Raw genomic sequence first — 110,798 nt, forward strand, 5'->3', positions numbered from 1 at the left:
CCGCGCTACTCGGCCCAACGCCTAGTGGATGGAGCTGAGATGCGTCGCGGATCCCAGGCTCCGCAGAGCGTCACGCAGGTCCCGAGACCGATCTGTCACGCAGGTCCCGAGACAGGACAGCCGGCTGCCGGCGAAGTGGTTCAAAGTTTCTGTGCGTCTTCAAGGCGGCCCTGAACGGGCCGCACGCGCCGTCGCCAGGGCGCGCGGCCTGCACTCCGCTGCCGCTCCGCTCCGGCCACGCAACACGCCCAGCGGCTGGCGCGGAAGCGGGAAAGCCCGGAGGGCCGCCGCAGAACGACAGGGCGTTGGGGGCGAGAGTTGGTGGGCCGGCAGCCGGCCGGGGCGCGGCGGCCGTCGTGCCGGCGCGCCGTTGGACGGGTCACCGCCGGCCGTGGTGGGGATGCGGCGCGGAGGATGCGGGGCCGCCCCTCCGGCCTCAAGGGCGCTTCGCATCGCTGCGCGACGGCCCTGCGGGCCGCCCTTGACCCCGCAGCCTCTGCGACCCCTCGGGCCGGCGTTGCCAAGGTGGGGCCTGCCCGTGATGCTCGCGCCGCATCCCCACCACGGCCTCGTCGCGCGTCGACCCATCGCGGCGTTCCAACGAGCCGTCAAGGTGACCTTCACGCAGGTCCAGAGGCAATCAGCAAGCGCCGTTGCCCAACGACGGCGCACGTGATTTGTGCCTGATGATCGATCGCGCTCACGATGACAGGCATGCGCAAGCTTGTACTCGCGATCCTTCTGCTCGCGATGCTCACCGGCTGCTTCGGGGAGTCATGCCGCACCTACGCGCCCGCGGCGTCGATGACGCCGGCCGACGTCGTTGGATCTTGGCAGCATGAAGCGAGTGGTGCACTCCTGCACTTCGCGGCCGACGGCAGTTTCGAGGCGTCAGACATCGCTGAGAGGCTCTATTCGGGTGACCTGGAGAAGTATCGACCGTCACCCTTCGACCAGTCGCGAGACCGCCTGGATGGCTCCGGTACCTGGCAGCTTGAGCGCGACAAGAGCGGGGCGATGTCCGTCATCAATCTACGGATCACCGCACTCTCCGTCGGTCCTCGGACTGTCCCGGAGAGCCGCATTACATCCCTCTATGCCCAACTGAGCGAGTCCACCGTTGTCCTGGGAGGCATTGGCCGGACACACGCGAAGTGCTCGAATGACTGCAAGCCAGCACCCGAGTCGACCGCTCCCGGCGAAGGCCGTCGTAGCCCCACCCGGTAGGGGACAGTGACACCGGTTGGGTGACCAAGTGGGTGACGACGGGTACGACCGAGGCCGGACGCCCATGGACGTTGACGGACCGTTGGGGCAGCTCAGCCTTGCGGCTTGCGCAGCTCCTCGCCGCCCGGTCGTTCTTTCGCACCGAAGAGGTCGTGGTCAGGGACAATGCCTCGGTGCGCCACCGTGGCAGCAGCCTTGCCTTCTGGTCTCTGGTGCTAGCGGAGACCTTCGGTGAGGATGCCACCGAGGACCGCCTTGTCAGCGATACCGACCACAAGCGGGCCATCTCGAACCTCTGCCGGCTCCTCCGCGAGTTTCTCGGGCAGCAAGCGTCGACCGTCGACCAGCGCTAAGCGGCGGTGGCCCTGATGCTGTCGACAGCAACGATGACAGCAACAGGGCCAGACGGGTGGGGGCGAGGCCGGAAAGCTGCGGACCAACGCCCGACGTCAAAGACGTGCACGGATCGCGCCGGACGAAGCGCAGAGTTCTTGTAAGCGAGATGTCGCCGGTTCGATCCCGGCCGGGGGCTCCAATATTCCATCGGCTTCTCACGGCGAGCGTCGCCGTGAGCCGGCCGCGACCTTTACGTCGCCTGGTCGAAGTGAGCCCGACACCCAGTGAAGGTCGGGATGGACGTCAGCTGTCGGCCGGGGGCTTGCTAGTAGGGGTCAGAGGGATCGGCGCAGCCGCGCCGGCCGTGGGGTGGAGTGCGCGCAACTCGCCGAGATGTCGGGCAAGCGGGCAGGTTGAACCGCCATCACGCGAACAAAGCTATCGAGCAACCGATGGCGACGAGGGCTCCGTAAAATGGAGCAACTGACCATGAGAGCCACACAGTGGCGTTGGGAAACCAGCGTCTGAGGCGCAATCGGATTCGTTGTCCGCGGGTAGCCGCGGCAGGAACCGGATCGTCGGCGTCAGAAGGGTCGAGTGAGAATAGGGGGACGTTTCGCGTCCCACGCGCTACCGCGTCATAGAGTCGCCGGTATGCCTTCTCCTGCCGCAGGTAATTCGCGTCGAGGAAACCGAACAGGAGTGCGGCTGCGATTCCTAGCGCGGCAACGAGGTCTGCGTTCCGGGTCAATGCGTACCCGTACGTTGCGGTCACCACCGGGAGCAGCCAACCCTTGGCCGTCGAAGATGCTGAGGACATACGCGTCACGACCGCCTGGATGTAGTCCAGGTGCTTCCGCCGATCGTCGGGATCGACGGCTATCACGTCAACCGGTTGCATCACTCCCCACCAACCTTCCGGCACTCGTCTCGGAGTCGCTCCCAGACGTCATCCTTCTGCGTCTCCGAGTAACTGGTTTCTGAGGGCCAAATGCGTCCCATTTGGTCGCCGGACCAGCGGGGGACCACATGGATGTGCAAGTGGGGCACGGTCTGGGTGGCAACCGCGCCGTTCGACTGGATTATGTTCAATCCTTCCGGCTCGGTCGCGCACTTCACCGCATGCGAGAGCTTCAACGTGATGCGCGCCAGGTGGGCGGCGGCTTCTTCGTCCAGTGACCAGATGTCGGGGATGTGATCACGCGGCACCACGAGGGTGTGGCCCAAAGTCGCCGGCTCCAGTGGAAAGAAGGCAACCACGCGCTCGTCGCGATAGACCTCTCGGGTGTCCGGGGTCTCGCGCAGAACGATTTCGCAGAATGGACAGTCGGCCTTGACGTTCATCGTGAACGGATCCCGCCTTGCCCTGACCGCCACTCAAAGTGGGCTGACCTGGCCAAACTACTCCCTCTCCGGATGGGCGTGACTCGCTCGCGTCCCTGGGTGTCGCCCCCTCATGCCCTGCTTTCTTGAGAGTTCGCAAATGCTCGTCCCCGCATCAGGGTAGGGCAGCCGGCGGCTGATACGTATCGCCCAGAACCGACACTCTGCAAGTGCGGCCGAGGAGTGCGGCGTAAAGCATGTCAAAGTATCGCATTATGTCGCTTTGCCCGACCGCGCGCGAGCGGTAACCGTCGGCACCCGCCGTATGCTGGGCGGCAGCACGAGCGTGGGCGGCCGACCCGCGACGATGTCGTCCAGCCAAGGGGTGCACGCGAGCCGATGAGTCGCGCGGTGGAGGAGTCGAACCGGGCGATGCTGCGTGCCCGGGACGCGATGGACCGGGCGTACGCCCAGCCGCTGGACATCCCCGCGCTGGCCCGGATCGCGCACGTCTCCGAGGCGCACTTCATCCGGACCTTCCGGGCCACCTTCGGTGAGACCCCGCACCGCTACCTGCAACGTCGGCGGGTCGAGCGGGCGATGGCGCTGCTGGTGGAGACCGATCGCGACGTGACCGACATCTGTTACGCCGTCGGCTTCGGCAGCCTGGGCACGTTCAGCCGGACGTTCCGGCAGATCGTCGGGGCGTCGCCCTCGGAGTTCCGCCGCCGCTCGGCGCCGGTGAACGTGCCGTCCTGCTTCGCCAAGGCTTGGACCCGACCCAGCAGTTTTGGATAAGCACCAGGTCAGGCACTGCGTCTAGCGTGGTTCCCATGACGATGAACGCGATCAGCCGCTCCCAGATCTACGTCCTCGACCAGGACGAGGCGCTCGACTTCTACGTGAACAAGCTTGGCATGGAGCTCAACACCGACCAGGACCTCGGCTTCATGCGCTGGCTGACGGTCAACCTGCCCGGCGACCCGGAGCGCGAGGTTCTGCTGGAGAAGCCGGGCCCGCCGGCGATGGACCCGGCCACCGCCGCGCAGGTCCGGGAGCTGCTCACCAAGGGTGCGCTGGGTGGCTCGCTCTTCATGACCACGGACGACGCCCACAAGACGTACGAGGAACTGGTGGCCAAGGGGGTCGAGATCACCGACGAGCCGACCGAGCGCCCGTACGGGATCGACTTCGGCGTCCGGGATCCGTTCGGCAACCGGATCCGCATCGGCCAGATGTTCCCCCGGGCCTGAGGGGCAGACCGATGAGCCAGGCGGTTCCGCTCTCCGGGGTCCGACCGGCCACCGCCGGCCGGGACCGTGCGTTGCTGGTCGGTGGTGTCGTCGCCGGCCCGATCTTCGCCGGCTCGGCGCTGCTCCAGGCGCTCGCCCGGGACGGCTTCGATTTCCGGCGGCACCCGGTCAGCGTATTGAGCACCGGTGAGCTGGGCTGGGTCCAGATCGCCACGTTCCTGGCCACCGGGGTGCTGTGCGTGGCGGCCGCCGGGGCGCTCCGGCGCTCCACCGGCGCCGGTTCGGTGTGGCCGTCCCGGCTGCTCGCCCTGTACGGGCTGGGTCTGGTGGGCGCGGGGATCTTCAGTGCCGACCCGGCCGACGGGTTTCCCGCCGGCACGCCCCGGGGCGCCGGCCAGATCAGCTGGCACGGCGGCCTGCACTTCCTGGTGGCGGCGGTCTCCTTCGTGTCGCTGATCGCGGCGACGGTGGTGGTCGGCCGGCGGGCGGCGCGGCACGGGGCGCGGGGCAGGGCGGGTTACAGCCTGGCGACCGGCGCGTTCTTCGCGGTGTCCTGGGTGACGCTGATCGTCCGGCCGGCTCCGGCCGTGATGGTGGCCTTCGGCCTGGCGGTGACGGCCGGCTGGCTCTGGGTGTCGGTCACGTTCGCGCGGGCGGCCTCCGGCCGGGTGGACTGAAACGTTTGGCGGCATACCGGGAGGCGCGGGGTAGATCCCGCGCCTCCCGGTGTGCTGAGGTGTGGGACATGATCACCCGGCTGCTGTACATCGCCCGGCACGCGGAGCAGGAGGACGCGGCGACCGAGTCGCCGGAGGCCGGCCTGTCGGAGCGCGGCCGGCGGCAGGCCAGGCTGCTCGGCGAGCGGCTGCGGGGCCGGTCGTTCGCTGCCGTGCACCACGGGCCGCTGCGTCGGGCCGCGGAGACCGCCGAGCTGGTCGCCGCGTCGCTGCCCGGGGTTCCGGTGTACGCGAGCGAGCTGGCCGGCGACCACCTCCCGCACGACACGGACGCCGCCGACCTGCCGCCCGCGTACGACAGGTTCCTGGGCCAGTTCTCGGCGGCCGAGCGGGTCGACGGGCCGCGGGTGACGGCGGCGGCGGTACGGCGGTGGACCGGCCCGGTCGCCGGTGACGCCGAGGGCGCGGGCGGCGCCGAGCCGGTCCGTGAGCTGGTCGTGACGCACAGCTTTCTGATCGCCTGGCTGGTCCGGCACGCCCTGGACGCACCGGGGCGGCGGTGGGTGGGCTTGAACCACCACAACGCGGGGCTGACCGTCATCCGGTACGGGACGGCCGCACCGCCGAACCTGGTCGCCTTCAACGATGTGGCGCACCTGCCGGCGGAGCTGCGCGGCACGGGTCTGCCGCCGGACTACCTGGTCTGAGTCGCCGGAGCCCGGTCGGGCGATCAGCTGGTGGCCCGCAGGAGCAGCTCGACCAGCGCCCGGGTGGCCGGGGGCGGGGTGGGATCGGCGGGGCAGTCGACGTAGCCGGTCTCGACGGCGCCGACGGTCAGCCGGTAGGTGAACGCGTCCGCACAGCCGGTGGGTGTGGTCGGGCGGCGGGCCTCGGCGGCCAGCCGGGGGTCGGCGGCGAGCCCGCGCAGCCGGCCGAGGTCGGCGGGGTCGAGCCGGCCGGTACGCCGTCCGCCGGCCCGGTCCACCAGTGTCCATCTGCCGTCGGATTCCACTGTCACGGCGTCGCCGCGCCCGGCGAAGCCGCCGGAGCGGAACAGCATCACGCGGGTGGCCGCGCTGCCGGTGGCCTCGGGGCCGGTCGGTACGGGGACGCCCGGAGTGGTGGGGACGGCGGTCGGCGGCGGGGTGCCGGTGGCCGGGCCGGTCGGTCCCGGGCCGACGGTGGCGGTGGCCTGGTCCGGTGCGGTGCCGGCTCGGTCAGCGCTGGTGCATCCGGCCAGGAGGGCGACCAGTAGCGCGGCGGTGACGCCGGTCGTCGAGGCGGGTCTCATGCCGCTCGGACGTACGGCTGCGGCCGACGGTTCCCTCGTCGCCACCCTCATCCGAACGGTCACTGTCGATGTCTGGGAGCGGTCCAGGCCTTCTCTTTTCCTCAACACATCGTTATATCTACATGTGTGACTACCCCCGTCACAATCTTTCTCCTTTCAGGAGGGCACGTGAAACGACCCCTCGCCGCCGTCGGCGCAGCGCTGCTCACCAGCGGCCTGCTGACCTGCGTCGCCACCGCGGCGCATGCGGCTCCGCCCACCGCCCCCGCTCCGGACGCCTCCACCCCGGCCCCGGCAGCGACCGTCCTTCGGACGAACCCCGGTGCAGTCCAGGGTTCGAGCGCCGAGTCCTACCAGGTGCACAGCACCAAGGTCGACGCCACCGGTGCCACGCACACCCGCTACACCCGGAGCTATCAGGGGCTGCGCGTCTACGGTGGTGACTTCGTCATCCACGCCGCGCCGAACGGCAGCTACGCCGGCAGCTCGGTCGGCCTGGCCGCGCCGCTGACCATCGGCACCACGGCCAAGGTCACCGCTGCGGCGGCGAAGAAGGCGGCCCGTGCCGGGTTCACCGGCAAGGCCGAAGCCGTCGGCATTCCGGAGCTGTTCGTCGACGCCAGCTCCGGTCGGGGCAGGCTGGCCTGGGAGACGGTGGTGAGCGGCTGGCAGCCCGACGGGCAGACCCCGTCGCGGCTGCACGTGATCACCGACGCCACCACCGGCGGGGCCATCGGGTCGTACGACGAGATCGAGGCGGTGGCCGGCACCGGCAACAGCCTCTACTCGGGCACGGTCACCATCGACACGACGCTCTCCGGCAGCACGTACCAGATGATCGACCCGTCGCACGGCAACGGCTCGACCTGCGACATGAACAACGGCACGTCGAGCTGCACCACCTTCACCGACGCGGACAACACCTGGGGCACCGGGGCCAACTCCAACCGGCAGTCCGCCGGTGTGGACGCCCACTTCGGCGCCGCCAAGACGTTCGACTACTACAAGAACGTGCACGCCCGTAACGGCATCTTCGGCAACGGCACCGGCGTGCCGAGCCGGGTGCACTACGGCAACAACTACGTCAACGCCTTCTGGGACGGCTCCCGGATGACCTACGGCGACGGCTCGGGCAACTCCCGCCCGCTGGTCTCGCTCGACGTGGCCGCCCACGAGATGAGCCACGGCGTGACCGAGAACGTGGTCCCCGGCGACCTGACCTACTCCGGTGAGTCCGGAGGCCTCAACGAGGCCACCAGCGACATCTTCGGCAACATGGTCGAGTTCTACGCCAACACGTCCGCCGACCCCGGCGACTACCAGGTCGGCGAAAAGATCAACATCAACGGCAACGGCACGCCGCTGCGCTACATGTACAACCCGTCGCTGGACGGCTCGTCCGACAGCTGCTGGTCCACCAGCACCAAGAACAAGGACGTGCACTACTCCTCCGGGGTCGCCAACCACTTCTACTTCAACCTCGCCGAGGGCACCGGCGCCACCGCGTACGGCACCTCGCCGGTGTGCGGCTCCGCCCCCGCGATGACCGGCATCGGCCGGGCCAAGGCGGAGAAGATCTGGTTCCGGGCGTTGGACGTCTACTTCACCTCCAACACGGCGTACGTCAGCACCAGCAACCCGGCGAACACCGCCCGGGCATACAGCCTGCGGGCGGCCACCGACCTGTACGGCAGCTGCTCCGCCGAGTACAAGGCCGTGCAGGCCGCCTGGACCGCGGTGAACGTGGCCGGCAACGACGCGCCCTGCTCGACCGGCAACGACTTCTCCGTGTCGCTCTCGCCGACCGCCGGCTCGGTGAACCCGGGCGGCTCGGCCTCCACCACGGTCGCCACCGCGACCACCAGCGGCTCGGCGCAGACCGTGACGTTCTCCGCGTCCGGCCTGCCGAGCGGGGCGAGCGCCGCGTTCAGCCCCTCCTCGGTGACCTCGGGCGGCTCGTCCACCCTCACCATCAGCACCTCGGCGGGCGCCCCGCCCGGCACCTACTCGGTCACCGTGAACGGCGCGGGCTCGGTCACCCGGAGCGCGACGTACACGCTGACCGTGAACGGCACCGGCGGCGGCTGCACCGCGCCGGGCCAGAAGCTGGCCAACCCCGGCTTCGAGTCCGGCGGGACCGGCTGGACGGCCACCTCCGGCGTGATCACCACCTCCAGCGGCCAGCCCGCCCGCACCGGCTCGTACAAGGCGTGGCTGGACGGGTACGGCAGCAGCCACACCGACACGCTCGCCCAGTCGGTGAGCCTGCCGTCCGGCTGCTCGTCTTACACGCTCAGCTTCTGGCTGCACATCGACTCGGCCGAGACCACCAGCAGCGTCGCGTACGACACGCTGCGCGTGCAGGTGCTGAACTCCGGTGGAACCGTGCTGGCCACGCTGGCGACCTACTCCAACCTGAACAAGGCCGCCGGCTACACCCAGCGCTCCTTCTCGCTGGCCTCGTACGCCGGTCAGACCGTCAGCCTGAAGTTCACCGGCACCGAGGACTCCTCGCTGCAGACGTCCTTCGTGGTCGACGACACCGCGGTCACCGTCTCCTGACCTGACCGACGCGAGGGCCCGGCGGCCACCCCTCAACGGTGGTCGCCGGGTCCGCGCCGTTATGGTCGCCGCACGGCGCACGTCGCCGGAGCGCTGTATCGGCGGCGTCGGACGGTGGCGCGGGAAGGGGTGGACGTGTCGGACGCGGAGTTGACCGTCGAGGTGACCGGACCGGTCGCGACCGTGGTGATCCACAACCCGGCCCGCCGCAACGCGATGACCGCGGCCATGTGGCGACAGCTCCCCGAACTGCTGGACCGGCTGGAACCGGACCCCGGCGTACGGGCGCTGGTGCTCACCGGCGCGGGCGACGCCTTCTGCGCCGGCGCCGACCTCGGTGACCTCGCCGAGCTGCTGGACGCCGGTGACGCCAGCATCGCGGTAGCCGCCGAGGAGCGGCTGGCCCGCTTCGCGAAGCCCACCGTGGCGGCGATCCGGGGCGCCTGCGTCGGAGGTGGCTGCCAACTCGCGGTCGCCTGCGACCTGCGGATCGCCGCCGACGACGCCCGGTTCGGCGTACCGCCGGCCCGGCTGGGACTGGTCTACCCGGCGCCGACCACCCGCCGGCTGACCCGGCTGGTCGGCCCGTCCGCCGCGAAGCACCTGCTGTTCACCGCCGAGCTGATCGACGCCGAGCGCGCTCTGCGGGTCGGCCTGGCCGACGAGGTGCTGCCGGCTGACCGGCTCGCCGCGCGGGTGGACGACCTCACCGCGGCGATCGCCCAGCGGTCGGCGTTGAGCGTCGCCGCCGCGAAGGAGATCGTGGACGACCGGGCCGGGCCGGCGCGGATCGCCTGGTGGCACCGGAAGGTGGCGACCAGCGGTGAGGCCCGGGAGGGGGTGGCAGCGGTAGCCGAGCGCCGGACGCCCCGCTTCGCCTGGCGTCCGCCGGACGGGGACTGACCCGTCGCAGCCGTGCCGGTCGCCGTAAGGTCCGGCTCCGCCACGAAGCGGTGCAGGCTGGCCGGCTCCCGCCATTCGACGATCTCGATCCCGGCTGGCGCCCCGCCGGGGCGGTACGGCAGGCTGTCCGTCGTGCAGCGTGATCAGTTGCTTGCGGGCCGCTACCGGCTCCTGGAGCGCCTCGGCAGTGGCGGCATGTCCGCGGTGCACCGGGCGTACGACGAGGTGCTCGAACGGGACGTGGCGGTGAAGGTGCTCGTCGCCTCGGACGCCAACGCCCGGCAGCGGATCCGGGCCGAGGCCAAGGCGGCCGCCAGGCTGTCGCACCCGCACGTCACCAGCGTCTACGACTACGGCGAGTCGAGGCTCGACGGCGCCCACGTCCCGTTCGTGGTGATGGAGCTGCTCGGCGGCCACACCCTCGAACAGCGGTTGGACGCCGGGCCGCTGCCACCCCGCGCCGGCCTGCGGGTCTGCGCGGAGGTGGCGACCGCGCTCGCTGCCGCGCACGCCCAGGAACTGGTGCACCGCGACATCAAGCCGGGCAACGTGATGCTCACCCCCACCGGCGCGAAGGTGCTCGACTTCGGTATCGCGGCGGCCGTCGGCGATCCGGAATTCGACTTCGAGGGGCGGCTGCTGGGCACGCCGGCCTACCTCGCCCCGGAACGGTTGGAGGGCGGCGAGGTTCTGCCGGCCTGCGACGTGTACGCCCTCGGCCTGCTCGTGCACCGCGTGCTGACCGGCCGGCCGCCCGGTACGTGGGCCGGGACGCTCCGCGTGCCGGCGCATGTCGAGCCCGACCCGCTGCCCGAGATCGTCGGAGTGCCGGCCGAGATCCGCCGGCTGTACCGCTGGTGTCTGGCCCGTGATCCCGCCGACCGGCCGCCGGCCACCGAGGCGGCCCGCATCCTGCTCGCCGCCGGCGAGCGGACCGCCGTCCGGCGCGGACCGGCCGCCGCCCCGGAGGCGAGCGGCGAACCGACCGCCATCGGGGGGACGGCCGTTGCCGTCGCGGGCCGGCCGAAATCGGACGCGCGACCTCCCGAGGTGGCGGACACCTCGTTCAGCAGGCCGGCCGAGCCGGCTGGCAGTGCGGCAGCCGGGACGACCGGTGCCGCGCGGCACCGGTCCTGGCGGTGGGGGCGGGCAGTGCTGGCGGTCGGCGTTGCGGTGGTCGCCGCGGTGGCGATGGGCGGGTCACTCGGCGACCCTGGCACGCGGCGACAGGGGGCGGACGCGCCGCGGACCGGCATCGGGCCGGGCGGCGCCACCACCGTGGCGATGCCGAGGACCGCCGAGTCATCCGACCCGGCCGATCCCCGCCCACCCGCAGCCCCACCCGCCGCCCCGCCGGCCAGCGCCGCCGCGCCCAGCGCCCGGACCAGCCCTCCGACCGATCCGGGCGGCACGCGTATCCCGAGCCCAACCGCCCCGCCCGCCGGCCCGACTCCGACCACCGCCGCACCCACGCCCGCTCCCCGACCTGGGGTGCCGGTGGACTCCCGGGGCGGGACGGTCACCGTCCGCTGCCTCGGGGCGTCGGCCGAGGTGCTCGCGGTGGCGCCCGCGCCCGGCTACCGGGCGGAGGCGTACGACCCGGGTCCGGCGAAGCGGGTCGAGGTCGAGCTGACCTCCGACGAGCACCGCAGTGAGGTCCGTGTGCACTGCGCCAACGGCCGCCCGAAGCCGAAGGTCAAGGAGCGTGCGGCTGACCGGGGGCGTGCGGGTGCCACGTCAAAGGCGTACCCCCGACGCGGCCCCCCGGCCCCGACGGCCGCTGATCACCGCCCGGCCAACAGGCCCCGGGGTCGTACCGACCACACCGGCTCGGTCGCGCCGCCCTCCGCCCGCAGGATGTGGTTCGCGGCGATGATCCCGGTCGCCGCGGAGCGTTCCATCAGCGCGCTCGGGAAGTCCGTGGCGATCCCGTCTCCGGCCAGGTAGAGGCCGGTCGCGTCGGTGCGTACCCCCGGTCGCCAGGCGTGGCTGCCGGGGGTGAACGCCGGTGCCTGCGCCTCCACCCGGGCGCGCAGCTCGCGGACCCGCAGGCCGGCGGCCTCCGGCCAGAGCGCCACCAGCTCACGGCGCATCCGCTCGGCCAGCTCCTCGGCCGGCACGTCCGGCTCGCAGGCGTACGCGTGCAGCTCGATGACCGAACCGCCGGTCCGCCGCGCCCAGCGCCGCGACTCGTTCTCCAACCGGTGGTAGAGCGTCACCGAGTCCAACGTGGGCTGCCGGGACACCCCGCTGAACACCGCCCGACCGGCGGCCACGTCCCCGTCGCACCAGTACCGGGCCACCGCGTACGGCGGGCCGGGCGTGCCGAACGCGGGCATCCGCGCCACCAGCTCCGGTGCCTGCCCGGCCAGGTCGGGGGAGGCCGTGACCAGCGTGGCCAGCGCCGGCGGGTCGAGGGCGAGCACGACGTGGCGCGCCCGGTGGCTGCCGCCGTCGGCGGTCGTCACCCGCCAACCGTCGGCGTCGCGGTGCACCCCGGTCGCCGCGGACCGGGTGAGCACCCGGCCGCCGTGCTTCTCCACGTGCCGGGTCAGCGGCTGCCAGATCGCGGTGGCGTAGTCCTCGTCCGGGCAGTCGAAGGCCAGCCCCTCCGGGTTGCCGAGCAGGTAGAAGTGGAACTGGGCGACCATCTCGGCGGCGGACATCTCCGCCTCGTGGTTGAAGAACGAGTGTGAGAAGACCTCGAACAGCATCGCCCGGGCGCGGTCCGGCAGCCGCAGCGAGGCCAGCAGTTGATCGGCGGTGGTGGCGTCCAGCTCGGCGTAGGTGCGTACCGGGTCGTAGCTGAGCAGCGGCAGCGCGGCGCCCCGGTCCATCAGCCGCAGGTCGGCCAGGCGCAGGCTGGGGCTGCGCAGCAGCAGCGCGAGCAGGTTCGCCGGCGGTGCGGGCGGCAGCTTGCCGAACTCCTCGGTCGGCCACCGGGCACTCAGGATCGGATAGCCCGGGATCGGCTTCAGAAAGCCCAGGTCGGGGTCGACCCGGCGAAGGATGGACCGCCAGTTGTAGTACTGCCGAAAGAACGCGTGGAAGCCGTGCTCGTTCTGCTGGCTGCCGTCGGCGAGCGCCTCCGGCCAGGCGCCCAGCCGTCCGCCGAGGGTGGGCGCCGCCTCCAGCACCGTCACCTCCACACCGCGCTCGGCCAGCACCGCGGCCGCCGACATGCCGGCGATGCCGCCACCGACCACCACCGCCGCGACCGGTCCCGGCACGCGGTCGGCGCCACCGCCTCCGGGGTCGACCTGATGCTGGCGTACGCCGATGAGCCGACCCACCACTTGCGACAGCGCCATGACCGCCTCCCCGTCCCAGTCTGCCCTTTTCTACGGCAGGCAGCGACGGGTGCGGTCGGAGGCGGGCCAGACGTACTCCAGGTCCTCCGGGACGTCGTCGCCGAAGATCGGGCGATAGTGCGTGGGGTCCTTGCGCAGCAGCGACGAACGGTGGCTCAGGTGCAGGTCGTCGCGACCCAGCCAGGGTGGCAGCTCACCGGCCCGGGCCAGTTCGTCCTGGGTACGCACGACGCCGGCGCCGCAGGCGGCGGTGAGGTCGACGGTCAGCGTGGTGGCGCAGGTGTCGGCCCTGCCCGGCTCGGACCAGACCGCGCACATGTCCAGCCCGTAGCGGGTGAGCGCCTCCTCGTACCCGGCCCACATCTTCACCGCCGGGTGGTTCCGCCAGCCGTACCCGGGTCGGGTCAGCCCGCGCAGCACCTGGATGGCCTCCACCCGCTGCTTGCCCAGCCGCTTCTGGTCCAGCGTGCGGGCGCTGGCCAGGAAGTCCGGGTACGGGAGGAAGGTCTGCATGCCGCTGCTCTACCCGCCGCCTGGGCCGGCATGCCTGGTCGGGATGATCCGGACGGGGTCCCCCACCGTGGCCGTGCTGGCTACGATCCGGGCATGGCGGAGCCGTGGCGGGACCGGGCGCGACGGGCGGTCGAGTGGAACTGGCGGCTGCGAGCCGCCGGCGACCCGCGACCGCACTACGTGATCTGTGGGCGCGACGCGCTGGCCTACTACGTGGCCCGGGCGATGCTCGAATCCGAGTTGCCGGCCGGCGGGGCCCGGGTGACCGTGGTGGTGCCGGAGCGCTACCGCAGCAACGGGCCGGACGTGGCCGGGCTGCGCGGCGTGCGGGTGGTCCGGTCGGAGCGGTTGGACGTGGCCACCTTCGAGGCCGCCGGTCTGGCCGGGGCGACCGGTCTGGCCCTGCTGCACCAGGACGACGTGGGCAACCTGCACGCCGCGCTCTGCGCACAGGCCGTCGACCAGCGGGTCCGTCAGGTGCTGCGGATGTTCAACGGCACCCTCGCTGACGGCGTGCGCAAGCTGCTCAAGGCGCCGGTCGAGGTGCTCTCCGACGCCGAGATGGCCGCGCCGGCGTTCGTGGCCGCCGCGCTGGGCGAGGTCGACCCGAACTCCTTCCAGCACCGGGACAAGACGCTGCGGGTGGCGCGGCGGGCCGACGTCCGACCGCAGGACGTGGTCTGCGCGTTGGCGGACTTCAGCGAGGCGCAGGGGGTGGAGCTGCTGCCGGCCGAGCAGGCCGGCGCCGACCTGGTGCTCGCCGAGGCGACCGGCCAGCCACCGGCCACCGAGGTGGCCGCGCGCCGGCTGGTCCGGGCCCGCCGTCGACGACGGCCGATGGCGGTGCTGCTGCGGGCCGTACGGGGCTTCGCCACCCGCAAGATCGGCATCGCGGTGATGCTGGTGCTCGCGGTGATCGCGGTGCTCGGCGCGTTGATCTCCCGGGCGGAGGACGTCTCCCCGGTGGAGGCGCTGTACCTGACGCTGGTCACCACGCTCAGCGGTGCGGATCCGGACACCGACAAGGCGGCCGACGCGCAGATCATGCAGGTGGTGCTCAACCTCGCGGGGTTGGCGCTGATCCCGTTGATCACCGCGGTGGTGGTGGACGGCATCGTCAACGCGCGGCTGGCCCTGCACACCGGCAAGCTGCAACCGGCCCGGGCCGGGCACGTGGTGGTGATCGGCCTCGGCAACGTCGGCACCCGGGTGATGGCGCAGCTCCGCGAGTACGACGTCGAGGTCGTGGCGATCGACAAGGACCCCGAGCCGCGCGGGGGCACCCTGGCGCGGCAGTTGGAGGTGCCGTTGATCGTGGGGGACGCCGCGCTGCCGGAGACCCTTGCCGCCGCGTCGGTCGCCGACTGCCAGGCGCTGGTGGTGGCGTCCACCGACGACGTGGCCAACCTGGAGGCGGCGTTGGCCGCCCGGGACCTCCGCACCGATCTGCGGGTGGTGCTGCGGCTCTTCGACGGTGACTTCGCCGAGCGGGTGGAGGAGACGTTCGCCCTGGGGGTGTCCCGTTCGGTCTCGTACCTGGCGGCCCCGGCCTTCATCGGGGCTCTCACCGAACGGGCGGTCATCACCACCATCCCGGTCGACCGGCACGCGCTGCCGGTCGCCGAGGTGCCGGTCGCGCCCGGCTCCGAGCTGGACGGTCGGCCGCTCGACGTGGTCAACCGCGACGGGCAGGTCCGACTGATCGCACGGACGCCGGCCGGCGGGGCGAAGACGATCTGGTGGAAGGACCTCGATCCCCGCCAGGTGATCTTCGCGGGTGATCGGCTCACCGTGGTCGCCCGCCGACGTGGGTTGGACTGGCTGACCAGGCAGTGTGCCCCGCCCGCCCGCACCGGTGCGGTTCCCCGGCCGGCCGGGCCGGTTCTCGGCGGAGAGTCGACCCCGCCGGCGGCATCCCGCTCGACGCCCGGGCCGGCGGACTGGGAGGTCGCCGCCGCGGCCCCCGGCGCGGCCCATCCGGTGCCTGACCGGTCAGCGACTCCGCTGCCGCACGAGGTGCCACGCGGCGCCGACGGCGAGCACGCCGAAGCCGGCCAGCACGCTGCCCAGCGGCAGGTTGACCGCGAGCAGCAGGCAGCCGACCAGCCCTAGGCCGGCGAGCACCTGAACCGGTATCCGCCGGCCCGGGTCCCGGCCCAGGGTCAGCGCGGCGGCGTTGGTGATCGCGTAGTAGACCAGCACGGTGCAGCTGGAGAAACCGATCGCGTCCCGCACGTCGCCGAGCAGTACGACCACGATCACCACGGCGGCCACCGCCAGCTCGGCGCGGTGCGGCACCTGGCGCACGGGGTGCACGGCGGCCAGCGCGCCGGGCAGGTCGCGGCGGCGGGCCATCGCCAGCGTGGTCCGGCCGACCCCGGCGACCAGCGACAGCAGCACTCCGGTGACCGCGATCGTGGCCCCGGCGCGGACCACCCAGGTCAGCCCGGGCAGTCCGGCGGCGGTCACCACGTCGACCAGGGGCGCGGCGGAACCGGCCAGCCGGTCGGCGCCGAGTACGCCGAGCGTGACGACGGCCAGCACCAGGTAGATCGCGAGCACCGCGCCGAGCGCCAGCGGCACCGCGCGGGGGATGGTCCGTCGCGGGTCGCGTACCTCCTCGCCGAGGGTGGCGATCCGGGCGTACCCGGCGAAGGCGAAGAACAGCAGCCCGGCGGCGGTGAGCACGCCCCGGCCGGAGCCGCCGGGGTCGCCGAGCCGGCCCAGGGCGACATCACCGCCGGCGACGCCGACGACCGCGACCAGGGTCAGCACCGCGAGCACCACCGCGACCAGCAGCTTCGTGACGGTGGCCGTCTTACCGATGCCGCGCAGGTTCACCGCGGTCACCGCGAGCACCGCGGCGGCCGCGACCAGCCGGGCCTGAGCGGGCCACAGGTACGCGCCGATGGTCAGCGCCATCGCCGCGCAGCTCGCCGTCTTGCCGACCACGAAACCCCAGCCGGCCAGGAACCCGGCGAACGGCCCGAGGCGTTCCCGGCCGTAGACGTAGGTGCCGCCGGACTCCGGGTAGCGGGCCGCCAACCGCGCCGAGCTGGTCGCGTTGCAAAAGGCGATGAAACCGGCGAGCGCCAGCGCGGGCAGCAGCCCGGCGCCGCCGGCCGCCGCCGTGGCCGGGGCGAACACCACGAAGACGCCGGCGCCGAGCATCGACCCGAGCCCGATGACCACCGCATCGGGTACGCCCAGCCTGCGCGCCAGTTGATCCACCGCCGAACCCTAGGGGTACGAGGTGAACGGCCGGTCCCATTCGCGTAGCCGGCCGGGTAGCGGCACGTCGTCCCAGGGCACCCGGTGCAGCAGCCGGTCCAGGAACAGCCCCAGCAGCAGCGCCGCCACTCCGTCGGTGAGCCAGTGGAAGTTCAGGTAGGTGGTGGTGACCAGCAGGATCGCCGGCGGGGCGAATCGGACCAGCCGGTGCACGGTCGGGTGCAGTCGCCCGGCCGTCAGCGCGGTCAGCAGTACGGCGATCACCCCGTACCAGACGATCGCGTTGGCGACGTGCCCAGACGGGTAGGAGAGGCCGTACTCGGTGGGCGGCAGGTCGTTGAAGATCCGGACGGACTGGGCCGGCGGCAGATCCGAGCTGGGCGCGGCCCGGTCGGTCAGGACCTTGAGCGGTCCGACCGTCAGGTACAGGAGCACGAACGCCCCCGCCACCAGCAGCAGCGGCCGGACTGTGCGGGCCCGCCACGCCACTGCCAGGGCGAGCGCCCCGGAGAGCGGCATCAGCAACCAGCCACCCTGCCCGAGGAAGTTGAACACCCGAGCCGTCCAGTAGATCGGCGCGGGGTGGTGGGCGTAGGCCCATTCGCGGACCGCGAGGTCCCACCCGAGCAACGCCCCTGCGGCGAGGGCCAGGGTCAACGCGCCGAACCCGACCAGCAGCAGCGCGTCGAACCACCAGCCGGCCGGGCGAACCGGCCGCAGCCGCAGGTCACGTCGTACCGCCATGGGTTTGAGCACGGGACCACGCTACCGGCCTCGGGCGAGGCCGGGGTGTGCGGCGCTGTGGGCCCAGCCACGATGGGAGGCGGATGCGGGGGGCGAGGCGGCATGCTTGTGCCCGTGCGGATCACCTCTGCCCTCGTGGACCCGGCGCTGCTCGACCTTCCGTGGTCGACACCGCTGGAGGAGTGGCCTGCCCAGCACCTGGTCGCCCTGCCGAAGGGCATTTCCCGGCACATCGTCCGGTTCGTCCGTCTCGGTGACTACGTGTACGCGTTCAAGGAGACTCGCGAGCGGATCGCCGAGCGGGAGTACGACCTGCTCCGGGCGCTGGAGCGGATCGACTTCCCATCGGTCGAGGCGGTGGCGGTCGTCGCCGATCGGCAGACCGAGGACGGGGAGCCCCTCGAATCGGTGCTGATCACCCGGCACCTGCAGTTCTCCCTGCCCTACCGGGCGCTCTTCTCGCACACGCTGCGACCGGAGACGATGAGCCGTCTGCTCGACGCGCTCGCCGCCTTGATCGTGCGGATGCACCTCACCGGCTTCTTCTGGGGCGACTGCTCGCTGTCCAACACGCTGTTCCGGCGGGACGCGGGCGCGTTCGCCGCGTACCTGGTGGACGCGGAGACGGGTGCGCTGCACACCTCGCTCTCCAACGGCCAGCGCGGTGAGGACCTGGAAATCGCCCGGGTGAACATCTTCGGCGAGGCGCTCGACCTCCAGGCTGCTGGCCTGCTGCACGAGTCCATCGACCCGGAGGTGGTCTGCGAGGAGGTCGTGCAGCGGTACGAGCGGCTCTGGCACGAGATCACCTACGAGCAGGCGGTCGAGCGGGAGGCCCGACACGACATCGAGGGTCGGATCCGCCGCCTCAACGAGCTGGGCTTCGACGTGGCCGAGGTGGCCATGTCGACCATCGACGACGGACGCTACCTGGTCCGGCCGAAGGTGGTCGACGCCGGCTACCACACCCGGCGGCTGCTGCGGCTGACCGGCCTGGACGCCGAGGAGAACCAGGCCCGCAAGCTGCTCAACGACCTGGACGCCTACCGGGCGGAGAGCGACCTCGCCGACGAGCAGCAGGCGGCGCACCGGTGGGTGACCGAGGTCTTCGAGCCGGTGGTCCGGGCCGTGCCCGCGCACCTGCGTCGCAAGCTGGAGCCGCAGGAGTTGTTCGCGCAGATCATCGAGCACAAGTGGCTGCTCTCCGAGCGGGCCGGCCGGGACGTCGGGATGCGCCACGCCGTCCAGTCGTACCTTGTCGACGTGCTGGTGCACCGCCCCGACGAGCAGGCCGTGCTCGGCGTCGAGGTCCCCACCATCGTCTGACCGCGGTGATCGTCGCACCGGCGACGACGCCGCGATGGCCGCCCTTAAGTGGCGGTCGCTGACGACCTCGCCCCGGATCGCCCCCGACCGGCCGCACCTACGCCCGCGGAGCAGCGGGCGTCACTCCACCCAGGAGCCGCCGCGCAGCACCCGGACCACGTTCAGGTCCTCGTCCAGCACCACCAGGTCGGCGCGGAGGCCGACCTGAAGGGCGCCGACCCGGTCACCCAGGCCGATGGCGCGGGCCGGGGTGGTGGCCACCATCCGGGCCGCGTCCGCGATCGGGATGCCGGCGTCCACGGCGTGCCGCAGTGCGGCGTCCATGGTCAGGGTGCTGCCGGCGATCGTGCCGTCGCGGGCCAGCCGGGCCACCCCGTCGGCCACCGTGACGGCCTGGCCGCCCAGCTCGTACTCACCGTCGGCCATCCCGGCGGCGGCCATCGCGTCGGTGATCAGGGCAGCCCGGTCCGGGCCCGCGGTCGAGGTGGCGAAGGTCAGCGTGCCGTCGTGCAGGTGCACCCCGTCGGCGACCAGCTCACAGACCACGGTGGGCGCGTCGAGCAGGGCCACCACCGGACCCGGCTCGCGGTGGTGCACCGGCCGCATGCCGTTGAACAGGTGGGTGCCGACGCTCGCTCCCGCGGCGACCGCGGCGCGGGTCTGGTCGTACGTGGCGTCGGTGTGGCCGACCGCGGCCACCACCCGCTGGGCGGTGAGCAGCTTGATCGCCTCCAGCGCGCCGTCGCGCTCCGGGGCGAGGGTGACCATCCGGATCGCGCCCGCACCCAGCTCGATCAGCTCGGCCAGCTCGTCGGTGGACGGGTCGCGCAGGTACTCCGGGTTCTGCGCACCGCAGCGGGCGGCGGAGAGGTAGGGCCCCTCGAAGTGGATGCCCGCCAGCACGCCCTCGTCGACCAGCGGGGCGAACGCCTCGGTGGCGGCACGCATCAGCGGGAAGGGAGCGCTGACCAGGCTGGCCAGCAGGGTGGTGGTGCCGTGCGCCAGGTGGAAGCCGGCAGCAGCCCGGGCCTGGTCGGCGTCCCCGGTGGTGAAGGTGTGCCCACCACCGCCGTGCGTGTGCATGTCGACGAAGCCGGGCAGGATCCAGTGCCCGTCGCGGACCGACGGATACTCCGCCACCGCGGTGATCCGGTCACCGGCCCACTCGACGCAGCCCTGCCGGATGACACCGTTCGGGGTCACCACTCGGCCGTTCACCCGTACGGTCATCGCTTCTCCTGATGGTCACGGACGCGCGCGGCGTCCAGGGCGAGCAGGGCGGCGCCGAGGCAGCCGGCCTCGTCGCCGAGGGCCGCCGCGACCAGCCGCGGCTCCCGGTGGAAGGTCATCCGCTCGTGCAGCGCCGCCCGCAGGGGGACGAGCAGCCGGTCCCCGGCCTGGGCCAGGCCGCCGCCGAGCACGATGGTCGCCACGTCGAACAGCGCCTGTCCGGAGGCCAGGCCGTCGGCGAGCGCCTCGACCGCCTCCTGCCAGACCCGGCCGGCCAGTGGCTCGCCGGCCGCGGCCCTCTCGGCCACCTCGGCCGCCGTCACCGGCCCGTCGGGCGACTCGCCGGCCAGCTCGGCATAGCGGCGGCCGATCGCGGCGGCCGAGGCGACCGCCTCCAGGCAGCCGGGCCGGCCGCAGCCGCAGCGCGGCCCGTCGGGACGGACCAGGATGTGGCCGATCTCCCCGGCGGCGCCGTGTGCGCCGACGGCGGCCGTGCCGTCGACCACGTGCGCGGCGGCGATGCCGGTGCCGATCGCCACGAAGAGAACGTGCCCGGTGCCGCGCCCGGCACCGAGTCGGGCCTCGGCGAGACCGCCGACCCGCACGTCGTGGCCGAGCGCCGTGGGCAGGCCGAGCCGCGCCACCGCCAGGTCCCGCAGCGGTACGTCCCGGAAGCCCACGTTCGCCGACCAGACCGCGACACCGCGCGCCTCGTCCACCACTCCGGGCACGGCGATGCCGAGCGCGACCGGGGTGAGCCCGTCGGCGCGGGCCTTGTCGGCCAGCCCTTCGGCGACGTCCAGGATGGTGCCGACCACGGCGGCCGGGCCGCGTGCGGCGTTGGTGGGGTGCCGTTCGGTGCGTACCGCGACGCCGTCCGGCCGGACCAGGGCGCACTTCATGCCGGTGCCGCCGACGTCCAGCGCGACGACCACCGGGTCGGCGGGCACGGCGTCGCTCACGGCGCCATCTCGGTTCGCGACTGCGGGGCTCGCAACCCCGGCTCACTCCTCGCGCTCACGCCAGCACCACCGACCGGGTCAGGTGTCGGGGTGCGTCCGGGTCGAGGCCCCGGCTGGTGGCGAGCGCGACCGCGAAGCGCTGGGCCAGGATCAGGTCGGCCATCGGATCGACCGGGGTACGACCGGCGGCCCAACTGCCCAGCACCGTGCGGCAGCCGTGGGTACGGCTGTGCACGAAGGCCGCGCCGGTGGCGGCGACATCCTCGGGCAGCCCGTCGGGCAGCTCGCCGAACGCCCAGACCAGCCGGCCGGGCGCGGCGATCGAGATGGGCCCGTGCCGGTAGTCCATCGCCGGGTACGCCTCGGCCCAGAAGGTGGCCGCCTCGCGGCACTTCAGCGCGGCTTCCTTGGCCAGCCCGACCGTCCACCCCCGACCGAGGAAGGTGACCTGCCCGATGGTTGTCGGGTCGATCGGCAGCGGGGCGCGCACCGCCACCTCGGCGTCGGCGGCGAGCGCGGTCACCGGGTCGCCGAGGTGGGCCCGGAGCAGGGCGAGCGCGGTGGTCGCGAAGCGGGTCTGCACCACCGACCGCTCGTCGGCGAAGGGCATGGTCACCGCGGCGGTGGCCAGGTCGACCGCCGGGGACGCCGGATCGCCGACGATGACGGTGCTGGGCACCCGCCCGCGTAGTGCGATGAGCAGGTCCAGCACCTCGGTGGTGGTGCCGGAGCGGGTGATGGCGATCAGCCGGTCGTAGTGGCGGCCGGTGGGGAACTCGGACGCCTGGAACGCGTCGGTCTCGCCCTGGCCGGCCTGCTCGCGGCGGGCCGCGTACGCCATCGCCATGAACCACGACGTTCCGCAACCGACGACGGCGACCCGCTCACCGGGGCGCGGCAGGTCACCGCGTACGACGCCGGCCAGATCGGCCGCCTCCCGCCAGCAGTCGGGTTGACTCGCGATCTCCGCGTCCACGTAAGCCATGGGAACTCCTCGCAGGGCCGGCCGATGCGCAATACGGCTCGTTACACCCGTATTTCGCGCGTCATTCTGCGCGAACCCGGGTGGTCGTGGCAACCGACCGGCCGATCGCGCAGGCCGGTCTTTTGCGCCACCTAGTTTCGCGCACTAGTGTGCACGCAATCAATCACCGTTCGTGCAGTCACTGGGAGGGCCCCCGCGGTGGACCGGTACGCCAGATGGAACGCCCTGCTCGAGATGCTGACCGACAACGGCCGGGTCAGCGTCGAGGCGGCCGCCGAGCGGCTGGACGTCTCCCAGGCCACCATTCGGCGCGACTTCGACCAGCTCGCCCAGCAGCAGATGATCACCAGGACCCGGGGTGGCGCCGTCGCCAACGGGGTCTCCTACGACCTGCCGCTGCGCTACAAGACGGCCAAGCACTCGGCGGAGAAGCAGCGGATCGGCGCCGCCGCCGCGGCGCTCGTCACGCCCGGCACGGTGGTCGGCCTGAACGGCGGCACCACCAGCACCGAGGTGGCCCGGGCGCTGGCCGTCCGGCCAGACCTGAACACCAGCGCCGAGGGTGCCCAGCTCACCGTGGTCACCAACGCGCTGAACATCGCCAACGAGCTGCTGGTCCGATCCCGGATGAAGGTCGTGGTGGCCGGCGGGGTGGTGCGCCCGAAGTCGTTCGAGCTGGTCGGCCCGCTGGGCGGGGCGCTGCTGCGTGAGGTCACCCTGGATGTCGCGCTGCTCGGCGTGGACGCGATCGACCCGCAGCTCGGCGCCGCCGCCCACCACGAGGGGGAGGCGGCGATGAACAACCTCATGGTGGCCCGCGCCAAGCGAGTGGTGATCATCGCGGACTCGTCCAAGTTGGGGGGTCACGCCTTCGCCCGGATCTGCCCGGTCGACCGGGTGGAGACGCTGGTGACCGACGCGGGCGCCGCCCCGGAGGTCGTGGAGGCCTTCCGTGCTGCCGGCGTGCAGGTCGTCTGCGCCTGACCTGTCACTTTCCGTCGATGAAACGCGTCTACCGGCGCGTCGATGCATACCGCGTATTGCGCGCGTCTGCATACCGCGTATGGTGTCGGCTGTCACGCCCACCATCGGGGGAGGTGCAGCTTGCCAGCTGTCCTGGAGATCGAAGGTCTACGTAAGACGTACAAGAGTCGTCGACGCGGCACCCGCAACGCGCTCGACGGCTTCGACATGCGGGTCGACGCCGGGCAGGTGCACGGCTTCCTGGGCCCCAACGGCTCCGGGAAGACCACCACACTGCGTACGCTGCTCGGCCTGATCCGGCCCGATGGCGGCCGGATGGCACTGCTCGGGCACGAGGTGCCCGGTGCGCTGGCCAGCGTCGCCGGCCAGGTCGGCGCGATCGTGGAGAGCCCGCAGTTCTTCCCGCACTTCTCGGCCCGGGACACGCTGTCCCTGCTGGCCGGGGCGGGTGAGGTGCCGGCCACCCGGGTCGACGAGGTGCTGGAGCTCGTCGGGCTGCGCGACCGGGCCGGCGAGCGGGTCAAGACGTACTCGCTGGGCATGAAGCAGCGGCTGGCCGTCGCCTCCGCGCTGCTGAAGAACCCGAAGCTGCTCATCCTCGACGAGCCGGCCAACGGCCTTGACCCGGGCGGCATCCGAGAGATGCGCACGCTGATGCGGACGCTCGCCGAATCCGGGATGACCGTGGTGCTGTCCAGCCACATCCTCGGCGAGATCCAGCTGATCTGTGACTCGGTCACCATCATCTCGCTGGGCCGGCGGGTCGCCTTCGGCCCGGTCGACGAGGTGCTGGCCCAGCACTCGTCCGGCGCGGTCCGGGTCCGGCTGGAGGCGGTCAGCGACCTGCCCGCGGCCACCGACGCGCTCACCCGGGCCGGGATGCGGGTCACCGGCCACCCGGACCACCTGATGCTGGCTGGCGTCGACAAGCCGGCCACGGTGACCCGGCTGCTCGCCGAGCACGACCTCTACGTCAGCGAGCTGGCCCCGGTCGCCGTCGACCTGGAGAGCGTCTTCCTCGAACTGACCGCCACCGCACCGGTACCCGGCCAGCACCGGCAGGTCGACGAGTCCATGAAGGTCGGTGGGACGGGGCAGCCCGACGCCACCGGAGGAGGGTGGGGCGCGTGAGCCTCTATCGTACGGAGCTGCGCCGGCTGGCCAAGCGGCGCTTCACCCGCTACATGTCGCTGCTCGGCCTGCTCGTGCTAGCCGCGGTGGTGGTCGGGGTCTTCCTCACCAACCAGAAGATCGACGCCGGCCAGCTGGCCCGGGCCGAGCGCCAGGCCGACCAGCAGTACCAGGAGCAGCTGCGCTGGAGCGAGCAGGAGCGCGTCAGCTGCGAGCAGGCCAAGGCGGCGAACAAGCCGAATGACGGCCGCTACCCCGACGACTGCTCCGTGATCACGGCTCCGTCGCGGGACCAGATCCAGGCGGAGTGGTTCCTGCCCTCGACGTTCAACTTCCGGCAGACGTTCGACGAGACGCTGATCCCGTTCGCGGCGATCCTCGCCCTGGTCGGGTTCGTGGTTGGCGCGTCCTTCATCGGCGCCGAGTGGAACACCGGCGGGATGATGAACCTGCTGCTCTGGCGGCCGAAGCGGCTCACCGTCCTGCTCACCAAGCTGGCCGCGCTGCTCACCGGCATTCTGGCGGTGACGCTGCCCGCGGCGGTGCTCTGGTTCGCCGGGTTCTGGGCGGTCGCCACCTTCCGGGGCAACACCGAGAAGATGACGTCCGGGGCCTGGCAGTCGTTCGCCCTCACCGGTTTGCGCGGCGTGGTGCTGGTGCTGGTGGTCACCACCATCGGCTTCGCGCTGGCCTCGCTGGGTCGGCACACCGCGATGGCCCTCGGCGGTGTGGTGGCGGTGATGGTGGTCGGCCAGTTCGGTCTCGGCATCCTGCTGTCGATGGCGAGCGTGCGGTTCGCCGAGGCATGGCTGCTGCCCACGTACGCGCTGGCGTGGATGACCAAGAAGGTCACCCTCCAGAACTGGAACTCCTGCAACGCCACCTACTACGGTGAGTGCAAACCGGACACGCTGGACATCACCTGGCAGCAGTCCTCCGTGCTGCTCTCCGTCGGGCTGGTGGTGATCCTCGGCGCGGCGCTCTGGGCGATGCGCCGGCGGGACATCTCCTGACCAACGCGGCGCGGCGCGGCCGGCCCGGCCGTCGGGTTTCCCGGCGTGCGGGGCCGGCCGCGCCGGCTGCTGCGACCCGGGCCGACCCTGGCTAGGCTGAACGCCATGCCCGCCGACGCCACCCCGGTCTCCCCCGAGCCGTCCACCGACGCTCGCCCGGGTGAGGCACCGGTCGGTGGTGGGCCGACCGTTCCGACACCCCGACCGGCGCCGCCCGTCGAGAGCACCGCCGACCCCGCGCAGGCCGCCGGGGACGATGCCGAACCGACCGGGCCGGTGGCGGGGCTGACCCAGCGGGAACAGGCCATCCTCGCCTTCGAGCAGCAGTGGTGGCGGCACGCCGGTGCCAAGGAGCAGGCCGTCCGGGACACCTTCGGGGTCTCCTCGACCCGGTACTACCAACTGCTCAACGGGCTGCTCGACAACCCGGCGGCGCTGGCCGCCGACCCCGTGCTGATCGGCCGGCTCCGCCGGCTCCGCTCATCGCGCGCCCGCGATCGCCGCCGCTGACGCCACCGCCCGCACACCGGCCTCAACTCCTGATTGTCCGGGTCCCGGCCGTCTGCTGACCGGGCACCGGGAACGGCGTCCCCGGTGCCCGGTCCGTCCAGACCGGTGGAAGCATGGCACCAGATTCGGCGGGTAGGCGGGGAGCGTCCCGGGCGCTGCCATGCGGCTCCGGGCCGATGGAGGGAGCGGGCTATGACGGGTACCAACCCGAGCCGGCCACCACAGGGTGCGACCGGCACCGCGCAGCAGGCTCGGCAGGAGGCGTCCCGGGTCGGACAGCAGGCCGCGCAGGCCGGTGGACAGGTGGCCCATACCGCCGCCGAGCAGGGCGGGCAGGTGGCCGCGGAAGCGCGCCAGCAGGCCCGGAACCTGACCGGAGAGGCCACCAGCGAGCTGCGTGAGCAGGCCAGATCGCAACAGCAGCGGGCCGTCGACGGTCTGCGCGACCTGGGCCAGGGGCTCAACTCGATGGCCGAGCAGGACGGTGACTCCCGGCTGGCCGGCCAGGCGGTTCGCCGGGCGGGGGACGCCGCGCAACGGGCGGCCGGCTGGCTCGACGGACGGGAGCCGGGGGACGTACTGGACGAGGTCCGCACGTACGCCCGACGCAACCCGGGGATGTTCCTGGCCGGCGCGGCGGTGGCCGGACTGCTGGTCGGGCGACTCGCCCGTGGCCTGACCAGCGCTGGCGGCGCAGGGATGTCAGGCGGCCCGGCAGCAGGGTACGGGCACCCGGACGGGGGTGGCCCGGAGCCCTACGATCGCGGGTTCAACGCGCCCTACCAGCCCGAACAGCCGTACACCGGTACGGCTCGGGCCCAGAACGTGTCGCCGGCCGGTCGGCCGGAGCGGGACCTGCCGGGCGGGGTGGCACCGTGAGCGCCCCGGAGAAGGAACGGACCCAGGCCTCCGTCGGCGACCTGCTGGGTGACGTCACCCGGGACCTCTCCACGCTGATGCGCAAGGAGGTCGAGCTGGCCAAGGCCGAGCTCCGCGAGGAGGCGAGCCAGGCCGGCAAGGCCGGCGGCATGTTCGGCGGGGCGGGGCTGGCCGGGTTCCTGGCCGTCCTGTTCGTGTCGTACGCGGTGTGGTGGGGGCTGTCCAACACGATGGACCAGGGCTGGGCGGCACTGATCGTCGCGGTGATCTGGGCGGTCGTGGCCGGTGGCCTTTTCATCAACGCCCGGAGCCAGCTGCAGCGGGCTCGTGCGGTGCTGCCGCGAACGAAGCAGACCGCCCGGGAGATGCCGGACGCACTGCGCGGTCGGTGAACGAGTCGGGAGGGGACAGATCATGTCCAGTGATCCGGATCGGATCCGGCGGGAGATCGAGACCACCCGCAACGAGTTGAGCAGTGACGTCGACGCGTTGGCCGACAGGGTCAACCCGCGTCGGATCGCCGGTGACCGCGTCGGGCAGGCCCGCGGCGCGTTCGCCCGAGCGAAGGAGAGGGTGATGGGCAGCTCGAGCCACATGGGGCAGGAGGCCAGCCAGCGGATGTCACACGTCGCCGGCTCGGTACGCGACGAGACCCGGTCGCTCGGACAGCAGTCCCGGGAGCAGACGCAGGGCAACCCGCTGGCCGCCGGCGTGGTCGCCTTCGGCGTCGGGTTGCTGGCCGCCTCGCTGCTCCCGTCGAGTGGGCGGGAAAGGCAACTGGCCGGTCGCGCCCGGGGCATGGTGAGCGAGCACTCCGACCAGTTGCGCGGGCAGGCGAGCCAGATCGGCCACCATATGCAGGACAACCTGCGGGAGCCCGCGCAGCAGGCGGCGCAGTCGGTGCGGTCCACCGCCGAGCAGGGGGTGTCCGCGGTACGCGACCAGGGCCGTTCAGCCGCCGGGCAAATGCAGGGGCAGGCGTATGCGGCCGCCGATGATCTCCGGCACCGCTGACCCGGCCGGGCGTCGGGGCTGGCACCGATGATGCGGGTACGCTCCGCATCCGTGCCAGCCCCGGGCCGGCCGGTCAACGAGGACCTGGTCTTCCGGTTCGGCCCGCTGGTCGGCGTGCTGGACGGCGCCACCGTGCCGGAGGGCTTCGACACCGGCTGTGTGCACGGGCCGGAGTGGTACGTCCGGCACCTGGCCGCCCGGATCGGCATGGCCGAGGCGGCGCGCCCGTCGGCGAGGCTGACCAGCAACCTGGCGGCGGCCATTCTCGCCGTTCGCGCCGACCACGGCGGGCAGTGCGACCTTGATCATCCCGGTACCCCGTCCAGCACGGTCTGCCTACTGCGGGACTGCGGTGACAAGGTGGACCATCTGGTGCTCTGCGACAGCCCGCTGGTGCTGGACACCGGCCAGGTCAGCGTGGTGACCGACGACCGGCTGGAGGCGGCGGTGGCCGAGCTGCGCCGGACGGTCGCCACCGTGCCGGCCGACGCGGACCCGGTGACCCGCTTCCGGCACGCCGTGGGCGTCCAGCGGGAACGGATGAACCGCACACACGGCTACTGGGTGGCGGCGGCCGACCCGGACGCGGCCTTCCACGCGGTGACCGGGACGGTGCCCCAGCGGGGGCCGTCGGCGGTGCGTCGGGCGGCGCTGCTCAGTGACGGCGCGTCCAGCGCTGTCGACCAGTTCGGGCTGACCGACTGGGCGGGGCTGCTGGACATGCTGAGCGCCGACGGCCCGGGCGCGTTGCTCGACCGGGTCCGGGAGGCCGAGCGCGACCACCCCGACCGGCTGCGCCGGCACAAGCCCACCGACGATGCCTCGGTGGTGTTCTGCGAGTTCGGGGCGGCGACCTGAGGGCCCCGCGACTCGACTGGTTGGCAACAGAGCGTGAGGTGGACACTCGGGCGGTCCGACCGGTCGGTACCGGTAGCCGGACCGCCAGTGGATGCCCAATGGGGTGGACTTCGGCCGATCAGGGCGGCAGACTGCGGCACGTGGCGGGTGCGGTCCGGTTGGAGCCGGTGGATGAGCAGAACCTGGAGCCATTGCTCTCCGTAGCGGCTGCCGAGGCCGAGCCAGGTGATGTGATGCCTCCGGTCGACGCTCCCGCCGGCTGGTCGCTCGCCCGCCGCGAGGCTTTCCGGGACTTTCACCGCGCGAGCTTCGGCGGCCTGGACGGCCCGACACGCTCCCAGATGTACGCGATCCTCGTCGGCGGTGAGGTGGCGGGCATGGTTCGGATGACGCGTTGTGACGAGCCCGGCACGGTCGAGACCGGGATGTGGCTCGGTCGTTCGGCTCGCGGGCAGGGGATCGGCGCGACCGCCCTGCGCGAGTTGCTGAACGCCGCCGCCCGGGCGGGCATGCGGGCCGTGGTGGCGGAGACGACCGCGGACAACATCGGCGCGGTCGGCGTACTGAAAAAGTGCGGCGCCACATTGCGCGAGGATGGTGGCAAGGTGCGCGCCGAAATCTGCCTGGATTCGACGCCGCCAGCACTCTGAAGCGATTCTTAAGGTTCGTCTTCTCTGTCGTTTTCCCTGGTGGTTACCACCTGGACGTCCGTTCTGGGGCGTCCAATCCCGCGTTTCCGGATGGTGTTCGTCGACGCGGATGGAAATCGCCAGAACGGTTTCGGTGGAATGCCGTCGGGTACTGCCCGCCGGGTCCGCAGATACGGACGCCTGATTGAAGGCATGGTTCGCGCTATTCCCCGGTAGCCCTTCTCCGGCCCCCACCGGGCAGGCGTCCGCACCCTCCGGGGAGCGAAGGAGAACTGATGAAGACCGGAACACGAATCGGGCTGGCGGTGGGCTTCGGCTACCTGCTGGGCCGTCGCCGCAAGCTGCGTACCGCACTCACCCTGGCCGCCGCGGTCGCCGCCGGCCGAGCCAGCCGGGACCCCGCCGGGCTGCTGAAGCGGGGCACCAACGTGCTGCACTCGTCCCCCCAACTGAGCAACCTGAGCCGACTCGGCGGGCCACTGGTCAACGCGGGCCGGGCCGCCGCCACCGCGGCGGCCGGCAGCGGCGTCGACGCGCTCACCGGTCGGCTGCGCGACTCGGCCGACGCGCTGCGCCGCCGCTCCGGAGACCAGAGCGGCGCCGGCGACAACGACACGGGCCGCGACACCGACCGCGACACGGCGAACCAGACCGACCGGGACGACGCGGCGGCCGGGCAGCGGCGGGGGCGGTGACCATGGCGGGGAACACCTACCCGGGTGGGATCGGTGAGAAGCTCCGCGGCCAGTTGGCCGACGAGGTGCGGAACCTGGCCGAGGCGATCGGCGAGCGGGCGATGACGGTGGTGACCGAGCGGATCACCGGCGCGACCGGCCGGCTCAGCGAGTACGCGCGCCAGGGCGGCGGACCGGGCCTGATCGCCGCCGCCACCGGTGCACAGAAGCTCGCCGAGGGCGGCTCACCAATGAAGGCGATGGTGCACGCCGGGATGGCCGGCGGTAAGGAGAAGGTGATGTCGGCTCTCGGCCGCGCGGGCGGAAAGGGCGGCGGCAAGGGCGGCAAGAAGAAGGTCACCAACATCGTCGAGACGATCGAGGTGGGCGTGCCGGTGCGGGCCGCGTACAACCAGTGGACGCAGTTCGGCGACTTCCCGAGCTTCATGAAGAAGGTCGAGAGCGTCGACACGGACTCGGACGAGAAGCTGACCTGGAAGGCGCAGGTCTTCTGGTCGCACCGGACCTGGGAGTCGACCATCGTCCGGCAGGTGCCGGACAAGCTCATCCACTGGCGGTCCAAGGGTGAGAAGGGCTCGGTCGACGGCACCGTCAGCTTCCACGAGATCACCCCGGACCTGACCCGAATCCTGGTGGTGCTGGAGTACCACCCGCAGGGCCTCTTCGAGCACACCGGCAACCTGTGGCGCGCCCAGGGCCGGCGGGTGCGGCTGGAGCTGAAGCACTTCGTCCGGCACGTGATGACCGAGGTGGCGCTCGACCCGGACCAGGTCGAGGGGTGGCGGGGCGAGATTCGCGACTCCCAGGTGGTCAAGGACAACGAGACGGCCCTTCGCGAGGAGCGCGAACGGGACCAGCGCGGCCCGGGCGGGGGCGGTGGGGCGCCGACCGGTCCCGAGGCCGACGAGTTCGCCGAGGAGGAGCCGAGCGCGGAGGAGGAGCGGCCGCGCCGACGGCCCGCCGGGCGGCTGCGCCAGCGGCCACCCCGCCGGCCCGCCGAGCCGGAGTACGACGAGGAGTACGAGGCGTACGAGGACGGCTACGACGAGGGGTACGCGGACGAACCCGACGAGGAACCGCCGCCGGCGCCCCGTCGTCGCGCTCCCGAGCGGGCCCGCCGCGCTCAGCCGCGCGAGGAGCCGCAGCGGCCCCGGCCGCCGGTCCGACGCGGACCGGAACCGCCGCGCCGACCCGTGGTGCGCCGCCGCCGGGAGGAGGACGAGTGACGCTCGTATCCGACGAGGGCGGTGCCGGCGGGGCCCTGGAGCGTGTGGGCTCCGGCGGCGGGCTCGCCGACGTGGTGGAGACCGTGCTCGACAAGGGCGTGGTGATCGACGCGCAGGTGACCGTCGGCGTCGTCGGCATCCCACTGGTGGAGATCAACGCCCGGGTGGTGGTGGCGAGCATCGAGACGTACCTGCGGTTCGCCGAGGCGGTCGACCGGCTGGACCTCGCTCCGGACGAGGGCGAAGGCCTTGCCGGTCTGGTCGGCGGCGTTACCGGCGCCGTCCGGGACGTCACCGGCTCGGTCGGGGACGTGGCCGGCAACGTGCGGGACCTCGGGAGGGGCTGAGATGGCGGACGAGACGGGACTGTTCATCTACGGCGTGGTGCCCGCCGACGTGGAGGCGACGCCCGACGCGGCCGGGGTAGGCGATCCACCGGGCGAGGTGGCGGTGATCCGGCACGGTGACCTCGGCGCGCTGGTCAGTGAGGTGCCGTTGGAGGCGCCGCTGGGCCGGTCGGCGGATCTGCGTGCGTACCAGGAACTGCTGGACGGGACGGCGGCGGTGGCGCCGGTGCTGCCGGTGCGGTTCGGCACCGTGGTCACCGGGCCGGACGCGGTGATCGATCTGCTCCGGCCGCACCACGACCGGTTCGCCGCAGCGCTGGCCGAGTACGAGGGCCGGGTGCAGTACGTCGTGCACGGTCGCTTCGATGAGCGGACGCTGCTGCGCGGGGTGCTCGACGAGAATCCGACCGCCGCCGGGCTCGCCGAACAGGTACGCGGCCGGCCCGAGGCGGCCAGCCGTGAGCCACGGATCCGGCTCGGGGAGCTGATCAGCCAGGCGGTGGAGCTGCGCCGCGAGGCGGAGAACCGGCGGCTGCTCGACGCCACGGCCGAGTACGTCGTGTCCGCGCAGCCACGCCCTCCCAGCCACGAGCTGGACGCGGCGCACCTGGCCCTGCTGGTCGACGCCGACCAGGAGGCCGCTCTGGTCGACGCCCTGGAGGAGTACGCGCAGCACCGCGGGGGCCTGCTACGACTGCGGTTGCTGGGCCCGCTCGCCCCGTACGACTTCGTCAGCGCGCACCAGCTGGCGGGCTGACCGGTGGACCTGCTCTGGGCGCTGCTGACCCTGCCGTACGCGCCGGTGCGCGGCCTGACCGCGGTGGTCGCGGTGGTCGCCCGGGAGGCCGAGTCGCGGCAGCGGAACCCGGTGAACGTCCGGCGCGAGCTGGAGGAACTGGACGCGGCGGCTGCCGCCGGTGAACTCAGCGCGGAGGAACGCGACCGGGCCGAGCAGCGGGTGCTGGACCGGCTGACCGGGGGCGCGGGTCGGGCCGGAGCGCGGGCGCGCCCGGCCCGGCGTGGCCCGGCACGCGAGGGAGGTGCGCGCGATGACCGACGACGACGTCCGGGCTCGACGGCGTGATCCGGCCGCCGAGGACTATCCCGATGAGGAGTACGTGGAGCCGGTGTCGGCTGCCGAGGCGGCTCGGGCGGGGCTGCGACAGCTCGTCGAGCTGACCGGCCGGGAGCCGTCCGGGACCACGTCGCTGGAGGCCACGGAGGACGGCTGGCTGGTCGGAGTGGAGCTGGTGGAGGCGCATCGGATTCCCGCCTCCGTCGATCTGCTCGGCCTCTACGAGGTGGAGCTGGACATCGAGGGTGGGCTGCTCGGCTACCGACGGGTGCGGCGCTACCAGCGCGGGAAGGGTGAGGTGGGCTGAAATGACCGCTGCGCAGCCGCCGTCGGTGGTGCAGAACTCCGGCCAGGTCCTGCCCGCCGGCCACGAGCCGGCCAACCTGGGCGACATCCTGGAGCGGGTCCTCGACCGGGGCATCGTGATCGCCGGTGACATCCGGGTCAGCCTGCTCGACATCGAGCTGCTGACGCTGAAACTGCGGCTGGTCATCGCGTCGGTCGACACCGCGCGGCAGATCGGCATCGACTGGTGGGAGCACGATCCGTGGCTCAGCTCGCGGGCTCGGCCCCCGGTGGAGCCGGGACCGCGTGACCCGGAGCAGGTCGAGGCGGAGCGCCGGCCCCGGGTGGCGGCCCGGGCGCGCCGCCGGGACGCCGAACTAGAGGAGTGGAATGAGTTCGACGGTTGAGGTGCCCGCCGCCGGGTCCGCCCCGGTCGCCGGGGCCTGGCTGCACGGCGTGGTCCGGGACGCCGATCCGGCGGCGCTGACGGCGATCGCCGGGATGGACGGCGCTCCGGTCCGGGCGGTGTCCACCTCCGGCCTGGTCGGCGTGGTCAGCACCGCGCCGCTGGACGAGTACGGCGAGCAGCCGCTGCGCCGCAACCTGGAGGATCTGGCGTGGCTGGAGCGGGCGGCCCGGGCACACCACGGCGTGGTCGAGGCACTGGCCCGACGGGGGCCGGTGGTGCCGGCCCGGCTCGCCACCGTGCACACCGACGACGGCCGGGTGGCCAGGTCACTCGCCGCGTGCCGAACCGAGCTGGAGGCCACCCTGGACCGCCTCACCGGACGCGGCGAGTGGGGTGTGAAGGGTTACCTGGTGCCGGGAGTGGCTCCGGCGAGCGCCGAACCCGTCGGGGCCGGCGGTGTGGGGACGGCGTACCTGCGGCGGCGTCGGGCACAGTTGACCGCCCGGGAGGAAGGCCAGCAGGCGGCGGGCGCGGCGGCGGACACGGTGCACGCCGCGCTGTGCGAGCTGGCCGTGGCGGGCCGGCGGCACGCGCCGCAGGACCGGCGGCTCTCCGGTGCGTCCACCCCGATGGTGCTCAACGGGGCGTACCTGGTGGACCTCGCGGCGCTGCCCGGCTTCACCGAGCTCGTCGGCGCGCTGGGCAGCCGGCATCCGGAGATCCGGCTGGAGCTGACCGGGCCGTGGCCGGCGTACTCCTTCGTCGCGGAACGGCCGGAGCCGGCGCTCACCGTGCGGGAGCCGTGGTGACCAGCGCGCTCGCGTCGAGCAGCGCGGACGATCCGTTGGCCTACCGGCCGGTCGCCCTGGTGGACCTGCTCGACAGGGTGCTCGCCACCGGGGTCGTGATCAGCGGCGACCTCACCCTGGCCATTGCCGACGTGGACCTGGTCCGGATCTCGTTGCGCGCGCTGGTCGCTTCGGTCGGCGCGCTGGCCCCGCCGGAGGACGCCGGATGACCGGGCGGGACGAGGCGGCGGAGCTGGCCGCCGCGCTGGGCGCGGAGTCGTGGCAGCCGCCCCGGGTCACCCCGCTGGACCGCCGGATCGCGGTGGACCGCGACTCGGTCGAGCGAGGGCTGGCCAGCCTGGTGCTCACGATCGTGGAGTTGCTGCGGCAGCTGATGGAGCGGCAGGCGCTGCGCCGGGTCGACCTCGGTGACCTGACCGAGGAGCAGATCGAGCGGATCGGGGTGACGCTGATGGCGCTGGAGGAGCAGATGGCCGGGCTGCGCGAACACTTCGGCCTGGCCCCGGAGGACCTCAACCTGGATCTCGGCCCCCTCGGCCCGCTGCTCCCCACCGAGTGACCCGAGCCGGCCGGCGGCAACCCCCGGAGAGGTCGCCGCCGACCGGTGGATCAGGCCGGTACCCGGACGATGTCGTAGTCGGTGTCCGGCGTGGACTCCACGTCGAACCGGCCGTTCACCACGTACAGCGCCGAGCCGAGCAGGTCACCGGTCGCCGGCGACCGCAGCTGGGGACCGGTGATCTCCCGCTGCACCGCCCCGGCGGTGTAACCGTGGTTGAGCCGGACCACCGCGATGACGTTGGTCAGGTTGCGGATCACGTAGAGGGTGTGGCCGCGCAGCACCAGGCCGTCGGCCCGCTCCACCGAGTAGCCACCGAGGTCGACGAGGCGGCTGCGGCCGGTGCGCGGGTCGATGCGTACCAGCCGACCGGGCAGCATCTGTGCGACCAGCAGATCGCCGTCCGGCAGTGCCACGATCCCGTTGTGGTAGGCGTCCGGCGTCGCAGCCGGTCCGCTGAGCGGCAGCACCCGGGAGGCCGTGGCGGCCGGCAGCCGGCCACCGTGGCCCAGCGGCACCACGTACAGAACCTGCCGGCCCGAGTCGGTGAAGTAGACCGCCCGCTTGGTGATCACGAGGTCGTTGACGTAGCTGCCCGGCTCGTCGGTGAACTGGTAGTGGGCCAGCAGCTTGCCGGTCCCCGCGTCGTAGACGCTGGCACCGCCACCGGAGAAGTCGGCGGTCCACAGCCGGCCCTGCTGATCGAGCTTGAGACCGGCCTTGTCCTTGCCCGGCACGGCCGGGATCAGCACCGAGCCACGGCCGGTGCGTAAGTCACCGCGCCACACCGCTCCGTCCAAGATGGAGCTGACGTAAACGGTGGTGCCCCGACCGATCGTCAGCCCCTCGGGAGTGAACCCGTTGGGCAGGGCGATCCGGGCCGGGAACGGCTTTGCCGGGTGGGCGGCTGCCGGCGAGCCGACCGTGGTGAGGGTGGCCGCCGCCACCAGGGAAACGAGGAGAAGCGAGAGCAGCTTGCGCAAGAAACACCGCCTGACGTCGCAGTGGATCGCTCCACAGAGGAATGTGACGTCCTAGGAACACCCTGGGTACGACGAAAGGTTGACTGCCGGATCAGTTTGGTCGCGTCACCCTCGCTCGGCGGCGTACCCGGCCAGCCAGGCGACCTGCGCGGGGTCCAGCGACGGACGGACCCGGCGCCGGGCCGTGGCGACGTGCGCGGCGGTGACCGTGGCCGCGGCCAGCGACTCACGCATCGCGGCGAGCGCCGCCTCCCGGACCAGAGCCGCGCAGTCGGCCGCGGAGAACCCGTCCAACTCCCCACCGAGCGCGGCCAGGTCGACGTCCGGCGCCAGCGGCACGTGCCGGGACGCGGCCCGCAGGATCTCCATGCGGGCCTCCCCGTCCGGCGGCGGCACGTAGACCAGCCGCTCCAGCCGGCCCGGCCGCAGCAGCGCCGGGTCGACCAGGTCCGGCCGGTTCGTCGCGCCGACCACCACCACGTTGCGCAGCGTCTCCACCCCGTCCAGCTCGGTGAGCAGGGCGGCGACCACCCGGTCGGTGGTCCCGCCGTCGGTGGCCTGCCCGCGGACCGGCGCCAGCGCGTCCACCTCGTCCAGGAAGATCAGCGTCGGGGCCGCCTCCCGGGCCCGGCGGAACAGCTCACGGACCGCGCGTTCGCTCTCACCCACCCACTTGGAGAGCAGCTCCGCGCCCTTCACGGAGAGCACGTTCGCCCGACCCGAGCCGGCCAGCGCGGTGACCAGATACGTCTTGCCGCAGCCCGGCGGCCCGTAGAGCAGCACACCGCGCGGCGGCTGCACGCCGAGCCGGGCGAAGGTGTCCGGGTAGGTCAGCGGCCAGAGCACCGACTCGCTGAGCGTCTGCTTGACCTCGACCAGGTCACCCACGTCGTCCAGGGTCACCGAGGCCAGCTCCAGCGTGGACGCGGCCATCGTGGTCGGCCGGACCACCTCCAGTGCGGCGGTGAAGTCGGCCATCGACACGGTCGGCGTCTCGGCCGACTTCTGCCGCAGCGCCGCGCGTACCCCAGCCTCCCGGACCAGCGCAGCCAGGTCCGCCGCGACGAATCCAGGGGTACGCCCGGCCACCTCGTCCAGCCGGACGTCATCGGCCAGCGGCACCTGCCGGGTCAGCACGGTGAGCTGCTCGCGGCGCAGCGCCGGGTCGGGCAGCGGGATGCTGATCCGCAGCGACAGCAGGTCCGGCGCGCGCAGCGCCGGGTCGACCGCCTCCGGCCGGCCGGTGGTGCACACCACGGCCGCACCCGAACGGACGGTCTCCATGAGCACCTGGCGGAACACCGTCGCCACCGGGCCGGGCTCGTCCGCCGGGGCGAGCGCCTCCACATCGGTGACCAGCAGGACCGCCGGCCCGCCGGCGCGGACCGCCGCCGCCACGGCGCGCAGCCGGTCGGCGGCGGCCTGGTTGGCCAGCGCGACCACCTCGGGCGCCCAGAGCGGGTGTACGCGGGCACCGACCCGGGCCGCGACCGCCCGGACCAGCGCCGACTTTCCCGAACCGGCCGGCCCGCTGAGCAGCACTCCCAGCGAGATGGTGGTGCCCAGCCGACCCAGCACCTCCCGGTGGTGGAAGCCGAGGTCGAGCAGTTCGGTCAGCTCCTCGGCCTGGGCCCGCAGCCCCGGCAGCTCGTCGACGTCGGGAGCGTCGTCCTCCTCCGTCGGGCCCATGGCCGCACCGGACGGAGTCTCAGCCGACCGGCGCCCTCCGGAAGGCCGCTCGGCCGGGGCGAGCCGACCGGGGATGGCGCCGTGGGTGGCCGGGCCGTGCTCCCAGCCGACCAGCGTGTCCATGGTGACCAGTGCGCCAGCGGCCGGCTCGACCGCGACCACGGTGAGCAGGGTGCTGGTCCAGGCGAACCCGACCGTGTTGGCGAGGCTGCGCCGAGCCGCCTCGATGAGGCTGCGTACCGAGGCGTCCGGCAGCACGTCCTGCGGCAACAGCGAGACGTCGTCGCCGGCGGTGACCACCTTGCCCAGCAGGGCGAGCCGGAGCATCTCCGGGCTGACCGCCGCGACCACCTCCACCGGCCCGGTCAGGGTGACCCGGCTCGCCGGGGTCAGCGGCACCGGAGTCACCCGCACCTGACCGCCGTCGTGGAGGCCGAGGTTGCCCAGCGTCAGGTCGTCGGCGTACAGCAGGACGGGGCTCGCGCCCGGCTTGGCCGCCGCCACGATTCCGGCGGTCTCCCGTCGGCCGACCAACCGGACCGGGTCGCCGGGGCGTAGACCCAGCGCGGTCAGCACCTCCGGGTGCAGGCGGACGACGCCCCGCCGGGCGTCCAGCGCCGCCGGCCGCAGGCTGGCCGTGAGAGTCAGGTCGGGTTGCGCCACCGCCCGACCGTAGCCGCCGCCAGCCAGTCCCGGCGTCAGCGCCGTGGATCCAGCTCGTCCAGCAGCGACGGGTCCCGCCGGATCAGCTCGGCCAGCCGGGCGGCCGGGTCCGGGGTCAGCCCGTTCGGGCCGGGTGCCCAGGCCGGCACCGTGCGGCCGGACAGCGGCCAGGCCGGCGGAGGCTCCACCGGGGCCGCCGAGGGTTCCGGACCGACCGTGACGTGCGGGCCGTCCCAGGAGATCAGTAATGGGTACGTCCGCCCGCCGTGCTCGACGCGCACCGTCACCGCCAGCCCCGGGTGGGCGCCGACGACCTGGCGTACCACCTCGGCCACCTCCTCGACCGGCCCCCAGCCGGCCACCTCGCCGGCGGTGTCCCGCCCAGCGTGCCGCCCCAGCCCGGCATTGCGGGCGTCGGTGTGGCCGCTCCCGAGGTTGGCCGGTCCACCGGCCGGACCCGGCGGTGTCGCGCTCTCGTCACGGTCGTTGGCCCGCCGGCGCAGCGCCTCCTCGCGCCGGGCCAGCCGGGCCAGCGTCTCGTCCAGGTCGCCCCTCACCAGATCACCCCTTCCCGCCACGGCCGGAGCCGGTCGGCTCAGGCCCTCCTGTCCCGGGTGGCCCGGTCCAGCGCACGATCCAGGACGACCAGCAGGGCGTCCCGCACCGAGAGCCGATCCCGGGCGTCGAACTGCACCAGAGGTACATGATCTCCGATGGCCAGTGCCCACCGGATCTCACCCAGCTCCAGGGCCAGCCGCCCGTCGAAGGCGTTGACCCCGACCACGAACGGCAGACCGGCCCGCTCGAAGAAGTCGATCGCCGGGAAGCAGTCGTCCAGCCGGGCGCTGTCGACCACCACCAGCGCGCCGAGCGCGCCCCGGGCGAGGTCGTCCCACATGAAGCCGAACCGGGCCTGCCCCGGAGTGCCGAACAGGTACAGCTTCAGGCTTCGGTCGATGGTCACGCAACCGAAGTCCATCGCCACGGTGGTGGTGGTCTTGGTCGACCGGCCGCCCGGGTCGTCCACACCGATCCCGGCGCTGGTCATCTCGGCCTCGGTGGTCAGCGGCGCGATCTCGGAGATCGCCCCGACCGTGGTGGTCTTGCCCACCCCGAACCCGCCGGCAATCAGGATCTTGACCGGGACGGGCGGTGCGGCCGGCGAACGGTGGGCCGGTGGTGGCGTCGCCCCGGTGCTGGTCGGCAGCCGGTACGGCGGAGGTGGCGCGGCCGGTGGCTGGCCGGTGCGCCCGAGCGCGGGGCCGATGCCCGGCGACGTGCCGTAGCGGGCGGCGGCGCTGTTGCCGGCGAGTCCCCCGAGCGGGGCGACCGGCCATTCAGGAGATCGCACGGAGTCCATCAATCACTCGCAGGATGAGGTCGGGGTCGAAGGCGTGGTCGGCTTCGGTGACGTGCACATCCAGGTGCCCGGCGGCACGCAGGTCGCCGACCAGGACCCGGGTCACGCCGAAGTGCAGCCGGGTCCGGGCGGAGAGTTCGGCCACCGAGATCGGCTCGGCGCAGAGCGCGATGATCGCCTGGAGCTCCGGTGCCAGCGGGACGGCCGGCGGGGTGATCCACGGGCCGGTGTCCGGGCGGAGGGTCACCTGCGACTCCAGCCCGATCGCCGGGTCCGCGCCCGCCACCCGTCCGGAGGTGAGCACGAACGGTCGGGGACCGGCCGGCCAGCCGACACCCGCCTCCGGCGCTGGTTCCGGGGACCCGCCGCCGTCGGTGGGGGGCGCCGCTCGCAGGTAGGGACGGATCCGGGCCCCGGGTCCCGGGTCCGGGTCCTCACCGGCGACGTCGCGGGTCATTGCTGGACGGCGTTCTTCAACTCGACGATCAGCCGCGGCGTGAGGGCGCCGCCGGCACGCCCGGCGAAGAGCGTCATCTCGTACGCGACCGTGCCCAGGTTCGCCGACCGGTCCGCGACCACGCCGAGCACTGATCCACTGCTGATCGCGCTGATCAGCAGGTAACCGTCGGCCATGTCGACGATGACCCGGTTGAGGCCGCCGAGCGCGTACCAGCTGGCCGCCCCGCCGGCGAGGCTGGTCATGCCGGAGACCACGGCGGCCAACCGCTCCGCGTTGGACCGGTCCTTGATGGCCGACATGGCCATCAACAGCCCGTCGGAGGAGACCGCTATCGCCTCCAGCACCCCGGCCGTGCTGGAGGTGAAGGAGTCCAGCAGCCAGTTGAACGTGCGGGCCTCCGGACTGAGGTCCCCGCCGTTGCCGGACTGGCTCTGGTGGTCGACGTTGTCGTGCAGGAAGGGGCTGGTCACTGGGCTGATCCTTCTTCGTTCCGGCGGTCTGGGCTGACTTCGCGGAGAGCGCGGGCGACGCCCGCCTCAAAATCGGTGATGAGATCGCGGACCTCGGCCGGGTCGCCGAGGTGCGGACTGGCCGGTTGGGCGGGCGCGGTGGCGGTGACGTTCGCCCCGGGCACCCGCCGGCTCAGCAGTGGCCGGCCCGGCGTCGCCCCGTTGCTGTCGGCCACCGCGGGGGCGGGACCACCCGGACTGGTGCGCGGGTCGACCGTGACGCCCGGGTGGCCGTTGCCGGGGGCGGCATTCAGCTCCGCCCGTCGTACGCCGGACTGGAACGCCTCGACGAGCGCGCGGGCGGCGGCCGGGTCGGCGCCGGTGGCGTCCACCGGGCCGACCGGCGCGGAGGCGGCGGGCAGGCTGGCCCCGGGCAGCCGCTGCCGGACCCGCGGGCCGGTCGGCGTGCCCGATGGTCCGGTGCCGGTGCCGGCGCCGGCACGGTGCGGCCCGGGTGGCGGATGCCGGCGGCGGCGATGCCCGGGCCGCCACCGGTCGCCCCACGCCCCGGTCGTCGGGGCAGGCCCGACTCGGTGGTGGGGAGGTCGACCGGTGCGGGTGACGTCGTGTTGGCGCCGGTGCCGACCGGTTCCCCGGCGCCGAACGCGTCCCAGGACGCACCGGACTCCAGACTGCGGGTGGCCCGGCTGAGCACGTCCGAGTCGAAGCCGGCCGGTGCCGCGGTGGCCGTGAGGGATCGTGCGCCCCGGCTGTGGCCGAGCGCGGCCGGCGAGCGCCGGTCCCGGTCCGGCACGGTGGCCCGGGCGACGGTGGCCCCGGCCCGGTCGGCGCGGCGGAGCACCAGCGACGCCGGTGGGATCTCCAGTTGGGCGGTCACCCCGCCGCCGTCGGTGGCGGTCAGGCTCACCGCCCAGCCGTGGCGGCGGGCCAACCGGCCCACCACGAAGAGGCCGAGCACCTCGGTCGGTGTCAGGTCGAGGCGCTCCCGCCGGGTGAGCCGTGCGTTCTCCTCGGCCAGCCGCTGCTCGGTCATCCCGATGCCGCGGTCCACCACCGTGATCCGGGCACCGAGCCCGGACGCCTCACCGGCCACCAGCACCCGCGTGTGCGGCGGGGAGAAGATGGTGGCGTTCTCCATCAGCTCGGCCAGCGCCAGAACGAGGTCGCCGACCACGGCCGGCGCGGCCGAGATGCCCGCCGGCACCCGCACCTCCACCCGGGTGTAGTCCTCGATCTCGCCGAGCGCCAGCCGCACCACGTCGGCCAGCGGCACCGGCGCGGTGTGCGCGTCCGCCCCGGCCGAGCCGGAGAGCACCACCAGGCTGCCGGCGTTGCGGCGCAGCCGGCTGGAGATGTGGTCGAGCCGGTACAGGTGCTCCAGCCGGCCCGGGTCGACCTCCTGCTGCTCCAGCCGGTCGATCAGCGCGAGCTGCCGCCCCACCAGGTTCTGGGTACGTCGGCCGACGTGGCCGAACATCTGCGCCACGTTGCGCCGACCGGCGACCTGCCGCTCGACCAGCCGGGCCGCGGTGCTCTGCACACGGTCGAAGGCGCGGGCCAGGTCGCCGATCTCGTCGTTGGCCCGGATGTCCACCGGATCCAGCCGGACCGGCTGGGCGCTCTCCGCCTCATCGTCGGTGACCCGGACCAGTTCCGCCTCGGCGACCCGGGCGACCCGGTCGGCGGAGCGGGTGAGCCGGGTCAACGGCCGGGCCACCGTACGGGCGACGGCCGTGCTGAGCAGCACCACCAACGCCAGGATCAGCGCCGCGGCGCCTCCGACCAGGTACGCGGCGGTCAGCGCTCGCCGCTGCTCGGCGGTCACCTCGGCGAGTACGTCGGCGACCAGCTTCTTCTCCACGAACTGGCCGAGCCGGATCATCGAGCGGACGGACGGGAAGAGCACGTCCAGTGGAACGTCGCGGATCGCACCGGCCGGGTCCCGGGCGCTGGTGACCAGGAAGTCGGCGCTGGTACGGGCGGTCACGGCCACGTCGTTGAGCCGGGCCACCGTCAACTGTTCGGGCGTGATCAGACTGCGGAAGCGCTGGCTGTCCACCTGGAGGGCGGCCATGCACGCCACGTACCCGGCGCTGGCCTGCGCGCTGCCGGTCGCCTTGACCAGCACGATCAGGGTGGCGCACGCGCCCAGCCCCTCGTCGGCGCGCAGCAGCCCGTCCAGGGCCAGCACCTGGCGGCCCGGCCGGGTGTCGGTGTCCACGCTGAACGCCAGCCGCAGCGACTCGATCATTCCTCGGTTGACCGGGCCGAACGCGTCCATCACCTGGATCGGGTTCGCGGCCCGGGCGAGGACGGCGGTCCGCAGGTCGATGAGGCTGGACACCCCGTACAGGGCGTGCTCGACCTGGTCGGTCAGCGCGTCGCTCCCTTCGGCCCGCAGGTCGGCGACCCGGTCGTCCACGTCGGCGGTCTTGCGGACCAGTTCGGCGCGTTCCACTCGGCCGAGCAGGAAGCCGACCGAGAGGATGCGTTCCTGCTGGAGGTCCTGCACCAGGCTGCCGACCCGGCTGGCGAGTCGCACCCGCTCGGCGATGTCGCTGGAGCGCTGGGCCGCGGCCACCCGGTCGAGCACCACAGGCACGGCGAGGCCGACCATGCTGAGCAGGGGGATCACCACGAGCAGCGCGAGCTTGCCGCGGATCCGGAGCCTACCGAGCAGCATCGGACGGCCCCCACTGGGCGGATTCCGGGTCGCGCGTCGCGCCGACCGGTTGCAGCGATCGCGGGTCACCGGGCCGGCCGGTGCGGATCGCCGACTGCCAGGCGTCGCCCGATGGCGGGATGTCGCGGCTCACCATGGGCGCTGCGGGCATCGCGGCTCGGCGACGGGCCCGACGGCCGGCGGCGAGCAGCAGCGCGGCGAGCCAACCCAGCAGCAGCACGGCGGCGACCCCGGCGCCGGTTGTCAGCCAGCGGTCCCGGTCCAGCCCGTCGATCCGCTCGACCAGCAGGGCGTCCAGCTCGCTGAGGATGACCGGCTGGAGCTGGAGGGCGGCCGTGTGCGTGTCGAGCCGGGCGGCGGCCAGCCGGGCCGGGTGCACCGCGCCCGTGCCGGGGGCCGGGGCGGAGTGCGCGGCCAGCGCCTCCACCGAGCGCTGGTAGGTGTCCAGCGGGGTGAGCACGTTCGCGCCGAGGTCGGTGCTTTCCGAGCTGTCCACCGCGGAGCGCAGGTTGTCGACCAGGTCGGTGGCGGGCGCCAGGGCGGCCACCCGCAGGCCGGTCAGCTCGATCAGGCTGCGGGTCTGTTCGGCGGCCGGCCGGCGGGGAGCGAGCGTGCCCAGGTCGGCGAGCCGGCCGGCGAACACCACCGCCTCCGGCAGCTCCTGGCCGGCGCTGTCCTGAAGGAAGAAGGAGTCGGCACCCGGGTCGCGAACCAGCCCCGAGCTTTCCCGGACCTTGCGATGCAGCGCCAGCAGCAGATCGCTGACCTCGCCGTACGCGGTGTAGGCGGACTCGGGGTCGGTGGGGCTGCGATCGCGCAGCGCCTCCAGTTTGGCCCGCAGCCCGGCCCAGCGTTCCTGGCTGCGCAGCTCGGTGCCGATCCGGGCGTCCACCGCGGCGGCGTCCTCGACCGCGCGGGTCAGCGCCTCGCCGGGAGCGGGGCGGCCGTTGACCGCGGCGGACTGGGCCTCGACCAGGGCGTCGGTGACCGGGGCGAGGGCGCGGAGGTACTGCACGCCGAGCCGTTCCCGGGCGGCCAGGTCGCGGTTGTCACCGGTCTGCCGCCAGGTCTGCGTGAGGAGCAGACCCACCGGCGCCAGCAGCGCCGCGACGAGCAGCAGCGGCAGCAGTCGGCCCCACATGGACGGCCGTCGACGGGCCCGTGGCGCGGGGACTGTCATGTGTGTCTCCTCCGGCGTCGGGCGGGGGATCGGCGCGGTGTCGGGTTCGCCGACGAGTCCCGTGCACCGGACCGGAAAACTAGCCGAATCGTCCGTGGGCGAACCGGGTGCTGCTCAGTCAGGTTTGCGTCACTTCGAGCGATGTCACCGTTCGTCCGGGTCGCCGGCACGTTGTGTTCCATCGGGGGTGTGACATGAAGGGATCGAGGTGGATATCCGCCGAAGATCGGAATTCACGTGATCCGAACTCAACTCACTGCGCAGCCTTCGACGGTGCGCGGTCGCATCTAGCCGAATCGCCGATCGGGGCAACCGGACGGACGTACGGCGGATCTCAGCCAACGCTCAGCCTGCGGCCCGTACCGTGTGCCGCATGAGATCGCCGTCGCCGGCCGCGTGGTTCCGGCGTGCCCTGCCCACCCGCCGCCGAGCGATCGCCGCAGCAGCGGTCGTCGTGCTCCTGGCGGCTGCCGTGACCTGGGCGGTGTGGCCGCGGGGATCGGGCGTACGCACCGAGAGCGCGATGCTCACGGTCCGCTCCGGACCGGCCGGCGACCAGCCGGTGGACCTGGACACCACCTTCTACCTGCCGACCGACGCCTCGTCCGGTCGGAAGGTGCCGGCGGTGCTGCTGGCGCACGGGTTCGGCGGCACCAAGGAGTCGGTGCGCTCCGACGCGGAGGAGTTCGCCGGGCGCGGCTACGCGGTGCTCACCTGGACCGCGCGGGGCTTCGGCCGCAGCGGCGGCGAGATCCACCTGGACAGCCCGGACTACGAGGTACGCGACGCGCAACGACTGCTGGACTGGCTGGCCGCCCGGCCGGAGGTGCGCACCGACGGCGCCGGCGACCCGAAGGTCGGTGTGGTTGGCGGCTCGTACGGCGGTGGGTTGGCGCTGCTGCTGGCCGCCCAGGACCGCCGGGTGGACGCGATCGTCCCCATGATCACCTGGAACGACCTGTCCCGGGCGTTCCTGCCGGAGAGCACCGGCGGAGCGCCGACCGAGGGCGTGTTCAAGAAGGGCTGGGCCGGTCTCTTCTTCGGTGGGGGCGGCAACGTGGGCACCGGCCCGGCCGGGCTCTCCGGAGGGACCGCCGCCCAGCCCGAGGGAGCACCCGCGTCAGCCGGCCCGCCCAGCCCGGGGCCGGGCGCCGGCCCGGGCACCGGTCCCGGTGGCGTTCCGGCGGGTGCCGCCGACCCGTCCTGCGGCCGGTTCGCCGCCGACGTGTGCGCCGCGTACCTGCGGATCGCCACCACCGGCCGGGCCGACCAGGCCGCCGTGGACCTGCTGCGCCGGTCCAGCCCGGCGGGCGTGCTGGACCGGATCGCGGCGCCCACCCTGCTGGTGCAGGGCGAGGCGGACACCCTCTTCCCCCTCGGCGAGGCGGACGCCAACGCGAAGGGCATCGCCGCCGCCGGCACGCCGGTACGGGTCGCCTGGTTCACCGGCGGGCACGACGGCGGTGCGGGCCCCCGTTCGGACTCGGACCGGGTGAAGTTCCTGACCGTCCAGTGGCTGGACCACTACGTCAAGGGCGAGGGCGACGCGCCCGGCGACGACTTCACCTGGTCGCGGATCGCCGGCTTCGACGCGCTCGACCGGGGCCTGGTCGCGACCGGCTTCCGCCGCACCGACTACCCGGGCCTGGTTGGCACTGCCCGCCGGGAGGTCACGGTCGCCGGCCCGGCCCAGCCGATCGCGAACCCCCCGAACGGCAACCCGGCCGCCATCTCCTGGGTGCCGTTCGCCGGCGGCCTCGCCTCGCTGCTGGACGGGGTGGCCGGCGACGTGCCCGGCCAGCACGCCCGTTTCGAGTCGGCGCCGCTGACCGATGCGGTCGACGTGGCGGGCGCCCCCACCGTCACCCTGCGGGCCGCCTCACCGACCGGCGAGGCGGTGCTCTTCGTCAAGCTCTACGACGTCGACCCGGACGGCGCGGCCACCCTGCCGAACGGGCTGGTCGCCCCGGTCCGGCTCACCGGCCTGCCGCAGCGGGTGCAGGACGCCCGCCCGGTCACCGTGACGCTGCCCGGGATCGTCCGCCGGGTCGAGGCCGGTCACCAGCTGCGGCTGGTGGTGGCCAGCTCCGACCAGGCGTACACCACGCCGGCCCAGCCCACCGTCTACACGGTGGCGGCGGACGGCGCGGTCAGCCTGCCCACGGTCAGCGGGGAGCCGATCCCCACCACGGCGACGATCTGGCGCTGGGTGCTCGCCGGCCTGCTCGCCGCCATCGCGATCGGCCTCGTCGTGGTCGTGGCCGTGGTCCGCCGCCGGCACCGCCGGCAGGACCGCTCCGTGCACCCGGAGTACGCGGGCACGCCGCTGGCCGTGCGCCGGCTGCGCAAGGAGTACGCGGACGGCTTCGTCGCGGTGTCGAACGTGGACTTCGAGGTCCATCCGGGTCAGGTGGTGGGCCTGCTCGGGCCGAACGGCGCCGGCAAGACCACCACGCTGCGGGTGCTGATGGGGCTGACCCAGCCGACCGCCGGGGAGATCTACGTCTTCGGCCGACGGCTGGTGCCCGGCTCGCCGGTGCTGTCCCGGATCGGCGCGCTGGTGGAGGGGCCCGGTTTCCTGCCGCACCTGTCGGGTCTGGACAACCTGAAGGCGTACTGGCGGGCCACCGGGCGGCCGTGGGAGGACGCGCATTTCGACGCGGCACTGGAGATCGCCGGCCTGGGCGACTCGGTGCACCGGAAGATCAAGAACTACAGCCACGGGATGCGCCAGCGGCTGGCCATCGCGCAGGCCATGCTGGGCCTGCCGGAGCTGCTGGTGTTGGACGAGCCGACCGACGGGCTCGATCCGCCGCAGATCGCCGAGATGCGCCGGGTGCTCCAGCGGTACGCCACGGACGGCCGGGCCGTGCTGGTCTCCAGCCACCTGCTGGCCGAGGTGGAGCAGACCTGTACGCACGCGGTGGTGGTGAACAAGGGCCGGATCGTGGCGTCCGGGCCGGTGGAGGAGATCGTGGGCGAGTCGCCGAGCGTCCTCTTCGACGTCACCGACCCGGTGGCGGCGCGGGCGGTGCTGGACCGGCTGCACGGGGTCCGGGTGCTGCCGGAGAGCGACGGTCAGCTGGTGGTCGACACCAACGGCACGGCCCGCAGCGACGTGGTGGCCGAGTTGGTGCGCGCCGGCATCGGGGTGGACCGGGTGGTGCCCCGGCGCCGCCTGGAGGACGCGTTCCTCGCCCTGGTGGGCGAGAACTCTCGGGGAAGCGGTGACCGGTGATGGCTGGCTCTTCCGTCGAGACGCCGATGGGCGTCACCGATCCGGCCGGTGCGGCCCGGGGCTACCGGCCGTCGGCGACGATGCCGTTCGGCGCGGAGTTCCGCCGGCAGGCGTCCCGGCGGCGGACTCAGCTGGCGCTCGGGTTCATGGTCCTGCTGCCGCTGATCATCCTGGTCGCCTTCCAGTTCAACTCGGGCGGCGACGACGACAACGGCAACAACGAGTTCGCCAGTCTGGTCGACCTGGCCACGTCCGGCGGGCTCAACTTCACCCTGTTCTCGATCTTCGTGTCGGCGTCGTTCCTGCTCGTGGTCGTCGTCGCGCTGTTCTGCGGCGACACGGTGGCCAGCGAGGCGAGCTGGGGCAGCCTGCGTTACCTGCTGGCGATCCCGGTGCCCAGGGCCCGGCTGCTCACCGTGAAGCTGGTGGTCGCGCTCGCGTACTCGGGGCTGGCCCTGCTGTTGCTGGCCGGCACGGCCCTGGCCGCGGGCACCCTGCGGTACGGCTGGTCGCCGTTGCGCAGCACGGTCGCCGCCGAGCTGGAGCCGACCGAGGGGCTGCTCCGGCTGCTGGCCGTGCTCGGCTACCTGGCGGTCGTCCTGCTGGTGGTCGCCGGCCTGGCGTTCCTGCTGTCGGTGACCACGGACGCCGCGCTGGGCGCGGTGGGCGGCGCGGTGCTGCTGTGGATCCTGTCCAGCATCCTGGACCAGATCACCGCCCTCGGCGTGCTGCGCGACTTTCTGCCCACCCACTTCAGCACCGCCTGGCTGGGACTGCTCTCCACCCCGGTGCAGACCGACGACGTGGTACGCGGCTGCATCTCGGCGATCAGCTACGCGACGCTGTTCTGGGGGCTGGCGTTCTGGCGCTTCACCCGCAAGGACATCACCTCATAGCCGGCTGTCCGATGGGCTCACCGGCGGTGGGGCGGGCCGCGTCGGCACCGGCGTGGACGGCTCTGCCTTCTTCCAGGCACTGACGCCGATCCGGCCGGTGTTGCCCACGTCGATCGGGCCGTCCGGGTCGACGTCCTCGGCCGGCTGCCCGGCGGCGGGTGCGACCCGAAGGTATTCCCCGTTGGTGGCCACCACCTTCGAATCGGTGACCAGGTTGCGCCAGAGCACCGCGGCGGTGGCCCGTTCCCCGGTCTGCAGGGTGACCTCCCGGGGCGGCTGGTCGAAGCCCGACGTGATCCCCTTCGCCCCGGGCAGCACGCGCAGGATGATCAGCTTGCGGTCCTCGTCCAGTACCCGCGGCGCCGGGTATCCCTTGATCCGGTAGGGGCGGTCGCCGCAGTTGACCAGCTCCAGGCCGAGGGCGCGCAGCCCCATGGCGGCGTCCGACCCGGTCGACCGGATCCGGACACCGGACTCCGGGCAACCGGCCAGCGGGTCGACGCTCGCCGTCGGGCTGGGCGCGCCCGGCCGGCCGTTCGTGACCGCCGGCGGCGGGCTCGGGCCGTCCCCGGCCTGGCCGCGATGGTCGGCGGGGGCGCAGGCGCCGAGCGCGAGCACCATGACGACCGCCGCGCTGGTCCGTCGCGCTGTCGCAGCGTCGTGGAAGATCATTCACCGATCCTTGCCCATGTGGGCTTCCCACCGCCGCCCGGCCCCTCGCTATCGGCAGCTCTCGCGGACGTCAGCCTCGGTTGGACTGGGTGAGGACCGCGTCCAGTAGGCCGGGGTAGAGGCGGTCCAGTTCGTCGCGGCGGAGGCGGACGTAGCGGCTGGTGCCGGCGGCGCGGGTGCGGGTCAGGCCGGCCTCGCGCAGCACCTTCAGGTGGTGACTGCGGGTCGCCTTGGAGACGCCGATCTCGAACGTGCCACAGGCGCGCTCGCCGCCCTCGGCGAGCGCCCGCACGATCTGTAGCCGCACGTCGTCGGCGAGTGCGGCCAGCACGGCGGTGACCGGTACGGCGGCCAGGTCGGGTTCGTGCGGCTCCATGTGACCAGTGTAACCGTTGTTCGACAATCGTCGAACATCTCCCTAGGGTCGGTGTCGTTGGTTCGAAAGTACTCGAACATTGGAGCTGACGATGCGATCCCGCGCCGCCGCCTACCCGTTACTCGCCGTGCTCAGTTGGGGAGTGATGTTCCCGATCCTGGCCAGTGCGCTGACCTGGGTCGATCCGCTCAACCTGACCACCGCCCGCTACCTGCTGGCCACTGTCATCCTGGTCGGCATCCTGCTGCTCCGCGAGGGCGCCGGCGCGCTGCGGCTCGGCGGCCGGGCGGTCGAGGTGGCGGTGCTCGGCGCGGTCGGCTTCGCCGGCTTCAACGTGCTCACCAACCTGGCGCTCGAACACGCCGCACCGCAGCAGGTCGCCCTCTTCGTGGCGACCACCCCGGTCATCACCCAGCTGGTCCGCTGGGTCCGCGACGGCGTACGCCCGAAGCCGCTCCTGCTGGCCCTCTCCCTGGTGGCGCTTCTCGGCGTCGGCCTGGTGATCACGCGCGGGAGCCTGGCCGGGCTCGGTCAGTTCGGCCTCGGCGGTCTGATGATGATCGGCGCGGTGTTCGGCTGGGCCATCTACACCCACGGCGCCAGCCGGTTCGGCGGCTGGTCGCCGCTGCGGTACACCACCCTCACCGCGCTCGCCGGCACGGCCGCCATGCTCGCCGCGAGCGTGCTCGCCGACGGCATCGGCTGGCAGCACGCGCCGGGAGCCGCCGACCTGGTGGCGGTCGCGCCGCAGTTGGCGTACGCCGTGATCGTGGGCGCCGTGGTCGCGGTGCTGGCCTGGAACACCGGCGTGCAGCGGCTCGGCACCGCCAACGCCGCGCTCTTCATGAACCTGGTCCCGGTGACCACCTTCGCAGTGCAGATCGCCCGCGGCTACCGGCCCGAGCCGGTCGAGCTTGTCGGGGCCGCGATCACCATCGCCGCCCTGGTCGCCGCCAACGTGGCGACCCGCGCCCGCACCGCCGCGGTGCCCGCGGACCAGGCGACCGCCGTCGTCGACCGGACGGCGGTCGTCGACCCGGTCGCGGTGGTGGCCCGCTAACCGGCCGGCCGAGTCAGATCGACGGCGCAGGTCGTCCCGGCCGCCGCCGGCCGATCGCTCACCTGGCGGGACGCCGGGAGCCTCCCGTCGCCGCATTGCCTAGACTCGGCGGCACAACTGAATACCTCATCCAGAGGGGCTGAGGGATACGGCCCGACGACGCCCCGGCAACCACCCCGCGCGCTCACCGCTGAGCGCCCCGCGGGGCAGGTGCCAATTCCGTCCCCGCCGCACCGTGCGATGCGGGGAAAGATGAGAGGACCCTCGACATGACGTCGACGCTCGCCGCCTCCGGCATCGACACCTCCGCCAGCCCCGCCCGCGCCCTGGTCTGCCGCGCCTGTTCGGCCCGCTACCCGCTCGCCGCCCAGCACGCCTGCTACGAGTGTTTCGGCCCGCTGGAGGTCGACTACGACGCCACAGCCCTGGCCACGGTCACCCGTGAGCGGATCGAGGCCGGCCCGGACAACATCTGGCGGTACGCCGCGCTGCTGCCCGCCGGTCAGGACCCGTCCACCCGCGTCACCCTGAACCCGGGGCTCACCCCGCTGGTAGCGGCCCCGCACCTCGCCGCCGAACTGGGCATCACCGCGCCGCTCTGGGTCAAGGACGACAGCGCCAACCCGACCCACTCGTTCAAGGACCGGGTCGTATCGGTGGCGCTCACCGCCGCCCGGGCGCTCGGCTTCACCCGGTTCGCCTGCGCCTCCACCGGTAACCTGGCCAACTCGGTGGCCGCGCACGCCGCCCGCGCCGGGGTGCCCTCGGTGGTCTTCATCCCGAGCGACCTGGAGCAGGGCAAGGTCATCACCACCGCGGTCTACGGCGGTGACCTGGTCGCCATCGACGGCTCGTACGACGATGTGAACCGGCTCTGCGGCGAGCTGGTGGAGACCGACGAGTTCGAGGACACCGCGTTCGTCAACGTCAACGTCCGGCCGTACTACGCCGAGGGCTCCAAGACACTCGGGTACGAGGTGGCCGAGCAGCTCGGTTGGCGGATCCCGGCCCAGGTGGTCATCCCGATGGCCAGCGGCGAGCTGCTCACCAAGATTGACAAGGCGTTCTCCGAGCTGGTCGAGATCGGTCTGGTCGAGGCGCCGGCCGGCGGCTGGAAGGTCTTCGGCGCCCAGTCCGCCGGCTGCAACCCGATCGCCACCGCCCTGCACGCCGACACCGACACGATCACCCCGGTCAAGCCCACCGGCATCGCCAAGTCGCTCAACATCGGCGACCCGGCCGCCGGCCTCTACGCCCTGGAGGCGGTCCGCCGCACGGACGGCTGGATGGAGTACGCCGACGACGACGAGATCCGCGCCGGCATCCGACAGTTGGCACGTACCACCGGGGTCTTCGCCGAGACCGCGGGCGGGGTCACCGTGGCGGTGCTGCGCAAGCTGGTCGAGTCCGGCCGGCTCGACCCCACGGCGGAGACGGTCGTGTTCAACACCGGCGAGGGCCTGAAGACCATCGACGCGGTAGCCAACCAGGTCGGCCCGACGCACCACATCAAGCCCTCCCTCCGCGCCGCCCGAGACGCCGGCCTCCTGGGCTGACCCAGGTTCGTTCCCACCCGTGCCGGGGATGGGGGATCGCCCGGATGGGGGATCGGGCCGATCCGCCGGGTAACTGGCATTTAGCTGTGAGTGTGGAAAACCCGCCGCTCTGGACTTGACGGCAGGAACCGGACGGCGCAAGATGCTCCGTGCGGGAGGGCATTTCGCCGGAGACTTTTGAAGTTCTTGCGACCCAACGCCGGAGGCGTTGTGCGAGTGTCCCTCCCGACCACGTCCGATCGGGCCAGCGATTAATTCGCTGGCCCGATCGCGTTTCCGAGGTGCACGCTCGGCGGCATGAACATCACCATCGCGTCATTCGACGGCGCCGACCGGGCCGCGGTCGACGAGGCGTTCCGGATCGGCGCGGCGGCCAACGACGCCGACCTGCCGGACTTCCCGCCCTTCTGCCGGCGGCGCTTCGACGCGTTCTTCCACACCCCGATGCCCGGCACCGAGACCCTCTGGGCGCTGGCCCGGCTGGACGGCGTGCCGGCCGGATACCTCCAGCTCGAGCTTCCGCAACTGGACAACACCGACAACGCCACGGCGGAGGTGGTGGTGGACCCGGCGCTGCGGCGGCGGGGCGTCGGCCGGGAGTTGCTGGCGCACGGCGTACGTCTGCTGCGCGAGCGCGGTCGCAAGCGGGTGCTCGGCATGGCGGTCTCCGCGCTGCCCGGCGGCCCGGCGCGGTCGGCGGCCGGCGGCGCGTTCGCCGCCGCGGCCGGCGCGGAGCCGGCGCTGGCCGAGGTGCGCCGCCGGCTCGAGGTTGACACCATCGACCGGGCCGTGCTGAGGGCGGCGCTGGCCGAGGCACACACCCTGGCCGAGGGCTACCAGTCGGTCTGCTGGCAGGGCGCGACCCCGCAGGAGTACGTCGCGGACGTCGCCTACCTGGACGGCCGGCTGCTCATGGACGCGCCCATGGGAGACGTGCAGTGGGAGCCGGAGCGGGTGGACGCCGAGCGGGTCCGGGGCACCGATCGGGCACTGGAGGCCCGGGGCCGGCGGCGCTATCACCTCGGGGTACGGCACGAGGCGTCCGGCCGGCTGGTCGCCTGGACCCTGCTGGACGTGGGCGCGTCCGCCGACTGGCACGCGTTCCAGCAGATCACCATCGTCGACCCGGACCACCGCGGGCACCGCCTCGGCCTGCTCGCGAAGATCGAGAACCTGCACCACCTGCTCACCCACGAGCCGGCGGTGCGCGTGATCGACACCTTCAACGCGGCCAGCAACAGCTACATGGTGGCGATCAACGAGCGGCTCGGCTTCCGCCCGGTGGACTCCTGGAACAACTGGCAGCTCACCCTCTGATCTTGGCGGTCACCCGTCCGGCCGGTCCAACTGCCCGGCCAGCTCGCGGACCGCAGCCTGGAAGTCCTCGTCCGGGATGAACCGGTGCCCGTGCAACGGGGGCGGCACGGTGTCGGTCGGCGGGATGAGCAGACCCTTGGGATCCCGTACCCGGCGGTCGACCCGGGCCGCCGGATCGTCGGGCGTGACCTTCGTCGGACCGAACACCGGCCCGCCCACCGGGTCGGTGTACCGCCAGAGGTTGATCCACCGCCACGACAACCGGTCGCCCAGCTCCCGCAACACCTCGTCGTTGACGTACGCCGGGAAGATCCTGCGGTACCGCTTCCCCAGTGGGGAGGCGTAGGTGAGCAGCGCGATCCGCCGCTGGCAGTCGTCCGGGAGTTGGAGCACCGTCACCGCGATCAGCACGCTGCCGTGGCTCTGGCCGGACAGCACCACGCCCTCCCCTGCGGCGGTGAGCTGCCCGATTCGGCGGGTCAGCTCGGGGACCGCCCGCTCGACGTAGCAGGGCGGGGCGAGCGGGTGCGTGGCGCGCGGCCAGAAGGTGGCCAGGTCCCAGAGCACCCCGACCAGCCGGATCGCGTCGGACCGGTAGGCGAACAGTCCCATCCCGGCGAGGATCAGGGCGAACAGGCCGATCAGCAGGGCGCCGAGGTCGGTCACGAAGACCACCGGACGGGCCAACGGCTCGCCACCGAGCGAAAGAGCGAGCGCACCCGGTCCGAGGCCGATCGCCGACAGCCCGGCCGCGGTCAGGGTGAGCACCGCCAGCACGCCGTACGCGGAGGCCAACAGCGGCCCGAGTCGATCCACCAGCGAGGCGTGCGCGATCGCGTCCCGGACGGCCCTGGGCCGTTCCGGTGGCACCTGGGACGCTTCCGGGTAGTCCGCCCGGACCAGCTCCTCGGCCGCCCGGCGGCGGCGGTCCCGGCCGATCCGGGGGGCGAGCAGAGCCACCACGATCACCACCAGCACTGCCAGGGAGAAGCCCAGGGTGACCCACCGGTAGGCGACCGGCGGTTCCAGCGGTGGTGCGTCGGGCGGCAGCGGCCGGGCCGGCGTCGGGCTGGAACCACGGTCCAGGTACTCGGCGAGTCCGTAGGTCATGCCCGAGGAGTAAGCGACTCCCAGCCCGATCGCGACGGATATGAGCACGGGCGCCCCCGCCCCGGTGAGCAGGTAGCGCGGCCGCGACAGGTGACGGCGCTGCACCAGGACGACCACGCTCAACACGGCGAGCAGCACCATCTGCCCGGCGAAGAGCCCGGCGACCAGCACGCCGTACCCGGGCAGCGTCCCCTCGGCCGACCACGGCGGCCGGGGCGACAACGCGTACCCCAGGGTCAGTGCGGTGAGCGCGACCGCCACCCACCGGATCGTCGACGCGACGACCTGGTCCTGCTCGCGGCGCTGCTCGATGCCCGGCAGGCAGAGCAGCACCGCCGCGCCGCCGAGCAGCAGCACGTCCGCGGCCAGCAGCAGCCAACCGGGCAGGGCGCCGTCGTGCGGAGCGAGCGCCAGCAGCAGCGTGACGTCGAGCGTGCCCAGCGCCACCGCGGTGTGCAATGAGCGCAGCCGACGCAGCAGCGAGCGAGTGTCCCAGAAGGCGGGCGTGTCCAGCCGGTCCGCGCCCACCCCGGGCACCCGGACGCTGTCCTCGGCGAGCTGCCAGGTCCGGGCACCGAGCCGCCAGACCACGGCGATCGCGATGATCGGCAGCGCGGCCAGCAATGCGAGGCGCTGGCCCGGCGGCACGCCACCCAGCCAGGAGATCTCCCGGCGCCCCTCCAGGCACCTCGGGTAGGCCGCGCACTGCCAGGCGATCAGGTCGAGGGACACCCCGACGGTGGAGAGCACGTACATCGCGGTCATCGTCGCGGCCAGCAGACGACACACCGCTCGCGCGGCGGTGCCGCTCTGGCCGGGGACCGGCAGCGTCCAGGCCGCGATGTTGCTGAGCATGAACGGGAGCAGCAGGACCAGGGAGAAGGTCCGTCTCGCGGTGCCGCCGCCGGTCAACCGACTCCAGCGGTACGCCTCCAGCGTCGCCCCGCCCGGGTCCGCCGGATCGCCGAAGCCGGGCCGGGGTCGGTAGAAGCCCGCGTCGTCGTCCCCGGCGACCCGTACCACGATGGGTCGGTCGAGGATCGTCTCCGGACCCTTGTCGGCCACCCCGTGTACCCGGATCTCGGTGATCCCCACCCATCGCCCTTTCCTGGCCCGAGCACGGCGGATACCCGCTGCCGTCCGGACCAATCCCGACCTCCGCGCGGCCTGCTGCGCTGTCGGGCATTGGCGCTTCTGCTCCCGGACACGGCTGCGGCATGATGGCGGGCATGACGGAGACCCCGCATCCCCTGTACGACAGGCACGCCGACACCCTCAACCGTGCGCTGACCGCGATCACGGAGCGGGGCTACTGGTCCGCCTATCCCGAGTCCCCCAGCCCTCGCGTGTACGGCGAGACCGCCGCCGCCGACGGTAAGGCCGCCTTCGAGGCGTACCTGGGTGGCGACTTCCCGCTCGACCAGCCGGGCGCTGGCGACCGGGTCGCCACCGAGGCGAGCCCGTTCGGGGTGGAGCTGGCGGTGCGCTACCCGCACGCCGGCACCGACGAGCTGGTCGCCGCCGCCACCGCCGCGCTGCCGGCCTGGCGCGACGCCGGCCCGCAGGCTCGGGTGGGCGTCTGCCTGGAGATCCTCGACCGGCTGCACAAGCACATCTTCGAACTGGCCAACGCGGTGCAGTTCACCAGCGGGCAGGCGTTCGTGATGGCCTTCCAGGCCGGTGGCGCGCACGCGCTGGACCGGGCGCTGGAGGCACTGGCGTACGCGTACGCCGAGATGACCCGGCACCCGGGGACGGCCGGCTGGGAGAAGGCCGCCGGCAAGGGCGACCCGCTGCGGATGACCAAGACGTTCCACGTGGTGCCGCGTGGGGTGGCGCTGGTGATCGGCTGCAACACCTTCCCGACCTGGAACTCGTACCCGGGGCTGTTCGCCTCGTTGGTCACCGGCAACCCGGTGATCGTCAAGCCGCACCCGCGCGCGGTGCTGCCGCTGGCCATCACCGTGAAGTACGCCCGGGAGGTGCTCGCCGAGGCGGGCTTCGACCCGAATCTGATCATGCTGGCCGCCGAGGCGCCCGGCGAGAAGCTCGCCAGCGACCTGGCCCTGCACCGGTCCGTGAAGATCGTCGACTTCACCGGCTCCACCGAGTACGGCGACTGGCTGGAGACGCACGCCCGGCAGGCGGCGGTCTACACCGAGAAGGCCGGGCTGAACACGGTGGTGATCGACTCCACCGACGACTTCGCCGGGATGTGCCGCAACCTCGGCTTCACGCTGACCCTGTACAGCGGCCAGATGTGCACCACCTCACAGAACATCTTCATCCCCGCCGGTGGCATCGAGACCGACCAGGGGCACAAGAGCTTCGACGAGGTGGCCGGCGGGATCGCCGCGGCGGTCGGCAAGCTGACCGCCGACCCAGCCCGGGGTGTGGAGCTGACCGGCGCCATCGTCAACGACGGGGTGCTGGAGCGGCTGGCCGAGGTGACCAAGGTCGGCGAGCCGGTGCTGGAGTCCCGGGCCGTGGCGCACCCGGCGTACGCCGACGCGGTGGTGCGTACCCCGACCATCGTGAAGCTGGCCGCGGACGACGCGGAGACCTACGGCCGCGAGTGGTTCGGGCCGATCTCGTTCGCCATCGCCACCGAGTCCACCGCGCACAGCCTGGAGCTGCTGCGCCGGACGGTCGGCGAGAAGGGCGCGTTGACCGCGGGTGTCTACTCCAGCGACGAAGCGGTGCTGGACGCGACCGAGGCGGTGGCGGTCGAGGTCGGGGTGCACCTGTCCTGCAACCTGACCGGCGGGGTCTTCGTGAACCAGTCGGCGGCCTTCTCCGACTTCCACGGCAGCGGCGCCAACGCGGCGGCCAACTCGGCGCTGACCGACGGGGCGTACGTGGCGAATCGGTTCCGGATCGTGCAGTCGCGTCGGCACGTTTGATCTTTGCTTTGGTTGCGGTTGGGGTTTCCGGGGCAGCCCGCCCCGCTCCGGGCGGTCAGGCTTGATCCCTGCGCGGGGCGGGCTGCCCCGGAAACCCTTTCGGGGCACGCTGGTCGGGAGGCCGCCCGGCCGTGGGTGGGGTGGGTCTTAGTCGGGTCTTGCCTTTTTGATGGTCTTTTGGTTTTGGTTTAGGCGGGTTTGCGCATCTGGAGTTCGGTGAGTGCGGGGATGGTGGGGTGCGGGACGCGCACGCCGGTGTCGACGAAGCCGAGTCGTTGGTACGCCCGGTAGGCCCGGTCGTTGCCGACCACCACCTCCAGCATCAGCTCGGGCCGCCCGCACGACCGTGACCAGGCCGCCACCGCGTCGACCAGTTCGGCGAGCAGTCCACCGCCCCGCCAGGCGGGGGTCACGTAGACCGCGTAGATGACGGTGAGGCCGGTTTCGGTCGGGGTGGCCGTGCCTCCGGCGTGCCCGACCAGCCGGCCGCCCGGGTCGGCGACGAACTGCGCGGTGTCGGACCCGATCGAGGTGTACGCGACCCGGGCGGCGTAGTCGGCGTGCGGTCGGGCCGCCGCGTCGGCCAGGGTCTCCAGGAAGGCCAGCGGCGCGTCGGCGAGCATCTCCAGGCGCAGCGCCCGCATCCGTGCGGCGTCCGCCGGCAGGACCCGGCGAATCTTCGCCTGCCGTGGGGCGGCCCCGCGCGGATAGGTGGTCATGCCCGCATGCCTATCACAGCGTCGGGCGGCGACTCCGGCCGCGCCCGCCGCCGTCGGCCACCTTCGAACGGCCCGGTCACCGGGCGCCGCGCGCTGGACGCCCCGGACCGTTGTTCCGACATCCCGCTGCGCGGTCCACGCGCCCGGCGTCGCCCGTTCACGTCGCCTGCGGCAATCACCGGCGTGAATCTGGGTGATCGGAAACCGGGGCCGAGGGAACGGGGCCGGGGCGATCGGAATATGCCCGATTTGTGGTCGTGCGCGGCCGTCACTCCTCGTGTAGCGTGCGATTTCGGTCACCGTTTCAGCGGCCGTCATCGATCGCCGGAACGGTGGCCCGGAGGCGCCCGGCCCTGCCGCGCGCCGGGGCAGGCAACGCCGCGCAGAGTGAGGAAGTGCACCGTGGCACAGGGCACCGTTAAATGGTTCAACTCCGAAAAGGGCTACGGCTTCATCGCCGTCGACGGCGGTCAGGACGTGTTCGTCCACTTCTCCGCGATTGAGATGGACGGCTACAAGGCGCTGGACGACGGCCAGCGGGTGGAGTTCGACATCGCGCAGGGCCAGAAGGGCCCGCAGGCGGAGCGGGTGCGCGTCATCGCCTGAGTGGGCCGACGCCGGCTCGTCCCGGAGGGCCGGGGCTGCGTCACGCGGCCGGACCCTGGAAGATCGTGAACCATTCCAGCCGTTGCTGAGGAGGGTTCATGTCCGACCAGCCGCCCCCGGCCTCCCCACCCCCGGGTCAGCCCGACCCGTCCGGCCCGCACCCGGCCGCGTCAAGTCCTCCCGCTGGTGACCCGACCGCGCCATCCCCCTGGGGCCCGCCGCCGGGTGCCCCTCCCGGCTGGGATCCGAGCGTGCCGCCCGCCTGGGGGCCGCCACCGGGCGCGCCTCCGCAGGGTTGGGTGTTCCCGCCCACCGGCGGCTACCCGGTCGGCGCCGGGCCGTACGGCGGGCAGCCCTGGTACCCGGGACCCCCGGCCTCCGGGTGGTATCCGCCGGGCCTCGATCCGGCGGACCGGCTGGTCACCCCACCGGGGGCCGGGCTGGGCGCCTGGTTCGACCGGTGCGTCGGCGCGGTCCGGCGTGGCTGGCGACTGCTGCTGCCCATCCTGCTGCTCACGCAGGTGCTGCCGGCGGCGGTGCTGTCGGTGCTCTCGCTCGGGCTGGACCCGACCGCGAAGTGGGAGACGACCGCCGTCGAGGAGTCGACCTCCCTGCCGGACACCTTCTTCACCGACCTGGCGACCATGTTCCTGGTGCTCATCGGCGGCAGCCTGCTGATCGGGTTGGTGCAGGCCGTGGGCTGGGCGGCCGGCACCTGGGTGATCACCCGTCAGGCGGTCGGTGAGCCGGTCAGCCTGGGGGAGGCGCTGCGCTACGGCCTGCGCCGCGCGCTCGGGCTCTGGGGCTGGACGCTGCTGATCGGCGTGATCGTCGGCCTGGGCGTCTGCTTCTGCGTCCTCCCCGGCATCTATCTCGCCTTCGCGCTCAGCATGGCCGGGCCGGTCTATCTCTTCGAGCGGGAGAACCCGATCGGCCGGTCGTTCCGGATGTTCCACGACCGGCTGGGGCTGCTGCTGGGTCGGGTGGCGCTGGTGGCGGCGGCGCTGATCGTCGGCACTGTGGTCGCCGGCGTGCTGGAGGGGGTCGGCAGCGCCCCGTTCGGGGCCGACCCACTCGCCACCCCGGGTTCCGCGATCGGCGTGGTGCTGGTGATCGCCGTCGGCGCGGTGCTGGCCCTCCCCGTCCATCTCGCGCAACTGGTGGGGCTGCTGGTGACGTACGCCGAGCAGCGGGCCCATGAGGGGCCGGTGAACGGCGCCGGACTAGCCGCGGAACTCCGTTGACCGAGGCGTTCGTGCTTGCACTCGGCAGGGGAGAGTGCTAAACAAGTCATTGGCACTCGCATACCGTGAGTGCCAATGGTCGGGACGGTGGGGCCAGGGTCGCGCCGGCGCGGAGACGCCGGGGTGACACATGGCCGGTCGTCGCGGGCTATCCGGCCCGGCCGAAGGACGTCGTCGTCGCCAGGTGGCGACGTCCCAAGGTGCGTACACCAGGCGGCCCACCCGGGGCACACATCTCGGGTGGCCCGTGAGTGTCCAGGAGGACAACGCCGTATGGCCAAGATGATCGCGTTCGACGAAGAGGCGCGCCGCGGCCTCGAGCGGGGCATGAACCAGCTCGCCGACGCCGTAAAGGTGACCCTCGGCCCCAAGGGCCGCAACGTCGTGCTCGAGAAGAAGTGGGGTGCCCCCACCATCACCAACGATGGTGTGAGCATCGCCAAGGAGATCGAGCTCGAGGACCCGTACGAGAAGATCGGCGCTGAGCTGGTCAAGGAGGTCGCCAAGAAGACCGACGACGTTGCCGGTGACGGCACGACGACGGCGACCGTCCTGGCCCAGGCCCTGGTTCGCGAGGGCCTGCGCAACGTGGCCGCCGGCGCCAACCCGATGGCCCTGAAGCGGGGCATCGAGGCTGCGGTCGCGAGCGTCTCGGAGGAGCTGTCCAAGCTCGCCAAGGACGTCGAGACCAAGGAGCAGATCGCTTCCACCGCCTCCATCTCCGCTGGCGACAGCACCGTCGGCGAGATCATCGCCGAGGCGATGGACAAGGTCGGCAAGGAAGGCGTCATCACCGTCGAGGAGAGCAACACCTTCGGGCTGGAGCTGGAGCTCACCGAGGGTATGCGCTTCGACAAGGGCTACATCTCGGCCTACTTCATGACCGACCCGGAGCGCATGGAGGCCGTCTTCGACGACCCCTACCTCCTGATCGTCAACAGCAAGATCTCGTCGGTCAAGGACCTGCTCCCGATCCTCGAGAAGGTCATGCAGTCGGGCAAGCCGCTGCTGATCATCTCCGAGGACATCGAGGGCGAGGCCCTGGCCACCCTGGTCGTCAACAAGGTCCGGGGCACCTTCAAGTCCGTCGCCGTCAAGGCTCCGGGCTTCGGTGACCGCCGCAAGGCCATGCTCGCCGACATCGCCATCCTCACCGGTGGCCAGGTCATCAGCGAGGAGGTCGGCCTCAAGCTGGACGCCGTCGGCCTCGACATGCTGGGCCGCGCCCGCAAGGTCGTGGTGACCAAGGACGAGACCACCATCGTCGACGGTGCCGGCGACGCCGACCAGATCCAGGGTCGGGTCAACCAGATCCGGGCCGAGATCGACAAGAGCGACTCCGACTACGACCGTGAGAAGCTGCAGGAGCGGCTGGCCAAGCTGGCCGGTGGCGTTGCGGTGATCAAGGTCGGCGCGGCCACCGAGGTCGAGCTCAAGGAGCGCAAGCACCGCATCGAGGACGCCGTTCGCAACGCGAAGGCCGCCGTCGAGGAGGGCATCGTCCCGGGTGGTGGCGTCGCGCTGGTGCAGGCCGGCAAGACCGCCTTCGACAAGCTGGACCTGGTCGGCGACGAGGCGACCGGTGCCAACATCGTCAAGGTCGCGCTGGACGCCCCGCTGCGGCAGATCGCCGTCAACGCCGGCCTCGAGGGCGGCGTTGTGGTGGAGAAGGTCCGTAACATCGAAGCGGGTCACGGCCTCAACGCCGCCAACGGCGAGTACGTGGACCTGCTGGCCGCGGGCATCATCGACCCGGCCAAGGTGACCCGGTCGGCGCTGCAGAACGCCGCTTCCATCGCGGCGCTCTTCCTCACCACCGAGGCCGTCGTCGCGGACAAGCCGGAGAAGACCCCGGCTGCCCCGGCTGGCCCGGGTGGCGGGGACATGGACTTCTGAGTCCAGATCCGACACCGAACGGGGCGGGCCGCTGACGCGGTCCGCCCCGTTCGTCGTCAGGTGGGTAGCGGGCGCTGGTTGCGCCGCTTCTGCGCCCGGTCGTACGGCGGGGGCAGTTGGATCGGCGCGTCCACCATCTCCTGCGACTCCTCGGCCACCGGCTCGCCGTTGGTGGTCATCTCGGCCAACTGCTCGGCGTCGCCGTAGTCGAGCCGGTCGAGCGGCAGTTGGCCGGGGAGTTCGCCGACCGGTTTCCAGGTGACCTGCGGGCCGTCCTCGGTCTGGTCGTCATCCGTGGTCATGGCTGCCTCCTCTACCGAAACGGTAGGGGGCGTCGATGCCCGACGCGGGCGAATGGCACTATCTGAGTCTATATCCCATTCGCCCTTATTTGGCGTTCAGCGTCCGCCGGTACAGGAAGAAGACCCGCTCGATCCGGGCGCCGGCGCTGCCGGAGTAGAACGGCACCGGCCCCACCCAGCCGATCTGCGCCTGGTCCAGCCCCGCTTCCCGCTGATCGCGCAGGCAGCGACGCAGCAGCACCCCGCCGATGCCCGAACCCTCGGCGGCCGGCGCGGTACCCATCGGCCCGAACCAGCTCGGCCGAGACGAGCCGTAGGCGGCGAAGCCGAGCAGCTCGCCCGCCCGCTCCGCCACGTGGCATCCGGCGCCGTCGCGACCCACCGACCCGGCCAACTCGCCGTCCCACGCGCCGCCGAAGGTGGACCGGGCGAACGCCGCCAGCGCCGGAAGGTCCTCCGGCTCTGCCCGGCGTACCGTGATCCCCTGCCCGGCCAGCCGCCGCTCGGCCGCCTCGGTGGACCGCAACGCCGGCGACCCGTCGTACGACAGGTCGGCGGTCATGTTCCAGGCGGTCCGGTCCTGCTGGTAGCCGAGCGCCAGGGCGGTGCAGACCGCCGGCGTGTAACGCACGTCGATGCCCGGCCAGGCGTAGTACGGCGGGTTCCCGGCCAGCAGCACCTCGGTCACCCCGTGCTCGGCGAGCACCCGTTCGGCCCGCCCGAGCAGCGCCCGGCCGACGCCCCGACGACGCTGGTCCGGGAGCACCGCGACCAGGTCCACGTGCCCGAGAGCCGGGTCGGCCGACGACACCGAACAGAGCAGTACTCCGACCAGGTCCGCACCCCGGTACGCGCCCAGCCCCACCACCAGCCGGTCGGCGGCGGCCCGCGGCCAGAGCGCGTCCACGATGGCGGCCGCCTCGACGGCGTCCTCGGGCAGATCGAGCGCCTGCTCGCAGAGCCGCACCGCGGCGCGGGCCAGGTCAGGGGTCAGCTCGGTGACGGTGATCTCGGCGTCCATGGTCGCCGACCCTAGATCACCGGGTGTTGGTTCGTGCTCCCGCCCGTCCTCAACGCTGGGCGGCTTGGACGGCGGCGTACGCGTCGACCTGCCCGGCCCCCGTGACGTTCGCCGGTCCGCCGCAGGCGTCGGCCGGGTTGCGGGAGCGGTAGGTCGGCACGGCCGGCGTCGCGGTGTCCCGCAGGATCTGCCGGGTTCGGGCCAGGTCGCCGACCAGCTCCGGGTTGGCCGACCACATCAGCGCGACCACCCCGGCCACCTGCGGGGTCGCCATCGAGGTGCCGTCCAGTTTGGCGTACCCGCCACCCGGCATGGCCGACACCACGCCCACGCCGGGCGCCAGCACGTCCGGCTTGCCCGGACCGCCCGGCACCGGCCCACGCGAGGAGAACTCGGCCACCCGCCGCTGTGCGTCCACCGCGCCCACGGTCAGCACGTCCGGATACGGCGCAGGCGGGTCGTCGATCGACGCGCACCACGGCCCGGTGTTGCCGGCGGCGGCGACCACGAAGATCCCCGCGGCGTCCAGCGCGGCGGTGGCCGGCCGCAGCACGTTCCGGTCGCAGCCCTCGATGGGCGGGCAGCCCCACGAGTTGGTCAGCACCTGCGGGGCGCGCTCCGGCCGGCCGTCGGTGAACGGGTCGCCGCCGGCGGGGAAGGGCGCCAGCATGAACTGGAGGCAGTCCAGGTAGTGCCCGGGGCTGCCCAGGTTGCGGTCCAGGTTGACGCAGCCCACCCACTGCGCGTCCGGCGCCACCCCGATGCCGTCCCGCCCGACCGCGCTGCCCACCGTGTGCGTGCCGTGCCCGCCCTGGTCGGTCGGGGTGCGGGTGCCGTCCCACGGGTCGTACCAGGAGTCGTCCCCGCCGCGGAACCCCGCCCGCAGCGCCGGGTGGGCGCCGTCCACGCCCGAGTCCGAGCTGCCCACCACCATGCCCGCGCCGGTCACGCCGAGCTGCGACCAGACCCGGTCGGCGCCGAGTTGGCGGATGTTCCACTCCGGGCCGGTGGGCGCGGCCGCGGTGCCCCGGTTCTGCCCGGCCGGGGCCGGCAGGGGCCGCAGTCGCTGGCTGACCAGCACCCGGGCCACCTCCGGACGGCGTGCGAGCCAGGCCCGCACCGCCGGACCGCCGTCCACCTCGACCGCGTTCACCAGGTAGTACGGCACCGGATCGAGCCGCAGCCGGCTCAGCTCCCGGCGCAGGTCGGTCTGGCTACGGTCGGCGGTCGTCACGAGCCGCCGGTAGACCTCCGCCGCGCGGGCGTCCCGTCCGGCCCGGCCCGGAGCGCCCGCTGGCAGGCCGGTCAGGTCGGCCTGCTCGCGCAGCACCACGAGCAACCGCTCGCCGTGCAGGCCGGGCTGACCGGGCCCGAGGTCGACCACGCCCACCGCGACCAGCAGCACCGCCGCGGTGAGCGCGGCGACCCGGCGACTCGGGGTGCGGGCCGCGCGCCGGGCCAGCAGCACCGCGTACCCGATGGCGACCAGGGCCGCGACGGCCAGGCCGGCGCCGGCGGTGGCCGCCACCCAGAACGGCACATCGCGGGTGCCGACCAGCAGCAGGGTGATCTCTTCCGGGTCGGTGAAGGCCAGCGGGCCGAGCGTGGCCAGACCCACCAGCCAGCCGGTCGCGGCCCGACCGGCGCGTACGGCGTCCATCGCTTGGTCGGGCGCGTGCGTCGCGCCGTCGGCGGCCGAACGCCAGGCCGCGGCCCACAGGGCGGCCAGCGCGAAACCCACCGGCGGCAGGGTCAGCAGCGCGGGTAGCTGTGCACCGGACTGGCCGGCGCCGGCGGCGAGCAGCAGCAGCGCCACCCCGGCCACCAGGCCGCCGACCAGCACCAACCGCGCCGGCCGGGGCGGCTGGCCGACCGCGAACCGGGACCAGAAGGGAGCGTCCAGCAGCGTCGCGGCGAGCACCCCGAGCGTGGCGGCAGCCAGCACGGCGAGCGCGGTCTCCAGCAGCCCGCCGAGCGCGCCCAGCCAGGCCCAGGGCAGCAGCAGCGCGAGCCCGGCGGCGACCGCGAGCAGGGGCACCGGGCGGGTCGTCGCGCGGGTCCCCGACCGGGCCGGCCCGGCGGAGGCCGACCGACGTGCCGACCAGCGCAGGACGAGCGCGGTGAGCGCCGCCGTGCCGGCGAGGGCGGCCAGGTACGCCTCGTGGTGCACCGGCGGTACGACCCGCGGCAGCGTGAGCACCCCGAGCGCGAGCGCCGCAGCCAGCCACGCCCGCCCGGTGGCCCGGACCGCGGCCGACCGGGGCAGCAGGGCCAGCAGCAGCGCCGGCGTGCCCACCAGCACGACGGTGGCCAGGCCCAGCACCGGCCAGAGCCAGCCCACCCGGTCCCGCCCGAAGCCCAGCAGCACCTGGTCGGTGAGCCAGCCACCCGCCTGGGTGGCCACGGTCACCGCCACCGTCCAGCCGCCGGCCAGCACGGCCGCTACCACCGGCCACGGGTTGGGCCGGCGTGGTGGCGACGGCTGGTGGGGCGGTGGTTGACCAGCGGGTGACGAAGAGCCGACCTGCATGACTCGCACAGTACGGGGCGGGCGGCGCATGCCGACACGCTGGCGCGGCGGTTACGGTGGACAGGTGCGTGACCCCAACATCTCCCGCTCCGTCGCCGGGCAGCTCTCGCCGGTGCGCCGGGCCGCCGACCTGCGCCGACTCCGCGCGGAGCGCTTCGACGTGCTGGTCATCGGGGGTGGGGTGACCGGTGCCGGCGCCGCCCTGGATGCGGCGTCCCGGGGCCTGAAGGTGGCCCTGGTCGAGGCGCGCGACCTCGCCGCGGGCACCTCCAGCCGGTCCAGCAAGCTCATCCACGGCGGCCTGCGCTATCTGGAGCAGTTGGAGTTCCACCTGGTCCACGAGGCGCTCACCGAGCGGGGCCTGCTGGCCACCCGGCTCGCGCCGCACCTGGTCCGCCCGGTGCCGTTCCTGGTGCCGCTGCCGGCCGGTAACGGCCTGCGGGGTCTGCCCGCCCGCATCTTCCGCCGCTCGTACTACGGCGCCGGCGTGGCCACCTACGACGCCTTCGCCGGAGTCTTCGGCGGTGGCCGGGGTATGCCGCTGCACCGGCACCTGACCCGGGAGGGGGCCCGGCGGATCTTCCCGAGCCTGCGGGCCGACGCGCTGGCCGGGGCGATCCGCTACTACGACGGGCAGGTCGACGACGCCCGGCTCGTGGTCACCCTGGCCCGCACCGCGGCCAGCCTCGGCGCCACGGTGGTGAGCAGCACCCGTGCGGTCGGGCTGATCCGGCAGGCGCGCGAGGTGACCGGCGTCCGGGTCCGCGACCTGGAGGCGCCGGCCGGCTCCCCGGACGCCGAGTTCGAGGTGCAGGCCCGGACCGTCATCGCCGCCACCGGCGTGTGGAGCGACGACATGTCCCGGATGCTCAACGACGTGGGCCTGCGGCCCGGCATCCGGGTGCGCGCCTCCAAGGGGGTGCACCTGGTGGTGCCCCGCTCGGCGATCACCGGCGAGACCGGGCTCATCCTGCGCACGGCGAGTTCGGTGCTCTTCGTCATCCCGTGGGGCGGGCACTGGATCATCGGCACGACGGACACCGACTGGCGGCTGGACCGGTCCCACCCGGCGGCGTCGGCCCGCGACATCGACTACCTGTTGGAGCAGGTCAACGTCGTGCTGGACCGGCCACTGACCACGGCCGACATCGAGGGCGTCTACGCCGGGCTGCGGCCGCTGCTGGCCGGTGAGGCCGACTCCACCTCGAAGCTCTCCCGGGAGCACGCGGTCTTCGAGCCGATGCTCGGGCTGCTGCTGGTGGCCGGCGGCAAGTACACGACGTACCGGGTCATGGCCTCCGATGTGGTGGACCGGGCCGCCCGCCGGCTGGGCGGCACCCGCCCGTCGCGCACCGCCGACCTGCCGCTGCTCGGCGCGGACGGTTACCCGGCCATGTGGCGGGATCGGGCCGACCTGGCCCGGCGGCACGGTGTGCCGGTGGGTGTGGTGGAGCACCTGCTGGAGCGGTACGGCACTCTCACCCTGGATCTGCTCGCGCTGATCGACGCGGATCCACTGCTCGCCTCCCCGCTGGCCGGCGCGCCGGAGTACCTGGCCGCGGAGGTCGCCTACGCGGCGCGGGCCGAGGGCGCGCTGCACCTGGAGGACGTGCTGACCCGGCGGACGCGGATCTCCTTCGAGACCAGCCACCGGGGGCTGGAGTCGGCGGAGCACACCGCCGAGCTGATGGGCGCGGTGCTCGGGTGGGACGCCGCCACCCGGGCCTGCGAGGTCGAGCACTACCGCGCCCGGGTGGAGGCGGAACGGCAGTCTCAGCAGATGCCGGACGACGCCGCGGCGGACGCGGTCCGGCTGGGCGCCCCGGATGTACGGGGTTACGCGGCGGACCGGGGTGGCGACGACGATCAGGCCGAGTTGCGTCCGTCCGCTCGGTGACGAAAAATAACGTTACCGAAGGGTAACCATCGATACCGGCCCGGATGGTGGTTTCGGCTGCTATCTAGGGTGGGGTAGGTTTCCGCGCGTGCTTTCCCGCGCGCGCTCCCGCCTGCTCATTCCTCTCCTCGCCACGGCGCTCGCCGGTGCGCTCGCCGGGTGTTCTCTGTTCGACCGCGACACCGGCGGCACACCGACTGCGCAACCGCCGGTCGGCACGGCGGCCGGCGGGCCGGTGCCGGAGATCCCGACGACGGTCGCCGCGGGTCAGGTCAGCCTTTTGCAGCGGCTCGGTGCGGACGGCCCGATACGCACGCTGAGCGTCGAGCGGGACGGCACGTGGCAGTGCCTCGACTGCGCCGGTGACGGCGTCACCTCCCGGGGCCGGCTCGCCCCGGAGCAGACCGAACGGCTCCAGGTGCTGCTGGCCGACCCGAAGCTGGCGAACGAGACCGATCAGGTCCGGCAGTACCGGGTCACCTGCATTGACGCGCTGACCTCCAGCCTGCTCACCTCCGCCGGGCTGATCACCTCGCAGGACTGCCCGGGCGAGGAACGCCCGCCGGTCGCCGGGGAGATCCTGCTGCTGCTCACCCAGGCGACCCCGGCCGAGGTCAAGGGCTGACCCCGGCCGAGGTCAGGTCAGTCAGAGCACCTTGCCGGGGTTGAGCAGACCGGCCGGATCCAGCGCCGACTTGATCGCCTGGTGCACCCGGACCCCGACCGGGCCGATCTCCTGGGCCAGCCAGTCCCGCTTGAGCAGCCCCACCCCGTGCTCACCGGTGCAGGTGCCACCCAGGGCCAGGCCGAGCCGCATGATCTCGTCGAACGCCCGCCGACCCCGCTCCACGCTCGCCGGGTCGGCGCGGTCCACCACGATGTTCGGGTGCATGTTGCCGTCCCCGGCGTGGCCCACCACGCCGATCGGCACCTCGCACTCCGCCGCGATCCGGGCCACCCCGTCCAGCAGCGCGGCGAGCGAACCGCGCGGCACCGCCACGTCGTCGATCACCAGACCGCCGTTGCCACCCGGGTACGCGTCGGCGGCGAACTTCTCCATCGCCGGGTGGGCGAGCCGCCGGGCCTGCAGCAGCGCCGCCGCCTCCACCGCGTCGGTGGCCGCGTAGACCTCGTCGGCCCCGGCCGCCTCGCACACCTCGGCCAGGCCGGCCAGGTCGTCGGCGGCCCGGCTGCCGGTGTCCGCGGCGGCCAGCAGCAGGGCCTGCGCGTCCGTCCGCAGCCCCATCGGCTGGTACGCCTCGATGGCCCGCAGGTGGGTCTGGTCGAGCAGTTCCAGCAGGCTGGGAGTGAGCCCCCGGGCGGCGATCGCGGCCACCGCCGCGCCGGCCGCCGCGGTGGACGGGAAGACCGCCACCAGGGTCAGCGAGTCGGCCGGTGCGGGCCTGAGCGCCACGGTCACCTCGGTGATCACCCCGAGGGTGCCTTCCGAACCGACGAAGAGCCGGGTCAGGTCGTAGCCGGCCACTCCCTTGGCGGTACGCCGGCCGGTGCGCAGCACCTCGCCGGAGGCGAGCACCACCTCCAGGCCGAGCACGTACTCGGTGGTCACGCCGTACTTGACGCAGCACATGCCGCCGGCGTTGGTGGCCACGTTGCCGCCGATGGTGGACGACTCCCAGGAACCGGGGTCCGGCGGGTACCAGAGCCCCTGCTTGCCGACCGCCGCGGCCAATGTCGCGTTGACCACCCCGGGCTGGACCACCGCGATCCGGCTCACCGGGTCGATCTCCCGGATCTCGTCCATCGCGACCGTGCTCAGCACCACCGCGCCGTCCACCGCGTTCGCCGCGCCGGCCAGCCCGGTCCGCGCGCCCTGCGGCACCACCGGTACGCCGTGCCGCGCCGCCGCCCGCATCACCGCGACCACCTGCTCGGTGTCGCGGGGGCGGGTCACCACGAGCGGGGTGCCGGCGGCGCAGAGGTCGGCCTCGTCCCGCTCGTGCATGCGCAGCAGGTCCGGGTCGGTGAGCACGACGCTCTCGCCCAGCGCGGCGCGCAGCTCGTCGATGAGTGCAGTGGGGGCCATGCAGCTGAGGCTAGGTCGCCCGCCGCCGATCATCAACATGATCGTCTGCGCGGGCTAGCTTGGGCACCATGCTCTACCTGGACCGGCCTGCCTGGCCGTGGCGCGGTCGGCTCTGGTCACATCTGATCAGCGACCTCTCGTACGCCGAGTTGCACGCCTTCGCCGAGGCGCTGGGCGCGGCCCGACGCGGTTTCGACCGCGACCACTACGACATCCCGGCCGACCGGTTCGCGGCGGCGGTGTGGCTCGGGGCCCGGGTGGTGTCGAGCCGGGAGCTGGTGCGGCTGCTCCGCGACGCCGGCCTGCGTCGCCCGAAGCACCTGGTCAACCCGCGCCCTCCGGCGGCCCGATGAGCGTGGCCAGCTCGCGGCGCAGGTTTGCCCGGGCCGGCTGCTCCCACCGGCTCGACAGCGGCGGCAGCCGGAACAGCGCGGGCAGCGCCAGCAGCCCGCTGAGCACCCCGGCCCGTCCGGCCCGGAAAGCCGGCTCCGGCACGTGTGCGTACTCCTGCCGGACGGCGGCGGCGTAGCGGTCGTACGCGGCCGGCGGCGCGGCCAGCACGGCGAGGTCCGCGTCGCAGAGCAGGGCGCCGTCCCGGTCACCTGGCGCCACCGCGTGCCCGGCGGTGAGCAGCACCAGCCGGCGCACCTGGGCCACCGCGGGCGCCGGCACGCCGAGCGCGCTGAGCACGCTCCCGGCCAGCGTGGCGCTGTCCCGTTCATTGGCGTCGCCGGCGGCCCGCGGGTCGTAGACCGCGTCGTGGCACCAGGCAGCCAGCCGGACCAGGTCGGCCCGGTCGGCCAGCCCGGCGTGCCGGTCCACCACGTCGAGCACGGCGGTCAGGTGGCCCACCGTGTGGTAGTGCCGGTGCGGCTCCCGCCAGCGGGCGAGCAGCTGCTCCCCGGCCCGCGTCGAGCCCGCGCCGGGTTTCGCTCCGGCGCCCCGGGCCGCCGCCCGCCACCGGTCCAGCAGATCGGCCACCGCCCGAGTCTGCCGCATCCTCCCGCCACGTGCGGAGCGGGAGGATTCAGTAGGCCTGCCTCGGGTAGTCGCGCCCATGGCCGTGGCCCGGGACAAACGACCTCCGTTGGTGCGGCGCACCCCGCTGCGTGAAGGGCTGGTGGACGTCGACGGCGCGCGGATCGCCGAGGCCACCGAGGAGCTGCGGCACCGTGGCCGGGCCACCCTGCACGACCGGCTGCACCGGGTGCGGATGGCCGGCGGGCTGGCCGTGCAGGCCGGGCTCGCCGCCGGGCTGGCGTACTTCATCTCGCACCGGGTGCTCGGCAACCCGCAGCCGGTCTTCGCGCCGATCTCCGCGGTCGGCACCCTGGCCGCGTCGGTCGGGCAGCGGTTTCGCCGGACCGTGGAGCTGATCGTCGGGGTGGGGATCGGGGTGGCCATCGGCGACTTCCTCATCTACCTGCTCGGCACCGGGGCGTGGCAGCTCGGCCTGGTGGTCACGGTGGCGATCCTGCTCACCATCTTCGCCGGGGCCAGCGTGGCCATCGTCATCCAGGCGGCCGCCACGGCGGTGCTGATCGTCACGCTGAGCCCGTCGACCCAGAACCTGGAGATTCCGCGCTTCGTCGACGCGTTCCTCGGCGGTGGGGTCGCGCTGCTGGTGACGGCGGTGCTGCTGCCGCTGAACCCGCTCCGGGTGATCAACCGCGCCGCCCGGCCGGCGCTGGACCTGCTCGCCGCCCAGCTCGACGCCACCGCCGACGGGCTGCGCAACCAGGACCGCGCCACGGTCCAGCAGGCCCTGGAGCGGTTGCGGAACAACAAGGAGGAGCTGGCCACGTTGGCCGAGGCGATCGAGGGGGCGAAGGAGACCGCCACCCTGTCCCCGGCCCGCTGGCACCGGCGCGACGAGCTGACCCACTACGCGGAGGCGGCGGATCCGATCGACCGGGCGATGCGAAACACCGGCACGTTGATCCGCCGGTCCGTCACGCTGATCGAGGACGAGGAACCGGTGCCGGATCCGATGCCCGACGCGATGAACCACCTCGCCGAGTCGGTCCGGTTGCTCAAGCACGAGTTCGCCGTGGGCGAGGAGCCACAGAAGGCCCGGGAGAGGTCACTGCGGGCGGTCAGCGAGGCCGGTCGGGCGTACGGCGCCGGGGTCGGCTTCTCGGGCAGCGTGGTGATCGCCCAGATCCGCACCACGGCGAGTGACCTGCTGGTGGCCTCCGGAATCGAGCAGGAGGAGGCGAACCGGTGCATCCGCACCGCCTTCGGGGAGCAGGAGCGGCCGATCGGTGAACCGGCCGAGCCGGGCGAGAAGCCGAAACCGCCCACCGCCCCACCGGTCGGCTGACCGCACCGCCGGCCGGCCCGGCTCACGCCACCGGCCGGCCCGGCTCAGCCCAGCGTGGCGAGGGCGGCGAGCAGCCGGTCCACCTGGCCGGGCGTGCTGCCCAGGCCGATGCTGGCGCGCAGCGCGGTGGGCGGCAGATCCCGCCGGCCGGTGCGCCCCGCCGCCTCGGTGAGCAGCCGCCGCGCCAGCGGGTGGGCGCAGAACAGCCCGTCCCGTACGCCGATCCGGTGGTCCGCGGCCAGCCGCGCGGCCACCTCGGCCGAGTCCCACCCGGCGACCACGAACGAGACGATGCCGACGCGGGGCGCGTCCGGGCCGAAGGTGCGCAGCTCCACCACGTGCGGCAGGGCGGCGATGCCGGTCCGCAGCCGGGTCAGCAACGCCTGCTCGCTGGCGGCCAGCGTCGCCTGGTCCGCCCCGGCCAGCGCCGCGCACACCGCGGCCAGCGCCACCGCACCGAGCAGGTTCGGCGTGCCGCCCTCGTGCCGGGCCGGGCCGGTCGCCCAGGTCACGTCGTGCGTGGCCGGCCCGACGTGGCTGGTGGCGCCGCCGCCGGCCAGGTACGGCGGAGCGGCGTCCAGCCAGTCCGCCCGGCCGACCAGCACGCCCGCGCCGAACGGCGCGTACAGCTTGTGGCCGGAGACGGCCAGGTAGTCCACGTCGAGCGCGAGAAGGTCGACCGGTGCGTGCGGGGCGAGCTGTGCGGCGTCGAGGACGATCCGTGCCCCATGCCGGTGGGCGACCCGGGCGAGCTCGGCGACCGGCCAGCGCTCGCCGGTCACGTTGCTCGCCCCGGTCACCGCGACCAGCACCGGCAGCGCCGGGTTGCTGTCCCGGCGCAGCTCGGCGAGGGCGGCGGCGAGGGCGCGTACCGCCTCGGCGGGCTCGGTGGGCACCGGCAGCCGTACCGAGCCACGCGGCCAGGGCAGCAGGTTGGCGTGGTGCTCTCCGGCGAAGGTGACCACCGTCGTGCCGGCGGGCACCGCCCGCGCCAGCAGGTTCAGCGCATCCGTGGTGTTGCGGGTGAAGATCACGTGGTCGTCGGCGCGGGCGCCGAAGAAGTCGCCCACCGTCTGCCGGGCCCGCTCGTAGGCCAGCGTGCAGCGCCGGGACAGCGCTCCCGCGCCCCGGTGCACGCTCGCGTACCAGGGCAGCAGCTCGGACACCGCGTCGGCGGCGGCCCGCGCACACGGCGCGGTGGCCGCGTAGTCGAGGTTGATCTCGCCCGGTACGCCGAGCACGTCGAGCGGCCGCGACGGGGCCGGCGCGGGCGTGCTGCCGGACCGGGTGGGCAGCGAGGGTACGAGGGTGACGGACACGCCGGAACCTCCGGGGTCAGGGACCCCGGGTGCGATGTCGGGACGGGGTCCGCGCTTGCCCAGCACACCGATCGGGCTGGGCCCGGTCATCACCCGGGGCACCCCACCGCGAACTCGACGAGGGTTGCCGGCCAGCAAGCCGGGGCTTGACGCTGGCGCTCGTGACCTGCCGGCAGCATAGCGGCTGCCGATGGGCCCGGACCAGCCGGCGGCGGATGGCTACGCTGACCGCATGGCCGACACCCCGCCCGGTGCACCCCTGCCGTCGCCGCCCGCGCCCGCAGCCCCGTCCGCCGGCGCGGCGCCCCGGATGCCGCTGCGCCGACTGGGGTGGCGGCGGTTCCTGGTGCTGGCGGGGGTGGTGCTGTTCATCGCGGGGTGCGCGGTGTTCATGGTCTTCACGCTCGGCCAGTCGCTCGGCGTACGGGCGCTGCTGATCGGGGTGGTCGCCGCCATCCTGCCGGTGCCGGTGCTGGTCGCCTGCTTCCTCTGGCTCGACCGATACGAGCCGGAGCCGCTGAAGTACCTGATCTTCTGTTTCGCCTGGGGGGCGTTCGTCTCCACCGCCGCATCGCTCACCGTGAATGAGTTCGCCGCCGCGCGGTTCGCCGACTGGGGGCTGCCGTCCGCGCTCACCGGTGTGCTGGTGGCGCCGTTCATCGAGGAGCTGACCAAGGCCCTCGGCCCGATCCTGCTGCTGGTGTTCCGTCGCCGGGAGTGGTCCGGGATCACCGACGGCCTGGTCTACTGCGGGCTCTCCGCGGTCGGCTTCGCCATGGTGGAGAACATCCTCTACCTGGGCGGGTACGGCTATGCGGCCGGCGCCGACCGGTACGGCCCGGCGACCGGCACTCAACAGGTCATCGCCATCTTCATCGTCCGGATCCTGCTGTTCGGGTTCGCCCATCCGCTGTTCACCTCGATGACCGGTGTGGGGCTCGGTGTCGCGGCCCGTACCGCCGACCGGCGCGTGCGGGTGCTCGCCCCGGTCGCGGGTCTGCTGCTGGCGATGATGCTGCACGGCACCTGGAACCTGCTGCCGACGCTCACCCAGGCCACCGGGGAGGCGGTGATCATGCTGTACGGCTTCCTGGGCCTGATGGTGCCGATCTTCTTCGGCATGGTGGGGCTGGCGGTGTGGCTGCGCGCGTGGGAGGGACGGCTCACCGAGCGCACGTTGCCGGATTACGTGCGCGCCGGCTGGCTGAGCCCACCCGAGGTGGCCGCGCTGAGCAGCCTCGGTCGCCGGCACGCGGCCCGCAGTTGGGCGCGTCGGGTGGCGGGGGACGCCGGGGTGCGGGCGATGCGTGGGTACCAGTTCGCCGCCACCCGGCTGGCCCTGCTGCGCGACGGGTCGCTGCGCGGCCTGGATCGCAAGCCCGCTGACCGGGAACGGACGGCCACCGAGGAGCGGGAGCTGCTGGAGGCGATCAGCGCGTACCGGTCGTTCTTCGTGGGGCGGGACCCGCAGGCCCCGACCGGAGTCTGGGACGGCAGTCGCTACCACCTGCGCTTCCCGGACGGCTCGCAGCGTCCGGTGGCCGCGCCGGAGGAGCCGGTGGTGCCGATCCCGGTGGTGCTGGCCGCGCCGCCGCCTCCGCTGGGGTATGCCCCGCCCGGCTGGTACGGCCCCCCACCGGCGGGGTCCTGGCCGTCCGGTCACCAGTGACGGCTGGCGGCCGGCTCAGGTCATCATGGTGGTGAGGAAGTCGCCGAGCCCCTGGGCCATCGCCACCAGCGCGGCCCCGATCGCCTTGAACATCTGCGCCGCGCCGTCCGGCCGGAACGCCATGAAGTAGATCAGGAACGCGACGCTGCCCCAGGCCAGCAGCTTCTTCACGAATACCGGCATCGTCCCTCCCCAGGGCCACGGTCGCCGGATGGCTTCCCGTAGCGGGGCCCGGCAAACGGCGTGGTGGCCGGGGAGGCGCGTCAGAGGTAGAGGCCGGTGGAGTCGTTCTCGATCCGTTCGGCGGCCACGGCGTGTACGTCCCGCTCCCGCAGCAGCACGTACCCGCGGCCGTGCAGCTCGACCTCGGAGCGGTCGTCCGGGTCGAAGAGCACCCGGTCGCCGGAGACGATGGCGCGGACGTTCGGCCCCACCCCGACGGCGGTGGCCCAGGCGAGGCGCTTGCCGACCGCGGCGGTCGCCGGGATGACGATGCCGGCGGTGGAGCGGCGCTCGCCCTCGCTGCCTTCCATCCGCACCAGCACGCGGTCGTGCAGGAGGCGGATCGGCAGGCCGGCGTCGAGATCCTGGTCGGCGGTCACGCCGCAGACGCTACCGTGTCGCCGACGGCCGGCCCGACGGTGGTTACGCCCGAGGCGACCGGGGCAATGTGTGGCGGAACTACCCTATGGTGTCGGGAGCGGACGTAAGCTGTCCGGCCTGTCGTTGTGGGCCGACCGGTTCTCTGCCAGGAGGTGCGCTTGAGCCGCTTCGAGCGGGTACGCGGGCGGCTCCGCCGCGCCTACCAGTCGGGACGGGAGTCGGTTCGCGGCGATCGGAGCGCGTCGAGCGACCGCGCGGAGCCTCGGGTGGCGTCCCCCGCCGTGCCCGGGCCGGCCGCGCCGCCGTCGGCCACGGTCGTCGGCGCGGAACCCCCGACGGACGTGCACAGCTCGACCGCCAGCCGCGACGACGCGGACGTCCCGCACGGGCTGCGGATCGCCGCCGCCTGGTGCTGGCGGCTGATCGTGATCGGGCTGGTGGCCTGGGCGCTGCTCCGGATCGTCGGCACCATCAAGATAGTGATCATCCCGCTGGCCATCGCCCTGCTGCTCTCGGCGTTGCTCGCACCGGCGGTGGGCTGGCTGCTGCGGGCGCGGCTGCCCCGGTCGCTGGCGACGGCGGTGGTGCTGGTCGGCGGCCTGGCGGGAGTGATCGGCACGCTGACCCTGGTGGTCAACGAGTTCATCAAGGGGGCGCCGGAGCTGAGCGAGAAGTCCTCGCAGGGCGTCCGGCAGATCCAGAACTGGCTGAAGACAGGTCCGCTGCACCTCTCCGACACCCAGCTCAACCGCTACATCGACGAGGCGCAGGATTGGATCAACTCCAACACCTCGGATCTCACCAGCGGGGCGCTGAGCACCGCGGCGACGCTGGCCGAGGTGCTGACCGGCACGCTGCTGGTGCTCTTCGCGACGTTCTTCTTCCTGCGCGACGGCAACCGGATCTGGCGCTTCCTGGTCCGGCTGCTGCCGGTGGCCGCCCGCTGGAAGGTCGATGACGCCGGCCGCGCCTCCTGGCACACGCTCGGCGCCTACGTCCGGGCGACCGTGCTGGTGGCCTTCATCGACGCGGTGGGCATCGGCATCTTCCTGGTCATCTTCGACGTCCCGTTCGCCTTCCCGCTGGCCGCGCTGGTCTTCCTCGGCGCGTTCATCCCGATCGTCGGCGCGGCGCTCTCCGGTGGCGTGGCGGTGCTGGTGGCGCTCGTCGACAGCGGCCCGGTCACCGCGTTGATCATCCTGGGCGCGGTGATCGGCGTGCAGCAGGTGGAGGGGCACGTCCTCCAGCCGCTGATCATGGGCCGGGCGGTGGCCATCCACCCGCTCGCGGTGATCATCGGTATCGCCGCCGGGGTGGTGCTCGCCGGGATCACCGGTGCGCTGGTGTCCGTGCCGCTGATCGCGGTGCTGAACACCGCGATCCGCCGGCTGGCCGCCCGGACGGTCCCGGACACCCCGCCCGACGCCGTCGTCGTCGCCGCGCAGGCTCCCTGACGCGGCGCGGGCGGTCAGGAGCCGGCGAGACGTTGCAGCGCGCCGCGGGCCACCTCAGGACGGGTCGTGTACCAGAACGGCGGCAGCGAGCGACGCAGGAACGGCCCGTAGCCGCGGGCGGTCTCCAACCGGGAGTCGAGCACCGCGACCACCCCCCGGTCACCGGTCGCCCGGATCAATCGACCCACCCCCTGCGCCAGCCGGACCGCCGCGATCGGCACGCTGACCGCCGCGAAACCCGAGCCGCCGCCCGCGTCCACGGCTGCCGCGCGCGCCGCCGCCAGCGGCTCGTCCGGCCGCGGAAAGGGCAGCCGGTCGATGACCACGAGCTGACAGGCGTCGCCCGGCACGTCCACCCCCTGCCAGAGCGACATCACCCCGAACAGGCAGCTGGAACGCTCCTCGCGGAACCGGCGGACCAGCAGCGGCAGCGCCTCCTCGCCCTGCAGCAGCACCGGCAGGTCGGTCCGCGCGCGCAGCAGCTCCGCCGCCTGCTGCGCGGCCCGCCGGGAGGAGAAGAGCCCGAGAGTACGACCACCGAGCGCCTCGACCAGCGCGAGCAGCTCCTCCCCGGCCGCCTCGGGAAGCCCGGAGACGCTGGGCCGGGGCAGGTGCGAAGCGACGTACAGGATGCCCTGCCGGGCGTAGTCGAACGGCGACCCCACATCCAGCGACCGCCAGCCCGGACCCTCCGTCGCCGGCACGACGGCGCCGGGTGCGGCGTCTCCGGCCAGCCGGCGGCCGGGCGTCTCGGCCGCCGGACGGCCCGGGCCGGTGCGGGCGGCCAGCGCGGCGGCGGCCGGGGACGGCGGTGCGGGCGGCGGCGCGTCCAGCCCGAGAGCGCGGGCCACCGTGTCGAACCGGCCGCCCAGCGCCAGGGTGGCGGAGGTGGCGACCACGGTGCGCTCGTCGTACAGGTGGGTGGCCAGGGTGCCGGCCACCGACAGCGGCGCGACCACCAGCGCCCGCCGGCTGCCGCTGTCGTTCTTCTCCACCCAGGCCACGTCGTGATCGGCCTCCTCCAGCAGCCGCTGCGCGGTCGTGGAGAGCTCGTCCAGCACCGCCTTGGCCTGCTGCTTGCGAACCGGGTCGGGATCGTCAGACTTGACGTCGCCGATCGCGTCCAGCGCGGCGCGGGTGGCCGCGTCGAGCAGCGTGCACGCCTCCCGCAGCGGCGTCGGCAGCCCGGCGGTGAGGCGCCCGGCGGGCGCCTCGGCCAGCCCGACCGCGAGGGCGTCACCGGCCGCGGTGAGCGCCTCGGCGGTCTCCGGCCGCAGCAGCGGGCGGGCCCGCCGGGTGGACCGGTCGATCAACTCCGGCACCAACTCCGCCTGGGCCGCGGAGGAGACCCGGTCGGCCAGCTCGTGTGCCTCGTCCACGATCAGCAGCTTGTGCGGCGGCACGATGTGCCGGTCGGCCAGCATGTCGACGGCGAGCAGGCTGTGGTTGGTCACCACGATGTCGGCCTCGCGGGCCCGGGCCCGGGACGCCTCGGCGAAGCACTCCGCCCCGAACGGGCACCGGGTCGCCCCGACGCACTCCCGGGCCGGCATCGACACCAACCGCCAGGCCTGGTCGTCGACGCCCGGGTCCAGTTCGTCCCGGTCGCCGGTGGCGGTCTTCTCGGCCCAGTCGCGCAGCCGCTCGATCTGCTTGCCCATCCGGCCCGCCTCGCCGAGCCACTTCGTGCCGCCGCCGCCCGGGCGGGTGGCCGGGGCGTCGAAGAGAGTGTCCTCCGGCTCCTCGGCGGTGGAGTTGTCCAGCCGGGCCAGGCAGAGGTAGTGGTGGCGGCCCTTGAGCACCGCGAAGGTGGGCCGGCGGCCGAGGAGCGGCTCGACCGCGTCGGCCATCCGGGGCAGGTCGTGGTCGACCAGCTGGGACTGCAACGCCAGGGTGGCGGTGGAGACCACCACCGGGCCGTCCACGGTGAGCGCCGGCGCGAGGTAGGCCAGCGACTTGCCGGTGCCGGTGCCCGCCTGGACGAGCAGGTGCTCGCCGCTGGTCACGCACTCCTCGATCGCGGTGGTCATCTCCTGCTGGCCGGGGCGTGCCGCGCCGCCGGGCACCGCGCCGACCGCCGCCGCGAGCAGCTCCGCCCCGCTGGGTCGGTTGCCCCGTCGCCGGCTCCCGGCACGGGCCGAGGGGGCGGCGGAACCGGTGGCGGTGCGGGGCGGAGTCACCGTGCGACGGTACCCGTCGCGGCCGACACGGGCTGAGCCCATCCGTCCGCGTGGCGCGGCGCCGATCGGTCCGTCGGCTCGTCCGGCAGCGTCCGGTTACGGCCGCGCTACGACCCGTGGGCAGTATCGGTTAGGGTGCGAATCATGCCGAGCGACGTGGTCCGAGTGATCTACCGCAAGTACGACGGCAGCGCCCACCGTGACTACCCGGCCCGCCGGCTCGCCGAGGACGACCTCGGCATCTGGCTCGGCGTGCCGGCCGGCACCGAGTCGGTCTACCACGGCCGCCCGTCGGTGGAGAAGATCCCGTTCGTCCTGCTGGTGCCGCACCACGCGTGGTGGACGGGGATGTTCAACCCGCCACCGCGGACCAGCGAGGTCTACTGCGACATCGCCACCCCTGCCCACTGGGAGTCCGACGACGTCGTCCACCTGATCGACCTGGACCTGGACGTGGTCCGCCGCCGCGCCACCGGTCTGGTGGAGCTGCTCGACGAGGACGAGTTCGCTGAGCACCGGGCCCTTTACGGCTACCCGGAGGACGTGGTGGTCGAGGCCGAGGCGGCGGCCCGCTGGCTGTTCGGCGCGCTCGGCGACGGCAGCGAGCCGTTCGCCACCTCGTACCGCAAGTGGCTGGCCCTGGTGGTCTGAGCCCGCGCGGGCGCTCGACCGGCCGGCTCACCAACGCGGCGGCCACCGGTCGTCGTCGCCCAACGGTGGCAGGTCGGTCAGCTTCTCCGGGTTGAGCTGGTTGAACACGCCGGTGATCCGGCCCTCGTGCACGGCGAGGGCGGTGACCATGCGGAGCGGCCGGCCGTCGCTGTACACCGTCTCCCACTGGAGGCCGAGCACGCCGTCCACCAGCACCGGCCGGGCCAGCACCTGTTGGGTGTACCGCCCGGCCCGGCCGAACAGGCCGAGCGTGAAGCGACCCACCGCCTCGGCGCCGACCACCGGCCGACGGGCCGCCGGGAAGTGCCCACCGGAGTCGCCGACGAAGACGACGTCCGGCGCGAGGAGGCGGAGCAGCGGGTCCAGCTCGCCGGACTCGGTGGCGGCGACGAACGCTTTGAGCACCCGCCGCTGCTCGGCCGGGTCGGCGGTGTGCCGGGGCACGTCCGGTGCGGTGACCGCCCGGCGGGCGCGGGAGGCGAGCTGCCGGGCGGCCACCTCGGTGGTGCCGAGCACGTCGGCGACCCCGGCGAACGGCACCGCGAACACGTCGTGCAGCACGAGGGCGACCCGCTGCTCCGGCGCGAGCCGTTCCAGCACCACCAGCAGCGCCGTACCGACCTGGTCGGTACGTACCGCCCGCTCCGCGGGGTCGGGGGCGTAGCCGTCGGTCGGCGCCGCGGCGCCCACCTGGCTCACCACCGGCTCCGGCAGCCACTGCCCGGGGTACGCCTCCCGCCGGACCCGGGCCGAGCGGAGCACGTCCAGGCAGATCCGGGCGCAGGTGGTGGTCAGCCACGCGGACAGCTCGCGGATCTCGGCGCGGGCCGCCGGGTCGGCGAGCGCCCCCGCGTAGCGCAGCCACGTCTCCTGCACCGCGTCCTCGGCCTCGCTGCGGCTGCCCAACATCCGGTGGGCCACCGCGAGCAGCCGGCCACGCTCGGCCTCGAACTCCGTCGCCAGGTCCCGCACGACCCACCACCCTCCCCGTTCGGCGCGCCTTCCCGGCGTACATCCTCCCGCCAACAGGACGCGCCGGAGGCCCCGAATGTGACAGCCCAGCGGGGTGGGGCGGCGCTCGGCGGGCGGTTGGTCGGCGGGTGGGCGATGATCCGAGTATGAGCGCACCCCAGGAAGCGCAGATCGTGGCGCCCGCCGGCGGCCAGGTGCGGGAGTTGCTGCGGGTCGCCGCACCGGTGGATCTCGCGGAGATCGACCCCCGGTCCACGCCCGGACTGCCGGGGGCGGAGGTGACCGGAGAGCACCGCAAGGCCTGGGCCCGCGCGCAGGTGGAGCTGGTCGGCGGTGAGCTGGGCCAGCAGCAGGAGATGCTCTTCGCGATGGCCAAGGCCGACCCGGACCGGCCGACGCGCCGGGTGCTGCTGGTGCTCCAGGCGATGGACTGCGGCGGCAAGGACGGCACGATCAAGCGGGTGGCCGGCGCGATGAACCCGCTGGGCCTGCACATCCGCTCGTTCGGGCCGCCCACCGCGCAGGAGCTGCGGCACGACTTCCTGTGGCGCATCCGCCGGGAACTGCCGCCGCCGGGGTACGTCGGGATGTTCAACCGGTCGCACTACGAGGACGTGCTGATCGCCCGGGTCGGCTCGCTGGTGCCGGAGGCCACCTGGCGGGCCCGCTACGACGAGATCAACTCCTTCGAGCGGGACCTGGTCGAGGACGGCGTGACCCTGGTCAAGGTGCTGCTGCACATCTCGTACGCCGAGCAGGGCGAGCGGCTGCTGGAGCGGCTCACCGACCCCCGCAAGCACTGGAAGTACAACCCCTCGGACGTCGACTCCCGGGCCCGTTGGAACGACTACCAGGCCGCGTACGCCGAGGCCCTGAGCCGGTGCGGCACGGACGCCGCGCCGTGGTTCGTGGTGCCGGCGGACCGCAAGTGGTACCGGGACTGGGCGGTGGCCCACCTGCTGAGGGAGACGTTCGACACCCTCGATCTGGGGTATCCGCCTGCCGATTTCGACGTCGCCCGCGAGCGCGAACGGTTGCGTGCTGGGGGAGTGGTGGCGGATGGGACGGCCGAGATGAACAGCAGGTGAACGACCGGTGAATGAGGCCTGACCAGGGGTGGGCCGACGAATTCGCGGTTCTGGCGTTTCCTAGCATTCACCGAGCGGGCGCCCGCGCGTACCGCACCCCTTCCACCGACGCGACGAGGTCTGTGCTGTGAAGTTTTCCTTCCGCCCCACCGAGGGCGCCTTCTACGAGCTCTTCACCAGGGCCGCGCAGAACCTGGTCCGGGGCACCGAGCTGCTGAACGAGCTGGCCCTGCCCGGCGTCGACGTGCAGTCGGTCAGCGAGCGGCTGACCGAGGTCGAGCACGACAGCGACCAGATCACCCACGAGCTGTACAAGAAGATCAACTCAACCTTCATCACGCCGTTCGACCGGGAGGACATCTACCGGCTCGGCTCGCTGCTCGACGACGTGATGGACCACCTGGAGGCGGTCGGCGACCTGCTCTACCTGTACGGGCTGACCGAGCTTCCGGCGCTGCCGCGCGAGCTGCACGAGATGGTGAACGTGCTCGACCAGCAGGCCAAGTTGACCGCCGAGGCGATGCCCCGGCTGAAGTCGATGAAGGACCTTGAGGACTACTGGATCGAGTGCAACCGGCTGGAGAACGAGGGCGACCGGATCAACCGGCAGTTGCTCGTCCGCCTCTTCTCCGGCGAGTACGACGCGTTGACGGTGCTGAAGATGAAGGAGGTGGCCGACGAGCTGGAGGCCGCCTGCGACGCCTTCGAGCACGTGGCCAACACCGTCGAGACCATCGCGGTCAAGGAGTCCTGAGCCAGTGACTCCCGAACTCATCGCCGTGCTGGCGGTGATCGCGGTCGCCCTGGCGTTCGACTACACCAACGGCTTCCACGACGCCGCGAACGCGATCGCGACCAGCGTCTCGACCCGGGCGCTGACACCCAGGATCGCCCTGTTGCTCGCCGCCGTCGGCAACTTCGTCGGGGCCCACTTCGGCGCCGGGGTCGCCAAGACCGTCGGTGACGGCCTGGTCACCCTGCCAACCGGGGTGGCCAGCCTCGGGGTGGTCTTCGCCGGGGTTCTCGGCGCCATCGCCTGGAACCTGATCACCTGGTACTTCGGCCTGCCCTCGTCGTCCTCGCACGCGCTCTTCGGCGGCCTGGTCGGCGCGACCCTGCTGTCCACCGGCGGCGTCGTGCAGTGGGTCACCATCGGCGAGAAGATCCTCCTGCCGATGGTGCTGTCGCCGATCGTCGGCCTCACCCTCGGCTACCTGCTGATGCTGGCCATCCTCTGGCTGTTCCGGAAGGGGCAGCCGGGCAAGCTCAACCGGGGCTTCCGCTGGGCGCAGACGGCCTCGGCGGCGGCCATGTCGGTTGGCCACGGTATGCAGGACGCCGCGAAGACCATGGGCATCGTGGTGCTGGCGCTCTACACCGGCGGCTTCCAGGACGACAAGACGCACATCCCCGGCTGGGTGTTCTGGACCTCGGCGACAATGCTGGCCCTGGGCACGTACGCCGGCGGCTGGCGGATCATCCGCACGCTCGGACGCAAGATCATCGACCTCGGTCCGCCGGAGGGCTTCGCCGCCGAGACGGTGGCCAGCGCGGTGCTCTACTTCAACGCACTGGTGCTGAAGGCGCCGATCTCCACCACCCACACGATCACCTCGGCGATCATGGGTGTGGGCGCGACCAAGCGGCTCTCCGCGGTCCGCTGGAACGTCGCCGGCAACATCGTGATCGCCTGGATCATCACGTTCCCGGCCGCCGCGCTCATCGCCTGCGTGTCGTACCTGCTGGTCCGCCCGCTCTTCGGCTGATCAAGTAAAAGGAGGGGCCCCTTCTCAACGAAGGGGCCCCTCCTTTCATCACAGGTAGCGCACGCCGATCTGCTCGCGTACGGCGTCCAGCAGGGCCATCACCTCGAGGGTGGTGGTGTGCGGCACCAGCGGGCTCTCGGTCAACCCGGCCGCCAGGCAGCGCTGCACCTCGATCGCCTCGTACTGGTAGCCGTTGCCGGCGGTGTCGGCGGTGATCGTCTCCGGCTCGGCGCCGTCCCGCCACAGGGTCAGCGAACCCGGCCGGAAGAACGGCTCCGGCAGGTCGATCCGGCCGGTGCTGCCGGTGATCGAGGCGGACTGCCCGCTGGAGCCGACCATGCCGCAGCTCAGGGTGGCCAGCGCGCCGGTGTCGTAGCCGAACAGGATGCCGGTGTTCTCGTCCACCCCCTCCGGGCCGAGCTTCGCCCAGGACCGGATGTGCTGCGGCGTGCCGAGCAGCAGGTGGGCCAGGCTGACCGGGTAGATCCCCAGGTCGAGCAGGGCGCCTCCGCCCAGCGCCAGGGCCCGCATCCGGTGCTCGGGTGGGAAGGGCCCGGACACCCCGAAGTCGGCCCGGACGCTGCTCACCGTGCCGATCGCGCCCTCCGCGATCAGCTCGGCAGCTTGCATGACCAACGGGTTGGTCCGCATCCACATGGCCTCCATCAGGAAGACCCCGGCGGCGCGGGCGGTGTCCACGAGTTCGGTGCTGCTGGCCAGGTCGAGAGTGAACGGCTTCTCCAGGAGCACCGCCCGCCCGGCCGTCAGGCAGGTCATCGCCGCCTCGTAGTGCGCGGCGTGCGGGGTGGCCACGTAGATCACGTCGACCTCCGGGTCGGCGGCCAGCTCCACCCAGGAGGCGTAGGCGCGCTTCGCGCCGTGCTTGTCGGCGAAGCGCTGCGCGCTGTCCGCGGCGCGGGAGCCGACCGCGACCAGTTCGGCGTCCGGCACCAGCCGGAGGTCTTCGGCGAAACGGCTGGCGATGTGGCCGGTGGCCAGGATGCCCCAACGAGTCATGTCGGCACGCTAGCCGAGCCGGGTGAACGACCGGGCGCCCGGCAGCCGCCGGCTCATCCGTCGGGACCCTGGTGCACGTCCCGGTCGGCTCGTCCGCTCCGGCCGGCCGCCCCTGCGCGTCCCCCTTTGCTCTGCTTACGCGGGCGCGACAGTTACCGATCACTTCTGTTGCGTGGGCTGAAGCAGAGCAAAGGGCGGTCCGGGTGGCGCCGACCGGCACACCGGCCGGGCCGGGGCGGCCGGGCAGGCCCTAGGCTCGCGACATGACGATCGACAGTGACGGTTTCGCCGCCCCGGCCGCCCTGGTCGAGCACGCGCGGCGGTTCCAGGCCGAGGGCGGCATCCCGGCGGTGCCCCGGGTCGCGGCCACCGTGTTGCTGCTGCGTCCGACCGGCGCCGACTTCGAGGTGTACGTCATCCGTCGGGTCGCCGCGATGACCTTCGGCGGGATGTACGCCTTCCCCGGCGGTGGCGTGGACCGCTCCGACTCCGCCGCACACCTGGACTGGGCCGGCCCAACGCCGAGTGAGTGGGCGGGGCGGCTCGGGGTTGCCCCGGACGCCGCCCAAGCGGTGGTCTGCGCCGCCGCCCGGGAGGTCTTCGAGGAGTCCGGCGTGCTGCTCGCCGGCCCGGACCCGGCGACCGTGGTGGGTGACGTCAGCGGTGACGACTGGGAGGCGGCCCGGCAGGACCTGGAGGGGCGCCGGCTGGGCTTCGCCGCGCTGCTCGCCGACCGGCGCCTGACGCTGCGTTCGGACCTGCTGCTGCCGTGGAGCCGGTGGATCACGCCGGAGTTCGAGCCGCGACGCTTCGACACGTACTTCTTCGTCGCCCTGCTGCCGGCCGGGCAGCGGACCCGGGACGTCTCCGGGGAGGCCGACCACACGCTGTGGATCCGGCCGGCGGACGCGCTGGCCCGGGCCGAGGCGGGTGAGCTGACCATGCTGCCGCCGACCCTCGTCACGCTGGCCCAGGTGGCGGCCGCCGGCGACCTGGCCGGGGTTGCCCAGGCGGCGGCCGACCGGGACGCCGCCACCCCGATCACCCCGCGAATGGACTTCCCGGCCGACGGCGAGCCCCGCTTCGTGCTCGGCTGAACCACCCGGGGTACGCCGAGGGGCGCCGGTCAGGTCGACCGACGCCCCACGCAGAGCGGGAACCAGCGGCTCAGCCGAAGCGGCCGGTGATGTAGTCCTCGGTCTTCTTCACGCTCGGGTTGCTGAAGATCTTCTGGGTGTTGTCGTACTCGATCAGCCGGCCCGGGTCGCCGGTCTTCTCGATGGAGAAGAAGGCGGTCCGGTCCGACACCCGAGCGGCCTGCTGCATGTTGTGCGTCACGATGATGATCGTGAACTTGTCCTTGAGCTGGAACATCAGGTCCTCGATGGCCAGCGTGGAGATCGGGTCCAGGGCCGAGCAGGGCTCGTCCATCAACACGACCTGCGGCTCGACCGCGATGGTCCGGGCGATGCAGAGCCGCTGCTGCTGACCGCCGGAGAGGCCCGCGCCGGGCTTGCCCAGCCGGTCCTTGACCTCGTCCCACAGGTTCGCCGAGCGCAGCGCCTTTTCGGCCGCGTCCTCCAGGATCGACTTGCGGCGGACGCCGTTGAGCTTCAGCCCGGCCACCACGTTCTCGAAGATGCTCATGGTGGGGAACGGGTTCGGCCGCTGGAAGACCATGCCGATCGTGCGCCGGACCGCGGTGACGTCCACGTCCCGGTCGTAGATGTCCTGGTCGTCGATTGTCAGGCTGCCCTCGACCCGGGCTCCCGGCAGCACCTCGTGCATCCGGTTGATCGACCGCAGGAAGGTGGACTTGCCGCAGCCGGACGGGCCGATCAGGGCGGTGACCGTCTTCGGCTCGACGGTCAGGTTGATGTTCTCGATGGCCTTGAAGGCACCGTAGTAGGCGGTGACGTTCGAGGCTTCGATGCGCTTGGCCATGGTGGTACCTCCGGGGTTCATCGGCTGAGCCGGTTTCGGCGGGCCAGCAGCTTCGCCGCGATCGTCAGGATCAGCACGAGGGCGACCAGGGTGAGTGCCGCGGTCCACGCCCGTGCCGGCGCGTACCTCGACGCATCACCGGCCTGCTGGTAGACGAAGAGGGACAGCGACGACTGGTTGTTCTCGAAGGGGTTGGTGTTGATCGCGGCGCCACCGCCGGCGACCAGCAGCACCGGCGCGGTCTCGCCGGCCGCACGGGCGATGGCGAGCATGACGCCGGTGACGATGCCGGGCAGCGCCGTCGGCAGGACCACCCGCAGGATGGTCTTCCACTTGGGTACGCCGAGCGCGTAGGCACCCTCGCGCAGCGGCGCCGGGACGAGGCGGAGCATCTCCTCGGTGGACCGGACGATGGTGGGCAGCATCAGCACGCTCAGCGCGAGCGCGGCGGCGAAGCCGGAGAAGCTCGGCCGACCGTCGTTGAACCAAGGCGACACGACGAGCACCCAGAACGCCAGCACGAAGAGGCCGGAGACGATCGACGGGATGCCGGTCATGACGTCCACGAAGAACCGGATCGCGAAGGCGAACTTGCCCCGGCCGTACTCGACGATGTAGATGGCGCAGAGGATGCCGAGCGGCACGGTGATCAGGGTGGCGATGCCGACCTGCTCCAGCGTGCCGACGATCGCGTGGTAGGCGCCGCCGTTGGCGTCGCGGGCCCCGATGTTGTTCATCGAGGTCTGGAAGAAGTTGGCGTCCAGCCGATCGGCGCCCTTGCTGACCAGCGTCCACACCACGGACACGAGCGGCAGGACCGCCAGCACGAACGCGGAGTGGATCAGCGCGCTCCAGGTGCGGTTGCGGGCCGAGCGGCGCCCCTCGACCGCGTTGGCCGCGGCGAAGAGCCCGATCAGGTAGAGCACCGCGCCGAGGGCGACCACGAGGACCGGGCCGCCGATGTCGGTGCCGTAGACGATCACGGTGGAGAGCGCCAGGGCCGCAACGGCGATTGCCGGTGCGGCGTACCAGGGCAGCCGCCGGGCCCGCAGCGAGGCGGGCTGGGCCGGCGGGCGGGTGCGGTGGGAGGTGACGGTGGTGGTCATGCGGCCGACTCCGTGAACTCCCGGCGGCGGTAGATGATCGCCCGCGCCGTGATGTTGACGATCAGCGTGATGGTGAACAGCACCAGGCCGGAGGCGATGAGCGCGCCGCGGCCGGTCTCGTTCGCCTCGCCGAACGCGTTGGCGATGTTGGCGGCGATGGTGTTGCCGCCGTTCTGGATCAGGTTGAACGAGATGCCGAAGGTGATGCCGAGGGTCAGCGCCAGGGCGATGGTCTCGCCGAGCGCCCGGCCGAGGCCGAGCATCACCGCGGCGATGATGCCGGGGCGGCCGTAGGGCAGCACCGCGGTGCGGAGCATCTCCCAGCGGGTGGCGCCCAGGGCGAGGGCGGCCTCCTCGTTCGCGGTCGGCGTCTGGAGGAACACCTCGCGGGAGAGCGAGGTGATGATCGGCAGCACCATGATCGCGAGCACCAGGGCGCCCAGCAGGATCGACTTACCGAACGGGCCGTCACCGCCGAAGATCGGGATCCAGCCGAAGTACTCGTTCAGCCAGACCGAGAAGTCCCGGACCGGGTTGATGAAGATGTCCCGCCCCCAGAGACCGAAGACCACACTCGGCACGGCGGCGAGCAGGTCGACCAGGAAGCCGAGCGCGGTGCCCAGCCGGCGCGGCGCGTAGTGCGAGAGGTAGAGCGCGATGCCCAGCGCCACCGGCACTGCCATGAGCAGCGCCAGCGCCGAGCTGAGCACGGTGCCGAAGGCGAGCGTGCCGATGCCGAACTTGGGCTGCGTCTCGTTGGGGGACCAGCCCTCGTAGGACCAGAAGTTCTCGGTGTTGGCGCGCAGGGCCGGCACCGCCTTGGCGATCAGGAAGATCGCAATGGCGGCGATGATGACCAGAACGGCGGTGCCGGCGGCCAGGGTGAGACCGCGGAAGGCCCGCTCGGCGCCGAATTTCCGGCTGCGCGGAAGCGCGCCGCCGCCGCCCAGCCCGGCGCCGCCCGGGGAACGGATGCTGACTGGTGCCTCGGCCACACGCGCCGAGGCACCGGCGGGCCACTCGTGACTCTGGGTCACGCGCGTCCCGCCGGTGCCGGCGTCGGCCGAGCGGTGAGGGGTTTCACCCATCTGCTCGCTCGATTCGGTTGCGGAGGTGGTGGGGTCGGGTCAGGAGAGGTTCTTGACCGCGGTCTCGACCTTGGTGCGGACCGTCTCCGGCAGCGGGGCGTAGCCCAGGTCGGTCAGCGAGTTCTGGCCCTCGGCGCTGGCGGCGTAGCCCAGCAGACCCTTGACCAGCTTCAGCTTGTCGGCCGCGAGGCCCTTGCTGCAGACGATCTCGTACGTCGCCAGGACGATCGGGTAGGCCCCGGCCTCCTTGGTGTTGTAGTCGATCGACAGCTTGAGGTCGTCGCCCTGGCCCTCGACCTTGGCACCGGCGATGGTCTTGCCAGCCGCCTCGGCGGTCAGCGCGGCGAACTCACCGTTGCCGTTGCCGATCTTGGACATCTTCAGGCCGGCGTTCTCAGCGAACGACCACTCCATGTAGCCGATGGAGCCGTCGGCGCCCTTTACTGAGCTGGCCACGCCGTCCGAGCCCTTGGCGCCGGTACCGCCCGGGGCCTTCCACGCCTTGGCCTTGCCCAGGGTCCAGTCGGCCTCGGCGGTCTTAGACAGGAAGTTGGTGAAGTTGTCGGTGGTGCCCGACTCGTCCGAGCGGTGGACGGTCTGGATGGTGGTCGCCGGGAGCGTGGCACCCGGGTTGTCGGCCTTGATCGCCGCGTCGTCCCACTTGGTCACCTTGCCGGCGAAGATCTTCGCCAGGGTGGCCGGCTTGAGCTGGAGGTTGTCCACGCCGCTGACGTTGTAGGCGATGGCCACCGGGCCGATCACCATCGGCAGGTGGATGGCCTTGCCACCGACGCACTTGGCGTCCGCCTGCGGCTGCTCCTCCGGCTTGAGCGCGGAGTCGGAGCCGGCGAAGTCGGCGGTCCCGGCGATGAACGCCTGGATGCCGGCGCCCGAGCCGGTCGGCTCGTAGTTGATCGTGGTGCCCTGGCACTTCTGCTGGTACGCCTTGATCCACTCGGCCATGGCGTTCTTCTGCGCCGACGAGCCCTGGGCGTTCAGCGTTCCGGTAGCGCAGTCGACCGCGGCGGCCGAGCCCGAAGCGCTGGCGCCGGAGGCGGGCTCGTTGTTGTCCGAGCCGCATGCACTGAGGCCGAGCGTCGCGGCAAGAGCGAGGCAGGCAATAGTGCCGTACCGCTGGAGCTTCACCTGAGGGGTTTCCCTTCGCGTCTGACTTGGCGCCCCGATCCCGGGGCCCGAGGACCGGCACTGACCGGCTGACACGAAAGTTAGAAGTGCCAGGTAGCCGGTTCGCCGGTCGCAAGTGAACGCAAGGTGAACACGTACGGCCGCCGAGGTGACCGCTTGCTGAGGGTGAGTTGTCCGTTAAATGAACCCGGGTACACCTGTCAGAAGTATGGCTATATTTCCGGTACGGTGTTATCTCGCCGACGCGCGGCCGTTACCCGCCAGTGACCCGGCCGCGGCGGCGACCGGCGGTCAGCCGAGGTGATAGTTGATGTGCGCGGACCAGCGGGCGAAGCCGAGCCGCTCGTAGAGCGCGACCGCCCCGGTGTTCGACTCGTCCACGTAGAGCATCACCCGGTCCAGCCCGCGCCGGTCCCGCAGGTACGCCAGCCCGGCATTGGTCAACGCCCGGCCGAGCCCACCGCCGTGCGCGGTCGGCTCCACACCGAGCACGTACACCTCGCCGATCCGGGCCGACCCGGGGCGCTCGTGCACCTTGGTCCAGTGGAAGCCGAGCAGCCGGCCGGTGGCGGTCTCCTCGGCGAGCAGGAAGCCGGCCGGGTCGAACCATGGCTCGGCGAGGCGGACCCGGAGGTCGTCCGAGGTCCAGCGGCCCTGCTCGGGGTGCTCGGCGAAGGCCCGCGCGTTGAGGGCCAGCCAGGCGGCGTCGTCGGCCCCCGGCCGGAACGCGCGCAGCACCACTCCGTCGGGCAGTCGCGGCTCCGTCAGCGGGGCGGCCAGTGGTCGGCGCAGTTGCCAGAGCACCCGTGCGCGGGTGAACCCGAGGTCGACCGCGAGTGCGGCCGCCGAGGGGTGGTCACCGTGTGCCCAGGCCCGCAATGGCCCGGTGGCCGAGGCGAGCACGCCCCGCGCCAGAGCCCGCCCGGTGCCCCGCCGCCGGTACGCGGGGTGCACCACCAGCTCCACCCCGATCCCGCCGACCGGGTCGGTCGTGTCCAGGTGCGCGTACCCGGTGAGAACGCCGTCGTCGCCGCGGGCGATCAGGTGCACGGCCGGGGCGTCCGGGTCGCGCAGCCGGAGCAGGACGTGCTCGTCGAGCGGGTCCGCGCCGTCGGTGTCGCCTGCGGAACGGGCGAGGGTCAACACGTCGGCGATCTCCGCCGGAGCCAGTCGGTCGGTCCGGGTCACCTGGTCGCTGGTCGGCTCGGCGCTGCTCATCCCGTCACCGTAGTCGCCGGGAACCGCGGTCCGCCGGGATCCCAGGCCGTGGTGCGGGGCGGCTCACGTCGGATCGGCGGGCAGCGCCTCCAGCTCGAACCGCTGAGTCAGATCGGGCAGGATCCGGCGCAGTGCGTCCACCGTGCCCTGCCGGTCCCCGCCGGCGTCGTGCAGCAGGACCACCGAGCCCGGTTCGACCTGGGTGACAACCGATGCGGCGATCTTGCCGGCGCCGGGTGCCTCCCAGTCCGACGGGTCCACCGACCAGTGCAGCGGAGTCATGCCGAGTTGCTGCGCCACCGACACGACGGGGTAGGTCCAGGCGCCGCCGGGCTGGCGGTACCAGACGATCGGCGCGTCCGGCACCGCTGCCCGGATCGCCTCGTTGGTCCGCGACAGGTCGGCGCGGATCATGTCCGCCGAACGGTTGCCCAGCGTGACGTCGTGGTGCCAGGAGTGGTTGCACAAGGTGTGTCCGTCGGCCACGATCGCCTGAATCAGATCGGGGTGGTCCTGCGCGTTCTCGCCGACCACGCAGAACGTGGCCTTGACGTCGAACTCGCGCAGCGTGGCGAGCACCTGCGGGGTGTAGCGCGGGTCCGGTCCGTCGTCAAAGGTCAGCGCGAGCCGCTCGCTGCCGGTGGTGGAGTGCGCGCCGAACAGCTGGTCACCCTGGGCGTCCCGCCCCGACCCGTCCTGACCCGCGTCGGTGGGGCCGCCGCTGGGACCGGAGGTCGGGGTCCCGCTCGGCTTGTCGCCGGGGGCTTGGTCGGCGTAGTGCGGCTCGTCGGCGTTCGCGGTGACCCCGGTGGCCTGCCGCTGGGGCTGGTCGGGGATGAGGCTGCGGCCCAGCACGTACGCCGAGCCGAGCAGCGCCACCGTCACCACCGTCACGATTCCCGCCGCCCGGACGGTCGGGTTGCTCGGCGTCATGGCTTCCGCCCGGCTGGCCGGTCACGCCGGCCCGTCGCCCCCGTGGTCACTGCGCGCACCGTCGCCCCTTTCTCCGACAAACCCGGCAGTCAGAATAGAACTGACGAGCTGCGCAAAAAGGGCATACGGGGAACCGTCCCCCGAGTGACGTGAGGTCAGACGGGCAGTGGCGCGTGCTCCGCCTCGGGCAGCGACCGCGACGGCGGAACGACGAACTTGTAACCCACCTGGCGGACGGTGCCGATCATCGACTCGTACTCCGAGCCGAGCTTGGCGCGCAGCCGCCGGACGTGCACGTCCACCGTGCGGGTGCCGCCGAAGTAGTCGTACCCCCAGACCTCGCGCAGCAGCTGGTCCCGGGTGAACACGCGGCCCGGGTGCTGCGCGAGGAACTTCAGCAGCTCGAACTCCTTGTAGGTGAGATCGAGGGGACGGCCCTTCAGCTTCGCGGCGTAGGTGTCCGGATCGATGGTCAGCTCGCCCGCCCGGATCGAGCCGCCGGCGCCGGCGGTCGCGTTGCTCAGCCGACCCACCGCGAGCCGCAGCCGCGCCTCCACCTCGGCGGGGCCGGCCGAAGCGAGGATGACGTCGTCGACCCCCCAGTCGGCGTTCAACGCGATCAGACCGGCCTCGGTCACCACCGCGACCAGCGGCACGCCGAGCCCGGTGGCGTGCAGCATGCGACAGGTCGCGCGGGCCTCGCTCAGCTCCGACCGCGCGTCCACCATGACCGCGTCCGGGCTGGGGCCGGCGACCAGGGTGCGGACGTCACGCGGCGCGGTGCGGACCGAGTGCGGCAGCAGGTCGAGTGCCGGCAGCACAGCGGACGGTTCCCCTGCGCGTGCGGTCACCAGCAGCAGGATCTCCACGATCACCTCCGTCCCGGCGGCACGCGGCCGCACGCGACCAGACACACTCACGGAACGTGCGCTGAGAAATTTGCGTGGTCCCGGCGTCGCTGACGGGCGGGTAACGGGTTGAGCGTAACTGATCGCCTCGGTTGCGCCCTCGGATCGTTTCCCGTTTGTCCGCCCTTGCCCCTGATCGTGGCGCAGGTTTTAACGCTGCTGAAACCCGTGACCACCGCGTCGGGCGGTCGGTCTGGCACGATCGGGGCGTGTTTCCTTCCACCTCGCCCGACGGGCCCCGCCCGGGCCCGGCCGCCCCGACCCGTGGCCACCCGCCCGTGCCGCGCACCGGGCCGCCCGTCACCGACGGCGAACGCCGTGAACGGGGTGGGCCCCGCCGTGCCCGCCGAGCCGGGGAGCCGGCCCGCCGCTCCGAGGACGAGATCGACGAGCCGGAGGAGGAGGTCGTACCCCCGGTCGAGGTGCGCCGCCCGCTGGCGCTGACGATCGCCGGTTTCGCGGCGCTGCTCGGTGTCGGCCTGGTGCTCGGCGCGCAGACCTCAGGCCCCGGTCACCGGCTGCCGTTCGCCTTCATCATCTTCGGCGTCCAGCTGCTGTTCGTGCTCGCCTGGACGATGGCCATGCGCCCACCCGCGCTGCTGCTGGTCGCCGGGATCAGCGCCGCGGTCGCCGCGGTCGCCGACATCGCCGCGGTGCAGACCGACATCGCCGGCCTGGCGCCGCTGGGCTACCTGGCAGCCGGCGGGTTCCTCGCCGCGGTGCTCGGTCAGCTGGTCCGCCGGGTCGACCGGGTCCGGGTCACCGACTCGCTCGGCGCCACGCTGCTCATCGTGGTCGGAGTGGTCGCCTTCGGCACCCTGATCGTGCTCAGCCGGATCCCCGCCGGCACCCAGGCGATCACGGTCTGCCTGACCGCGAGCGGAGTCGCGCTGACCGTCGCCCGGCTCACCGACGCGGTGCTGCCCTGGCCCCGGCTGGCCCCGCAGGTGCCCCGGGGCGCCGCCGGCGTGGTCGTCGGCGCGATGGTCGGCACGCTGATCAGCGCGCTTCTGGGCAGCTACCTGGTGGCCCCCTTCACGCCCACCCGGGCCGCGGTGATCGGCCTGGTCGCGGCGGTCACCGCCGTGCTCTCCGACCTCGCTGTCGGGTACGCCGAGGCGGGCCGGCTGATGGCCGGCGAACCACCCACCATGTGGGTAGCCCGGCACATGCAGGGTCCGCTCGGCGGCTTCGCCCTGGCCGCCCCGGCCGCGTACGCCATGTGCATGCTCTTCCTCTGAGCCACGGTTGAGCCCGGAGCCGGTCGGGTACCTACGGGTGCGCCGCCCTGCGGCGCCGGTACGAACGGCCCGTCGCACCGCGGCGGCAGGAGACAGGAGGCGGCGGCGTGGCCCAGGAGTATCCGGCGGACGAAGCCCGTCCCCGAAGGCGCGGTCGCAAGCTGCTCGTCGGCCTGGTCGTCCTGCTCGTGCTGGTGGCGGTGCTGCTGGTGATCGCCGACCGGGTGGCGGTCGGGGTGGCCGAGCGGGCCATCGCCGACCGGGTGAGCCAGGAGGTCACCAAGCAGGGCGCGCAGTCCGCCGAGCCCGACGTCGAGGTCGGCGGGACTCCGTTCCTCACCCAGGTGCTGGACGGCCGCTACCAGCGGATCTCCATCAAGCTGCGGGACGTGCAGGCCTCGGTGGAGGGCGACGCCGTGCGGCTGCCGGTGTTGGATGTGGACGCCCGTAACGTGCGGGCGTCACTGGACACCCTGCGCACCGGTCAGGGCGACGTCGTGGCGGACACCGTCGACGGCACCGGCACGATCAGCTACGACAGTCTCGCCGCGTTGCTGGACCGACCCGGGCTCACCCTCGGCGAGCAGGGCGGCAAGCTCACCGTCACCGCCCCGGTCGACATCCTCGGCCAGAAGCTCACCGTCAGCGGCACCGCCGACGTCACCGTCGCCGAGAGCGGTGCCGTCGCCCTGCGTTTCAACGATCTGGACGCCGCAGGCCTGCCGAACCTGCCGCTGGCCCGCACCCTGCTGAACAACTACGCCAAGGGCATCTCCGTCGACGTGCCCCTGCCCGACCTGCCGTTCCAGCTCGCCGTCCGGGAGGTCCGGCCGCTGCCCGAGGGGCTCGCGGTCACCGCCGACGCGAAGAACGTGCCGATCAACTCCGCGGGTTGAGCGCGCCGCCGGCGATCAGATGCCGGCCCTGCCTGCCGCCCGGGCGATTCCCGGATGCTGGTCGACCCGGTGGCAGCCCCGTCACTGGCTGGTAGGCTCCGTGGCCATGGGGACCCACCTCACCAAACGGCGCGCGGTCGACCTGTGCCGCGTGGCCACCTGCCTGTGTCGCCCCGTCATCTGACGGCGGGGCTGTTTCCGGCCGCCTGACGGCGGCCACCGGCACGCAGGGTCCTTGCACCCTCCGGTGATCCCACCGAAAGCCCGGCAGCGGCGCCGTCGCACGAACCCGTGATCCCGTCCTTCCGCTGGGTCCCGCGCGTGGTGCGACAGTTCAATCCATCGATCTCGCGCGTTGGCTCACCATCCATCCTCACCAGGGAGTGATTCGATGAGTCGCGACACCGCACTCGTTTCGGCCGAGTGGGCCGAGAAGAACCTCGACGCCCCGGGCGTCGTCTTCGTCGAGGTCGACGAGGACACCTCGGCCTACGACACCGGCCACATCGCCGGTGCCATCAAGATCGACTGGAAGATCGACCTGCAGGACCAGGTCCGCCGGGACTTCGTCAACAAGACCCAGTTCGAGGCGCTGCTCTCCGAGCGGGGCATCAGCAACGACGACACCGTCATCCTGTACGGCGGCAACAACAACTGGTTCGCCGCGTACGCCTACTGGTACTTCAAGCTCTACGGCCACCGCGACGTGAAGCTGCTCGACGGCGGTCGCAAGAAGTGGGAACTGGACGCGCGCCCGCTCGTCACCGAGACGGTGACCCGCGCGGCGACGCAGTACGTCGCGCAGGAGCCGGACACCTCCATCCGGGCCTTCCGCGACGAGGTCGTCGCCGCGATCGGCACGAAGAACCTGGTCGACGTACGCAGCCCCGACGAGTTCGCCGGTCGGCTGCTCGCCCCCGCCCACCTGCCGCAGGAGCAGGCGCAGCGGGCCGGTCACATCCCCACCGCGATCAGCGTCCCGTGGTCCAAGGCGGCCAACGAGGACGGCACCTTCCGGTCCGACGACGAGCTCCGCAAGATCTACGGCGACGCCGGCCTCGACGACGGCAAGGAGACCATCGCCTACTGCCGGATCGGTGAGCGCTCCTCGCACACCTGGTTCGTCCTCCAGGAGCTGCTCGGCCACCGCAACGTCAAGAATTACGACGGATCCTGGACCGAGTACGGCTCGCTGGTCGGCGTGCCGGTCGCGCTCGGCGACGAGCCCGGGGAGGCCTGACGATGACCGCTCCCACCGCTGCGGGTTGCGCCGCACCCGACCAGGCCGCGCCCCTGCCGGCCAGCCTGGACCTGGAGAAGGAAACCGTGATCACCGGCATCGTCCGCTCGGCGGCGGACGAGGCGGTGCCGGGCGCGTACGTCCGGCTGCTCGACTCGACCGGCGAGTTCACGGCCGAGGTGGTCACCTCGGCGGCCGGCCAGTTCCGGTTCTTCGCCGCGCCGGGTGCCTGGACGCTGCGGGCCCTGTCCCGGCACGGCAACGGCGACACCGCCGTCACCGCCGGCCGGGGCATCAACGAGGTCAGCGTCACCGTCGCCTGACAACCCACCCTCCGCTCGGCCGGGGCCGTTCACCCGCGAGGGTGAGCGGCCCCGGAGGTTTCGCCTCAGATACCGGTGGCGTCTGCGCCACCGGCGCCGTGTCCCTGGCGGTGCTCAATGCATAACGCCGGTCAGTGCCTGGTCAGTGACGCGGCGCTATCCTGATCGCGGGTCGGCCCCCCAGAATCCATCGGCATGCGTCACTATCGTCGGGTGGAAGTCACGCTCAATACGGTTGGTGCGGGTGGAGGCGGCGTGTCCGGTGAAGAGGTCCCGATCGTCGTCTGCGTGAGTGCGGACGTCTCGATGCGCGAGCGGGTGGTGCGCCAGCTCGACGGGGTCGGCCCGGTGGTGAGCTGCGCCGACCTGACCGAGCTGCGGGCGATGTTGCTCCCGTCGCCGCCCCGGGGTGCGGCCCTGACCATCGCGCCCGTAGGCCCACCCGCGGCCCAGCATGGGCCGGTTAGCTGGGGTGAGCTGGTCGTCGACCGCGCCGGTCACCTGGTCACCTGGTGTGGCGATCCGCTCCCGCTCACCCGCACCGAGCGGGAGTTGCTCGCCCGGCTGATCGGCCCGCCGCTGGTGGTGTGGAGCTACGAACAGCTCTTCGCAGCCATCTGGAACGGCGCGTACCTGGGGGACACCGCGATCCTGCACTCCGCGGTCAAGCGACTCCGGCACAAGCTGCGCGCCCTGCCGGGCGGGCCGCGGGTGCACACCGTGCGGGGGGTCGGCTACCGCATCGATCCGCCGCCCCGGCCCGCCTGACCGCCAGCGCGCCCGACTCCGTCGATCGCCGTCGGACCGCCCGTGACACCATGGCCGGGTGAGCGGAGCTGTCCGGACGGGGTGGGCCCCGTCGACCGGTCCCGCCGCCCCGGCACCTGCCTGGCGGCGGCGCTGGCTGCTGGTCGCGACCGCGGTCTGGGCCGTACTGCTGGCCGTGCTCGCCTGGACGTCGGTCCGCGACGACGCACCGACCGTGCGGGAGCAGCGCTCCCTCGACCAGGCCGGTCCGGTGGTCGACCGGGCGGTCGGAGAGCTGGCCCGGGCGTCCGGCGCGGCCGGGCTGCTGGAGCTGGGGCCGGCGCGGGTCGAGTCAGGCTGCCGCGTCACCCCGTTGGCCGACGGCGCCACGCTGCGGCGTGAGGTCGGCGTGCTCGCGGCCGTCGGCACCGAGCGGGCCGTGCTGTCCGGGATCGCCGATCGACTTCCCGCGAGCTGGCGCGCCGGGGTCGGGCCCGGGCTGGACGGCCCGGAGCTGCGCGCCGACGCCGGGGAGTTCGTCGCCGTCGAGGGCCGGCCGACCGGGGACGGTCGGATCCGCCTGACCGTGGACACCGGCTGTCGGCCGGTCGGCTCCGGCTACGCGCCGCCGCCGGCCACCGACGCCGGCCCGGAGGCCACCGCCCTGACGGCCGCGCTGCGAGCACTCGGCCAGCCTGCCGACGCCGCCCCGGAGCTGGTCACCGCGCCCTGCCCGGGCGGCGTGCTGGCCCGTACCGCGCGGTCCGCCGCCGGTCCCGGCGCCGCCGGGTCGGCCGGCGGGCTCACCCCGCTGGCCGGCGGCGCCCCACTGCTGGACAACCCTCCGGTGTACGCGTACCGCGCGGGCCCGGTCACGGTGCTGGCCGAACTCACGCCGGACGCCGCCCGGCTGGCCGCCACCGTCGGCTGTCCGGGCTGAGCCGGGCGCCCCCGGCAGGGTCAGCCGCCCGGCGGCTACTCCGGGTCGCGGCTGCGGCCCAGCGCGTCGATCCGACCCCACCGGCCGGGAATGTCCAGCAACTCGACCCGGCCCAGGCCCGGGGGCACGGCCGGATCGATGATCAGGTGCTCGCCCTGCGGCTCCAGCCCCAGCATCACCCGCAGCAGCAGCAGCGGGGTGCCGGTCGACCAGGCCTGCGGGCTGCACGCGGTCGGGTACTCCACCGGGTAGTCGGTGAGGTCACGGGCGTAGCCGGCGAACGCCTCCGGCAGCCGTCCGCCGAAGTAGCGCGAGGCGGCCAGCATCGCGCTGCAGATCTGCCCGGCCTCGTCCCGGAAGCCGTACCGCCACAGCCCCCAGGCGATGATCGAGTTGTCGAACGGCCAGACGGTGCCCACGTGGTAGCCGATCGGGTTGTACCGGCTCTGGTCCTCGGCGAGGGTCCGCACCCCCCAGCCGGAGAACAGTCGCGGCCCGAGCAGGTGTTCGACCACCTTGCCGGCCCGGGACTCGTCGACGATGCCGCTCCAGAGCAGGTGCCCGATGTTCGACGACAGCGCGTCGACCTGCCGGCCGTCGGCGTCCAGGGCGAGCGCGAAGTACCCGCGGTCGGCGATCCAGAAGTCGTGGTTGAACCGCTGCTTGAGGGTGGCCGCCTCCCGTTCCAGCCGGTCGGCGTAGGCCGGGTCCCCCCAGAACGTCCGGGCCAGCCGGGCGGCCCGCATCTTCGCGTCGTACGCGTAGCCCTGCAACTCGCAGGTGGCTCGGGGAAAGCCGGGCATCCGACCGTCGGCGTACGAGATGGCGTCCCAGGAATCCTTCCAGCACTGGTTCTTCAGGCCGGTCTCCGGGTTGCGGGTCTGATACCAGAGGTAGCCGGTGCCGAGCAGGTCACCGTAGGTGTCGATCCAATTCAGTGCCGCCCGCACGTGCGGCTCCAACCGCCGGACCAGTTGGGCGTCGCCGGTCCAGCGCTCGTACTCGTCGAGCAGGATGATGAACAGCGGCGTCGAGTCGGCCGACCCGTAGTACGGCGAGTGTGGCTGCTCCTCGAAACCGGCCGTCTCCCCGTATCGCAGCTCGTGCAGGATCTTGCCCGGCTCCTCGTCGCGGAAGTCGTCCACCCGGTGCCCCTGCAACCCGGCCAGCATCAGGATGGTCGGCGGGATCAGCTCCGGCAGGAACGGCAGCACCTGCAACGAGGTGATGATGCTGTCCCGGCCGAACAGGGTCATGAACCACGGCAGCCCGGCGGCGAGCAGCCGTACGCCCAGGGTGATCGACTCGTAGCGCAGCGCGGCCAGGTCGTTGAGGCTGCGCCGGTACGCCCCGGCCAGCGGCTCGCAGTCGCAGCCGAGCTTCGGCGCGCGGTCGATCAGCTCCTGCTGCTCGGCGCGGATGACGTCCGCGCTACGGCTGCCGCCGTACGGCAGGGTGGCCCGGATGTCCTCCCCCCGCGCCCCGTACACGATGGTGGACACGTGCAACCGGGTCTGCCACTCGCTGTTGGGGGGGATTCGGATCCGGAAGGTCATTCCGGCCGCGTCGACCGTTGCCGGCATGCTGGAGCTGATCACCGTCTCCCGGTGGAACGCCTCCCGCCGGTACGTCAGCCGCAGCTCGTTGTCGGCCGCCGTGACCGTCGTCCGCCCCCGCTTCTGCCGGGCGTTCTTGATCTCGAACAGGTCGGCGAAGTCGGCTCCCATCTCCATCCGTACGGTGAACTCGACCTCCTCTCCCGCGTGGTTCAGCACGGTCAGCACCTCCTCGAAGCTGCCGACGATCGCCCGGTTGCGGATCACCGATGTCTTGGCGTCGAGGTAGTGGGTGGGTTCGCCGGGAGCGAGGAAGAACTTCGTCCGGTACGACTCGGAGTCGTCCATCGAGAGGGTGTGCAGCCGCTCGCCGTTCACGGTCAGCACCCAGTTGGACAGGAACCGGGTGTCGAAGGAGAACAGCCCGGTCGGGAAGTCATAGGACGGCTCGATGTCTCCCGTCCGGTCGCTGACCAGGAAGGTGTTGCCGTCCAGGATGCTGACCAGATCCTTCACGCCTGCCGCCCGGCCTGCTTCCGGGCCACCTCGCGCGGGTCGCGGGTGCCCGGCGGGTCGGGGAAGAACCGCCGAAAGGCCAGGAAGAGCACCACGTTCCCGCTGAACGTGCTCTCGTTGCGCAGCACCGCCGCGACCCCCTGGGCCTCGCCGGTCACCAGCCGGTCGAACAGGGCCGCGCTGCTGTACCAGATGGCGTCGGCCGGCCCGCGGTGACGGCTGACCTGGACCGATCCCGGCCGCATCCGAACCAGCCAGTGCTCGGTCGCGTCGTCGGTGGTGAGGTCGATCTGAAGGGTGCCGTCCGCCAGGCCACCGAGGACCGCCGGGGCCCGCGCCGGCAGCGATTCGAAGAACCTCTCCGTCACCTCGGTCACACCCGAATCGTAGGCAGCCGTCCGAGATGTCGGGTCGGTATCCGCACTCCGCCCCGACCGGCCGCCGAGGCGTGCCGCCGGTCAGTAGACCAGCGCCTGCGCTCCCTCGGCCAGGGACTCCTCGACGAAGACCGCGGCGCCGGCGATCCGGACGCCGGGCAGCACGTCGTCCGGTCCGATCTCGCGGCGGGCCGCGCACTGGGTGCAGGCGGTCACCCGGCCACTGGTCAGGATGACGTGCAGCAGCTCGGCCAGCGGCGCCGAATGTGGCAGCTCGAACTCCTGGGCGCGGCCAGGCAGCGCGAACCAGGTCGACTCGCCGGTCAGCCAGAGCGACACGTCCACCCCGGCCGCGACCGCGGTCGCGGCGACCGTGAACGCCTGTGCGCACCGCTCCGGGGCGTCCGCCCCAGCGGTGGCCTTGACGACGAGAGAGCGGGCCATGGGGCCCAGCATAGGATGGCCGGGATGGTTACCGAGATCGGGTTCGTCAGCCTGCTGGTCGCCGGCCTGGGCGGGCTCGCCGGTGGCCTGGTCTACCTCGCCGTACGCATATCGAGAGGACGTTGGTGACACTGGTGAGCGACGAGAACCCGCTGCAGCCCCCGTGGCTGAACGCGCCGCCGGTCGACCCGTACCCGTTCGAGGAGAGTCACGACCTGCGGGTCGGTCCGAAGCTGCACCCCGCGCTGGACGGCCTGCTGCCCTACATCGGGCTGTGGCGCGGCCGCGGCAAGGGCGGTTTCCCCACCATCGAGGACTTCGACTACGCGCAGGAGATCCGGATCAGCCACGACGGTCGGCCGTTCCTGCACTACGAGTCGCGGGCCTGGATCCTCGACGAGCAGAGCCAGCCGGTCCGCCCGGCCGGGCGCGAGGTCGGCTGGTGGCGGCCGGTGCTGGTGGACGGCCGGGCCACCGACGAGCTGGAGGCCCTGCTGACCACCCCGAACGGGGTGATGGAGCTGCACCTCGGCAAGCGCACCGGCACCCAGGTCGAGTTCGCCACCGACGCGGTGGTCCGGACGGCGACCGCCAAGGAGGTGACCGGCGGGCAGCGGCTCTTCGGCATCGTCGAGGGTGCGCTGCTCTACGCCCAGGAGATGGCCGCGATGGGGCACCCGCTCAGCGCTCACCTCTCCGCCCGGCTCGTTCGGGTCGGCGGCTGACCCTCAGGCGACGGCGAAACCCAGCAGGGCGTGCAGGGCGGGGGTGCGCGGGGACCGGTCTCGGCGTACCCCGTCCAGGGTGCGCACCTCGGTGATCCCGCGCACCGACGAGCTGAACCAGATGCCGTCCGCGTCGTGCAGCTCGGCCGGGGTGACCATCCGCTCGGCGGCGGTCAGGCCCAACTCGCCGGCGTGGCCGAGCAGCCAGGCGGCGGTCGTGCCGGGCAGGATGCCGGTGGTGGCGGCGGGCACCGTGCAGAGCGTGTCGCCGGTGAGCCACACCACGTTCGCGGTCGGGCCCTCCAGCGCGTAGCCGTCCGACGAGATCCAGAGCACGTCGTCCACCCCCGCCCGGTTGGCCCAACGGCGGGCGGCGCTGTTGACCGCGTACGAGGTGGACTTGATCCCGGCCGGCAGCCAGTCCAGCCCGGTGCGCGCGTCGGCGGGCACCCCCAGCGGCAGGGTCGCCACACTGATCCCGTCCCGGCGGGCCGCGCGGGACGACGCCGGCACCTCGGCCAGGGTGGCGTAGACGGTCGGTGGGCCGCCGGCCTCCGGGCCCCGGGTGCAGACCAGCCGCAGAGCCCCCTCCACCTGCGCCGGCCACCCCGCGCACACCGTGTCGAGCAGCTCGATCAGCGCGGCGGCGGATGGCAGGGGCAGCTCGACGGCGGCGGCCGCCGCGGCCAGCCGGGCGAGGTGCTCGTCGCGCAGCCACGGCCGGCCCCGGCGCAGATGCATGGTCTCGAAGAGGCCGTCGCCGCGGAGCACCCCGAGGTCGTCGCCGCGGAGCACGGGCTCGCCGGCCGGCACCGGGCCGTGCCCGAGCATGGCGATCCGCGCGGTCGTATCGGCCGCGACCTTTCCGACGGACGACAGCACCATGACCGTCGAGCGTAGCGGCGGTCCGTCGGCGCGCGGCGGTCGGCATGGTTGCCGAACTATGATCGGACGGTGTCCGAATCCTCCCTCGCGGAAATGCTCCGGGCCCGTGGGCTGCGGCTGACGGCCCAGCGGCAGCTCGTCCTCCAGGCGGTGCTCGATCTGGGCCACGCCACCCCGGAGCAGGTGCACACCGCGGTCCGGGAGGTCGCCGCCGGCGTCAACATCACCACCATCTATCGCACGCTGGAGCTGCTGGAACGGCTCGGCCTGGTGACCCACACCCATCTCTCGCACGGCTCGCCGACCTACCACGCGGCCGGTGAGCACCAACACGTCCACCTGGTCTGCCGGGAGTGCGGCGCGATCGACGAGATCGATCCGGAGCTGCTCCGTCCGCTCGCCGACCAGTTGGCCGCGCAACGGGGGTTCCGGGTGGACATCGGGCACGTGTCGCTCTTCGGCGTCTGCGAACGCTGCGAGAACGGGGACCAGAAATGATCGACATCGCGGGAGCGGTGGCCGTCGAGAGCATCGACGAGGCCAGCCGCGACCAGCCGGAGCCGGCGCACGCCGCGGCCGGAGTGCGGGGGGTGGCCGCGCACTACGGTGACCCGCTGCGCGAGCAGCGCATCCTGGACACCGAGGTCGGCCTGGTCGACCGGTCGCACCGGGGGATCATCGCGGTGCCCGGGGAGGAACGGGCCGGTTGGCTGCACACGATCACCTCGCAGCACCTGGCGACGCTGGCCGCCGGCGAGGGCACCGAGCTCCTGGTGCTCTCCCCGCACGGGCACGTCGAGCAGCACGCCCTGGTCGCCGAGGACGGCGAGACCACCTGGCTGGACACCGAGCCGGGCGCGACCGGCGACCTGCTGGCGTACCTGGAGAAGATGCGGTTCTTCAGCAAGGTCGAGCCCCGCGACGCCACCGGCGAGCGAGCTCTGCTGTCGCTGGTCGGGCCGGCGGCGCCGGACGCGCTGGGCACGCTCGGCGTGACCGGGCTGGCCGCACCGGACCTGGTCGCGGTGCCCGGTCCGAAGTTCGCGGCCGGCGCCGTGCCACCGCGGGCGAGCGTTCGGTACGACGTACGGCCGCTGCCCGTCGGCGGCTGGGCCCGGCGCGGCCCGCTCGGGGTGGATCTGCTGGTCCCACGATCGGCGATGGACCAGGTGGTGGCGGAGCTGCGCGGCGCGGGCGTGCCGGTCGCGGGGCTCTGGGCGTACGAGGCGATCCGGGTGGCCGCCCGGCGACCCCGGGTCGGGGTGGACACCGACCACCGGACCATCCCGGCGGAGGTCGACCTGATCGGCCCGGCGGTGCACCTGGACAAGGGCTGCTACCGGGGGCAGGAGACGGTGGCCCGGGTGCACAACATGGGCCGACCGCCGCGCCGCCTGGTGCTGCTGCACCTGGACGGAGTGACCACCGACCAGCCGCCGACCGCCGGCACTCCGGTGACCCTCGACGGCCGGGCCGTCGGCTTCGTCGGCACCGCCGTGCTGCACCACGAGCTCGGCCAGATCGCGCTCGCGGTGCTGAAGCGGAACGTCCCGGAGGACGCGGCGCTGCTGATCGGCGCGACGGCGGCGGCGATCGACCCGTCCTGACCGGGCCGTCTAGGATCGCCGGCATGACGACAGGGACGTTGATCACGGTGGCCCCGACCGGCGCGGAGTCGGCCAAGGCGGAGGTGCCGGCGCTGCCGGTGACGCTCGACGAGCTGCTGCGCACCGCCAAGGAGTGCGAGGCGCTCGGCGCCGCCGTGATCCATGTCCACATCCGCGACGACGCGGCGCGGCCGACCCTCGACCCGGTGCGCCTGCGGGAGACGGTCGCGGCGCTGCGGGAGAGCACCGACCTGATCGTGCAGCTCTCCTCCGGCGGTGCTGTGACCGACCCGGAAGCCTCCCGACTCGCCGTGCTCGACGCCGCGCCGGACATGGCCTCGTGCACCATGGGCACGGTCAACTTCGGCGACGACGTCTTCCTCAACCGCTGGGAGTTCATCGTCGACCTGCACACCCGGATGCAGGAACGCGGGATCGTTCCGGAGTACGAGATCTTCGACCTCGGCCACCTGTCCGCGTTGCAGCGGCTGCTCGGCAAGTACGGGCCCCCGGCCGGAGGGCATGTGCACGTCGACTTCGTGATGGGTGTGCCGGGCGGCATGCCGGGCACCACCGAGACGTTGGTGGCGGCGCACCGGATGCTGCGTGACCTGCCCGAGGGCACCACCTTCTCGGCCACCGGCATCGGCCGCAGCACGATTCCGGTCATGCTGGCGTCGCTGTCGACCGGCGGGCACCTGCGGGTCGGGATGGAGGACACCGTGACGTACGCCAAGGGCCGCCCAGTGGAGTCCAACATGCAACTGGTCGCCCGCGCGGTCGGTTTCGCCCAGCTCGCCCAGCGTCCCCCGTTGACCACCGCCGAGGCCCGCGAGCTGCTGGGGCTGTAAGGCCGAGCCCGTCCGGCGCCCCTGTCACCCGGGCGGTGGACGACCAGGTCACCCCGCCGACGGGCACCTCCGGACCGTCGGTACCGTCCAGCACGTGGGAAAGACGTACGAGGGCGGCGCGCCGCTCGCCGAGGTGGTCCGGTCCGGGTTCGTCGAGGGTATGCACCGCGGCTCGGTGGTGGTGCTGGACGCCGTCGGTGTGCCGGTGGCCGCCGCCGGGGACGTGACCGCACCGATCTTTCCCCGCTCGGCCAGCAAGCCGATGCAGGCGATCGGGATGCTCCGCGCCGGCCTGCCGTTGACCGACCCGGCCGACCTGGCGCTGGTGTCGGCCAGCCACGCGGGTGAGGAGTTCCACCTGGCTCGGGTCGGCGCGTTGCTGGACCGGGCCGGGTTGGACGCCTCGGCCCTGCACTGCCCGCCCGACCTGCCGGTGGGGGCGGCGGCCCGCGAGGCCGTGCTGCGAGCCGGTGGCGGCCCGACCCGGGTGCAGATGAACTGCTCCGGCAAGCACAGCGGCATGCTGCTGACCTGCCAGGCGGCCGGGTGGCCGCTGGACGGCTACTGGCGGCCGGAGCACCCGTTGCAGCAGCGGCTGCGGGCGGCCATCGAGGAGTTCACCGCTGAGCAGGCGGCAGCGGTGGGAGTGGACGGCTGTGGAGCTCCGGTGCTGGCGGTGTCGCTCACCGGCCTGGCCGGGGCGTACCTCCGGCTGGTCGACGCCGAGCCCGGCTCGGTGCCGCGTGCGGTGGCCGATGCCATGCGCGCCCACCCGGAGATCGTCGGCGGCACCCGGGCCGACGACACCCGGCTGATGCGCGGCGTACCGGGCTTGCTGGCCAAGGTCGGCGCCGAGGGCGTGATCGCGGTGGGGCTGCCGGGCGTCGGCGCCGTCGCGCTGAAGATCGACGATGGCGCGGACCGGGCCAGGATGCCGGTGCTGGTCTCCGCGCTGCGCCGGCTCGGCGTGGACGCCCCGGTGCTGGCCGAGTACGCCGAGATGCCGCTCTTCGGCGGCGGCGTCCCGGTCGGCGCGGTCCGCCCGCTCTGGTGACCGCCAACCCGCCGGTCCGGTGTGCCGGGCCGGCGGGCGGAGCCGGGTGGATCAGGTCAGGAAGTCGAGCAGGGCGGCGTTGACCGGCTCGGGGCGCTCCAGCGGCAGCAGGTGCGCCGCGTCCGGCACGTCGGGCGGGCGTACCGCGCCGGGCACCTCGGCGGCGATCCGGTCGGCGAGGCGGCTGATGTCCGGCACGTCGGCGGCTCCCGCGGTGACCAGGACGGGCATCCGCAGCTCGCCGAGGCGGCCGATCGCCGGCGGCGTCAGCTCGCCCACCTCCACCGCGCCGAGCGCCAACTCGGCGGCGAGCGCGCGCTGGTCCATCTCCTGCGCGAACGCGATGAGCCCGGGGTCGACGTCGGCCGGCTGACGACCTGGGCCGACCACCCAGAACCGCACCTCGCCGGCCGCACTAGCGACGAAGTCGTCGGGGTCGACCTCGCCGACCAGGCCGTCCCAGAGGTCGTTGGCCTCCTCGGACCACTCGTTCCCGGAGACCGCCGTGTCGAACAGCGCGAGCGCGCTCACCCGGTCCGGGTGGGCCAGGGCGGTGTCGATGGCGACCGACCCGCCGAAGGAGCAGCCCACCAGGGCGGCCCGGGGCAGGTCGAGTGCGTCCAGCAGGCCGACCACGTCGTCGTGGTGGGCGAACGGCGTCGGAGGCAGCTCGGAGTCGCCGTAGCCGCGCAGGTCCGGGACGATCACCCGGTGCCGGGCGGCGAGCGCGGGCAGCTGGCCCCGCCACATCCGGCGGTCGGCGATGCCGGCGTGCAGCAGCACGACGGGCGAACCGCTGCCGGCCTCGTCGTACGCGATGATTGCTCCATTGACTGTGATCTTGTCCACGGACGGACGGTACGGATCGTGCGAGCCGCACGCAAGCAGGTTGCTGAGACCTTGCTAACTCTGGCTAGCATTTTGCTTGCAAGAGTTAGCAAGGGCGGTTAGCGTCGCTGTCATGGCCACACCGAAGGACCTCCCCGACGTCGGCGGGTTCATCCGCGATCTGCGGCGCAACGCCAAGATCTCGCTGCGGCAGCTCGCCGAGCAGGCGGGGGTCAGCAACCCGTACCTCAGCCAGATCGAGCGCGGCCTGCGCAAGCCCAGCGCCGAGGTGCTCCAGCAGTTGGCCAGTGCGCTGCGGGTCTCCACTCCCGCGATGTACCTGCGCGCCGGGCTGCTCGACGACAAGGAGGGCCACGGTGTGCTCGCCGCCATCGCGGTGGACCCCGACCTGACGATGGCCCAGAAGCAGTCGCTCAGCCAGATCTACGAGACGTTCCGCCGGGAGAACACCCGGTTGGCGGAGGCCCAGGCCGCCGCCGAGGGCGTCGGCACGGACACCACCGGCGACGTGACCACCCCGACCGATGTCGCCGATCAGCCGGCCGATGTGGCCAACCTGGCGGCCACCGGCCCCACCACCGCCAGCGGCACCCCGACCGAGGCCGTGATCGAGTCGGTTGCCGTCACCGAGGCGGGCAACACACCCGCCCCGACCAGCACCAGCACCCCCGAGAAGAAGGCCGCCGGTCCGGCGGTCCGGAAGGCCGCCGACGCGGCCGAAGAGGAGACCTCATGACCGAGCCGAAGACCAACCGCATCCCCGCCCCGATCTACGCCGCCGCTGGCGCCGGGGAGTTGGCGCTCGAGCAGCTGCGCAAGCTTCCGGCCGTGGTCGGCGTGCTCGGCACCCGGGTCGTCGCCGACCTGGGCGGCCGGGCCGTGCTGACCGGCTTCGAGCTGCGCCAGAAGGCCACCGAGACGCTGCGTACCGCCAACGAGACCGCCGAGAGCCTGCGTGGCCGGGCCCAGGCCGAGCTGGACCTGGCGAAGCTGCGCGAGTCGGCCGACCTGGACCGGCTGCGCGCCGCCGCCACCCGCAACGCCGCGGTGGTCGTCGCCGGTGCCCAGGCCGCACAGGAGCGGGCGTTCGCCGCGTACGGCGCACTGGTCGCCCGCGGTGAGCGGGTCGTCGGCGCCGGCGTGCTGGAGGCCGCCGAGACGGTCAACGCCGACATCGAGGCGACCGAGGCCGTGACGCCGGCCGCCACGCCGGTCGAGGCCACCGCCCCGGCCGCCGCCACCCCGGTCGAGGTGCCGACCCCGGCCGACGTGGCCGAGATCGCCGAGGCCAAGCCGGCCGCCGTCAAGAAGGCCGCCCGGGCGCCGAAGGCCGCCAAGCCCGCCGTGACCCCGTCGGCGAAGCTGCCCCGGGTCACCAAGCGGACCCGTCCGGCTGCCAAGTAGTTCGTGCTGTCGACGACCCCGACGGCGTCCTTGTCGGACGTAGTCGGGGTCGTCGACATAAGCTTGCCGGCATGGCCAACGCCGCGCCGATCTTCGCGTTCGAAGTCCGCTACGTGATCGAGCTGATCCTGCTCGTCTTCGCGCTGATCATCCAGGGTGTCGCGCTGGTGCACGCCGTGACGCAGCGCTCCGACGCCTTCCCCGCAATCGGGACGCTGCCCAAGGGTGGCTGGATCGCCATCCTGGCGGTGTGCCTGGTGCTGACTCTGCTCGGCTTCGGTCCGATCAGCCTATTCGGACTGATCGGCATCGCCGCCGCGCTCATCTACCTGCTCGACGTCCGGGTCGGCCTGCGCGACCTGAGCGACGGCAAAGGGTTCTGGTGAGAGGCTTCCGCTGGCCACCCCCGCCGGACGGCGGGCCCCGCACCTGGGGCCCCGGCCCGGGCGGGCCGCGTACCGGTCGGCCGGCGCTGCCTGAGCCCGAGACCGAGCTGGTCACCACCCCGCACGGCGTACGGCTGGAGCGGCTGGTCACCGGCACCGGTGATCCGGTCACCGTGTTCGCGCACGGGTTGGGCAACGGCATCGCCACCACCCGCCCGTTCGGCAGTGGGGTGACCGGCCGCAAGGTGTTCTTCCAGTTCCGTGGGCACGGCCGCTCCGACGCGCCGGCCGGGCCGTGGAGCTACCTGGACCTGGCCCGGGACCTGCGCTCCATCGCGGATCTCGGCGGAGCCAGCCGCGCGTTCGGGGCGAGCCTCGGCGCGGGCGCGCTCTGCCGGCTGCTGGCCGAGAGCCCGGAGCGCTTCGAGAAACTGGTCTTCTTCCTGCCGGCGGTGCTCGACCAGCCGCGCGGCCCGGTCGCTCGGGAACGCGTCACGGACCTGCTGGAGGCGGTCGAGAGCGGCGACGCCTCGGCGGTCGCCGACGTGGTCTCGCTGGAGTTGCCGACGGCGGTCCGTAACACTCCGGCCGGTTGGTCGTACCTGCGGCAGCGGCTCGACCAGCTGCTCCGCGACGGTCTGGCCGACGGCTTGGCCACCCTGCCGGATCAGGCGCCGCTGCGCGACGCCACGGCCCTGTCGGCGGTCGCCGCGCCGGCCCTGGTGATCGGCTGCGCGGGCGACGACCTGCATCCGGTCGAGGTGGCCGAGCAGCTCGCCGCCGCGCTGCCCCAGGCCACCCTGCATGTGTACGACCGGCCCGGCGTGCTCTGGACGGAACGCGCGGATCTGCGCGAGCGCATCTCCGGCTTCCTCAACGAGTAACGTCGCCTGTCATGGGCGTCACACAGCATGGCCGGACTCACCGGCTGGACCTCACCGACCCGACCCTGCGCGAGTGGACCTGCACGGTTCTGCACGCCGACCCGGAGCAGGGCATTGTGCTCGACCGCTCGGCGTTCTACCCGGGCGGTGGCGGTCAGCCACCGGACCACGGCGTGCTGCTCTGGCAGGGCGTGCAGACCCGGATCGTCGGCACCCGCAAGGGCGACGACCCGTACCTGATCCCCGCCGAGGGTGACCCGCTGCCGCCGGCCGGCACCGAGGTCGTCGGCGCGGTGGAGGACGAGCGCCGCAGCCGTCTGATGCGTACCCACTCCGGGCTGCACGTGCTCTGCGGGGTGGTGTTCCGCGATTTCGGCGCGCTCGTGACCGGGAACTCCATGGAACCGGGCGAGGCCCGGATGGACTTCAACCTCCCCGAGGTGCCGGCCGACTTCAAGAGCCGGATCGAGGAGTTGGTCAACGCCGAGGTGGCCGCCGACCGTTCGGTCGCCGTCCGGGTGCTGCCGCGCGCCGAGGCGCTCTCCCTGCCGGACATCATCCGCACCCAGTCCAACCTCATCCCCGCGGACGAGCAGGAGGTCCGGATCGTCGACATCGTCGGGCTGGACGTGCAGGCCGACGGCGGCACCCACGTCGCGTCCACCGCCCAGATCGGCAAGGTGCAGGTGGTCAAGGTGGAGAGCAAGGGTCGGGCCAATCGCCGGGTCCGCGTCCGCCTGGTCGACTGACCTGGGGGCGACGCCCAGCCGGGTGGTGTGCGGGTACTCACTCGCCGCCTGACAGCCGGTCCGGAAATTCAGACGGCGGCTGTCAGGTATTGCTGACAGCCTCACAGACATGACGCAACCGCTGACAGGAAAGATCGCGCTCGTCGCCGGCGCAACCCGGGGTGCCGGGCGGCAGATCGCCGTCCAGCTCGGCGCCGCCGGGGCCACCGTGTACGCCACCGGCCGGAGCAGCCGCGCCGGCCGCTCCGAGATGGACCGGCCGGAGACCATCGAGGAGACCGCCGAGCTGGTCACCGCCGCCGGGGGCGTCGGCATTCCGGTCCGGGTCGACCACCTCGTGCCGGATCAGGTGCGCGACCTGGTCGCCCGGATCGACGCCGAACAGGGCCGCCTCGACGTGCTGGTCAACGACATCTGGGGCGGCGACCCGCTGGTCACCTGGGAGAAGCCGGTCTGGGAGCAGCCACTGGACGCCGGTTTCCGCACCCTGCGGCTGGCCATCGACACGCACATCATCACCAG

At 73.0% G+C, this 110,798-nt stretch carries 112 protein-coding genes, 3 pseudogenes and 2 riboswitches (1 of these 117 running past the window's edge); of the genes and pseudogenes, 69 read left to right on the top strand and 46 right to left on the bottom strand.

Annotated elements, in window-relative coordinates; genetic code table 11:
* Positions 1 to 714: 714 nt before the first annotated feature.
* Entirely contained in the window at positions 715 to 1,227 is a 513-nt protein-coding gene (locus tag ACWD5O_RS05210; RefSeq protein ID WP_450084674.1) for a membrane lipoprotein lipid attachment site-containing protein, read from the top strand.
* A 20-nt stretch (positions 1,228 to 1,247) separates the two neighbouring features.
* Positions 1,248 to 1,580 (top strand): hypothetical protein, encoded by a 333-nt coding sequence (locus ACWD5O_RS05215; RefSeq protein ID WP_387324330.1) that lies wholly within the window; start codon positions 1,248 to 1,250, stop codon positions 1,578 to 1,580.
* Positions 1,581 to 2,463: 883 nt separating this feature from the next.
* On the opposite strand, the gene ACWD5O_RS05220 is transcribed toward ACWD5O_RS05215, so the two are convergent.
* Entirely contained in the window at positions 2,464 to 2,907 is a 444-nt protein-coding gene (locus ACWD5O_RS05220) for an HIT family protein (RefSeq protein WP_354963495.1), read from the bottom strand.
* A gap of 378 nt (positions 2,908 to 3,285) precedes the next feature.
* On the opposite strand from ACWD5O_RS05220, the gene ACWD5O_RS05225 reads away from it, so the two are divergent.
* From ACWD5O_RS05225 to ACWD5O_RS05240, 4 genes are all read left to right on the top strand, one after another.
* A complete protein-coding gene (locus ACWD5O_RS05225; protein WP_354963496.1) occupies positions 3,286 to 3,684 on the top strand; it encodes an AraC family transcriptional regulator in 399 nt (132 codons plus the stop codon).
* Positions 3,685 to 3,719: 35 nt separating this feature from the next.
* The gene (locus ACWD5O_RS05230) at positions 3,720 to 4,139 is read left to right on the top strand and encodes a VOC family protein (protein ID WP_354963497.1); all 420 of its coding nucleotides are present in this window, start codon (positions 3,720 to 3,722) and stop codon (positions 4,137 to 4,139) included.
* An 11-nt stretch (positions 4,140 to 4,150) separates the two neighbouring features.
* The gene (locus tag ACWD5O_RS05235) at positions 4,151 to 4,816 is read left to right on the top strand and encodes a DUF998 domain-containing protein (RefSeq protein WP_387324335.1); all 666 of its coding nucleotides are present in this window, start codon (positions 4,151 to 4,153) and stop codon (positions 4,814 to 4,816) included.
* A gap of 68 nt (positions 4,817 to 4,884) precedes the next feature.
* Positions 4,885 to 5,523 carry a histidine phosphatase family protein gene (locus ACWD5O_RS05240; protein ID WP_450084675.1) on the top strand — a complete coding sequence of 213 codons (639 nt, stop codon included), beginning with the start codon at positions 4,885 to 4,887 and terminating at the stop codon, positions 5,521 to 5,523.
* 23 nt (positions 5,524 to 5,546) lie between these two features.
* Here the strand turns inward: ACWD5O_RS05240 and ACWD5O_RS05245 are convergent, their stop codons facing one another.
* Positions 5,547 to 6,107 (bottom strand): protealysin inhibitor emfourin, encoded by a 561-nt coding sequence (locus ACWD5O_RS05245; protein ID WP_354963500.1) that lies wholly within the window; start codon positions 6,105 to 6,107, stop codon positions 5,547 to 5,549.
* A 168-nt stretch (positions 6,108 to 6,275) separates the two neighbouring features.
* Between ACWD5O_RS05245 and ACWD5O_RS05250 the strand changes: the two genes are divergently transcribed.
* The 3 genes and pseudogenes from ACWD5O_RS05250 to ACWD5O_RS05260 all read left to right on the top strand — a co-directional run.
* Positions 6,276 to 8,669 (top strand): M4 family metallopeptidase, encoded by a 2,394-nt coding sequence (locus ACWD5O_RS05250; protein ID WP_450084676.1) that lies wholly within the window; start codon positions 6,276 to 6,278, stop codon positions 8,667 to 8,669.
* Between the two features lie 129 nt (positions 8,670 to 8,798).
* Entirely contained in the window at positions 8,799 to 9,572 is a 774-nt protein-coding gene (locus ACWD5O_RS05255; RefSeq protein WP_387324633.1) for an enoyl-CoA hydratase/isomerase family protein, read from the top strand.
* Positions 9,573 to 9,704: 132 nt separating this feature from the next.
* Positions 9,705 to 10,463 (top strand): annotated as a pseudogene (locus ACWD5O_RS05260) (serine/threonine-protein kinase); the annotation flags it as partial.
* Between the two features lie 893 nt (positions 10,464 to 11,356).
* On the opposite strand, the gene ACWD5O_RS05265 reads toward ACWD5O_RS05260, so the two are convergent.
* Positions 11,357 to 12,883: an FAD-dependent oxidoreductase gene (locus tag ACWD5O_RS05265; protein ID WP_387324341.1), complete on the bottom strand. Its 1,527-nt coding sequence runs from the start codon at positions 12,881 to 12,883 to the stop codon at positions 11,357 to 11,359.
* 30 nt (positions 12,884 to 12,913) lie between these two features.
* Positions 12,914 to 13,396, bottom strand: coding sequence for an MSMEG_6728 family protein (locus ACWD5O_RS05270; protein WP_354963504.1), 483 nt, complete (start codon positions 13,394 to 13,396; stop codon positions 12,914 to 12,916).
* 93 nt (positions 13,397 to 13,489) lie between these two features.
* Here ACWD5O_RS05270 and ACWD5O_RS05275 point away from each other — a divergent pair, with 93 nt between their 5' ends.
* Entirely contained in the window at positions 13,490 to 15,508 is a 2,019-nt protein-coding gene (locus ACWD5O_RS05275; RefSeq protein WP_387324343.1) for a potassium channel family protein, read from the top strand.
* Here the strand turns inward: ACWD5O_RS05275 and ACWD5O_RS05280 are convergent.
* Positions 15,389 to 16,627, bottom strand: a complete 1,239-nt coding sequence (locus ACWD5O_RS05280; protein ID WP_387324346.1) for an APC family permease — start codon at positions 16,625 to 16,627, stop codon at positions 15,389 to 15,391. The two genes, ACWD5O_RS05275 and ACWD5O_RS05280, sit on opposite strands and share 120 nt — an antisense overlap.
* A gap of 9 nt (positions 16,628 to 16,636) precedes the next feature.
* On the bottom strand, positions 16,637 to 17,353 hold the full coding sequence (locus tag ACWD5O_RS05285) for a phosphatase PAP2 family protein (RefSeq protein WP_387324635.1): 717 nt from the start codon (positions 17,351 to 17,353) through the stop codon (positions 16,637 to 16,639).
* Between the two features lie 120 nt (positions 17,354 to 17,473).
* Here ACWD5O_RS05285 and ACWD5O_RS05290 point away from each other — a divergent pair, with 120 nt between their 5' ends.
* A complete protein-coding gene (locus tag ACWD5O_RS05290; protein WP_387324349.1) occupies positions 17,474 to 18,697 on the top strand; it encodes a DUF4032 domain-containing protein in 1,224 nt (407 codons plus the stop codon).
* Positions 18,698 to 18,817: 120 nt separating this feature from the next.
* Here ACWD5O_RS05290 and nagA read toward each other — a convergent pair whose 3' ends face one another.
* The 3 genes from nagA to ACWD5O_RS05305 are packed head-to-tail and all read right to left on the bottom strand — an operon-like array spanning position 18,818 to position 21,874.
* The gene (gene nagA, locus ACWD5O_RS05295) at positions 18,818 to 19,927 is read right to left on the bottom strand and encodes an N-acetylglucosamine-6-phosphate deacetylase (RefSeq protein WP_387324352.1); all 1,110 of its coding nucleotides are present in this window, start codon (positions 19,925 to 19,927) and stop codon (positions 18,818 to 18,820) included.
* Positions 19,924 to 20,889, bottom strand: a complete 966-nt coding sequence (locus ACWD5O_RS05300) for an ROK family protein (protein WP_354963509.1) — start codon at positions 20,887 to 20,889, stop codon at positions 19,924 to 19,926. The genes nagA and ACWD5O_RS05300 overlap by 4 nt, the downstream gene beginning before the upstream one ends.
* Positions 20,890 to 20,944: 55 nt before the next feature.
* A complete protein-coding gene (locus tag ACWD5O_RS05305) occupies positions 20,945 to 21,874 on the bottom strand; it encodes an SIS domain-containing protein (RefSeq protein WP_387324358.1) in 930 nt (309 codons plus the stop codon).
* A 198-nt stretch (positions 21,875 to 22,072) separates the two neighbouring features.
* Between ACWD5O_RS05305 and ACWD5O_RS05310 the strand changes: the two genes are divergently transcribed.
* The 19 genes from ACWD5O_RS05310 (at position 22,073) to ACWD5O_RS05400 (ending at position 34,318) form a co-directional block, all read left to right on the top strand.
* Entirely contained in the window at positions 22,073 to 22,858 is a 786-nt protein-coding gene (locus ACWD5O_RS05310; RefSeq protein WP_354963511.1) for a DeoR/GlpR family DNA-binding transcription regulator, read from the top strand.
* A 120-nt stretch (positions 22,859 to 22,978) separates the two neighbouring features.
* A complete protein-coding gene (locus ACWD5O_RS05315; protein ID WP_354963512.1) occupies positions 22,979 to 23,989 on the top strand; it encodes an ATP-binding cassette domain-containing protein in 1,011 nt (336 codons plus the stop codon).
* Positions 23,986 to 25,002, top strand: coding sequence for an ABC transporter permease subunit (locus tag ACWD5O_RS05320; protein WP_354963513.1), 1,017 nt, complete (start codon positions 23,986 to 23,988; stop codon positions 25,000 to 25,002). Before ACWD5O_RS05315 ends, ACWD5O_RS05320 begins: the two co-directional genes overlap by 4 nt.
* 105 nt (positions 25,003 to 25,107) lie before the next feature.
* Complete coding sequence (locus tag ACWD5O_RS05325; RefSeq protein WP_354963514.1) at positions 25,108 to 25,512, top strand: DUF3263 domain-containing protein; 405 nt, start codon at positions 25,108 to 25,110, stop codon at positions 25,510 to 25,512.
* Between the two features lie 192 nt (positions 25,513 to 25,704).
* Positions 25,705 to 26,391: a hypothetical protein gene (locus ACWD5O_RS05330; RefSeq protein WP_354963515.1), complete on the top strand. Its 687-nt coding sequence runs from the start codon at positions 25,705 to 25,707 to the stop codon at positions 26,389 to 26,391.
* On the top strand, positions 26,388 to 26,783 hold the full coding sequence (locus ACWD5O_RS05335) for a phage holin family protein (protein WP_354963516.1): 396 nt from the start codon (positions 26,388 to 26,390) through the stop codon (positions 26,781 to 26,783). Before ACWD5O_RS05330 ends, ACWD5O_RS05335 begins: the two co-directional genes overlap by 4 nt.
* Positions 26,784 to 26,805: 22 nt before the next feature.
* Positions 26,806 to 27,405 carry a DUF3618 domain-containing protein gene (locus ACWD5O_RS05340; protein WP_354963517.1) on the top strand — a complete coding sequence of 200 codons (600 nt, stop codon included), beginning with the start codon at positions 26,806 to 26,808 and terminating at the stop codon, positions 27,403 to 27,405.
* A gap of 51 nt (positions 27,406 to 27,456) precedes the next feature.
* Positions 27,457 to 28,263 (top strand): hypothetical protein, encoded by an 807-nt coding sequence (locus ACWD5O_RS05345; RefSeq protein WP_354963518.1) that lies wholly within the window; start codon positions 27,457 to 27,459, stop codon positions 28,261 to 28,263.
* Between the two features lie 140 nt (positions 28,264 to 28,403).
* Complete coding sequence (locus ACWD5O_RS05350) at positions 28,404 to 28,913, top strand: GNAT family N-acetyltransferase (RefSeq protein WP_354963519.1); 510 nt, start codon at positions 28,404 to 28,406, stop codon at positions 28,911 to 28,913.
* A 275-nt stretch (positions 28,914 to 29,188) separates the two neighbouring features.
* Complete coding sequence (locus ACWD5O_RS05355) at positions 29,189 to 29,608, top strand: hypothetical protein (protein WP_354963520.1); 420 nt, start codon at positions 29,189 to 29,191, stop codon at positions 29,606 to 29,608.
* Positions 29,609 to 29,610: 2 nt separating this feature from the next.
* Complete coding sequence (locus ACWD5O_RS05360) at positions 29,611 to 30,834, top strand: SRPBCC family protein (RefSeq protein WP_354963521.1); 1,224 nt, start codon at positions 29,611 to 29,613, stop codon at positions 30,832 to 30,834.
* The gene (gvpJ, locus tag ACWD5O_RS05365; RefSeq protein ID WP_449941336.1) at positions 30,831 to 31,181 is read left to right on the top strand and encodes a gas vesicle protein GvpJ; all 351 of its coding nucleotides are present in this window, start codon (positions 30,831 to 30,833) and stop codon (positions 31,179 to 31,181) included. The genes ACWD5O_RS05360 and gvpJ (ACWD5O_RS05365) overlap by 4 nt, the downstream gene beginning before the upstream one ends.
* 1 nt (position 31,182) lies before the next feature.
* Positions 31,183 to 31,938: a GvpL/GvpF family gas vesicle protein gene (locus ACWD5O_RS05370; RefSeq protein WP_354963522.1), complete on the top strand. Its 756-nt coding sequence runs from the start codon at positions 31,183 to 31,185 to the stop codon at positions 31,936 to 31,938.
* A 3-nt stretch (positions 31,939 to 31,941) separates the two neighbouring features.
* Positions 31,942 to 32,265 carry a gas vesicle protein GvpG gene (locus ACWD5O_RS05375; protein WP_354963523.1) on the top strand — a complete coding sequence of 108 codons (324 nt, stop codon included), beginning with the start codon at positions 31,942 to 31,944 and terminating at the stop codon, positions 32,263 to 32,265.
* Positions 32,231 to 32,563, top strand: a complete 333-nt coding sequence (locus ACWD5O_RS05380; RefSeq protein WP_354963524.1) for a gas vesicle protein GvpO — start codon at positions 32,231 to 32,233, stop codon at positions 32,561 to 32,563. Before ACWD5O_RS05375 ends, ACWD5O_RS05380 begins: the two co-directional genes overlap by 35 nt.
* A gap of 1 nt (position 32,564) precedes the next feature.
* Positions 32,565 to 32,948, top strand: coding sequence for a gas vesicle protein GvpJ (gene gvpJ / locus ACWD5O_RS05385; protein WP_121657174.1), 384 nt, complete (start codon positions 32,565 to 32,567; stop codon positions 32,946 to 32,948).
* A complete protein-coding gene (locus tag ACWD5O_RS05390; protein WP_387324368.1) occupies positions 32,932 to 33,759 on the top strand; it encodes a GvpL/GvpF family gas vesicle protein in 828 nt (275 codons plus the stop codon). The genes gvpJ (ACWD5O_RS05385) and ACWD5O_RS05390 overlap by 17 nt, the downstream gene beginning before the upstream one ends.
* Complete coding sequence (locus ACWD5O_RS05395) at positions 33,756 to 33,968, top strand: gas vesicle protein (RefSeq protein WP_354963526.1); 213 nt, start codon at positions 33,756 to 33,758, stop codon at positions 33,966 to 33,968. Before ACWD5O_RS05390 ends, ACWD5O_RS05395 begins: the two co-directional genes overlap by 4 nt.
* The gene (locus tag ACWD5O_RS05400; protein WP_354963527.1) at positions 33,965 to 34,318 is read left to right on the top strand and encodes a gas vesicle protein K; all 354 of its coding nucleotides are present in this window, start codon (positions 33,965 to 33,967) and stop codon (positions 34,316 to 34,318) included. The genes ACWD5O_RS05395 and ACWD5O_RS05400 overlap by 4 nt, the downstream gene beginning before the upstream one ends.
* A gap of 50 nt (positions 34,319 to 34,368) precedes the next feature.
* Here ACWD5O_RS05400 and ACWD5O_RS05405 read toward each other — a convergent pair whose 3' ends face one another.
* The 10 genes and pseudogenes from ACWD5O_RS05405 to ACWD5O_RS05450 all read right to left on the bottom strand — a co-directional run bounded on the left by ACWD5O_RS05405 (position 34,369) and on the right by ACWD5O_RS05450 (position 43,806).
* Complete coding sequence (locus ACWD5O_RS05405; protein WP_387324370.1) at positions 34,369 to 35,301, bottom strand: SMP-30/gluconolactonase/LRE family protein; 933 nt, start codon at positions 35,299 to 35,301, stop codon at positions 34,369 to 34,371.
* 105 nt (positions 35,302 to 35,406) lie between these two features.
* Positions 35,407 to 36,966, bottom strand: a pseudogene (locus ACWD5O_RS05410) (AAA family ATPase); the annotation flags it as partial.
* Between the two features lie 92 nt (positions 36,967 to 37,058).
* A pseudogene (locus ACWD5O_RS05415) lies at positions 37,059 to 37,653 on the bottom strand (AAA family ATPase); the annotation flags it as partial.
* 35 nt (positions 37,654 to 37,688) lie between these two features.
* Entirely contained in the window at positions 37,689 to 38,210 is a 522-nt protein-coding gene (locus ACWD5O_RS05420; protein ID WP_354963530.1) for a hypothetical protein, read from the bottom strand.
* 38 nt (positions 38,211 to 38,248) lie between these two features.
* Positions 38,249 to 39,013: a GTP-binding protein gene (locus ACWD5O_RS05425; protein WP_387324373.1), complete on the bottom strand. Its 765-nt coding sequence runs from the start codon at positions 39,011 to 39,013 to the stop codon at positions 38,249 to 38,251.
* Complete coding sequence (locus ACWD5O_RS05430; protein ID WP_354963532.1) at positions 38,991 to 39,470, bottom strand: DUF742 domain-containing protein; 480 nt, start codon at positions 39,468 to 39,470, stop codon at positions 38,991 to 38,993. Before ACWD5O_RS05430 ends, ACWD5O_RS05425 begins: the two co-directional genes overlap by 23 nt.
* Positions 39,467 to 39,943, bottom strand: coding sequence for a roadblock/LC7 domain-containing protein (locus tag ACWD5O_RS05435; RefSeq protein WP_354963533.1), 477 nt, complete (start codon positions 39,941 to 39,943; stop codon positions 39,467 to 39,469). Before ACWD5O_RS05435 ends, ACWD5O_RS05430 begins: the two co-directional genes overlap by 4 nt.
* Positions 39,940 to 40,314 (bottom strand): hypothetical protein, encoded by a 375-nt coding sequence (locus ACWD5O_RS05440; RefSeq protein ID WP_387324378.1) that lies wholly within the window; start codon positions 40,312 to 40,314, stop codon positions 39,940 to 39,942. The genes ACWD5O_RS05435 and ACWD5O_RS05440 overlap by 4 nt, the downstream gene beginning before the upstream one ends.
* Entirely contained in the window at positions 40,233 to 42,626 is a 2,394-nt protein-coding gene (locus tag ACWD5O_RS05445) for a sensor histidine kinase (protein ID WP_387324381.1), read from the bottom strand. The genes ACWD5O_RS05440 and ACWD5O_RS05445 overlap by 82 nt, the downstream gene beginning before the upstream one ends.
* The gene (locus tag ACWD5O_RS05450) at positions 42,613 to 43,806 is read right to left on the bottom strand and encodes a hypothetical protein (protein ID WP_387324384.1); all 1,194 of its coding nucleotides are present in this window, start codon (positions 43,804 to 43,806) and stop codon (positions 42,613 to 42,615) included. The genes ACWD5O_RS05445 and ACWD5O_RS05450 overlap by 14 nt, the downstream gene beginning before the upstream one ends.
* 373 nt (positions 43,807 to 44,179) lie before the next feature.
* Between ACWD5O_RS05450 and ACWD5O_RS05455 the strand changes: the two genes are divergently transcribed.
* The gene (locus ACWD5O_RS05455) at positions 44,180 to 47,044 is read left to right on the top strand and encodes an alpha/beta fold hydrolase (protein ID WP_450084677.1); all 2,865 of its coding nucleotides are present in this window, start codon (positions 44,180 to 44,182) and stop codon (positions 47,042 to 47,044) included.
* Complete coding sequence (locus ACWD5O_RS05460; protein ID WP_354963537.1) at positions 47,044 to 47,940, top strand: ABC transporter permease; 897 nt, start codon at positions 47,044 to 47,046, stop codon at positions 47,938 to 47,940. Before ACWD5O_RS05455 ends, ACWD5O_RS05460 begins: the two co-directional genes overlap by 1 nt.
* On the opposite strand, the gene ACWD5O_RS05465 is transcribed toward ACWD5O_RS05460, so the two are convergent.
* Both ACWD5O_RS05465 and ACWD5O_RS05470 read right to left on the bottom strand, forming a co-directional pair.
* A complete protein-coding gene (locus ACWD5O_RS05465; protein ID WP_354963538.1) occupies positions 47,935 to 48,612 on the bottom strand; it encodes a DUF4232 domain-containing protein in 678 nt (225 codons plus the stop codon). The genes ACWD5O_RS05460 and ACWD5O_RS05465 overlap by 6 nt on opposite strands.
* A 70-nt stretch (positions 48,613 to 48,682) precedes the next feature.
* Positions 48,683 to 48,988: an ArsR/SmtB family transcription factor gene (locus ACWD5O_RS05470; protein ID WP_354963539.1), complete on the bottom strand. Its 306-nt coding sequence runs from the start codon at positions 48,986 to 48,988 to the stop codon at positions 48,683 to 48,685.
* Between the two features lie 91 nt (positions 48,989 to 49,079).
* Between ACWD5O_RS05470 and ACWD5O_RS05475 the strand changes: the two genes are divergently transcribed.
* The 3 genes from ACWD5O_RS05475 (at position 49,080) to ACWD5O_RS05485 (ending at position 52,921) form a co-directional block, all read left to right on the top strand.
* Positions 49,080 to 50,048 (top strand): DMT family transporter, encoded by a 969-nt coding sequence (locus ACWD5O_RS05475; protein WP_354963540.1) that lies wholly within the window; start codon positions 49,080 to 49,082, stop codon positions 50,046 to 50,048.
* Positions 50,049 to 50,171: 123 nt separating this feature from the next.
* Positions 50,172 to 50,307, top strand: a riboswitch (SAM riboswitch).
* Positions 50,308 to 50,317: 10 nt separating this feature from the next.
* Complete coding sequence (thrC, locus tag ACWD5O_RS05480; RefSeq protein WP_354963541.1) at positions 50,318 to 51,604, top strand: threonine synthase; 1,287 nt, start codon at positions 50,318 to 50,320, stop codon at positions 51,602 to 51,604.
* Positions 51,605 to 51,901: 297 nt separating this feature from the next.
* On the top strand, positions 51,902 to 52,921 hold the full coding sequence (locus tag ACWD5O_RS05485; RefSeq protein WP_354963542.1) for a GNAT family N-acetyltransferase: 1,020 nt from the start codon (positions 51,902 to 51,904) through the stop codon (positions 52,919 to 52,921).
* A 9-nt stretch (positions 52,922 to 52,930) separates the two neighbouring features.
* Here the strand turns inward: ACWD5O_RS05485 and ACWD5O_RS05490 are convergent, their stop codons facing one another.
* Complete coding sequence (locus tag ACWD5O_RS05490; RefSeq protein WP_450084678.1) at positions 52,931 to 55,126, bottom strand: hypothetical protein; 2,196 nt, start codon at positions 55,124 to 55,126, stop codon at positions 52,931 to 52,933.
* Positions 55,127 to 55,260: 134 nt separating this feature from the next.
* Here ACWD5O_RS05490 and paaN point away from each other — a divergent pair, with 134 nt between their 5' ends.
* The gene (paaN, locus tag ACWD5O_RS05495; protein ID WP_354963544.1) at positions 55,261 to 56,934 is read left to right on the top strand and encodes a phenylacetic acid degradation protein PaaN; all 1,674 of its coding nucleotides are present in this window, start codon (positions 55,261 to 55,263) and stop codon (positions 56,932 to 56,934) included.
* Positions 56,935 to 57,122: 188 nt separating this feature from the next.
* Here paaN and ACWD5O_RS05500 read toward each other — a convergent pair whose 3' ends face one another.
* Positions 57,123 to 57,653 carry a GNAT family N-acetyltransferase gene (locus tag ACWD5O_RS05500; protein WP_354963545.1) on the bottom strand — a complete coding sequence of 177 codons (531 nt, stop codon included), beginning with the start codon at positions 57,651 to 57,653 and terminating at the stop codon, positions 57,123 to 57,125.
* Positions 57,654 to 58,055: 402 nt separating this feature from the next.
* Between ACWD5O_RS05500 and ACWD5O_RS05505 the strand changes: the two genes are divergently transcribed.
* The 3 genes from ACWD5O_RS05505 to groL all read left to right on the top strand — a co-directional run bounded on the left by ACWD5O_RS05505 (position 58,056) and on the right by groL (position 61,399).
* Complete coding sequence (locus ACWD5O_RS05505) at positions 58,056 to 58,259, top strand: cold-shock protein (RefSeq protein WP_089018748.1); 204 nt, start codon at positions 58,056 to 58,058, stop codon at positions 58,257 to 58,259.
* A 251-nt stretch (positions 58,260 to 58,510) separates the two neighbouring features.
* Positions 58,511 to 59,503 carry a hypothetical protein gene (locus tag ACWD5O_RS05510; protein WP_354963546.1) on the top strand — a complete coding sequence of 331 codons (993 nt, stop codon included), beginning with the start codon at positions 58,511 to 58,513 and terminating at the stop codon, positions 59,501 to 59,503.
* Positions 59,504 to 59,776: 273 nt separating this feature from the next.
* Positions 59,777 to 61,399, top strand: coding sequence for a chaperonin GroEL (gene groL, locus ACWD5O_RS05515; RefSeq protein WP_354963547.1), 1,623 nt, complete (start codon positions 59,777 to 59,779; stop codon positions 61,397 to 61,399).
* A 56-nt stretch (positions 61,400 to 61,455) separates the two neighbouring features.
* Here groL and ACWD5O_RS05520 read toward each other — a convergent pair whose 3' ends face one another.
* From ACWD5O_RS05520 to ACWD5O_RS05530, 3 genes are all read right to left on the bottom strand, one after another.
* A complete protein-coding gene (locus ACWD5O_RS05520) occupies positions 61,456 to 61,701 on the bottom strand; it encodes a hypothetical protein (protein WP_354963548.1) in 246 nt (81 codons plus the stop codon).
* 85 nt (positions 61,702 to 61,786) lie between these two features.
* Entirely contained in the window at positions 61,787 to 62,722 is a 936-nt protein-coding gene (locus ACWD5O_RS05525) for a GNAT family N-acetyltransferase (protein ID WP_354963549.1), read from the bottom strand.
* Positions 62,723 to 62,771: 49 nt separating this feature from the next.
* Positions 62,772 to 65,252 (bottom strand): S8 family serine peptidase, encoded by a 2,481-nt coding sequence (locus ACWD5O_RS05530; protein ID WP_354963550.1) that lies wholly within the window; start codon positions 65,250 to 65,252, stop codon positions 62,772 to 62,774.
* A gap of 79 nt (positions 65,253 to 65,331) precedes the next feature.
* Between ACWD5O_RS05530 and ACWD5O_RS05535 the strand changes: the two genes are divergently transcribed.
* The gene (locus ACWD5O_RS05535; RefSeq protein WP_354963666.1) at positions 65,332 to 67,149 is read left to right on the top strand and encodes a glycerol-3-phosphate dehydrogenase/oxidase; all 1,818 of its coding nucleotides are present in this window, start codon (positions 65,332 to 65,334) and stop codon (positions 67,147 to 67,149) included.
* An 88-nt stretch (positions 67,150 to 67,237) separates the two neighbouring features.
* The gene (locus ACWD5O_RS05540) at positions 67,238 to 67,774 is read left to right on the top strand and encodes a hypothetical protein (RefSeq protein WP_354963551.1); all 537 of its coding nucleotides are present in this window, start codon (positions 67,238 to 67,240) and stop codon (positions 67,772 to 67,774) included.
* A 21-nt stretch (positions 67,775 to 67,795) separates the two neighbouring features.
* On the opposite strand, the gene ACWD5O_RS05545 is transcribed toward ACWD5O_RS05540, so the two are convergent.
* Positions 67,796 to 69,196, bottom strand: coding sequence for an FAD-binding oxidoreductase (locus ACWD5O_RS05545; RefSeq protein WP_354963552.1), 1,401 nt, complete (start codon positions 69,194 to 69,196; stop codon positions 67,796 to 67,798).
* Positions 69,197 to 69,264: 68 nt separating this feature from the next.
* Between ACWD5O_RS05545 and ACWD5O_RS05550 the strand changes: the two genes are divergently transcribed.
* A complete protein-coding gene (locus ACWD5O_RS05550) occupies positions 69,265 to 69,549 on the top strand; it encodes a DUF4031 domain-containing protein (RefSeq protein ID WP_387324400.1) in 285 nt (94 codons plus the stop codon).
* On the opposite strand, the gene ACWD5O_RS05555 is transcribed toward ACWD5O_RS05550, so the two are convergent.
* A complete protein-coding gene (locus ACWD5O_RS05555) occupies positions 69,521 to 70,177 on the bottom strand; it encodes an HD domain-containing protein (RefSeq protein ID WP_354963554.1) in 657 nt (218 codons plus the stop codon). The genes ACWD5O_RS05550 and ACWD5O_RS05555 overlap by 29 nt on opposite strands.
* A 139-nt stretch (positions 70,178 to 70,316) precedes the next feature.
* Between ACWD5O_RS05555 and ACWD5O_RS05560 the strand changes: the two genes are divergently transcribed.
* A complete protein-coding gene (locus ACWD5O_RS05560) occupies positions 70,317 to 71,519 on the top strand; it encodes an FUSC family protein (RefSeq protein WP_354963667.1) in 1,203 nt (400 codons plus the stop codon).
* A gap of 44 nt (positions 71,520 to 71,563) precedes the next feature.
* Here the strand turns inward: ACWD5O_RS05560 and ACWD5O_RS05565 are convergent, their stop codons facing one another.
* On the bottom strand, positions 71,564 to 72,814 hold the full coding sequence (locus tag ACWD5O_RS05565) for an aminotransferase class V-fold PLP-dependent enzyme (protein WP_450084753.1): 1,251 nt from the start codon (positions 72,812 to 72,814) through the stop codon (positions 71,564 to 71,566).
* A 70-nt stretch (positions 72,815 to 72,884) separates the two neighbouring features.
* A riboswitch (SAM riboswitch) is annotated at positions 72,885 to 73,005 on the bottom strand.
* Between the two features lie 23 nt (positions 73,006 to 73,028).
* On the opposite strand from ACWD5O_RS05565, the gene ACWD5O_RS05570 reads away from it, so the two are divergent.
* Positions 73,029 to 74,507, top strand: coding sequence for a PrsW family intramembrane metalloprotease (locus tag ACWD5O_RS05570; RefSeq protein WP_387324404.1), 1,479 nt, complete (start codon positions 73,029 to 73,031; stop codon positions 74,505 to 74,507).
* A 15-nt stretch (positions 74,508 to 74,522) separates the two neighbouring features.
* Here ACWD5O_RS05570 and ACWD5O_RS05575 read toward each other — a convergent pair whose 3' ends face one another.
* Both ACWD5O_RS05575 and ACWD5O_RS05580 read right to left on the bottom strand, forming a co-directional pair.
* A complete protein-coding gene (locus tag ACWD5O_RS05575) occupies positions 74,523 to 74,690 on the bottom strand; it encodes a hypothetical protein (protein WP_354963556.1) in 168 nt (55 codons plus the stop codon).
* 80 nt (positions 74,691 to 74,770) lie between these two features.
* On the bottom strand, positions 74,771 to 75,109 hold the full coding sequence (locus ACWD5O_RS05580; RefSeq protein WP_089018760.1) for a GroES family chaperonin: 339 nt from the start codon (positions 75,107 to 75,109) through the stop codon (positions 74,771 to 74,773).
* A 267-nt stretch (positions 75,110 to 75,376) separates the two neighbouring features.
* On the opposite strand from ACWD5O_RS05580, the gene ACWD5O_RS05585 reads away from it, so the two are divergent.
* Positions 75,377 to 76,564 carry an AI-2E family transporter gene (locus ACWD5O_RS05585; RefSeq protein WP_387324408.1) on the top strand — a complete coding sequence of 396 codons (1,188 nt, stop codon included), beginning with the start codon at positions 75,377 to 75,379 and terminating at the stop codon, positions 76,562 to 76,564.
* 14 nt (positions 76,565 to 76,578) lie between these two features.
* On the opposite strand, the gene ACWD5O_RS05590 is transcribed toward ACWD5O_RS05585, so the two are convergent.
* Positions 76,579 to 78,786, bottom strand: coding sequence for an ATP-dependent DNA helicase (locus ACWD5O_RS05590; RefSeq protein WP_387324410.1), 2,208 nt, complete (start codon positions 78,784 to 78,786; stop codon positions 76,579 to 76,581).
* A gap of 102 nt (positions 78,787 to 78,888) precedes the next feature.
* Between ACWD5O_RS05590 and ACWD5O_RS05595 the strand changes: the two genes are divergently transcribed.
* Positions 78,889 to 79,395, top strand: a complete 507-nt coding sequence (locus tag ACWD5O_RS05595) for a DUF402 domain-containing protein (protein WP_354963559.1) — start codon at positions 78,889 to 78,891, stop codon at positions 79,393 to 79,395.
* A 27-nt stretch (positions 79,396 to 79,422) separates the two neighbouring features.
* Here ACWD5O_RS05595 and sigJ read toward each other — a convergent pair whose 3' ends face one another.
* Positions 79,423 to 80,388: an RNA polymerase sigma factor SigJ gene (gene sigJ / locus ACWD5O_RS05600; protein ID WP_354963560.1), complete on the bottom strand. Its 966-nt coding sequence runs from the start codon at positions 80,386 to 80,388 to the stop codon at positions 79,423 to 79,425.
* 146 nt (positions 80,389 to 80,534) lie between these two features.
* Between sigJ and ACWD5O_RS05605 the strand changes: the two genes are divergently transcribed.
* The 3 genes from ACWD5O_RS05605 (at position 80,535) to ACWD5O_RS05615 (ending at position 83,242) form a co-directional block, all read left to right on the top strand.
* A complete protein-coding gene (locus ACWD5O_RS05605; protein ID WP_354963561.1) occupies positions 80,535 to 81,476 on the top strand; it encodes a PPK2 family polyphosphate kinase in 942 nt (313 codons plus the stop codon).
* Positions 81,477 to 81,603: 127 nt separating this feature from the next.
* The gene (locus tag ACWD5O_RS05610; protein WP_074314917.1) at positions 81,604 to 82,230 is read left to right on the top strand and encodes a DUF47 domain-containing protein; all 627 of its coding nucleotides are present in this window, start codon (positions 81,604 to 81,606) and stop codon (positions 82,228 to 82,230) included.
* 4 nt (positions 82,231 to 82,234) lie between these two features.
* Positions 82,235 to 83,242 carry an inorganic phosphate transporter gene (locus ACWD5O_RS05615; RefSeq protein WP_354963562.1) on the top strand — a complete coding sequence of 336 codons (1,008 nt, stop codon included), beginning with the start codon at positions 82,235 to 82,237 and terminating at the stop codon, positions 83,240 to 83,242.
* A gap of 48 nt (positions 83,243 to 83,290) precedes the next feature.
* On the opposite strand, the gene ACWD5O_RS05620 is transcribed toward ACWD5O_RS05615, so the two are convergent.
* On the bottom strand, positions 83,291 to 84,259 hold the full coding sequence (locus tag ACWD5O_RS05620; RefSeq protein WP_387324415.1) for a Gfo/Idh/MocA family protein: 969 nt from the start codon (positions 84,257 to 84,259) through the stop codon (positions 83,291 to 83,293).
* A gap of 263 nt (positions 84,260 to 84,522) precedes the next feature.
* Between ACWD5O_RS05620 and ACWD5O_RS05625 the strand changes: the two genes are divergently transcribed.
* Entirely contained in the window at positions 84,523 to 85,356 is an 834-nt protein-coding gene (locus ACWD5O_RS05625) for an NUDIX hydrolase (protein ID WP_354963564.1), read from the top strand.
* 70 nt (positions 85,357 to 85,426) lie between these two features.
* Here ACWD5O_RS05625 and pstB read toward each other — a convergent pair whose 3' ends face one another.
* From pstB to ACWD5O_RS05660, 7 genes are all read right to left on the bottom strand, one after another.
* Positions 85,427 to 86,203 carry a phosphate ABC transporter ATP-binding protein PstB gene (gene pstB, locus ACWD5O_RS05630; protein WP_089018767.1) on the bottom strand — a complete coding sequence of 259 codons (777 nt, stop codon included), beginning with the start codon at positions 86,201 to 86,203 and terminating at the stop codon, positions 85,427 to 85,429.
* A gap of 17 nt (positions 86,204 to 86,220) precedes the next feature.
* A complete protein-coding gene (pstA, locus tag ACWD5O_RS05635; RefSeq protein WP_354963565.1) occupies positions 86,221 to 87,309 on the bottom strand; it encodes a phosphate ABC transporter permease PstA in 1,089 nt (362 codons plus the stop codon).
* A complete protein-coding gene (pstC, locus tag ACWD5O_RS05640; protein WP_450084679.1) occupies positions 87,306 to 88,397 on the bottom strand; it encodes a phosphate ABC transporter permease subunit PstC in 1,092 nt (363 codons plus the stop codon). The genes pstA and pstC overlap by 4 nt, the downstream gene beginning before the upstream one ends.
* A gap of 39 nt (positions 88,398 to 88,436) precedes the next feature.
* Positions 88,437 to 89,543: a phosphate ABC transporter substrate-binding protein PstS gene (gene pstS / locus ACWD5O_RS05645; protein ID WP_450084680.1), complete on the bottom strand. Its 1,107-nt coding sequence runs from the start codon at positions 89,541 to 89,543 to the stop codon at positions 88,437 to 88,439.
* A gap of 291 nt (positions 89,544 to 89,834) precedes the next feature.
* Positions 89,835 to 90,761 carry a mycothiol synthase gene (mshD, locus tag ACWD5O_RS05650; protein WP_450084681.1) on the bottom strand — a complete coding sequence of 309 codons (927 nt, stop codon included), beginning with the start codon at positions 90,759 to 90,761 and terminating at the stop codon, positions 89,835 to 89,837.
* A gap of 63 nt (positions 90,762 to 90,824) precedes the next feature.
* Positions 90,825 to 91,694, bottom strand: a complete 870-nt coding sequence (locus ACWD5O_RS05655) for a polysaccharide deacetylase family protein (RefSeq protein ID WP_354963568.1) — start codon at positions 91,692 to 91,694, stop codon at positions 90,825 to 90,827.
* A 155-nt stretch (positions 91,695 to 91,849) separates the two neighbouring features.
* Positions 91,850 to 92,569: a winged helix-turn-helix transcriptional regulator gene (locus ACWD5O_RS05660; protein WP_181518701.1), complete on the bottom strand. Its 720-nt coding sequence runs from the start codon at positions 92,567 to 92,569 to the stop codon at positions 91,850 to 91,852.
* Positions 92,570 to 92,811: 242 nt separating this feature from the next.
* On the opposite strand from ACWD5O_RS05660, the gene ACWD5O_RS05665 reads away from it, so the two are divergent.
* From ACWD5O_RS05665 to ACWD5O_RS05695, 7 genes are all read left to right on the top strand, one after another.
* The gene (locus ACWD5O_RS05665; RefSeq protein WP_387324427.1) at positions 92,812 to 93,843 is read left to right on the top strand and encodes a hypothetical protein; all 1,032 of its coding nucleotides are present in this window, start codon (positions 92,812 to 92,814) and stop codon (positions 93,841 to 93,843) included.
* Positions 93,844 to 93,950: 107 nt separating this feature from the next.
* Complete coding sequence (locus tag ACWD5O_RS05670; RefSeq protein WP_354963569.1) at positions 93,951 to 94,739, top strand: LmeA family phospholipid-binding protein; 789 nt, start codon at positions 93,951 to 93,953, stop codon at positions 94,737 to 94,739.
* A 106-nt stretch (positions 94,740 to 94,845) separates the two neighbouring features.
* Positions 94,846 to 94,923, top strand: a complete 78-nt coding sequence (locus tag ACWD5O_RS05675; protein ID WP_310503780.1) for an Ms5788A family Cys-rich leader peptide — start codon at positions 94,846 to 94,848, stop codon at positions 94,921 to 94,923.
* Positions 94,924 to 95,130: 207 nt separating this feature from the next.
* On the top strand, positions 95,131 to 95,979 hold the full coding sequence (locus ACWD5O_RS05680) for a sulfurtransferase (RefSeq protein ID WP_354963570.1): 849 nt from the start codon (positions 95,131 to 95,133) through the stop codon (positions 95,977 to 95,979).
* Positions 95,980 to 95,981: 2 nt separating this feature from the next.
* Complete coding sequence (locus ACWD5O_RS05685) at positions 95,982 to 96,302, top strand: DUF1416 domain-containing protein (protein ID WP_089018777.1); 321 nt, start codon at positions 95,982 to 95,984, stop codon at positions 96,300 to 96,302.
* Between the two features lie 255 nt (positions 96,303 to 96,557).
* Positions 96,558 to 97,070, top strand: coding sequence for a winged helix-turn-helix domain-containing protein (locus ACWD5O_RS05690; RefSeq protein ID WP_354963571.1), 513 nt, complete (start codon positions 96,558 to 96,560; stop codon positions 97,068 to 97,070).
* Between the two features lie 58 nt (positions 97,071 to 97,128).
* A complete protein-coding gene (locus ACWD5O_RS05695) occupies positions 97,129 to 97,989 on the top strand; it encodes a hypothetical protein (protein WP_354963572.1) in 861 nt (286 codons plus the stop codon).
* Positions 97,990 to 98,024: 35 nt separating this feature from the next.
* Here the strand turns inward: ACWD5O_RS05695 and ACWD5O_RS05700 are convergent, their stop codons facing one another.
* The 3 genes from ACWD5O_RS05700 to ACWD5O_RS05710 form a co-directional block, all read right to left on the bottom strand.
* Entirely contained in the window at positions 98,025 to 100,061 is a 2,037-nt protein-coding gene (locus ACWD5O_RS05700; RefSeq protein ID WP_354963573.1) for an amylo-alpha-1,6-glucosidase, read from the bottom strand.
* Positions 100,058 to 100,438, bottom strand: a complete 381-nt coding sequence (locus ACWD5O_RS05705) for an SCP2 sterol-binding domain-containing protein (RefSeq protein WP_354963574.1) — start codon at positions 100,436 to 100,438, stop codon at positions 100,058 to 100,060. Before ACWD5O_RS05705 ends, ACWD5O_RS05700 begins: the two co-directional genes overlap by 4 nt.
* Before the next feature lie 81 nt (positions 100,439 to 100,519).
* The gene (locus ACWD5O_RS05710) at positions 100,520 to 100,894 is read right to left on the bottom strand and encodes a DsrE family protein (protein ID WP_387324435.1); all 375 of its coding nucleotides are present in this window, start codon (positions 100,892 to 100,894) and stop codon (positions 100,520 to 100,522) included.
* A gap of 12 nt (positions 100,895 to 100,906) precedes the next feature.
* On the opposite strand from ACWD5O_RS05710, the gene mtfM reads away from it, so the two are divergent.
* Together mtfM and ACWD5O_RS05720 are read left to right on the top strand one after the other, a co-directional pair.
* Positions 100,907 to 101,011 carry a small membrane protein MtfM gene (mtfM, locus tag ACWD5O_RS05715; RefSeq protein ID WP_030327764.1) on the top strand — a complete coding sequence of 35 codons (105 nt, stop codon included), beginning with the start codon at positions 100,907 to 100,909 and terminating at the stop codon, positions 101,009 to 101,011.
* A 5-nt stretch (positions 101,012 to 101,016) separates the two neighbouring features.
* Positions 101,017 to 101,607, top strand: coding sequence for an FABP family protein (locus ACWD5O_RS05720; RefSeq protein WP_354963576.1), 591 nt, complete (start codon positions 101,017 to 101,019; stop codon positions 101,605 to 101,607).
* A 3-nt stretch (positions 101,608 to 101,610) separates the two neighbouring features.
* Here the strand turns inward: ACWD5O_RS05720 and ACWD5O_RS05725 are convergent, their stop codons facing one another.
* Positions 101,611 to 102,492, bottom strand: coding sequence for an aminotransferase class IV (locus tag ACWD5O_RS05725; RefSeq protein ID WP_450084682.1), 882 nt, complete (start codon positions 102,490 to 102,492; stop codon positions 101,611 to 101,613).
* Positions 102,493 to 102,561: 69 nt separating this feature from the next.
* Between ACWD5O_RS05725 and ACWD5O_RS05730 the strand changes: the two genes are divergently transcribed.
* The 4 genes from ACWD5O_RS05730 (at position 102,562) to ACWD5O_RS05745 (ending at position 106,004) form a co-directional block, all read left to right on the top strand.
* Positions 102,562 to 102,990, top strand: a complete 429-nt coding sequence (locus ACWD5O_RS05730; protein WP_089018784.1) for a Fur family transcriptional regulator — start codon at positions 102,562 to 102,564, stop codon at positions 102,988 to 102,990.
* Complete coding sequence (gene ygfZ, locus ACWD5O_RS05735; RefSeq protein ID WP_450084683.1) at positions 102,987 to 104,099, top strand: CAF17-like 4Fe-4S cluster assembly/insertion protein YgfZ; 1,113 nt, start codon at positions 102,987 to 102,989, stop codon at positions 104,097 to 104,099. Before ACWD5O_RS05730 ends, ygfZ begins: the two co-directional genes overlap by 4 nt.
* A 23-nt stretch (positions 104,100 to 104,122) precedes the next feature.
* Entirely contained in the window at positions 104,123 to 104,950 is an 828-nt protein-coding gene (locus ACWD5O_RS05740; RefSeq protein ID WP_450084684.1) for a 3-keto-5-aminohexanoate cleavage protein, read from the top strand.
* A 94-nt stretch (positions 104,951 to 105,044) separates the two neighbouring features.
* On the top strand, positions 105,045 to 106,004 hold the full coding sequence (locus tag ACWD5O_RS05745; protein WP_450084685.1) for an asparaginase: 960 nt from the start codon (positions 105,045 to 105,047) through the stop codon (positions 106,002 to 106,004).
* Positions 106,005 to 106,055: 51 nt separating this feature from the next.
* Here the strand turns inward: ACWD5O_RS05745 and ACWD5O_RS05750 are convergent, their stop codons facing one another.
* On the bottom strand, positions 106,056 to 106,853 hold the full coding sequence (locus ACWD5O_RS05750) for an alpha/beta fold hydrolase (RefSeq protein ID WP_450084686.1): 798 nt from the start codon (positions 106,851 to 106,853) through the stop codon (positions 106,056 to 106,058).
* 112 nt (positions 106,854 to 106,965) lie between these two features.
* Between ACWD5O_RS05750 and ACWD5O_RS05755 the strand changes: the two genes are divergently transcribed.
* From ACWD5O_RS05755 to ACWD5O_RS05780, 6 genes are all read left to right on the top strand, one after another.
* Positions 106,966 to 107,589: a helix-turn-helix domain-containing protein gene (locus ACWD5O_RS05755; protein WP_450084687.1), complete on the top strand. Its 624-nt coding sequence runs from the start codon at positions 106,966 to 106,968 to the stop codon at positions 107,587 to 107,589.
* Positions 107,586 to 108,257: a hypothetical protein gene (locus tag ACWD5O_RS05760; RefSeq protein ID WP_450084688.1), complete on the top strand. Its 672-nt coding sequence runs from the start codon at positions 107,586 to 107,588 to the stop codon at positions 108,255 to 108,257. The genes ACWD5O_RS05755 and ACWD5O_RS05760 overlap by 4 nt, the downstream gene beginning before the upstream one ends.
* Before the next feature lie 71 nt (positions 108,258 to 108,328).
* Complete coding sequence (locus tag ACWD5O_RS05765; RefSeq protein ID WP_030327754.1) at positions 108,329 to 108,643, top strand: DUF2516 family protein; 315 nt, start codon at positions 108,329 to 108,331, stop codon at positions 108,641 to 108,643.
* On the top strand, positions 108,640 to 109,527 hold the full coding sequence (locus ACWD5O_RS05770) for an alpha/beta fold hydrolase (protein WP_450084689.1): 888 nt from the start codon (positions 108,640 to 108,642) through the stop codon (positions 109,525 to 109,527). The genes ACWD5O_RS05765 and ACWD5O_RS05770 overlap by 4 nt, the downstream gene beginning before the upstream one ends.
* A gap of 11 nt (positions 109,528 to 109,538) precedes the next feature.
* Entirely contained in the window at positions 109,539 to 110,276 is a 738-nt protein-coding gene (locus tag ACWD5O_RS05775) for an alanyl-tRNA editing protein (protein WP_354963585.1), read from the top strand.
* A gap of 109 nt (positions 110,277 to 110,385) precedes the next feature.
* Positions 110,386 to 110,798, top strand: partial view of an SDR family oxidoreductase gene (locus tag ACWD5O_RS05780; RefSeq protein WP_354963586.1) — the start only. Its footprint extends 502 nt past the window's final position; 413 of the gene's 915 nt are visible here — the first part of the coding sequence; its start codon is at positions 110,386 to 110,388; its stop codon lies off the right edge, out of view.

It is taken from the genome of Micromonospora sp. NPDC005161, from assembly GCF_053599855.1.

Coding starts and splice junctions, on each gene's coding strand:
- ACWD5O_RS05210 (WP_450084674.1), top strand. CDS start 715: ATGCGCAAGCTTGTACTCGCGATCCTTCTGCTCGCGATGCTCACCGGC.
- ACWD5O_RS05220 (WP_354963495.1), bottom strand. CDS start 2,907: ATGAACGTCAAGGCCGACTGTCCATTCTGCGAAATCGTTCTGCGCGAG.
- ACWD5O_RS05225 (WP_354963496.1), top strand. CDS start 3,286: ATGAGTCGCGCGGTGGAGGAGTCGAACCGGGCGATGCTGCGTGCCCGG.
- ACWD5O_RS05230 (WP_354963497.1), top strand. CDS start 3,720: ATGACGATGAACGCGATCAGCCGCTCCCAGATCTACGTCCTCGACCAG.
- ACWD5O_RS05235 (WP_387324335.1), top strand. CDS start 4,151: ATGAGCCAGGCGGTTCCGCTCTCCGGGGTCCGACCGGCCACCGCCGGC.
- ACWD5O_RS05240 (WP_450084675.1), top strand. CDS start 4,885: ATGATCACCCGGCTGCTGTACATCGCCCGGCACGCGGAGCAGGAGGAC.
- ACWD5O_RS05245 (WP_354963500.1), bottom strand. CDS start 6,107: ATGAGACCCGCCTCGACGACCGGCGTCACCGCCGCGCTACTGGTCGCC.
- ACWD5O_RS05265 (WP_387324341.1), bottom strand. CDS start 12,883: ATGGCGCTGTCGCAAGTGGTGGGTCGGCTCATCGGCGTACGCCAGCAT.
- ACWD5O_RS05270 (WP_354963504.1), bottom strand. CDS start 13,396: ATGCAGACCTTCCTCCCGTACCCGGACTTCCTGGCCAGCGCCCGCACG.
- ACWD5O_RS05275 (WP_387324343.1), top strand. CDS start 13,490: ATGGCGGAGCCGTGGCGGGACCGGGCGCGACGGGCGGTCGAGTGGAAC.
- ACWD5O_RS05290 (WP_387324349.1), top strand. CDS start 17,474: ATGCTTGTGCCCGTGCGGATCACCTCTGCCCTCGTGGACCCGGCGCTG.
- nagA (WP_387324352.1), bottom strand. CDS start 19,927: ATGACCGTACGGGTGAACGGCCGAGTGGTGACCCCGAACGGTGTCATC.
- ACWD5O_RS05305 (WP_387324358.1), bottom strand. CDS start 21,874: ATGGCTTACGTGGACGCGGAGATCGCGAGTCAACCCGACTGCTGGCGG.
- ACWD5O_RS05325 (WP_354963514.1), top strand. CDS start 25,108: ATGCCCGCCGACGCCACCCCGGTCTCCCCCGAGCCGTCCACCGACGCT.
- ACWD5O_RS05330 (WP_354963515.1), top strand. CDS start 25,705: ATGACGGGTACCAACCCGAGCCGGCCACCACAGGGTGCGACCGGCACC.
- ACWD5O_RS05340 (WP_354963517.1), top strand. CDS start 26,806: ATGTCCAGTGATCCGGATCGGATCCGGCGGGAGATCGAGACCACCCGC.
- ACWD5O_RS05355 (WP_354963520.1), top strand. CDS start 29,189: ATGAAGACCGGAACACGAATCGGGCTGGCGGTGGGCTTCGGCTACCTG.
- ACWD5O_RS05360 (WP_354963521.1), top strand. CDS start 29,611: ATGGCGGGGAACACCTACCCGGGTGGGATCGGTGAGAAGCTCCGCGGC.
- ACWD5O_RS05370 (WP_354963522.1), top strand. CDS start 31,183: ATGGCGGACGAGACGGGACTGTTCATCTACGGCGTGGTGCCCGCCGAC.
- ACWD5O_RS05380 (WP_354963524.1), top strand. CDS start 32,231: ATGACCGACGACGACGTCCGGGCTCGACGGCGTGATCCGGCCGCCGAG.
- gvpJ (WP_121657174.1), top strand. CDS start 32,565: ATGACCGCTGCGCAGCCGCCGTCGGTGGTGCAGAACTCCGGCCAGGTC.
- ACWD5O_RS05390 (WP_387324368.1), top strand. CDS start 32,932: ATGAGTTCGACGGTTGAGGTGCCCGCCGCCGGGTCCGCCCCGGTCGCC.
- ACWD5O_RS05400 (WP_354963527.1), top strand. CDS start 33,965: ATGACCGGGCGGGACGAGGCGGCGGAGCTGGCCGCCGCGCTGGGCGCG.
- ACWD5O_RS05425 (WP_387324373.1), bottom strand. CDS start 39,013: ATGGACTCCGTGCGATCTCCTGAATGGCCGGTCGCCCCGCTCGGGGGA.
- ACWD5O_RS05430 (WP_354963532.1), bottom strand. CDS start 39,470: ATGACCCGCGACGTCGCCGGTGAGGACCCGGACCCGGGACCCGGGGCC.
- ACWD5O_RS05445 (WP_387324381.1), bottom strand. CDS start 42,626: ATGCTGCTCGGTAGGCTCCGGATCCGCGGCAAGCTCGCGCTGCTCGTG.
- ACWD5O_RS05450 (WP_387324384.1), bottom strand. CDS start 43,806: ATGACAGTCCCCGCGCCACGGGCCCGTCGACGGCCGTCCATGTGGGGC.
- ACWD5O_RS05455 (WP_450084677.1), top strand. CDS start 44,180: ATGAGATCGCCGTCGCCGGCCGCGTGGTTCCGGCGTGCCCTGCCCACC.
- ACWD5O_RS05460 (WP_354963537.1), top strand. CDS start 47,044: ATGGCTGGCTCTTCCGTCGAGACGCCGATGGGCGTCACCGATCCGGCC.
- ACWD5O_RS05465 (WP_354963538.1), bottom strand. CDS start 48,612: ATGATCTTCCACGACGCTGCGACAGCGCGACGGACCAGCGCGGCGGTC.
- ACWD5O_RS05470 (WP_354963539.1), bottom strand. CDS start 48,988: ATGGAGCCGCACGAACCCGACCTGGCCGCCGTACCGGTCACCGCCGTG.
- ACWD5O_RS05475 (WP_354963540.1), top strand. CDS start 49,080: ATGCGATCCCGCGCCGCCGCCTACCCGTTACTCGCCGTGCTCAGTTGG.
- thrC (WP_354963541.1), top strand. CDS start 50,318: ATGACGTCGACGCTCGCCGCCTCCGGCATCGACACCTCCGCCAGCCCC.
- ACWD5O_RS05485 (WP_354963542.1), top strand. CDS start 51,902: ATGAACATCACCATCGCGTCATTCGACGGCGCCGACCGGGCCGCGGTC.
- paaN (WP_354963544.1), top strand. CDS start 55,261: ATGACGGAGACCCCGCATCCCCTGTACGACAGGCACGCCGACACCCTC.
- ACWD5O_RS05500 (WP_354963545.1), bottom strand. CDS start 57,653: ATGACCACCTATCCGCGCGGGGCCGCCCCACGGCAGGCGAAGATTCGC.
- groL (WP_354963547.1), top strand. CDS start 59,777: ATGGCCAAGATGATCGCGTTCGACGAAGAGGCGCGCCGCGGCCTCGAG.
- ACWD5O_RS05520 (WP_354963548.1), bottom strand. CDS start 61,701: ATGACCACGGATGACGACCAGACCGAGGACGGCCCGCAGGTCACCTGG.
- ACWD5O_RS05525 (WP_354963549.1), bottom strand. CDS start 62,722: ATGGACGCCGAGATCACCGTCACCGAGCTGACCCCTGACCTGGCCCGC.
- ACWD5O_RS05530 (WP_354963550.1), bottom strand. CDS start 65,252: ATGCAGGTCGGCTCTTCGTCACCCGCTGGTCAACCACCGCCCCACCAG.
- ACWD5O_RS05545 (WP_354963552.1), bottom strand. CDS start 69,196: ATGGCCCCCACTGCACTCATCGACGAGCTGCGCGCCGCGCTGGGCGAG.
- ACWD5O_RS05550 (WP_387324400.1), top strand. CDS start 69,265: ATGCTCTACCTGGACCGGCCTGCCTGGCCGTGGCGCGGTCGGCTCTGG.
- ACWD5O_RS05570 (WP_387324404.1), top strand. CDS start 73,029: ATGGGCCCGGACCAGCCGGCGGCGGATGGCTACGCTGACCGCATGGCC.
- ACWD5O_RS05575 (WP_354963556.1), bottom strand. CDS start 74,690: ATGCCGGTATTCGTGAAGAAGCTGCTGGCCTGGGGCAGCGTCGCGTTC.
- ACWD5O_RS05590 (WP_387324410.1), bottom strand. CDS start 78,786: ATGGGCTCAGCCCGTGTCGGCCGCGACGGGTACCGTCGCACGGTGACT.
- ACWD5O_RS05595 (WP_354963559.1), top strand. CDS start 78,889: ATGCCGAGCGACGTGGTCCGAGTGATCTACCGCAAGTACGACGGCAGC.
- ACWD5O_RS05605 (WP_354963561.1), top strand. CDS start 80,535: ATGAGCGCACCCCAGGAAGCGCAGATCGTGGCGCCCGCCGGCGGCCAG.
- ACWD5O_RS05620 (WP_387324415.1), bottom strand. CDS start 84,259: ATGACTCGTTGGGGCATCCTGGCCACCGGCCACATCGCCAGCCGTTTC.
- ACWD5O_RS05625 (WP_354963564.1), top strand. CDS start 84,523: ATGACGATCGACAGTGACGGTTTCGCCGCCCCGGCCGCCCTGGTCGAG.
- pstB (WP_089018767.1), bottom strand. CDS start 86,203: ATGGCCAAGCGCATCGAAGCCTCGAACGTCACCGCCTACTACGGTGCC.
- pstA (WP_354963565.1), bottom strand. CDS start 87,309: ATGACCACCACCGTCACCTCCCACCGCACCCGCCCGCCGGCCCAGCCC.
- pstC (WP_450084679.1), bottom strand. CDS start 88,397: ATGGGTGAAACCCCTCACCGCTCGGCCGACGCCGGCACCGGCGGGACG.
- mshD (WP_450084681.1), bottom strand. CDS start 90,761: ATGAGCAGCGCCGAGCCGACCAGCGACCAGGTGACCCGGACCGACCGA.
- ACWD5O_RS05655 (WP_354963568.1), bottom strand. CDS start 91,694: ATGACGCCGAGCAACCCGACCGTCCGGGCGGCGGGAATCGTGACGGTG.
- ACWD5O_RS05675 (WP_310503780.1), top strand. CDS start 94,846: ATGGGGACCCACCTCACCAAACGGCGCGCGGTCGACCTGTGCCGCGTG.
- ACWD5O_RS05680 (WP_354963570.1), top strand. CDS start 95,131: ATGAGTCGCGACACCGCACTCGTTTCGGCCGAGTGGGCCGAGAAGAAC.
- ACWD5O_RS05685 (WP_089018777.1), top strand. CDS start 95,982: ATGACCGCTCCCACCGCTGCGGGTTGCGCCGCACCCGACCAGGCCGCG.
- ACWD5O_RS05710 (WP_387324435.1), bottom strand. CDS start 100,894: ATGCTGGGCCCCATGGCCCGCTCTCTCGTCGTCAAGGCCACCGCTGGG.
- mtfM (WP_030327764.1), top strand. CDS start 100,907: ATGGTTACCGAGATCGGGTTCGTCAGCCTGCTGGTCGCCGGCCTGGGC.
- ACWD5O_RS05725 (WP_450084682.1), bottom strand. CDS start 102,492: ATGGTGCTGTCGTCCGTCGGAAAGGTCGCGGCCGATACGACCGCGCGG.
- ygfZ (WP_450084683.1), top strand. CDS start 102,987: ATGATCGACATCGCGGGAGCGGTGGCCGTCGAGAGCATCGACGAGGCC.
- ACWD5O_RS05740 (WP_450084684.1), top strand. CDS start 104,123: ATGACGACAGGGACGTTGATCACGGTGGCCCCGACCGGCGCGGAGTCG.
- ACWD5O_RS05755 (WP_450084687.1), top strand. CDS start 106,966: ATGGCCACACCGAAGGACCTCCCCGACGTCGGCGGGTTCATCCGCGAT.
- ACWD5O_RS05760 (WP_450084688.1), top strand. CDS start 107,586: ATGACCGAGCCGAAGACCAACCGCATCCCCGCCCCGATCTACGCCGCC.
- ACWD5O_RS05765 (WP_030327754.1), top strand. CDS start 108,329: ATGGCCAACGCCGCGCCGATCTTCGCGTTCGAAGTCCGCTACGTGATC.
- ACWD5O_RS05775 (WP_354963585.1), top strand. CDS start 109,539: ATGGGCGTCACACAGCATGGCCGGACTCACCGGCTGGACCTCACCGAC.